This is a genomic window from Erwinia sp. Eh17-17, assembly GCF_039675725.1.
Taxonomy (GTDB): domain Bacteria; phylum Pseudomonadota; class Gammaproteobacteria; order Enterobacterales; family Enterobacteriaceae; genus Erwinia.
In genome coordinates this window covers 113,239-227,927 of the sequence record NZ_JBDFQT010000002.1, presented here as the reverse complement: position 1 = coordinate 227,927, position 114,689 = coordinate 113,239, and the positions used below count along the sequence as shown (strand labels likewise).

At 57.1% G+C, this 114,689-nt stretch carries 106 protein-coding genes and 1 tRNA gene (2 of these 107 only partly in view); 61 read left to right on the top strand and 46 right to left on the bottom strand.

What is annotated here, in order from left to right; genetic code table 11:
* Nucleotides 1-575 carry the 5' portion of a GDP-mannose pyrophosphatase gene (locus ABEH87_RS06415; protein WP_346574978.1) on the bottom strand. The gene continues 22 nt to the left of window position 1, outside the view, so the window shows 575 of its 597 coding nt (coding positions 1-575); it begins with the start codon at nt 573-575; its stop codon lies beyond the left edge, outside the window.
* An 83-nt stretch (nt 576-658) separates the two neighbouring features.
* Here ABEH87_RS06415 and ABEH87_RS06410 point away from each other — a divergent pair, with 83 nt between their 5' ends.
* Nucleotides 659-1,408, top strand: a complete 750-nt coding sequence (locus ABEH87_RS06410; protein WP_346574977.1) for a DeoR/GlpR family DNA-binding transcription regulator — start codon at nt 659-661, stop codon at nt 1,406-1,408.
* 7 nt (nt 1,409-1,415) lie between these two features.
* On the opposite strand, the gene mdtG is transcribed toward ABEH87_RS06410, so the two are convergent.
* Both mdtG and ABEH87_RS06400 read right to left on the bottom strand, forming a co-directional pair.
* Nucleotides 1,416-2,651 carry a multidrug efflux MFS transporter MdtG gene (gene mdtG, locus ABEH87_RS06405; protein ID WP_346574975.1) on the bottom strand — a complete coding sequence of 412 codons (1,236 nt, stop codon included), beginning with the start codon at nt 2,649-2,651 and terminating at the stop codon, nt 1,416-1,418.
* 137 nt (nt 2,652-2,788) lie between these two features.
* On the bottom strand, nt 2,789-3,709 hold the full coding sequence (locus ABEH87_RS06400) for a Kdo(2)-lipid IV(A) acyltransferase (protein WP_346574973.1): 921 nt from the start codon (nt 3,707-3,709) through the stop codon (nt 2,789-2,791).
* Nucleotides 3,710-3,913: 204 nt separating this feature from the next.
* On the opposite strand from ABEH87_RS06400, the gene ABEH87_RS06395 reads away from it, so the two are divergent.
* Complete coding sequence (locus ABEH87_RS06395; RefSeq protein WP_346574972.1) at nt 3,914-4,966, top strand: rhodanese-related sulfurtransferase; 1,053 nt, start codon at nt 3,914-3,916, stop codon at nt 4,964-4,966.
* A 56-nt stretch (nt 4,967-5,022) separates the two neighbouring features.
* On the opposite strand, the gene ABEH87_RS06390 is transcribed toward ABEH87_RS06395, so the two are convergent.
* Nucleotides 5,023-5,598, bottom strand: a complete 576-nt coding sequence (locus ABEH87_RS06390; protein ID WP_346574970.1) for a YceI family protein — start codon at nt 5,596-5,598, stop codon at nt 5,023-5,025.
* Nucleotides 5,599-5,618: 20 nt separating this feature from the next.
* On the bottom strand, nt 5,619-6,173 hold the full coding sequence (locus tag ABEH87_RS06385) for a cytochrome b (protein WP_346574968.1): 555 nt from the start codon (nt 6,171-6,173) through the stop codon (nt 5,619-5,621).
* Nucleotides 6,174-6,772: 599 nt separating this feature from the next.
* Between ABEH87_RS06385 and proP the strand changes: the two genes are divergently transcribed.
* Nucleotides 6,773-8,251: a glycine betaine/L-proline transporter ProP gene (proP, locus tag ABEH87_RS06380; protein WP_346574967.1), complete on the top strand. Its 1,479-nt coding sequence runs from the start codon at nt 6,773-6,775 to the stop codon at nt 8,249-8,251.
* A 62-nt stretch (nt 8,252-8,313) separates the two neighbouring features.
* Here the strand turns inward: proP and solA are convergent, their stop codons facing one another.
* From solA to grxB, 7 genes are all read right to left on the bottom strand, one after another.
* A complete protein-coding gene (gene solA / locus ABEH87_RS06375; RefSeq protein ID WP_346574966.1) occupies nt 8,314-9,429 on the bottom strand; it encodes an N-methyl-L-tryptophan oxidase in 1,116 nt (371 codons plus the stop codon).
* 109 nt (nt 9,430-9,538) lie between these two features.
* A complete protein-coding gene (gene bssS / locus ABEH87_RS06370; protein ID WP_346574964.1) occupies nt 9,539-9,793 on the bottom strand; it encodes a biofilm formation regulator BssS in 255 nt (84 codons plus the stop codon).
* Between the two features lie 230 nt (nt 9,794-10,023).
* Nucleotides 10,024-10,311, bottom strand: coding sequence for a hypothetical protein (locus tag ABEH87_RS06365; protein ID WP_346574962.1), 288 nt, complete (start codon nt 10,309-10,311; stop codon nt 10,024-10,026).
* A 194-nt stretch (nt 10,312-10,505) separates the two neighbouring features.
* Nucleotides 10,506-10,748 (bottom strand): DNA damage-inducible protein I, encoded by a 243-nt coding sequence (dinI, locus tag ABEH87_RS06360; protein ID WP_346574960.1) that lies wholly within the window; start codon nt 10,746-10,748, stop codon nt 10,506-10,508.
* Nucleotides 10,749-10,857: 109 nt separating this feature from the next.
* Nucleotides 10,858-11,910: a dihydroorotase gene (gene pyrC, locus ABEH87_RS06355; protein ID WP_346574959.1), complete on the bottom strand. Its 1,053-nt coding sequence runs from the start codon at nt 11,908-11,910 to the stop codon at nt 10,858-10,860.
* A gap of 136 nt (nt 11,911-12,046) precedes the next feature.
* Entirely contained in the window at nt 12,047-12,610 is a 564-nt protein-coding gene (locus ABEH87_RS06350) for a lipoprotein (RefSeq protein WP_346574957.1), read from the bottom strand.
* Between the two features lie 152 nt (nt 12,611-12,762).
* Nucleotides 12,763-13,410: a glutaredoxin 2 gene (gene grxB, locus ABEH87_RS06345; RefSeq protein ID WP_346574955.1), complete on the bottom strand. Its 648-nt coding sequence runs from the start codon at nt 13,408-13,410 to the stop codon at nt 12,763-12,765.
* Nucleotides 13,411-13,676: 266 nt separating this feature from the next.
* On the opposite strand from grxB, the gene rimJ reads away from it, so the two are divergent.
* From rimJ to murJ, 4 genes are all read left to right on the top strand, one after another.
* Nucleotides 13,677-14,270: a ribosomal protein S5-alanine N-acetyltransferase gene (rimJ, locus tag ABEH87_RS06340; protein ID WP_346574953.1), complete on the top strand. Its 594-nt coding sequence runs from the start codon at nt 13,677-13,679 to the stop codon at nt 14,268-14,270.
* 5 nt (nt 14,271-14,275) lie between these two features.
* The gene (locus ABEH87_RS06335; protein ID WP_346574951.1) at nt 14,276-14,929 is read left to right on the top strand and encodes a DUF480 domain-containing protein; all 654 of its coding nucleotides are present in this window, start codon (nt 14,276-14,278) and stop codon (nt 14,927-14,929) included.
* Nucleotides 14,926-15,849 carry a Gfo/Idh/MocA family oxidoreductase gene (locus ABEH87_RS06330; protein ID WP_346574950.1) on the top strand — a complete coding sequence of 308 codons (924 nt, stop codon included), beginning with the start codon at nt 14,926-14,928 and terminating at the stop codon, nt 15,847-15,849. The genes ABEH87_RS06335 and ABEH87_RS06330 overlap by 4 nt, the downstream gene beginning before the upstream one ends.
* Nucleotides 15,850-16,040: 191 nt before the next feature.
* Nucleotides 16,041-17,579 carry a murein biosynthesis integral membrane protein MurJ gene (murJ, locus tag ABEH87_RS06325; protein ID WP_346574948.1) on the top strand — a complete coding sequence of 513 codons (1,539 nt, stop codon included), beginning with the start codon at nt 16,041-16,043 and terminating at the stop codon, nt 17,577-17,579.
* A 61-nt stretch (nt 17,580-17,640) separates the two neighbouring features.
* Here murJ and flgN read toward each other — a convergent pair whose 3' ends face one another.
* The 3 genes from flgN to flgA all read right to left on the bottom strand — a co-directional run bounded on the left by flgN (nt 17,641) and on the right by flgA (nt 19,153).
* Complete coding sequence (flgN, locus tag ABEH87_RS06320) at nt 17,641-18,072, bottom strand: flagellar export chaperone FlgN (RefSeq protein WP_346574946.1); 432 nt, start codon at nt 18,070-18,072, stop codon at nt 17,641-17,643.
* A 3-nt stretch (nt 18,073-18,075) separates the two neighbouring features.
* Nucleotides 18,076-18,378, bottom strand: a complete 303-nt coding sequence (flgM, locus tag ABEH87_RS06315) for a flagellar biosynthesis anti-sigma factor FlgM (protein WP_346574944.1) — start codon at nt 18,376-18,378, stop codon at nt 18,076-18,078.
* A 106-nt stretch (nt 18,379-18,484) separates the two neighbouring features.
* Nucleotides 18,485-19,153, bottom strand: a complete 669-nt coding sequence (gene flgA / locus ABEH87_RS06310; protein WP_346574942.1) for a flagellar basal body P-ring formation chaperone FlgA — start codon at nt 19,151-19,153, stop codon at nt 18,485-18,487.
* A 156-nt stretch (nt 19,154-19,309) separates the two neighbouring features.
* Between flgA and flgB the strand changes: the two genes are divergently transcribed.
* From flgB to flgL, 11 genes are all read left to right on the top strand, one after another.
* Nucleotides 19,310-19,723: a flagellar basal body rod protein FlgB gene (flgB, locus tag ABEH87_RS06305; protein WP_346574940.1), complete on the top strand. Its 414-nt coding sequence runs from the start codon at nt 19,310-19,312 to the stop codon at nt 19,721-19,723.
* A gap of 3 nt (nt 19,724-19,726) precedes the next feature.
* Nucleotides 19,727-20,131, top strand: coding sequence for a flagellar basal body rod protein FlgC (gene flgC, locus ABEH87_RS06300; protein ID WP_062743747.1), 405 nt, complete (start codon nt 19,727-19,729; stop codon nt 20,129-20,131).
* 11 nt (nt 20,132-20,142) lie between these two features.
* Nucleotides 20,143-20,814 carry a flagellar hook assembly protein FlgD gene (gene flgD, locus ABEH87_RS06295; RefSeq protein WP_346574938.1) on the top strand — a complete coding sequence of 224 codons (672 nt, stop codon included), beginning with the start codon at nt 20,143-20,145 and terminating at the stop codon, nt 20,812-20,814.
* Between the two features lie 30 nt (nt 20,815-20,844).
* Nucleotides 20,845-22,053 (top strand): flagellar hook protein FlgE, encoded by a 1,209-nt coding sequence (gene flgE / locus ABEH87_RS06290; RefSeq protein WP_346574936.1) that lies wholly within the window; start codon nt 20,845-20,847, stop codon nt 22,051-22,053.
* Nucleotides 22,054-22,074: 21 nt separating this feature from the next.
* Entirely contained in the window at nt 22,075-22,830 is a 756-nt protein-coding gene (locus tag ABEH87_RS06285; protein WP_346574934.1) for a flagellar basal body rod protein FlgF, read from the top strand.
* Between the two features lie 15 nt (nt 22,831-22,845).
* Nucleotides 22,846-23,628 carry a flagellar basal-body rod protein FlgG gene (flgG, locus tag ABEH87_RS06280; RefSeq protein WP_062743743.1) on the top strand — a complete coding sequence of 261 codons (783 nt, stop codon included), beginning with the start codon at nt 22,846-22,848 and terminating at the stop codon, nt 23,626-23,628.
* An 86-nt stretch (nt 23,629-23,714) separates the two neighbouring features.
* Entirely contained in the window at nt 23,715-24,416 is a 702-nt protein-coding gene (locus ABEH87_RS06275) for a flagellar basal body L-ring protein FlgH (RefSeq protein WP_346574932.1), read from the top strand.
* A 9-nt stretch (nt 24,417-24,425) separates the two neighbouring features.
* Entirely contained in the window at nt 24,426-25,532 is a 1,107-nt protein-coding gene (locus tag ABEH87_RS06270; protein ID WP_346574931.1) for a flagellar basal body P-ring protein FlgI, read from the top strand.
* Nucleotides 25,532-26,473: a flagellar assembly peptidoglycan hydrolase FlgJ gene (gene flgJ / locus ABEH87_RS06265; protein ID WP_346574929.1), complete on the top strand. Its 942-nt coding sequence runs from the start codon at nt 25,532-25,534 to the stop codon at nt 26,471-26,473. Before ABEH87_RS06270 ends, flgJ begins: the two co-directional genes overlap by 1 nt.
* Nucleotides 26,474-26,604: 131 nt before the next feature.
* Nucleotides 26,605-28,248, top strand: a complete 1,644-nt coding sequence (gene flgK / locus ABEH87_RS06260; protein ID WP_346574927.1) for a flagellar hook-associated protein FlgK — start codon at nt 26,605-26,607, stop codon at nt 28,246-28,248.
* Between the two features lie 23 nt (nt 28,249-28,271).
* Entirely contained in the window at nt 28,272-29,237 is a 966-nt protein-coding gene (gene flgL, locus ABEH87_RS06255; protein WP_346574925.1) for a flagellar hook-associated protein FlgL, read from the top strand.
* A 108-nt stretch (nt 29,238-29,345) separates the two neighbouring features.
* On the opposite strand, the gene ABEH87_RS06250 is transcribed toward flgL, so the two are convergent.
* A complete protein-coding gene (locus ABEH87_RS06250; RefSeq protein WP_346574923.1) occupies nt 29,346-30,101 on the bottom strand; it encodes an NAD(P)-dependent oxidoreductase in 756 nt (251 codons plus the stop codon).
* 145 nt (nt 30,102-30,246) lie between these two features.
* On the bottom strand, nt 30,247-33,798 hold the full coding sequence (gene rne, locus ABEH87_RS06245) for a ribonuclease E (RefSeq protein WP_346574921.1): 3,552 nt from the start codon (nt 33,796-33,798) through the stop codon (nt 30,247-30,249).
* Between the two features lie 691 nt (nt 33,799-34,489).
* Between rne and rluC the strand changes: the two genes are divergently transcribed.
* Entirely contained in the window at nt 34,490-35,452 is a 963-nt protein-coding gene (rluC, locus tag ABEH87_RS06240; protein ID WP_346574919.1) for a 23S rRNA pseudouridine(955/2504/2580) synthase RluC, read from the top strand.
* 42 nt (nt 35,453-35,494) lie between these two features.
* Here the strand turns inward: rluC and ABEH87_RS06235 are convergent, their stop codons facing one another.
* Nucleotides 35,495-36,076 carry a nucleoside triphosphate pyrophosphatase gene (locus ABEH87_RS06235; RefSeq protein ID WP_346574917.1) on the bottom strand — a complete coding sequence of 194 codons (582 nt, stop codon included), beginning with the start codon at nt 36,074-36,076 and terminating at the stop codon, nt 35,495-35,497.
* 142 nt (nt 36,077-36,218) lie between these two features.
* Between ABEH87_RS06235 and yceD the strand changes: the two genes are divergently transcribed.
* The 14 genes from yceD to ptsG all read left to right on the top strand — a co-directional run bounded on the left by yceD (nt 36,219) and on the right by ptsG (nt 48,501).
* Nucleotides 36,219-36,740, top strand: a complete 522-nt coding sequence (yceD, locus tag ABEH87_RS06230; RefSeq protein WP_346574915.1) for a 23S rRNA accumulation protein YceD — start codon at nt 36,219-36,221, stop codon at nt 36,738-36,740.
* Nucleotides 36,741-36,754: 14 nt separating this feature from the next.
* Nucleotides 36,755-36,925 carry a 50S ribosomal protein L32 gene (gene rpmF / locus ABEH87_RS06225; protein ID WP_003849870.1) on the top strand — a complete coding sequence of 57 codons (171 nt, stop codon included), beginning with the start codon at nt 36,755-36,757 and terminating at the stop codon, nt 36,923-36,925.
* A gap of 22 nt (nt 36,926-36,947) precedes the next feature.
* Nucleotides 36,948-37,982, top strand: coding sequence for a phosphate acyltransferase PlsX (gene plsX / locus ABEH87_RS06220; protein ID WP_346574913.1), 1,035 nt, complete (start codon nt 36,948-36,950; stop codon nt 37,980-37,982).
* A 5-nt stretch (nt 37,983-37,987) separates the two neighbouring features.
* Nucleotides 37,988-38,941 (top strand): beta-ketoacyl-ACP synthase III, encoded by a 954-nt coding sequence (locus ABEH87_RS06215; protein WP_346574911.1) that lies wholly within the window; start codon nt 37,988-37,990, stop codon nt 38,939-38,941.
* Between the two features lie 34 nt (nt 38,942-38,975).
* Complete coding sequence (fabD, locus tag ABEH87_RS06210; RefSeq protein WP_346574909.1) at nt 38,976-39,905, top strand: ACP S-malonyltransferase; 930 nt, start codon at nt 38,976-38,978, stop codon at nt 39,903-39,905.
* Nucleotides 39,906-39,918: 13 nt separating this feature from the next.
* A complete protein-coding gene (fabG, locus tag ABEH87_RS06205; protein ID WP_346574907.1) occupies nt 39,919-40,653 on the top strand; it encodes a 3-oxoacyl-ACP reductase FabG in 735 nt (244 codons plus the stop codon).
* Nucleotides 40,654-40,807: 154 nt separating this feature from the next.
* Complete coding sequence (acpP, locus tag ABEH87_RS06200; protein ID WP_003857954.1) at nt 40,808-41,044, top strand: acyl carrier protein; 237 nt, start codon at nt 40,808-40,810, stop codon at nt 41,042-41,044.
* An 88-nt stretch (nt 41,045-41,132) separates the two neighbouring features.
* Entirely contained in the window at nt 41,133-42,374 is a 1,242-nt protein-coding gene (gene fabF, locus ABEH87_RS06195) for a beta-ketoacyl-ACP synthase II (RefSeq protein ID WP_346574905.1), read from the top strand.
* Nucleotides 42,375-42,505: 131 nt separating this feature from the next.
* The gene (gene pabC, locus ABEH87_RS06190) at nt 42,506-43,306 is read left to right on the top strand and encodes an aminodeoxychorismate lyase (protein WP_346576161.1); all 801 of its coding nucleotides are present in this window, start codon (nt 42,506-42,508) and stop codon (nt 43,304-43,306) included.
* A gap of 12 nt (nt 43,307-43,318) precedes the next feature.
* On the top strand, nt 43,319-44,344 hold the full coding sequence (yceG, locus tag ABEH87_RS06185; protein ID WP_346574904.1) for a cell division protein YceG: 1,026 nt from the start codon (nt 43,319-43,321) through the stop codon (nt 44,342-44,344).
* The gene (gene tmk, locus ABEH87_RS06180; RefSeq protein ID WP_346574903.1) at nt 44,334-44,966 is read left to right on the top strand and encodes a dTMP kinase; all 633 of its coding nucleotides are present in this window, start codon (nt 44,334-44,336) and stop codon (nt 44,964-44,966) included. Before yceG ends, tmk begins: the two co-directional genes overlap by 11 nt.
* Nucleotides 44,963-45,961 (top strand): DNA polymerase III subunit delta', encoded by a 999-nt coding sequence (gene holB / locus ABEH87_RS06175; RefSeq protein WP_346574902.1) that lies wholly within the window; start codon nt 44,963-44,965, stop codon nt 45,959-45,961. Before tmk ends, holB begins: the two co-directional genes overlap by 4 nt.
* A 10-nt stretch (nt 45,962-45,971) precedes the next feature.
* Nucleotides 45,972-46,763 carry a metal-dependent hydrolase gene (locus ABEH87_RS06170; protein ID WP_346574900.1) on the top strand — a complete coding sequence of 264 codons (792 nt, stop codon included), beginning with the start codon at nt 45,972-45,974 and terminating at the stop codon, nt 46,761-46,763.
* Between the two features lie 304 nt (nt 46,764-47,067).
* Nucleotides 47,068-48,501, top strand: coding sequence for a PTS glucose transporter subunit IIBC (gene ptsG, locus ABEH87_RS06165; protein WP_346574898.1), 1,434 nt, complete (start codon nt 47,068-47,070; stop codon nt 48,499-48,501).
* A 66-nt stretch (nt 48,502-48,567) separates the two neighbouring features.
* Here ptsG and ABEH87_RS06160 read toward each other — a convergent pair whose 3' ends face one another.
* Both ABEH87_RS06160 and ABEH87_RS06155 read right to left on the bottom strand, forming a co-directional pair.
* A complete protein-coding gene (locus tag ABEH87_RS06160; RefSeq protein ID WP_346576159.1) occupies nt 48,568-49,707 on the bottom strand; it encodes a glycoside hydrolase family 88 protein in 1,140 nt (379 codons plus the stop codon).
* Nucleotides 49,688-51,298, bottom strand: coding sequence for an MFS transporter (locus ABEH87_RS06155; RefSeq protein WP_346574896.1), 1,611 nt, complete (start codon nt 51,296-51,298; stop codon nt 49,688-49,690). The genes ABEH87_RS06160 and ABEH87_RS06155 overlap by 20 nt, the downstream gene beginning before the upstream one ends.
* Nucleotides 51,299-51,671: 373 nt before the next feature.
* Here ABEH87_RS06155 and hinT point away from each other — a divergent pair, with 373 nt between their 5' ends.
* The 8 genes from hinT to ABEH87_RS06115 all read left to right on the top strand — a co-directional run bounded on the left by hinT (nt 51,672) and on the right by ABEH87_RS06115 (nt 57,856).
* Nucleotides 51,672-52,022 (top strand): purine nucleoside phosphoramidase, encoded by a 351-nt coding sequence (hinT, locus tag ABEH87_RS06150; RefSeq protein WP_346574894.1) that lies wholly within the window; start codon nt 51,672-51,674, stop codon nt 52,020-52,022.
* 26 nt (nt 52,023-52,048) lie between these two features.
* Nucleotides 52,049-52,414, top strand: a complete 366-nt coding sequence (locus tag ABEH87_RS06145; protein ID WP_346576157.1) for a DUF1425 domain-containing protein — start codon at nt 52,049-52,051, stop codon at nt 52,412-52,414.
* Nucleotides 52,415-52,461: 47 nt separating this feature from the next.
* Complete coding sequence (gene lpoB / locus ABEH87_RS06140; protein ID WP_346576155.1) at nt 52,462-53,022, top strand: penicillin-binding protein activator LpoB; 561 nt, start codon at nt 52,462-52,464, stop codon at nt 53,020-53,022.
* Nucleotides 53,006-53,851 (top strand): thiamine kinase, encoded by an 846-nt coding sequence (gene thiK, locus ABEH87_RS06135; RefSeq protein WP_346574893.1) that lies wholly within the window; start codon nt 53,006-53,008, stop codon nt 53,849-53,851. Before lpoB ends, thiK begins: the two co-directional genes overlap by 17 nt.
* 22 nt (nt 53,852-53,873) lie before the next feature.
* Nucleotides 53,874-54,893: a beta-N-acetylhexosaminidase gene (gene nagZ / locus ABEH87_RS06130; protein ID WP_346574891.1), complete on the top strand. Its 1,020-nt coding sequence runs from the start codon at nt 53,874-53,876 to the stop codon at nt 54,891-54,893.
* A 39-nt stretch (nt 54,894-54,932) separates the two neighbouring features.
* Complete coding sequence (gene ycfP, locus ABEH87_RS06125; RefSeq protein ID WP_346574889.1) at nt 54,933-55,475, top strand: alpha/beta hydrolase YcfP; 543 nt, start codon at nt 54,933-54,935, stop codon at nt 55,473-55,475.
* 246 nt (nt 55,476-55,721) lie between these two features.
* Entirely contained in the window at nt 55,722-57,026 is a 1,305-nt protein-coding gene (locus ABEH87_RS06120; protein ID WP_346574887.1) for an NAD(P)/FAD-dependent oxidoreductase, read from the top strand.
* Nucleotides 57,027-57,316: 290 nt separating this feature from the next.
* Nucleotides 57,317-57,856 carry a glycine zipper 2TM domain-containing protein gene (locus ABEH87_RS06115; RefSeq protein ID WP_346574885.1) on the top strand — a complete coding sequence of 180 codons (540 nt, stop codon included), beginning with the start codon at nt 57,317-57,319 and terminating at the stop codon, nt 57,854-57,856.
* A gap of 48 nt (nt 57,857-57,904) precedes the next feature.
* On the opposite strand, the gene ABEH87_RS06110 is transcribed toward ABEH87_RS06115, so the two are convergent.
* The 3 genes from ABEH87_RS06110 to fes all read right to left on the bottom strand — a co-directional run bounded on the left by ABEH87_RS06110 (nt 57,905) and on the right by fes (nt 68,098).
* Nucleotides 57,905-66,445, bottom strand: coding sequence for an amino acid adenylation domain-containing protein (locus ABEH87_RS06110; protein WP_346574883.1), 8,541 nt, complete (start codon nt 66,443-66,445; stop codon nt 57,905-57,907).
* Between the two features lie 85 nt (nt 66,446-66,530).
* Entirely contained in the window at nt 66,531-66,743 is a 213-nt protein-coding gene (locus tag ABEH87_RS06105; RefSeq protein WP_346574881.1) for an MbtH family protein, read from the bottom strand.
* A 5-nt stretch (nt 66,744-66,748) separates the two neighbouring features.
* A complete protein-coding gene (gene fes, locus ABEH87_RS06100) occupies nt 66,749-68,098 on the bottom strand; it encodes an enterochelin esterase (RefSeq protein WP_346576153.1) in 1,350 nt (449 codons plus the stop codon).
* 735 nt (nt 68,099-68,833) lie between these two features.
* On the opposite strand from fes, the gene ABEH87_RS06095 reads away from it, so the two are divergent.
* The 3 genes from ABEH87_RS06095 (at nt 68,834) to ABEH87_RS06085 (ending at nt 73,749) form a co-directional block, all read left to right on the top strand.
* Complete coding sequence (locus ABEH87_RS06095; RefSeq protein WP_346574879.1) at nt 68,834-71,008, top strand: TonB-dependent siderophore receptor; 2,175 nt, start codon at nt 68,834-68,836, stop codon at nt 71,006-71,008.
* Between the two features lie 78 nt (nt 71,009-71,086).
* Nucleotides 71,087-71,713 carry a DUF998 domain-containing protein gene (locus ABEH87_RS06090; protein WP_346574877.1) on the top strand — a complete coding sequence of 209 codons (627 nt, stop codon included), beginning with the start codon at nt 71,087-71,089 and terminating at the stop codon, nt 71,711-71,713.
* Nucleotides 71,714-71,805: 92 nt separating this feature from the next.
* The gene (locus ABEH87_RS06085; protein WP_346574875.1) at nt 71,806-73,749 is read left to right on the top strand and encodes a sigma-54-dependent Fis family transcriptional regulator; all 1,944 of its coding nucleotides are present in this window, start codon (nt 71,806-71,808) and stop codon (nt 73,747-73,749) included.
* A gap of 144 nt (nt 73,750-73,893) precedes the next feature.
* On the opposite strand, the gene ABEH87_RS06080 is transcribed toward ABEH87_RS06085, so the two are convergent.
* Nucleotides 73,894-74,796 carry a LysR family transcriptional regulator gene (locus ABEH87_RS06080; RefSeq protein ID WP_346574873.1) on the bottom strand — a complete coding sequence of 301 codons (903 nt, stop codon included), beginning with the start codon at nt 74,794-74,796 and terminating at the stop codon, nt 73,894-73,896.
* Between the two features lie 127 nt (nt 74,797-74,923).
* Here ABEH87_RS06080 and ABEH87_RS06075 point away from each other — a divergent pair, with 127 nt between their 5' ends.
* Nucleotides 74,924-75,187, top strand: a complete 264-nt coding sequence (locus ABEH87_RS06075; protein ID WP_346574871.1) for a DUF2798 domain-containing protein — start codon at nt 74,924-74,926, stop codon at nt 75,185-75,187.
* Between the two features lie 262 nt (nt 75,188-75,449).
* Here the strand turns inward: ABEH87_RS06075 and ABEH87_RS06070 are convergent, their stop codons facing one another.
* The 3 genes from ABEH87_RS06070 to ABEH87_RS06060 all read right to left on the bottom strand — a co-directional run bounded on the left by ABEH87_RS06070 (nt 75,450) and on the right by ABEH87_RS06060 (nt 79,462).
* A complete protein-coding gene (locus ABEH87_RS06070) occupies nt 75,450-76,505 on the bottom strand; it encodes a 2,3-butanediol dehydrogenase (protein ID WP_346574869.1) in 1,056 nt (351 codons plus the stop codon).
* Nucleotides 76,506-76,723: 218 nt separating this feature from the next.
* Complete coding sequence (locus ABEH87_RS06065; protein WP_346574867.1) at nt 76,724-78,181, bottom strand: AMP nucleosidase; 1,458 nt, start codon at nt 78,179-78,181, stop codon at nt 76,724-76,726.
* A 90-nt stretch (nt 78,182-78,271) separates the two neighbouring features.
* Entirely contained in the window at nt 78,272-79,462 is a 1,191-nt protein-coding gene (locus tag ABEH87_RS06060; protein WP_346574865.1) for a LacI family DNA-binding transcriptional regulator, read from the bottom strand.
* 306 nt (nt 79,463-79,768) lie between these two features.
* On the opposite strand from ABEH87_RS06060, the gene ABEH87_RS06055 reads away from it, so the two are divergent.
* The 3 genes from ABEH87_RS06055 to ABEH87_RS06045 are packed head-to-tail and all read left to right on the top strand — an operon-like array spanning nt 79,769 to nt 81,797.
* Nucleotides 79,769-80,212 carry a PTS sugar transporter subunit IIA gene (locus ABEH87_RS06055; protein WP_346574863.1) on the top strand — a complete coding sequence of 148 codons (444 nt, stop codon included), beginning with the start codon at nt 79,769-79,771 and terminating at the stop codon, nt 80,210-80,212.
* 24 nt (nt 80,213-80,236) lie between these two features.
* Nucleotides 80,237-80,524: a PTS sugar transporter subunit IIB gene (locus ABEH87_RS06050; RefSeq protein ID WP_346574861.1), complete on the top strand. Its 288-nt coding sequence runs from the start codon at nt 80,237-80,239 to the stop codon at nt 80,522-80,524.
* 13 nt (nt 80,525-80,537) lie between these two features.
* On the top strand, nt 80,538-81,797 hold the full coding sequence (locus tag ABEH87_RS06045; protein ID WP_346574859.1) for a PTS ascorbate transporter subunit IIC: 1,260 nt from the start codon (nt 80,538-80,540) through the stop codon (nt 81,795-81,797).
* 92 nt (nt 81,798-81,889) lie between these two features.
* Here ABEH87_RS06045 and ABEH87_RS06040 read toward each other — a convergent pair whose 3' ends face one another.
* Nucleotides 81,890-82,489, bottom strand: a complete 600-nt coding sequence (locus ABEH87_RS06040) for a hypothetical protein (RefSeq protein ID WP_346574858.1) — start codon at nt 82,487-82,489, stop codon at nt 81,890-81,892.
* Between the two features lie 17 nt (nt 82,490-82,506).
* Nucleotides 82,507-82,803 (bottom strand): hypothetical protein, encoded by a 297-nt coding sequence (locus tag ABEH87_RS06035; protein WP_346574856.1) that lies wholly within the window; start codon nt 82,801-82,803, stop codon nt 82,507-82,509.
* A 306-nt stretch (nt 82,804-83,109) separates the two neighbouring features.
* On the opposite strand from ABEH87_RS06035, the gene ABEH87_RS06030 reads away from it, so the two are divergent.
* Nucleotides 83,110-85,473, top strand: a complete 2,364-nt coding sequence (locus tag ABEH87_RS06030; protein WP_346574854.1) for a membrane-bound PQQ-dependent dehydrogenase, glucose/quinate/shikimate family — start codon at nt 83,110-83,112, stop codon at nt 85,471-85,473.
* A 50-nt stretch (nt 85,474-85,523) separates the two neighbouring features.
* Here ABEH87_RS06030 and pyk read toward each other — a convergent pair whose 3' ends face one another.
* From pyk to ABEH87_RS05990, 8 genes are all read right to left on the bottom strand, one after another.
* Complete coding sequence (gene pyk / locus ABEH87_RS06025) at nt 85,524-86,966, bottom strand: pyruvate kinase (RefSeq protein WP_346574852.1); 1,443 nt, start codon at nt 86,964-86,966, stop codon at nt 85,524-85,526.
* A gap of 154 nt (nt 86,967-87,120) precedes the next feature.
* The gene (locus tag ABEH87_RS06020) at nt 87,121-87,822 is read right to left on the bottom strand and encodes a winged helix-turn-helix domain-containing protein (protein WP_346574850.1); all 702 of its coding nucleotides are present in this window, start codon (nt 87,820-87,822) and stop codon (nt 87,121-87,123) included.
* A gap of 3 nt (nt 87,823-87,825) precedes the next feature.
* On the bottom strand, nt 87,826-88,218 hold the full coding sequence (locus ABEH87_RS06015; RefSeq protein WP_346574848.1) for an amino acid-binding protein: 393 nt from the start codon (nt 88,216-88,218) through the stop codon (nt 87,826-87,828).
* A gap of 4 nt (nt 88,219-88,222) precedes the next feature.
* Entirely contained in the window at nt 88,223-88,534 is a 312-nt protein-coding gene (locus ABEH87_RS06010; RefSeq protein ID WP_346574846.1) for an antibiotic biosynthesis monooxygenase, read from the bottom strand.
* Between the two features lie 123 nt (nt 88,535-88,657).
* The gene (locus tag ABEH87_RS06005) at nt 88,658-89,446 is read right to left on the bottom strand and encodes an inositol monophosphatase family protein (RefSeq protein ID WP_346574844.1); all 789 of its coding nucleotides are present in this window, start codon (nt 89,444-89,446) and stop codon (nt 88,658-88,660) included.
* 2 nt (nt 89,447-89,448) lie between these two features.
* Complete coding sequence (locus ABEH87_RS06000; RefSeq protein WP_346574842.1) at nt 89,449-90,531, bottom strand: ABC transporter ATP-binding protein; 1,083 nt, start codon at nt 90,529-90,531, stop codon at nt 89,449-89,451.
* Nucleotides 90,528-92,759, bottom strand: coding sequence for an iron ABC transporter permease (locus ABEH87_RS05995; protein ID WP_346576151.1), 2,232 nt, complete (start codon nt 92,757-92,759; stop codon nt 90,528-90,530). Before ABEH87_RS05995 ends, ABEH87_RS06000 begins: the two co-directional genes overlap by 4 nt.
* 61 nt (nt 92,760-92,820) lie before the next feature.
* Nucleotides 92,821-93,849 carry an ABC transporter substrate-binding protein gene (locus ABEH87_RS05990; RefSeq protein WP_346574841.1) on the bottom strand — a complete coding sequence of 343 codons (1,029 nt, stop codon included), beginning with the start codon at nt 93,847-93,849 and terminating at the stop codon, nt 92,821-92,823.
* A 229-nt stretch (nt 93,850-94,078) separates the two neighbouring features.
* Here ABEH87_RS05990 and ABEH87_RS05985 point away from each other — a divergent pair, with 229 nt between their 5' ends.
* On the top strand, nt 94,079-95,113 hold the full coding sequence (locus ABEH87_RS05985; protein ID WP_346574839.1) for a LacI family DNA-binding transcriptional regulator: 1,035 nt from the start codon (nt 94,079-94,081) through the stop codon (nt 95,111-95,113).
* Nucleotides 95,114-95,221: 108 nt separating this feature from the next.
* Complete coding sequence (locus ABEH87_RS05980) at nt 95,222-96,235, top strand: NAD(P)-dependent alcohol dehydrogenase (protein WP_346574837.1); 1,014 nt, start codon at nt 95,222-95,224, stop codon at nt 96,233-96,235.
* A gap of 97 nt (nt 96,236-96,332) precedes the next feature.
* Here the strand turns inward: ABEH87_RS05980 and ABEH87_RS05975 are convergent, their stop codons facing one another.
* Nucleotides 96,333-97,205: a LysR family transcriptional regulator gene (locus tag ABEH87_RS05975; RefSeq protein ID WP_346574835.1), complete on the bottom strand. Its 873-nt coding sequence runs from the start codon at nt 97,203-97,205 to the stop codon at nt 96,333-96,335.
* Nucleotides 97,206-97,306: 101 nt separating this feature from the next.
* On the opposite strand from ABEH87_RS05975, the gene ABEH87_RS05970 reads away from it, so the two are divergent.
* Nucleotides 97,307-98,296, top strand: a complete 990-nt coding sequence (locus ABEH87_RS05970) for a nitrilase family protein (RefSeq protein ID WP_346574833.1) — start codon at nt 97,307-97,309, stop codon at nt 98,294-98,296.
* A gap of 160 nt (nt 98,297-98,456) precedes the next feature.
* Here ABEH87_RS05970 and ABEH87_RS05965 read toward each other — a convergent pair whose 3' ends face one another.
* Nucleotides 98,457-99,017 (bottom strand): TetR/AcrR family transcriptional regulator, encoded by a 561-nt coding sequence (locus ABEH87_RS05965; protein WP_346574831.1) that lies wholly within the window; start codon nt 99,015-99,017, stop codon nt 98,457-98,459.
* A 137-nt stretch (nt 99,018-99,154) separates the two neighbouring features.
* On the opposite strand from ABEH87_RS05965, the gene ABEH87_RS05960 reads away from it, so the two are divergent.
* The 3 genes from ABEH87_RS05960 (at nt 99,155) to ABEH87_RS05950 (ending at nt 101,917) form a co-directional block, all read left to right on the top strand.
* Nucleotides 99,155-99,952, top strand: a complete 798-nt coding sequence (locus ABEH87_RS05960; RefSeq protein WP_346574829.1) for an SDR family oxidoreductase — start codon at nt 99,155-99,157, stop codon at nt 99,950-99,952.
* Between the two features lie 122 nt (nt 99,953-100,074).
* Nucleotides 100,075-100,908 carry an oxidoreductase gene (locus ABEH87_RS05955; RefSeq protein WP_346574828.1) on the top strand — a complete coding sequence of 278 codons (834 nt, stop codon included), beginning with the start codon at nt 100,075-100,077 and terminating at the stop codon, nt 100,906-100,908.
* The gene (locus tag ABEH87_RS05950) at nt 100,898-101,917 is read left to right on the top strand and encodes an NADP-dependent oxidoreductase (protein ID WP_346574826.1); all 1,020 of its coding nucleotides are present in this window, start codon (nt 100,898-100,900) and stop codon (nt 101,915-101,917) included. Before ABEH87_RS05955 ends, ABEH87_RS05950 begins: the two co-directional genes overlap by 11 nt.
* Nucleotides 101,918-101,927: 10 nt before the next feature.
* On the opposite strand, the gene ABEH87_RS05945 is transcribed toward ABEH87_RS05950, so the two are convergent.
* Nucleotides 101,928-102,926 (bottom strand): aldo/keto reductase, encoded by a 999-nt coding sequence (locus ABEH87_RS05945; RefSeq protein ID WP_346574824.1) that lies wholly within the window; start codon nt 102,924-102,926, stop codon nt 101,928-101,930.
* 17 nt (nt 102,927-102,943) lie between these two features.
* Nucleotides 102,944-104,428, bottom strand: coding sequence for a PLP-dependent aminotransferase family protein (locus ABEH87_RS05940; protein WP_346574822.1), 1,485 nt, complete (start codon nt 104,426-104,428; stop codon nt 102,944-102,946).
* Between the two features lie 92 nt (nt 104,429-104,520).
* Between ABEH87_RS05940 and ABEH87_RS05935 the strand changes: the two genes are divergently transcribed.
* A complete protein-coding gene (locus tag ABEH87_RS05935; protein ID WP_346574820.1) occupies nt 104,521-104,988 on the top strand; it encodes a GNAT family N-acetyltransferase in 468 nt (155 codons plus the stop codon).
* A 155-nt stretch (nt 104,989-105,143) separates the two neighbouring features.
* Nucleotides 105,144-106,043 carry a LysR family transcriptional regulator gene (locus tag ABEH87_RS05930; protein WP_346574818.1) on the top strand — a complete coding sequence of 300 codons (900 nt, stop codon included), beginning with the start codon at nt 105,144-105,146 and terminating at the stop codon, nt 106,041-106,043.
* Here ABEH87_RS05930 and ABEH87_RS05925 read toward each other — a convergent pair.
* The 4 genes from ABEH87_RS05925 to ABEH87_RS05910 form a co-directional block, all read right to left on the bottom strand.
* Nucleotides 106,018-106,824, bottom strand: coding sequence for a substrate-binding domain-containing protein (locus ABEH87_RS05925; protein ID WP_346574816.1), 807 nt, complete (start codon nt 106,822-106,824; stop codon nt 106,018-106,020). The genes ABEH87_RS05930 and ABEH87_RS05925 overlap by 26 nt on opposite strands.
* Before the next feature lie 15 nt (nt 106,825-106,839).
* Nucleotides 106,840-108,135: an MFS transporter gene (locus tag ABEH87_RS05920; RefSeq protein ID WP_346574815.1), complete on the bottom strand. Its 1,296-nt coding sequence runs from the start codon at nt 108,133-108,135 to the stop codon at nt 106,840-106,842.
* Between the two features lie 361 nt (nt 108,136-108,496).
* On the bottom strand, nt 108,497-108,823 hold the full coding sequence (locus ABEH87_RS05915) for a hypothetical protein (protein ID WP_346574813.1): 327 nt from the start codon (nt 108,821-108,823) through the stop codon (nt 108,497-108,499).
* Between the two features lie 567 nt (nt 108,824-109,390).
* Nucleotides 109,391-109,466 (bottom strand) — tRNA-Asn (locus ABEH87_RS05910).
* A 305-nt stretch (nt 109,467-109,771) separates the two neighbouring features.
* Between ABEH87_RS05910 and ABEH87_RS05905 the strand changes: the two genes are divergently transcribed.
* Together ABEH87_RS05905 and fepB are read left to right on the top strand one after the other, a co-directional pair.
* Nucleotides 109,772-110,893, top strand: coding sequence for a Gfo/Idh/MocA family oxidoreductase (locus ABEH87_RS05905; RefSeq protein WP_346574811.1), 1,122 nt, complete (start codon nt 109,772-109,774; stop codon nt 110,891-110,893).
* Between the two features lie 139 nt (nt 110,894-111,032).
* Entirely contained in the window at nt 111,033-112,091 is a 1,059-nt protein-coding gene (fepB, locus tag ABEH87_RS05900; RefSeq protein ID WP_346574809.1) for a Fe2+-enterobactin ABC transporter substrate-binding protein, read from the top strand.
* A gap of 57 nt (nt 112,092-112,148) precedes the next feature.
* Here the strand turns inward: fepB and entS are convergent, their stop codons facing one another.
* A complete protein-coding gene (gene entS, locus ABEH87_RS05895) occupies nt 112,149-113,420 on the bottom strand; it encodes an enterobactin transporter EntS (RefSeq protein WP_346574807.1) in 1,272 nt (423 codons plus the stop codon).
* Between the two features lie 169 nt (nt 113,421-113,589).
* Between entS and fepD the strand changes: the two genes are divergently transcribed.
* Both fepD and fepG read left to right on the top strand, forming a co-directional pair.
* On the top strand, nt 113,590-114,615 hold the full coding sequence (gene fepD, locus ABEH87_RS05890; RefSeq protein ID WP_346574805.1) for a Fe(3+)-siderophore ABC transporter permease: 1,026 nt from the start codon (nt 113,590-113,592) through the stop codon (nt 114,613-114,615).
* 45 nt (nt 114,616-114,660) lie between these two features.
* On the top strand, nt 114,661-114,689 hold the start of the coding sequence (fepG, locus tag ABEH87_RS05885; protein WP_346574803.1) for an iron-enterobactin ABC transporter permease. Its footprint extends 1,006 nt past the window's final position; 29 of the gene's 1,035 nt are visible here — the first part of the coding sequence; it begins with the start codon at nt 114,661-114,663; its stop codon lies off the right edge, out of view.

Genomic DNA, 114,689 nt, shown 5'->3' with positions numbered 1-114,689 from the left:
GGGCTGAGCGCCAGGTACTGGATCAGCATGATAGTTTTGGCATCCATAATTTCACCGTTGCGTACCGCTTCCAGTGCGCGGGTAAACGGCCACTCCAGTACCTCAATATCCTCGCCTTCCTCCGCCACGCCACCGCCCGAACCCTGACGATCGTCGTCCGAATATTCCGCGATAAAGAAAAAGAGTTTCTCTGTGACGGAACCGGGGCTCATATACGATTCAAAGACTTTCTCAATCTTTGTAATACGAAAGCCGGTTTCTTCCTCCGCCTCTGCGATGATACGCGCCTCCGGTGACGCGTTATCCAGCAGCCCTGCAGTCGCTTCGATCAGGAAGCCGCTGTGGCCGTTAACGTAGATGGGAAAGCGAAACTGCCGGGTCAGTACCACGGTTTTCCGCGCTTTGTGGTACAACAGCACCACCGCACCGTTGCCGCGATCGTAGGACTCGCGGTTCTGCTCCTGCCAGCTTCCGTCGCGGCGCAGCAGTTCGAAGGTGTATTTTTTCAACGTAAACCAGTTATCCGACAGCAGCTGCTCGCGGATATTGCGTACACGATTATGCGTGTTTTGCATGTTTGTGCCTCTTTGGTGATGACAGATCACACGCTAACATGCATAATCGTGCAAGATCAAGATCGCTCGTTAAGGAACCCAACATGCTTTCCAGCCAGAGAAAACAGCAAATACTGACAATGCTTGCCCGTGAAAAACAGGTGCTTTCGCGTGAACTGAGCCAGCATTTTGCGGTATCAGAAGACTCTATTCGTCGCGATTTGAGAGAGTTAGCGGCTGACGGGCTGCTGCAGCGGGTTCACGGCGGGGCGCTGCCGGTTTCTGCCGCTATCGCACCGTTTGAAACGCGCAAAAGCGTGCAAATGGACTCAAAACAGCGCGTGGCGGAAAAAGCGGTCGGGCTGATCCAGCCAGGGCAGGTGGTGTTGATTGACGGGGGAACCACCACGGCAGAGATGATCCGGCGGCTGCCGACCGATTTTGCGTTTACCGTAGTGACACACAGTCCGGGCGTGGCGGTCGGGCTGGTCGATTACCCGCTGATCGACGTGATCATCATTGGCGGGCAGCTGTATAAGCACTCCGTCGTCACCACCGGGGCCGCGATGATGGAGGGCATCCGCCGGATCAATGCCGATCTTTTTTTTATGGGGGTGACCGGGGTACACCGGCGTGCCGGGCTGACGACGGGCAACTACGAAGAAGCCTGCGTCAAGCGGGCGCTGGCGGAGCGCGCAGCGGAAACCGTGGTGCTGGTGTCACAGGAAAAGCTTAACTCGGCCTCGGCCTTCGCCATTGGCGATTTGTCACTGGCCAGCACGCTGGTGGTGGACGAGTGGCCCGATGAAGAGATGTGCCAGCTGCTGGAGCGGTTGCAGATAGGGCTGGTGTGACGGTGCGCTATTCCCCGCGTACGACCATGCGTTCCGTGCGGCGATGCAGCGTGACCCAGGTATACAGCACGTTGAACAGCACGATGCAGGCGGTGACGACAAACACCGTGCGGAAGCCAAAGTGTGCCGAGACCGTGGCCCCCATCAGCGGGCCGGTGACATTGCCAATATCGCGGAACGACTGGTTGTAGCTGAACACCCGCCCGGCGACCTGGTTGCTGGCGTTATAAATCAGCAGCGACTGTACCGCAGGCAGCAGCGCACCGTCGGCTGCGCCGAGCAGGAAGCGCAGAATACCGAGCTGCCAGACGTTTTGCACAAACGCCATCGGGATCAGCAGCAGCACGGAAAGCATCAGCATGGCGATAAGAATGCGCTCCGGCCCTATACGATCCCCGAGTTTGCCCAGGCGCGGCGCACTCATCAGCGCGGCCACGCCCGGCACCGAGGCGATCATCCCGCTGATGAACGCCAGATTTGACACGTTACCCGCCAGTTCACGCACGTACAGCGTCAGGATCGGTGCAATCGAACCGGTGGCAACCTGAATAATCAGCGTGGTGACAAAAAGCGCCAGCACCAGACGCGGGTTTTTCAGCGAAGTCAGCACCTGACGCACGTGCAGCATGTCTTTTTTCTGCACCGGGATAAAACTTTCGCGCACGCAGAACAGCGTCATCAGAAAACAGATAAACAATACCCCGGCGGTGATAAAGAACACCGGGCGCAGGCCGAAGCTGTCGGCCAGCAGGCCGCCGATCAGCGGACCAATTAACGCGCCGCTGACCGCTCCGGTAGAAAGCCAGCCCAGCGCCCAGCCCGTTTTACCGCGCGGCACCTGGGTGGCGATCAGGGCATTAGCATTTGGTACAAAGCCACCCAGCAGCCCAAGCAGGGCGCGCAGCGCCAGAAACTGCCAGATAGAGGTCGCCATGCCCATCAGCATCATCACAACCGCCATGCCCAGCGCCGAGCGCAGCAGCATGATTTTGCGCCCTTTGCGATCGGCAAGACCGCCCCAGAAAGGGGAGGCGATAGCCGAGAACAGGAAAGTAATGCTGAACACCAGCCCCGACCACAGATTCAGCGCCTGCGGGTCAGTAATACCGAGCTGCTCGACGTAGAGAGGCAGAAAGGGCATTACCAGACTGAACCCGGCTCCGGTAAGAAAACAACCTATCCAGGTGACAAACAGATTTTTCTGCCAGTTGATGGTGACGGCGGGAAGATCGGGCGTGGACATAGAATAAACGTAACCTTATCAGCGATGAGCTGATCAAGTATACGCCGATATCGCGCAACCCAACGGTGTGCAATCAAAAAAAATGAAAAACGGTTTCAAATAATGGAACAGGCCGGAAAACCGGCCTGTCAGGGAGGTCAGTACAGCGAGGGTTGACCCTCTGGCCGGGTCTTGAAGCGGCGGTGCAGCCACATATACTGGTCGGGAGCCATCAGCACCCCGTTCTCGATAATCTTATTCATGTGCGCCGCCGTGGCGATCTCGCTGTCCAGAGGAATCGACGTCTGCTCTGGAAGGATCACCATCTCGTAACCTTTACCTGAAGGCAGGCGGCGTGGCACAAACGGGATCACCGCAGGATTACCACTGCGGACCAGTAGATAGCTGCCCTTAGTAGTTGCCGCCTGCTCAACGGCAAACAGCGGCACGAAAACGCTGCTTTTCGGGCCGTAATCGTGGTCGGGGGCATACCAGATAATGTCGCCATTTCTCAGGGCGCGGATCATCCCTTTCAGGTCTTTACGGTCCAGCATACTTTTATTGGAACGCATCCGCCCCCAGGTCTGTAACCAGTCGAGCAGGGCGTTATCGTTAGGCCGGTAGACGCCGACGCCGGGATTGTGAATGCCAAAAATACGTGCGCCCAGCTCAAGGGTGAGAAAATGTATCCCGATCAGCAGCACGCCTTTGCCGTCGGCTTTCGCCTTACTGATGTGCTCCAGGCCGCTGACGCTAAACCACTTTTTGATGCGCCAGTCTGGCCAGAACCACGCCATGCCGGTTTCAATCAGGCCCATGCCCAGTGATTCGAAGTTACGGTTTAGCAGTGCTTCACGTTCCGCCGGAGGCATCTGCGGGAAGCACAGTTCCAGGTTCCGTCGGGCAACCGCCACGCGGCTGCGCAGAAAACGCATTGATAATCTTCCCAGACCGCAGCCGATGTAATAGAGCAGCGGGTAAGGTAATAACACCAGCAGGTAAAGCAGGATAATACCCAACCAGGTAAACCAATAACGGGGGTGCAGCAATGCGCGCTTGAATTGAGGCAGCTGGGTCATGAGTTTCCAGATCGTAAAAAAAGGGGACTATTATGATGAAGTGAAAAGTTTATTTATGGCCTATTGTGCCATTTTTCATAGTGTAGTCGAAGTTTTCGGCGGCATGCCAGGAGAGAAAAAATTTATCGGCTAAGGACAAGGCGCGACAGCTCGGGTATCATAGCGCCGAAATTTTTCCTCTCTTTGAATACAGGAACGTACACCATGCCAGTGTTACATAACCTTGTCTCCAATGAAGAGCTGAAAGCACGCATGCTGGCCGAAACCGAGCCGCGTACTACAGTCTCTTTTTATAAGTACTTCACCATCGACGATCCGCGCGCGTTCCGTGACGCCCTGTACGTCACGCTGACTCAGCTGAAAGTGTTTGGTCGCGTCTATGTGGCGGCAGAAGGAATCAACGCCCAGGTCAGCGTCCCGGCCAGCCAGTATGAGCAGATGAAAGCCGCGCTGTATGGTTTCCACCCGGCATTGAATAATCTGCGCATGAACATCGCGCTGGATGATGACGGTAAATCATTCTGGGTGCTGCGCCTGAAAGTGCGCGAGCGCATTGTCGCTGATGGCATCACCGATGACAGTTTCGACGCCAGCGATGTTGGAGCCTATCTCAAGGCGGCTGAAGTGAACGCCATGCTGGACGACCCGCAGGCGGTGTTTGTCGATATGCGTAACCATTACGAATATGAAGTGGGGCATTTTGACAACGCGCTGGAGATCCCGGCAGATACTTTCCGCGACCAGCTGCCGATGGCGGTGGATATGTTGCAGCAGGATAAAGACAAAAAAATCGTCATGTACTGTACCGGGGGAATTCGCTGTGAAAAGGCCAGCGCCTGGATGCGTCATAACGGCTATGAAAATGTCTATCACATTGAAGGCGGGATTATTGAATATGCCCGTCGCGCCCGTGAGCAGGGTCTGCCGGTGCGCTTTAAAGGCAAAAACTTTGTCTTTGATGAGCGGATGGGGGAGCGTATTTCCGACGATGTGATCGCCAGCTGTCACCAGTGTGGTGAACCGTGTGATACCCACGTGAACTGCCTGAATGACGGCTGCCACCTGCTGTTTATTCAGTGTCCGAGCTGCGCCAGCAAATTTAACCACTGCTGTAGTCCAATCTGCATGGAAGAGCTGGCATTACCGCCGGAGGAGCAGCGCGCCCGCCGGGCGGGACGTGAAAATGGTAATAAAATTTTCAACAAGTCGCGTGGTCTGTTAAGCACCACCATGCACATCCCTTCACCGGAAGAGTAAGCTGTGCAGGCGTCATCCTGGCGGAAGGAACTCCGCGAAGATGACGCCACAGGATGTTACTGGCGCACACCTTCAACAGAAATCATCAGTTCGACTTCCTGCGAGGCCGGACCTAAATCTGATTTAATATTAAAGTCTTTCAGCGCGATGTTACCGGTGGCTTCAAAGCCTGCGCGGTAGCCGCCCCACGGATCTTTCCCTTCGCCCGTCAGCTTAGCAGCCAGTTTCACCGGTTTAGTCACGCCATTCAGCGTCAGGTTACCGTTTACCGCCAGTCCGTCACCCTGTTTTTCTACGCCAGTCGAGACGAAGGTAGCCTGCGGGAATTTGCTGGCGTTAAGGAAGTCTGCGCTGCGCAGATGCTTGTCACGCTCGGCGTGGTTAGTGTCCACGCTGCCGGTTTTGATGGTGACATTCACTTTATCTTTAGCCGGGTCGGCTTTGTCAAAGGTGAATGCGCCATCGAAATCTTTAAACGTACCGTACAGCCAGCTGTAGCCCAGGTGTTTGATACGGAACTGGACAAACGCGTGCTGACCTTCCTTATCAATTTTATAATCAGCGGCGGAAGCCGTGCCCGCAGTCATGAGCAGTGCGGCAGTAGTTAAACCCAGAATACTTTTCTTCAGCATGGTGTTCTCCATTTCTTTGATTAATCGATGCGGTGACCCAGCATCCTTTTCAACGTGATATCGCGATCGATAAAGTGGTGTTTCAGTGCGGCCAGCGCATGCAGGGCGGAAAGGATCACCACGCTCCATGCCAGCCAGAGATGGATATCGCCAGCGAGATCGGCCTGCTCACCCAGCCCGGCAAACAGTGCGGGAACGGGCAGTACGCCAAAGACGTCAATCGGCTTGCCTTCAGCGGTCGAGATCAGATAGCCGCTGATTAAAATGGCGAACAGGATGCCGTAAAGCAGAAGGTGAGCAACAACCGCACTGTAGCGAACCAGTGGGGTATAGCTGCTAAGCGGTTTCGGCGGAGGCGAAACAAAGCGCCACACGACGCGCACCAGCATGACGGCAAACAGCACCATACCAATGCTTTTATGCAGCTCCGGGGCTTTGTGATACCAGGTATCATAATAGCCCTGGGTTACCATCCACAGGCCAAGCGCAAACATGCCATAAACGGTACCTGCTACCAGCCAGTGCATGAAGATGCTCAGTGAGCCATAACGAGAGGCGCTATTTTTCAACTGCATAGTGAGATCCGCTTGTCAGAATTTTCAGTAAGACTGACCGGGTGGCAGGGCAAAATCAACCAATAATTTTACTGTTTCAGAAAAACATTAACATGGTGAAATATTCTGAATAAGAAATTGGCTTATGCCCAGTAAATCAGAAAACTGGCAGCGTGGGGCGAGGAGGTGGAGCGAGTGAGCGCCATTTTTATGACGTTTTGATGAAAAAAAAGGATGTTCTGATTTTTTGCTCCTTATTAAAGGTAATGTCAGATTTTTGTCACGTTGTGTCAATATCACGTAGCTGATAATTGTTATCAATATTAATCAATAGGGCAGGGGGCATTGGCAAATTCAGCGATCTGTCCTGCACTCAATCGTAATGCCGGAGTCGGGTATTAAAAAACAGCATACAGGCAGCGAATTCGGCGAGAAACTTGAAATTTTGCGGAGTATTGTCTAACGTAAAGGAGCGTCAACAACGCAAACTATAAGATTTACCGTTAATTACCATTCTCAATTCGCTGCGTTATAGCTTTCTTTCCCTTTGCTGTTTTCCTTTATCTGTCTGGCGACGAAAGCTATGAGGCTGCTCACTGACGTAACACCGGGAGCACTCAATGGGTAAGACATCTGAGGGGCAACAGCCCCCTAAAAAACATTTCTGGCACAAAGATAAGCCGGCGAAACCCGCGCTGAGCGTTGACGATATTACTATCGTCGACAAAGCGATGCTGAAGCGCGCAGTGGGCGCGGCCGCCCTCGGTAATGCCATGGAGTGGTTCGACTTCGGGGTGTACAGCTTTCTGGCGGTGACCATCGGTAAAGTCTTCTTCCCCGGCGGCAGTCCGGCAGCCCAGCTTTTGGCGACGTTTGGTGCCTTTGCGGCGGCCTTCCTCGTGCGCCCTCTCGGTGGCCTGGTGTTTGGCCCGCTCGGTGACCGCATTGGTCGCCAGAAGGTGCTGGCCCTGACGATGATCATGATGTCGATCGGGACCTTCTGTATCGGTCTGATCCCCGCTTATTCCACTATTGGTATTATGGCACCGGTGCTGCTGCTGCTGGCGCGCCTGTTGCAGGGGTTCTCAACCGGGGGGGAATATGGCGGGGCGGCGACGTTTATCGCCGAATATTCTACCGATGAACGTCGTGGGTTCATGGGCAGCTGGCTTGAGTTCGGTACGCTTGGTGGCTATCTGCTGGGCGCGGGGCTGGTAACCGGGCTGACGGCGGCGATGCCGGAGCAGGCGCTGCTCGACTGGGGCTGGCGTATCCCGTTCTTCATTGCCGCCCCGCTGGGGCTGTTTGGCCTCTATATTCGTCTGAAGCTGGAAGAGACTCCGGCCTTCCAGAAGCATATGGAAAAACAGGAGGCGCTGGAGCACAGCAAGCCGCGTCTTGGCCTGTGGCAGATGCTGAAAAAGTATCGCGCCGCGATGCTCAAATGTATCGGTCTGGTGCTGCTGTTTAACGTTTCCAACTATATGATGACCTCTTATATGCCGAGCTACCTGACCGGTATTCTGGGGCTGAGCGAGCTGAGTTCGCTGCTGCTGATTATGGTGGTGATGTTCGTGATGATGCCGCTGACCCTGTTCTGGGGGCACTGGAACGATCGTCTGGGGCGTCGTCCGGTGATCTGGGGCGGAGCGGTGGCGCTAATCCTGCTGGCGGTGCCCTGCATGATGCTGATCGGCACTGGTAACCTGCTGCTGGTGTTCCTGGGGCTGATTATTCTGGGCGCTATCCACACCTGTTTCAGCGGTTCAATGCCTGCCACCTTACCGGCGCTGTTTTCTACCGATATTCGTTACAGTGCGCTGGCAATTGGTTTTAACCTGTCTGTCTCGCTGTTTGGCGGTACCACACCGCTGATTACCACCTGGCTGGTAGAGAAAACCGGCAATCTGCTGATGCCGGCCTACTATCTGATGGGGGCCGGAGCGATCGGGGTGATCACCGTATTTACCCTGCGGGAAACGGCCCGTAAGCCGCTGCGCGGTTCGGCTCCCTCGGTAGGCAGCCGGGCGGAAGCACACCGCCTGGTGAATAAGCTGCGCCTGCGCGGTAAGAAAACCGCGCCGGAGGCGAAGCGTTAATCCGGCCCTGCGGCAATAAAAAAGGCTCACAGTGTGAGCCTTTTTTGATCGCCAGCGCCTGTTTACTGAAAGCGGTTCAGAGAGAAAGGCGTCAAATCAAATTCGCTGTTTTTCCCCTGGGCGAACAGCGCGGCAATTTCACCCAGCACGCTGGCAAACTTAAAGCCATGGCCGCTCAGGCCGGTGATCAGCAGGCGGTCCGGTTCACCGGGGAAGGTATCAATAATAAAGTCCTCGTCCGGTGAGTTGTCATAGGTACAGGCTTCCCCGCGCAGGCAGACGCCGACGCCCGGCAGGAAGGTTCGCATGAAGTTAAACAGCTCGCTGCCGTCTTCCGCCACGCTGCCGAAAGGTTTACGCCCGTCCGGCGAGTCAATCGGTTGACCCCCTTCATGTTTGCCTATTTTGATAGCGTTGTTATCCGCCGGGAAACCGTAATAGTGGATGCCGTCAGCCATCTCGACGGTAAACGCCGGGAACTTGTTATCTTCGCTGTAGCGGCCGTCTGCCTGATGCCACGCAAACACCTTGCGCACCGGGGTGACCGGAAGTGCAGGGTAGAGGGTTTTCACCCAGGTGCCGGCGCTAATCAGCAGCTTGCGGGCGCGGTAAACGCCGTCTGCGGTGGTGACCACCTGTAGCCCGTCCTCCGACGCGATCTGCGACACCTCACAGTTAAACAGCTGTGCGCATCCGGCTTCTTTTGCCATACGGATCCAGCTTTTGACGGCCACCTCTGATTTCAGATAACCGGACTGCGGTTCAAACACGCCGATGTAGCCGTCCGGTACGCTGATTTGCGGCCAGCGCTGGCTGATTTCTGCTTCGTTGAGGATTTGTACATTCAGCGCGAACTGTTCTGCACTCTGCATCACGTTCTGGATAAACTCCGAATGGTGCGGAGCAAGGTTGAGTACGCCGCTGCGCTGCATGACGCGCTCGCCGCTCTGCTGCTCCAGCTGATCCCACAGCGCCTGGGCACGCAGCACCATCGGCACATAGCGCGCCCCTTCGCCATAGGCATGGCGGATCAAACGGCTCTCGCCATGATGGCTGCCTTCGCGGTGCGGCGGGTGATGGCGGTCGATCATCAGCACCTTCAGACCGGCCTGGGTCGCGTACCACCCGGCTGCGGCACCGACTGAGCCACTGCCAACCACTATTAAATCGTAAACCATCGCTATCAGCCTCTGTTAATCCAGCAATTACAGCAGAATAGCAAATTATTGCAGGCATGAAAAAGGCACCCTGTGGGGTGCCTCTGAGAAACATTATTTCAGTCGCAGATTAGTGCTTCTTGTAGTCACGGTCCTGGTATTCGGTCGCTTCTATCTTGGCAATGCCAGCTTCAAGAATGGAAATAAACTGCCTGGCCACGTCTGTTGTCAGCCAGTAAGTCTGACCAACTTCGGCATCTTCTGCGGGTTGCTGATCAGAAGAGAGCGAGTGTAAGCGGATCATCATGGCATCATAGCTGTCTACGGTACTGATATCCCACCCGATGAGGGGATGTGTCTGGATGACCTCTTTGTTTCTGTCCATTATAACCCCCTTATTACTCGTGAAAGATGACAACGAAGTGATTTATCGAGGTTCAATGCGATTTTTTTTCTTAGAGCTTGGTAATTATAACAGCAGTTTTTTTGTTCGCAGATTTAAATTTTACTCTGCGTAAAACCAGGGGCTATTCACGCACTAATTAAACATCAGCAGGACAAAAAATAATCACCCTGCTGATGGATGATAGTCTTATTTTGCGCGTGACAATCTACTCATATTTCAGGCGTGGAGATTGCAGCCGGAGATGACGGCAGCACACCCGAGCGTTTTTCCAGTTCCCCGGCCAGACGGATGAAATGCTGTTGCAGCTGTTCATCGCGATTCTGGTTCTGTCCTTCAAGCTTTAAACTGTGAATTAACAGCTGATTAGCTTTGTCATCAAGGCAGAAAGAGAGGGTGGAAAAGGCATTTTCTAATACTGTCAGACGGCGCTGTTGCTCGCCAATCATGGTCAGTAGCTCACCAAACGTCATTGCCTCTTCTGGATTATCGGCAGCCATAAGAAAAACCTCAGTAATTAATGTCAGCCTCAGAATAAGATATTCTACCCGCTGCGTCTATCAGCGTTCAGCGGTAAAAAAGGACGTAAAAAAGCCGGATGGCGTATCCGGCGAAAACGGCACAATCGTTATTTACTCCACCTGCCTTCGCGAGGCAGGAGGGGAGCTGCACTGGCAGCGAACAGGGGGACGATTCAGGATATAAACCAGTCGTCAGCGCTTTCCCAGGTTTCCTGCAAAATATCACTAATCCGATCTTTGGCTTCTTTTCCGCCGCCCATCACCGTCAGATTATTGGCACCGGCGTAGCGCACCGAAATGGTGTTGCTGCCGTCAGGGAACTGTTTGTCGATGCGTTTGCTGAGCTCCTGCGTGAGCGCGTCAATAGCGCCCGCAGGAAGTGATGTGGTTTTTGCTACAGTGACTTCAATACGCATGATAGCCTCCGGTTGAATTACTGTGAATATATACAGTAATTCAGCGGTGTGCAATCATTATTACTCTGCGCCAGGGGCGACCTGCCTTTTGGTCGCCCCGACGCACGGATTAAACTACAACCTGCCAGTTGAGGGTTTCACCCGCCAGGAAAGGTACCAGGGTATGCCCGTCACTGCCAACGCTCACCGATTCATCTACGGTCCACGGCTGGCGCACCAGCGTAACGGTGCCTTCATTCAGCGGCAGGCCGTAGAAGCGCGGTCCGTTCTCAGAGCAGAATGCTTCAAAGTGCGCCAGTGCGCCGATCTCCTCAAATACCGTGGCATACGCTGCCAGCATTGAAGGGGCATTAAATACCCCGGCACAGCCGCAGCTGGTCTCTTTACGATCGCGGGTATGCGGCGCGGTATCGGTGCCGAGGAAGAAACGCTCGTGGCCGCTGGCAACGGCATCACGCAGCGCCTGCTGGTGAATGTTGCGCTTGAGGATCGGCAGGCAGTAAAGGTGCGGGCGAATACCGCCGACCAGCATATGATTACGGTTGAACATCAGGTGCTGCGGTGTAATGGTCGCGCCGAGGAAACGATTGCCTTCCAGCACGTAAGCGGCCGCCTCTTTGGTGGTGATATGCTCACACACCACTTTCAGCTCCGGGAACTGCAGGCGCAGCGGATGCAGCACGCTGTCAATAAAGCGGGCTTCACGGTCGAAAATATCAATATGTGCATCGGTCACTTCGCCGTGGATCAGTAGCGGCATGCCGATTTTCTGCATACGTTCCAGCACCGGGGCGATGGACGCCACGCTCGTCACCCCGTGGGCGGAGTTAGTGGTGGCGTGGGCCGGGTAAAGTTTCGCGGCGGTGAACACGCCCTGGGTGAAGCCGGCTTCAATTTCGTCCGGGTCCAGACCGTCCGTCAGATAGCAGGTCATCAGAGGCGTAAACGGATGGCCGGCCGGTACGGCGGCAAGAATGCGGTCGCGATAGGCGCGGGCGGCGGCAACGCTGCTCACCGGGGGCACCAGATTTGGCATCACGATGGCCCGGCCGCACACCTCACTGGTAAACGGCACGACCGCCCCCAGCATCTCACCATCACGCAGATGGATGTGCCAGTCGTCAGGGCGGCGAATAATTAATTGCTGAGGTTGTGAGGTCATGCGATGTGCTCCGGCTGATAGGGAAAAGACAGGTTTTGGCCGGGTACTAAGGATAGGGATAAAGCGCAGGGAATGCACCCGGTTTATGCAGGGGAGACAAAAAACGGTACGGGTTGCCCCGTACCTGATGGCATCTTCAGTCAGTAAAGGGGATCACCAGTTCACCCGGCTTCACTTCCAGCCCTTTGGCAAAACGTTTTGCCAGCGACTCTGCTTTGCTGCGATCGGTACTTAACACGTAGGCGGGTTTCTGATTGAAGTAACTTTTCAGCGATTCGTTCAGATAGGGCGACAGGGATTTCAGTATCCCCTCCATTTTTTCCGGTTTGACCGTCACATCGACCAGTTCCATGTCTTTCAGATAGACCGCCCCTTCCTGCTGATTAAATACCGGCTGGGCTTTCATTTTTAGCGTCATCTCTGCCTGCTGCGGACCGAACAGTGAACTGATATTCACGTTGGCTTTACCGTTGAGCGTGACTTTATTGGGTTCTTCACGGCCAATCTGGCTGCTGAGATCGGTAAGCGTAATGTGCGCATCAGCCAGCCCGGCAACGCCGATATTCTTCTCATAATTATTATGTTTGGCGAGTGCCTGATTAATTTCCTGCTCGCTGATGCTGTACTGAGCAATCTGATTACATCCGGTGACCAGGACCGCTAACAGTAAAGCGCCAAGGCCAAAAAGTGTTTTTTTCATGATAGTCCTCTGTTGAATTCACCGGTACATCCCACCGGCGCAGGAGGATAGCATGCACCACTGGCGGCGGTTCGTCACCAGGACAACGCCGATTGGCGCCTGAGGGAATCACAACGGAATGTGTCGGGCCGCAGGGAGCGGCCCGACGACGGTCAGGAGGCAGAGGAGGAGAGCAGGGTAACCTGAGTCTGTTTAGCCATATTGTCGCGGTAGTCCGCCACGCGGCTCGGATACTCCACTCCCGCAACCAGCGTCAGTGAACGCAGCAGCGGGAACAGATGAATATCGTCCAGCGACAGTTCACCGTTCACCGCGTTCGGTTTCACGATCAGCTTATCCAGCTTGCGCAGGTCGTCATTAATGTTTTTTATCCAGCCTGCTGAGTGTTCTCTCAGCTCGTCAAAGTCACCGGCAACCGCCTGCTTTTTGTTCCTGAAATAGGTTCGGGCTTCCGGGGTGGAAAATTCGGCAAACGGGGCCTCCGCTACGCGCGGGTAGAGCAGCTTATTAACATAACCGTGCACATGGCGCAGCCAGTCGCTGATAGCCGGGTTCGTTGTCCCCGTGAGCAGCGGCTCACGATCCAGATTGTCGATGTACTGCACGATATCGAGACTTTCCGGCATACAGCTTCCGTCATCTTTCATCAGGATGGGGGCCATTTTCTGACCAATCAGACGATTTGGCGTGGCTTCGTCATCATTCATCATGACGATCAGCTCAACAGGAAGGTTTTTCAGGCCGAAGATCATACGTGCTTTGACGCAGAACGGGCAGTGGTCATAGATATAAAGTTTCAATCTGTTCCCCTTTAATCGTGATAACTGACCAGGCATGCATCAATTATCTGAATGTACTAAAGAAGTATGGAAGATAACGGGCCATAGGGCAAATTCACGCGAGGTATTTGCTCTGTTTTTGAGCATTTTGCGATTTTTTATTCGGCAAGATGTTACCCGCCCTGGCGATGGCGGTTATAGTGAAGCAACGGGAATATCGTGCGCTTTCTCAGCCGGTGGATCCCTGCAAATAATGAAAGATTTGGCCAGAGATTTCAGGAGATAAGATGTTTGGCTATCGAACTGCCGTGCCGAAAGTGCACCTGACTACCGACCGTCTGGTGGTGCGTCTGGTCAATGAGCGTGACGCCTGGAGACTGGCCGACTACTATGCAGAAAACCGTGCTTTCCTGAAGCCCTGGGAACCGGTTCGTGATGAAAGCCACTGCTACCCCTCCGGCTGGCAGGCGCGTCTGGGGCTGATTATGGAAATGCAAAAACAGGGCGGTGCGTACTATTTCGCCATCCTGGATCCGGATGAAAACGAGGTGCGCGGAGTGGCGAACTTCAGCAATGTGCTGCGCGGGTCCTTTCACGCCTGCTATCTCGGTTACTCTCTGGGTGAGAAATGGCAGGGGCAGGGGATGATGTTTGAAGCGCTGCAAAGTGCCATTCGTTACATGCAGCGCCAGCAGCGAATGCACCGCATTATGGCTAACTATATGCCCCATAACCAGCGCAGCGGTGACCTGCTGGCACGCCTCGGTTTCGAAAAAGAGGGCTACGCCAAAGATTATCTGTTAATTAACGGGCGCTGGCAGGATCATGTCCTGACGGCGCTGACCTGCCATGAATGGACGCCTGACCGGCGCGGAGTGTAACCCTGATGAGCAAGACCCCTTTTACCGCCACTGAAGCGCGGGTGATCGGCTGCCTGCTGGAAAAGCAGGTCACCACCCCCGACCAGTATCCGATGTCGCTTAACGGCGTGGTCACCGCCTGTAACCAGAAGTCGAACCGCGAACCCGTGATGTCGCTGACGGAAAGTGAGGTGCAGAACACGCTCGATCTGCTGGTGAAAAAACATCAGCTGACGGCGTTAAACGGTTTCGGCAGCCGGGTTGTGAAATATGAACAGCGGTTTTGCAATTCTGAATTTGGTCAGCTGAAATTTACCCCGGCCCAGGTGGCGGTCATTGCCACGCTGCTGCTGCGTGGGCCACAGACGCCGGGTGAACTGCGCACCCGCAGTACGCGTATGCATGATTTTGCTGATGTGGGCGAAGTGGAGCAGGTGCTGGAGCATCTGCTGCAGCGTGAAGGCGGGCCACTGGTCGTCCGCCTGGCGCGCGAGCCGGGCAAACGCGAAAGCCGCTATATGCATCTGTTCAGCGGCGAAGTCGATGAAAGCGCGCTGGCGGCCAGCCCCGATGCAGAAACTCACCGCGGGCTGGAAGCGCGTGTGGAATCCCTTGAGCAGCAGGTTGCGGCCTTACAGCAGCAGATCGCTCAACTGCTGAATGCTCAGGTGACAGAATGAGCGCGTTAAAAATAGGTATTGTCGGGTTGGGGGGCATTGCGCAGAAAGCCTGGCTGCCGGTGCTGACTCACACCGACGGCTGGCAGATTGCCGGGGCCTTTTCACCCAATCAGGAAAAGGCGCGTCCGATCTGCGACAGCTACCGCATTCCTCTGCTCTCCACGCTGGACGAACTGGCCGCCGCCAGCGATGCGGTGTTTGTGCACAGCTCAACGGCCAGCCACTTTGCGATTGTCGATCGTCTGCTGCGTGCCGGTGTGGACGTTTGCGTGGATAAACCTCTGGCGGCTACCCTGGCAGAAGCCGAAAAGCTGGTGGATCTGGCCGACAGGCGCGGGCGTAAGCTGATGGTGGCATTTAACCGACGATTTGCACCGCGCTATTTGCAGTTAAAGGAAGCGCTGTCGCAGCCTGCCTCCATTCGCATGGACAAACACCGCAGCGACAGCGTCGGCCCGCAGGATCTTTTTTTCACGCTGCTGGATGACTATCTTCATGTGGTCGACAGCGCGCTGTGGCTGGGCGGCGGTGGAGGCAAACTGCTGAGCGGCACGCTGCAAACTAATGACAGCGGGCAGATGTTGTATGCCGAACATCACTTTAACCTCGCCGGGATTCAGATCACCACCAGTATGCACCGTCGTGCCGGAAGTCAGATGGAGCGGGTGATGGCGGTAGACGAGGGCGCGGTCTATCAGGTGACGGATATGCGTGACTGGCAGCAGGAAAAAGCCGGACAGGTCAGCGTTGATCCGATCCCCGGCTGGCAAAGCACCCTGGAGCAGCGCGGTTTTGTCGGCGTGGCGCACCATTTTATCCGCTGCGTGCAAAATCAGACAATGCCGCAAACCAGCGGTGAGCAGGCGTTAGTCGCCCAGCGGATGGTGGAAAAACTGTGGCGTGACGCCGAGCGGGAATAGGCGGCGTCAGCCGCCCTGTAGGGGCCGACCTTCTTTTCCGGTCGGCCCACGCGAAAATGGGATAAAACCGGTAACAATCCACAGTGGTTATTTGCTTTTACTTCAGTAGACTATCCGCACCTTAAACGGGCCGGACTTCACCGGACGTTGTTGTTACCAGCCGGTCTTCCCGGATACCAGTCAGGAAATACATGAACCTGTTGAAATCACTGGCAGCGGTCAGTTCTATGACCCTGTTTTCACGCGTGCTCGGCTTTGTGCGCGATGCCATCGTGGCGCGCGTATTCGGCGCGGGCATGGCGACAGATGCCTTCTTTATCGCGTTTAAACTGCCCAACCTGCTGCGCCGCATTTTCGCGGAAGGCGCCTTTTCTCAGGCTTTTGTACCGATCCTCGCGGAGTACAAAAGCAAGCAGGGGGAAGAAGCAACGAAGGTGTTTATCGCCTACGTATCCGGGCTGTTGACGCTGGCGCTGGCAATTGTCACCGTGCTGGGGATGTTTGCCGCCCCCTGGGTGATTATGATCACCGCACCGGGCTTTGCCGACACGCCGGACAAGTTTGCGCTGACCTCCTCGCTGCTGCGCGTCACTTTTCCCTATATTCTCCTGATTTCACTGGCATCGCTGGCCGGGGCGATCCTCAACACCTGGAACCGTTTCTCAGTACCGGCCTTTGCCCCGACGCTGCTCAACGTCAGTATGATCGGCTTTGCGCTGTTTGCTGCCCCACATTTCCATCCGCCGGTGATGGCGCTGGCGTGGGCAGTGGTCGCAGGGGGCGTACTGCAACTGGGTTATCAGCTGCCACATCTGAAAAAGATTGGCATGCTGGTGCTGCCGCGTCTGAACCTGAAGGATGCGGGCGTATGGCGGGTGATGCGTCAGATGGGGCCGGCCATTCTCGGGGTGTCGGTCAGTCAGATCTCTCTGATCATCAACACCATTTTTGCCTCTTTCCTCGTTTCCGGTTCCGTTTCCTGGATGTATTACGCCGACCGTCTGATGGAGTTTCCCTCCGGCGTTCTCGGCGTGGCGCTGGGGACGATTCTGCTGCCGTCGCTGGCGAAAAGTTTTGCCAGCGGCAACCAGGTTGAGTATTCACGCCTGATGGACTGGGGCCTGCGCCTCTGCTTCCTGCTGGCGCTGCCAAGTGCCGTGGCGCTGGGTATCCTGGCAAAACCGCTGACGGTTTCGCTGTTCCAGTACGGCAAATTTACCGCCTTTGATGCGGCAATGACCCAGCGGGCGCTGGTGGCCTACTCGGTAGGGCTGATGGGGTTGATCGTGGTGAAAGTGCTGGCACCCGGATTCTACTCGCGTCAGAACATCAAAACCCCGGTGAAGATTGCGCTGTTCACACTGCTGGCCACTCAGGTGATGAACCTGGCATTTATCGGGCCGCTGAAACACGCCGGGCTGTCGCTGTCGATCGGACTGGCGGCCTGCCTGAACGCAGGGCTGCTTTACTGGCAGCTGCGTAAGCAGGATATCTTCCAGCCGCAGCCGGGCTGGTTCAGCTTCCTGGTGCGCCTGTTTATTGCCGTGGTGGTGATGGCGGCGGCACTGCTGGGCATGATGTATGTCATGCCTGACTGGGCAAGCGGTAATATGCTGTCACGCCTGCTGCGGCTGGCGGCAGTCTGTGCCGTCGGTGGGGCGGTCTATTTTGCCGTGCTGGGCGTACTGGGTTTCCGCCCGCGGGACTTCGCCCGTCGTACCGTCGCGTAAACAGAAAAACCCCGCAGCGCGCGAGCGCTGCAGGGTAAAGTCTGACAATGGATGACGGTGCTTACGCTTTGCGGCTCACCGGAGCCGTCGTGATAGCATGTCCGTCAGGACCATAAAATTTTTGTGACTGGTAAGGCTTCAGTACCTGCAGCGCATGCTCGTTATGACTGATTTGATGATTGAGCAGCATACCGTTATGGAGATTGGTATCACGCAGTTTTACCGTCTGATCCTGGATGGCTGACCAGCGACGCGCCAGTTCGGGGTGCCGACTGTATGGCACATGTGTCCCGCTGGCTTTTTCCGCGTCACGGCGCATCTCTTCCAGGAAGTTGAGGGTAGCCAGTAAAGAGCTTTTATCCTCGGTAATTCGCTGTAATAAGCTGCTGTTGACCTGACCTGCTGAGAGCTGTTGTTGCTCTGCATTCATGACATCGGCCAGCGACGAAAGAACTTCAAGCATTTTATCAAGTGCGTTTTGCAGCTTATCCATGGATTAATTACCTTGCAGTGAGTCTTTAGCTTCCTGAATCAGCGCGTCAGCAATTTTGCCGCTGTCCATCTTCAGTTCGCCGTTGCGAATCGCATTCTTCAGCTCTTCCACGCGAACGGTATTAATGTCCTGGGAGCTGGCTTTAGTCAGCTGTGACTGTGCACCGCTCAGGACAACCTGAGTGCCGGTGGCGGTTTCTGCCGTTTTGCTTTCTGCTGCACGCGCTTTAGGCTGTGCAACATCATTGGTGTCACGTTGCTGAACGGTGCTTGCCGGTTTCAATGGCTGGGTTCTGTCGATGCTCATTATCGCGCTCCTGTTAACTCAGGTGGTCACACCTGGTATCTGATATTCTCATAGTACAATCGCCGTTATAAACACTATCGGCAGAACTGAGGCCTTCTTTAGTGGTTTATAGCGATATCAGAATATTCCCATTAGCGTCGACTTTGCCCATCACAATCTGTCCTGAATTCATCCGCACTCTGACCGTTTGCAGGGCGGCGGCATTGTTCATTGCTTTGCCCTCACTGCTGATATTAAACCCATCTCCGCTGGCGGTGATGGTCACCGTCTGACCGGCTTTCACCCGCCACGGCTGGCGCATCATCATCATGGTCACCGGCTGGCCCGGAATGATATCGCGCAGAGCGATAGCTCCTTCCGCCTGGTCGGCTGCTATCAGCGTACGTGCGGGCAGGGTATCCAGACGGCCCTGCTCCAGGCGCATGTCGCTGGCGGTGATGGTGGCTCCCCGTAATACCTGGCGGGTGGCCACCAGATAGCTGCCGCTGACCTGAACCTGCACCTGAATATAACGGCGGTTCTGATCGCAGTTGGCGGCAACGCTGATATTACCCCACATGCGGCTGTTGCCCGGCAGGGAGAACTGCGGCTGCTCACAGGCGGGCCACATTTTCTCCGGCGTTTTTATCACTACGGTCAGGTTATCGGCAGTCTGATGACTTTGCCCATAACGATTTTTGAAAAATTGACTGAGCTGTGCATTCAGGTCGGCGGCACTGGCGGAGACGCTGATCAGAGCCAGTAAAGCGGCCAGCAGTGTTGTCATTCCTCGCATCAGAGTCCCCTCACATTTCAATATGCCACCAATTCTATACCGGCGCGCATATTGTCAAGGCGCAAATTAGCGACGCTTTTTAGCGCTATTCAAACGATAGCCCTTTACCCCCCGAGATTATGCTGTCAGCTCTAAATTCTCACTTACGGAGGACGCATGCTCGACAAACTGGACGCAGCACTACGGTTTAATACCGAAGCCCTGAACCTGCGTGCACAGCGACAGGAAATCCTGGCATCCAACATCGCCAATGCTGACACGCCGGGCTATCAGGCACGCGATATCGATTTCGCCAGCCAGATGAATAAGGTGCTGGAACAGGGGCGGGCGCAGGGTTCCGGGCTGTCGCTGGCGGTGACGTCGGCACGCCATATTCCTGCGGAAAATCTTCAACCTCCTTCGATGGACCTGATGTACCGCGTTCCTGACCAGCCTGCGCTGGACGGTAACACGGTCGATATGGACCGCGAACGCACAGAATTTGCCGATAACAGTCTGAAATATCAGACGGATTTGATGTCTATCAGCAGTCAGATTAAGGGCATGATGTCTGTGCTACAGGGGCAATAACGTATGGCACTTTTGAACATTTTTAATATTGCCGGTTCGGCAATGGCTGCACAGTCACAGCGTCTTAACGTCAGCGCCAGTAACCTGGCCAACGCCGACAGCGTTACCGGGCCGGATGGTCAGCCCTATGTGGCGAAGCAGGTGGTATTCCAGACCGACGCGGCTCCGGGGTCCCCGACCGGCGGCGTGAAAGTGGCGCAGGTGATCGACGATCCTGCGCCGGCACGTCTGGTGTATGAACCGGGTAACCCGATGGCAGATGCCAAAGGGTACGTGAAAATGCCCAATGTGGATGTAGTCGGTGAAACGGTAAACACCATGTCGGCCTCGCGCAGTTACCAGGCCAATGTTGAGGTTTTAAACACCGTTAAACAGATGATGTTGAAAACCTTAACCATGGGCCAATAAGGAGCTTCCCGATGAGTATTGCTGTTGGTGTAAATGAAAAGCAGGCTACCACCACGCTGCAGTCTTCCTCGTCTTCTACTGATACATCAGCAGCGGACTTACAGAGTAACTTCCTGACGCTGCTGGTCACCCAGTTGCAGAACCAGGACCCGACCAACCCGATGGACAACAGCCAGTTGACCTCGCAGCTGGCGCAGATCAACACCCTGAGCGGCATTGAGAAACTCAATACTACCCTCGGTTCGATTTCCGGGCAGATCACCTCCGGCCAGTCTTTACAGGCCTCAACGCTGATCGGCCACGGTGTGATGGTGGACGGTTCGCAGATTCTGGTCGGTACCAGCACCACCACACCGTTTGGCGTGGAGCTGGGGCAGGCGTCAACCACAACCACTGCCACCATTAAAGATGCCAACGGTGCGGTGATTCAAACTATTGAACTGGGTGCGCAGACCGCCGGTGTTCATACCTTCCAGTGGGATGGCAAAGCGGCCGATGGCACCACCGCCGCCGACGGCAAATATACCGTTTCCATCAGCGCCAGCAATGCCACCGGCCAACTGGTCGCGCAGCCGCTGAACTATGCCTACGTGAGCGGCGTCAGTAACAGCTCAAAAGGCGCAGTACTTGACCTTGGCACCATGGGTACTACCACCCTGGATAACGTACGTCAGATTATTTAATCCACTAATTTATGCTTCAGGAGTGACAACATGGGCTTTTCACAGGCAGTCAGCGGCTTAAACGCGGCATCGAGCAACCTCGACGTTATTGGTAACAACATTTCCAACTCCGCGACAGCGGGCTTTAAATCCAGCACCATCGCGTTTGCTGATATGTTTGCCGGTTCTAAAGTCGGTCTGGGTACCAAGGTCGCGGCCGTGGTACAGGACTTTAACGACGGTACCACCACCACCACCAGCCGTGGCCTTGACGTGGCGATCAGCCAGCAGGGCTTCTTCCGTATGGAAGATACTAACGGTGCGGTGTTCTACAGCCGTAACGGCCAGTTCACGCTGGATGCTAACCGTAACATCGTCAACATGCAGGGACTGCAACTGACGGGTTATCCGGCAACCGGCACCCCGCCAACCGTCCAGACCGGCGCTAACCCGGTTGCACTGAGTGTGCCGACGACCGCGATGACGGCTAAAGCCACCACCGGCGTGACGATGACGGCGAACCTCAATTCCACCGATCCTGTGAAAGCGGTAGCGGATTTAGACATTACTGACCCGACGAGCTACAACGCCAAGTCGGCAATGACGACCTATGATGGGCTGGGTAACGAGCACACCGTTAACCTGTACTTCAACAAGACAGCGAATAACGCATGGACGGTGACTCCGGTAGATGGCACCACGGGCACCACGGGCACCACCACCAATCTGACCTTCAGCCCGACAGGGGTTCTGACTAATCCGGCTTCGGGTCTGGTTACCTTCGATATGGGCGCGCTGAACGGGGCTAATGCGATCACCGGGCTGAATGTCAACATTACCGGCAGCCTGCAGCAGAACAACGGCACCAGTACCTTTGGTAACCCGGTTCAGGACGGCTATAAGCCAGGTGAACTGACCAGCTACCAGATCAACGATGACGGCACCCTGGTGGGGACCTATTCCAACTATCAGACTCAGGTACTGGGTCAGATCGTTCTGGCTAACTTCGCTAACCCTGAAGGCCTGAAGTCTGAAGGTGACAACGTCTGGTCTGCAACCGGCTCTTCAGGCCAGGCCCTGACCGGCATCGCCGGAACCGGTAACCTCGGTACGCTGACCGCTGGCGCGCTGGAGTCTTCAAACGTCGATCTGAGTAAAGAGCTGGTCAACATGATCGTCGCGCAGCGTAACTATCAGTCGAATGCGCAGACCATCAAAACCCAGGACCAGATTCTTAACACGCTGGTCAACCTGCGTTAATACGGTTAACAGGGGAGTCCAATGGATCACGCAATCTATACCGCAATGGGGGCTGCCAGTCAGACCCTCGATCAGCAGGCAGTGACAGCGGCCAACCTGGCCAACGCCGCCACACCGGGCTTCCGTGCGCAGCTCAGTGCGGCGCGTGCGGTTCCGGTGGAGGGCCTGTCGCTGCCAACCCGTACGCTGGTCACGGCATCAACGCCGGGAGCAGATATGACGCAGGGCGCGCTGGACTATACCGAGCGTGCGCTGGACGTGGCGATGCAGGGTGACGGCTGGCTGGCAGTGCAGACTGCCGACGGTACTGAAGCCTACACCCGCAACGGTAATATGGAAGTCAGCCCGGCCGGGCAGCTTACCGTACAGGGCAACGTGGTGATGGGCGACGGTGGGCCGATTGCGGTGCCGCAGGGCGCTGAACTCACCATCGCGGCTGACGGTTCGATTACCGCGCTGAATCCGGGCGATGCCCCGAACGCGACGGTGCAACTGGGCAGGCTCAAGCTGGTGCAGGCGACCGGCAGCGAGTTGACGCGCGGCGATGACGGCATGTTCCGCGTCTCCGCCAGCGCAGTGGCACAGCGTGGTGCCACCCTGGCCAATGACCCGACCATGAAAGTGATGCCGGGCGTGCTGGAAGGCAGCAACGTCAGCACCACGCAGACCATGGTCGATATGATCGCCAACGCCCGTCGTTTCGAGATGCAGATGAAAGTCATTTCCAGCGTCGATGAAAACGAACAAAGAGCCAACCAGCTGCTGTCAATGAGCTGACCAGAGGAATAACACATGATTCGTTCTTTATGGATTGCGAAAACCGGCCTTGATGCCCAGCAGACCAACATGGACGTTATTGCCAACAACCTGGCAAACGTGAGCACCAACGGTTTTAAACGTCAGCGCGCAGTTTTTGAAGATCTGATGTACCAGACTCTTCGTCAGCCAGGGGCTCAGTCCTCTGAGCAGACCACGCTGCCGTCCGGTCTGCAGATCGGTACCGGTGTGCGTCCGGTGGCAACAGAGCGCCTGCATAACCAGGGCAACCTGTCACAGACCGACTCATCGAAAGATGTGGCGATCAGCGGCCAGGGTTTCTTCTCGGTACAGATGCCGGACGGCACGACTGCCTACACCCGTGACGGGTCTTTCCAGACTGACCAGAACGGCCAGCTGGTCACCAACGGCGGTTTCCCGGTACAGCCCGCCATCACCATTCCCCCGAACGCCCTGAGCATGACGGTCAGCCGTGACGGTGTGGTGAGCGTGACTCAGCAGGGGCAGACCAACCCGGTTCAGGTAGGTCAGCTGACGCTGAGTACCTTCATCAATGATGCCGGTCTGGAAAGCATGGGTGAGAACCTCTACCAGGAAACTCAGGCCTCTGGCGCGCCGACGGAAAGTAACCCAGGCAACAACGGCGCAGGCACGTTGTATCAGGGCTACGTGGAAACATCGAACGTTAACGTCGCCGAAGAGCTGGTCAGCATGATCCAGACTCAGCGCGCGTACGAGATTAACAGTAAGGCCGTGAGCACTTCCGATCAGATGCTGGCGAAACTGACTCAGCTGTAATTGTAAGACGGACAGATTGACCGTTACAGGTGCCGGGCTTGCCCGGCCCGTTAATAAAATATTCACGTAATGAAAGGTTTATTTCCATGGCGCAGCAGATCTCATTGCCTGGACGTTTGTTAGTAGCCACGTTGCTGCTGACGCTTAACGGTTGTGCGTTAGTCCCCCGTAAGCCACTGGTCGAAGGGTCGACAACGGCCCAGCCGATGCCTGCTTCGCCAGCGCTGGTTAACGGCTCTATTTTTCAGGGCGTGATGCCGATGAACTACGGCTATCAGCCGCTGTTCGAGGATCGACGCCCGCGTAACATTGGCGACACATTAACCATCACGCTGCAGGAAAATGTCAGCGCGAGTAAGAGTTCTTCTGCCAATGCCGGACGCGACGGCAGCACCAGCTTTGGGCTGAGTGCGACTCCGCGTGCTCTTGTCGGGCTGCTGGGGGGTGATAAAGCCACCTTTGCCGGAGAAGGTAAAAATGATTTTTCTGGCAAGGGGGGCGCTTCGGCTAACAACACCTTTACCGGAACCATCACCGTTACCGTTAATCAGGTCTTGCCGAACGGCAACCTGAACGTGGTCGGTGAGAAACAGATTGAGATTAATCAGGGAACTGAGTTTATCCGCTTCTCCGGTGTGGTTAACCCACGCACGATTAGCGCCAGCAACAGCGTTGTTTCCACTCAGGTGGCCGATGCGCGCATTGAGTATGTCGGTAACGGCTATATCAATGAAGCGCAAAACATGGGCTGGCTGCAGCGGTTCTTCCTGAACATATCACCGATGTAAGAGGTTTTGATGCGTAATGTACTGATTCGATTTGTCCTGCTGCTGATGGTGGGGTTCAGTGCCCTGGCCCAGGCCGATCGTATTCGCGATCTCACCACCGTGGGGGGCGTTCGTGATAACTCCCTGATCGGTTACGGTCTGGTGGTGGGGCTGGATGGTACCGGTGACCAGACCACACAGACACCGTTTACCACGCAAAGCCTGAGCAACATGCTGTCGCAGCTGGGGATCACCGTTCCTACCGGCACCAACATGCAGTTGAAAAACGTGGCGGCCGTTATGGTGACCGCCAAGCTGCCGGCCTTTGGTCGCCAGGGGCAGGTGCTTGACGTTGTCGTCTCCTCAATGGGTAACGCGAAAAGCCTGCGCGGCGGGACACTGCTGATGACCCCGATGAAAGGGGTGGATAATCAGGTCTACGCGCTGGCGCAGGGTAACATTTTGATCGGCGGCGCGAGTGCGGCCGCCGGAGGCAGCAGCGTACAGGTTAACCAGGTGAACGGCGGTCGTATTACCGGCGGAGCGACCATCGAACGTGAACTGCCGAATAACTTCGGCACCAGCAACGTGGTCAGCCTGTATCTGAATCAGGAAGATTTCAGCATGGCGCAGCGTATCAGCGACGCTATTAACAGCCGGGGTGGTTACGGCATGGCGCAGGCCGTTGATGGCCGCACCGTACAAATCCGCTCTACGGCAAACAGCACCTCTCAGGTACGCCTGCTGGCTGACATTCAGAACATTGATGTCTCCGTGCCGATTCAGGATGCCAAAGTGATCATCAACTCGCGTACCGGGTCGGTAGTCATGAACCGTGAAGTGATGCTGACGCAGTGCGCCATTGCGCAGGGTAGCCTGTCGGTGACTGTCAACCAGACGCAGAATGTCAGCCAGCCGGACACGCCGTTTGGCGGTGGCCAGACGGTGGTGACGCCGCAGACGCAGATTGATATGCGTCAGAGCGGCGGTGCGCTGCAAACGGTAAACGCCAGCGCCAATCTGAACAGCGTGGTGCGGGCACTTAACGCCCTCGGAGCGACACCTATCGACCTGATGTCCATTTTACAGTCGATGGAAAGCGCAGGCTGCCTGCATGCAAAACTGGAAATCATCTGATGAGTGATAACAGCCAGTCTCTGACCAGTGCGGCGTATGACAGCCGTTCGCTAAACAACCTGAAACGCCTGGCCGGTAATGACCCGAAAGCTCATGCGCGTGAAGTGGCCAAACAGGTCGAAGGGATGTTTGTACAGATGATGTTGAAAAGCATGCGTCAGGCGCTGCCTCAGGATGGCCTGATGAGCAGTGAGCAGACGCGGCTGTATACCTCAATGTACGATCAGCAGATTGGCCAGCAGATCGGGGCAAAGGGCCTCGGTCTGGCTGACCTTATCGTGAAGCAGATGGAAGGGCAGAAGCCGCTGGATGAGAAAGCCGGTACGGTGCCAATGCCGCTGGATAAGAGCTTTATCAACACGTTACCTCCGCTGGCGATGGAGCAAATCGTTCGCAAAGCGGTGCCGCGCTTCTCCACGCATGAGATGCCGCTGTCCGGTGATAACGGTGACTTTATCGCCATGCTGTCGAAACCGGCACAGGCGGCAAGTGAACAAAGCGGTATTCCCCATCACCTTATCCTCGCTCAGGCAGCGCTGGAATCCGGCTGGGGTCAGCGCCAGATTCTGACCCGTGACGGTAAGCCGAGTTATAACGTGTTTGGCATTAAGGCCACGGGAAGCTGGCAGGGTAAAACCACCGACATTATGACCACCGAATTCGAGAACGGCGAAGCGAAGAAGGTGAAGCAGAAATTCCGCGTTTACGACTCCTACTTTGATGCCCTGAACGACTACGTGAAGCTGCTGAGCAGCAACCCGCGCTATGCGGCAGTGACGACCGCCTCCACCCCGGAACAGGGCGCACAGGCCTTGCAGGCAGCGGGTTACGCCACCGATCCGAAGTACGCGCAGAAACTGGTCGGCATGATCCAGCAGTTCAAAAGCATGGGCGAAAAAGTCGTTAAAGCCTACAGCCAGGATATCGGCGATCTGTTTTAAAAATTTGGGGAAACGGCTCAAGTTTGCCCCGCTTTAACCGATAACCTTTTCAGGCCGGATTTGCGTTTACCCCTTCCGGCAAATGATTCGTCAATGCTGGCTCTGCAGTTGCCGGTTAACAAGGAACCGAAATGGCTAACCTAATCAATACCGCAATGAGCGGATTAAACGCCGCATCTGCTGCGCTGAATACCACCAGTAATAACATCTCCAACTATGCGGTGACCGGTTATTCGCGCCAGACCACCGTGCTTGCTCAGGCGAACAGTACCCTGAGCGGGAGCAATTACTATGGTAACGGGACGAACGTCTCCACCGTGTACCGTGAGTATGACCAGTTCATTACCAATCAGCTGCGAGCGGCCAGCGCCCAGTCCAGCTCGATTACGACCCAGTACAGCCAGCTCTCCAGTCTTGATGACATGTTTTCCAGCACCACCAACACGCTGTCGACCAACCTGCAGGACTTTTTCAGTTCGCTGCAAACGCTGTCCAGTAATGCCAGTGATTCCTCTTCCCGTCAGGCCGTATTAGGTAAAGCGGAAGGGCTGGTGAATCAGTTCAAGGTAACTGACACCTATTTAACCAATCTCGACAGCAGCGTGAATACCTCGGTAACCGCCACCGTCGACCAGGTCAATAACTACGCGAAACAGATCGCCAACGTTAACCAGCAGATCCTCAAGCTGAAGGGGTCGGGTGGCGGCAACGAGCCTAACGATCTGCTGGATCAGCGTGACCAGCTGGTCAATGAGCTGAATAAGCTGGTGGGTGTTAAGGTCTCGGTGCAGGACGGTGACAGCTATAACATCTCTGTTGGTAACGGCATTTCACTGGTTCAGGGCAGCAGCTACAATCAGCTGGCTGCGGTGCCTTCCAGTGCCGATCCGGCGCGCAACACCATTGCTATCGTTGATCCGGCCACCGGCGCAAAATCACAGATTTCTGAAAAACTGATCACCAACGGTTCACTGGGTGGACTGCTGGCATTCCGCAGCGACCTGGACGGCGTACGCAATCAGGTCAACCAGCTGGCGATGGCGCTGGGCAGCAGTTTTAACGCCCAGCACGAACAGGGTAAAGACGTTGATGGTGATAACGGTACCGCTTTCTTCTCTCTCGGTAGCCCGGCTGTGCTTTCGAACAGCCGAAACACCGGCAGTGCGACACTGACAGCGACCTGGGCTGATACCACAAAAGTGCAGGCGTCTGACTATACCGTTAGCTATGACGGCACAAACTGGACTGCCACCCGACTGTCTGACAACACCAAATCAACTGTGACCGTTGATGCCACCGCCAAAACGCTGTCATTTGACGGTCTCTCTGTGGGCTATGATCAACTGCCTGCGGCTAAAGACAGTTTTACTGTTAAACCTGTAGCCAACGTCATCACCGGCATGAGTGTGCTGGTTACCGAAGAAGCCAAGCTGGCTGCGGCCAGTTCGACCGGCGGTGAAAGTAACAACGAGAACGTTAAGAAGCTGTTGGAATTGCAGACCGCTAACGTGATTAACGGAAAAAGCACCCTGACGCAGGCTTATGCTGGCCTGGTGGCGACGGTGGGTAACAAGACCAACACGCTGGAAACGACCAGTGCGACGCAGAAAGCGGTTGTCACACAGCTGACTAACCAGCAGCAGTCGGTTTCCGGGGTTAACCTGGATGAAGAATATACTAACCTGACGCGCTATCAGCAGTACTACACGGCTAACGCCCAGGTCCTGCAGACGGCGTCTACTATCTTTCAGGCACTGCTTGGTGCAGTCAGCTAATTTTTGGCAGAGGAATTAATACCATGCGACTCAGTACCGGCATGATCTATGACCAGCAGATGCGTGGCATCCAGACCTCGCAGGCAAGCTGGCTGAAAGTAGGCGAACAGCTTGCTACCGGCAACCGCGTTAACCGTCCATCTGATGACCCGGTCGCGTCCGCGCAGGCCGTCGTGGTGTCTCAGGCTCAGGCCGAAACCGCACAGTTTAAAACGGCACGCGTATTCGCCACGCAGAACCAGGCCACCGAAGATACCACGCTGCGCCAGGCTGCCAACATTATCACCAGTGCGCATACCACCGTGGTAGCTGCATCTAACGGCATTTTGTCTGACAATGACCGTGCTTCTTATGCCACACAGTTAGAGGGCATTCGCGCGCAGATGCTTAACCTTGCTAACAGCACTGACGGTAATGGCCGCTATATTTTTGCCGGTTATGAAAGCGATAAGCCACCGTTCGTGACCGATGCGGCGGGTAGCACCACTTATCAGGGGGGACTGACCCCCATTTCGCAGAAAGTGGATGCCAGCCGTACGCTGATCGCGAACCATACCGGTAATCAGATCTTCGATTCTCTGACCAGCAGTGCGGTAAAAGAGCCAGATGGCAGCGCCAGTGAAACGAATATTTTCACTATGCTGGATACGGCGATTAAATCGCTGAAAGTGCCGCTGGAAAATGCCGACCAGGCCACAGTTGATGCCCAGGCGCTCAGCATGGGCAAGGCCAACCGCGGCCTGAATAACGCCCTGGATAATGTGTCCAGCGTGCTTTCAGAGGTGGGTACCAATCTGCAGGAGCTGGAGAATCTGGATTCAAAAGGGGATGACACTACCCTGAATCTGAAAACCCAGATGAGTGGGTTAATCGGTGCTGATACCACTGAAACCATCTCCAGCTATACCATGCAGCAGGCGGCATTACAGGCCTCTTATACTGTTTTCCAGCAGATGTCGAAGCTGTCGCTGTTTACCATGAATTCCTGATCGAACATTAAGATTTGAGCGTGCTTTAACCGGGTACGTTCAGTTTCTCCCGCTGTCGGCAGTTATCTGCTGACAGCGGTTTTTTTTGCCCTCAAAAACCTGCCGGTTCTACTTCCGGAAGATGTGCAAATCAGGGAGGAACTCTCTGAACGCATCATCTGACGGCTGATACCCCAGAACTTCACGGGTCTGGCTCAGGTCAAAGCGTTTGAAGCGGTTATCTGAAATCCCATAGCCAATAAAGAACGTAATATTCTGCGCCTCAACGGCTGCGGCCAGCAGTTTTACGCCGTCTTCCGGGCTGAGCCATGCGCTGTAATCCCGTGCATTATTGAGATTATCCGCCTCTCTGGTTTCAAATGCCCCGATTCTGAGCGCCACGCAGCTCAGACCGTGCTGAGTGGCATAAAACGAGCAGAGCGCTTCGCCATAGCATTTTGTTACCCCGTACAGATTGGCCGGAGAAACGGCCATTCCCGGATGGATCTGCACGTCTACAGGATAGCCTTCGATCGTCTGGGCGCTGCTGGCAAAGATAAAGCGACGGCACGACGTGGTGGCCACGGCTTCCAGCAGGTAAGTCGTGGAGAGAATATTGGCCGGCAGCAGGTTAGTGAACGGGGCATCGGCATCGGGTATTCCGGCCAGGTGGATGACCGCATCAAAGTGTTCCTCAGCCATCAGCTTCGCTAAGGCGCCCGGCAGCGACAGGTCGGCAGGTATAAAGCGGTGTGGGTGATGGATGTCATCATCCGGTGCCGTCAGATCGGTCAGAACAAAGCGGTAAGTGTCCTTCATGGCGGCGAAGAAGGTACGCCCAATACGTCCACTGGCTCCGGTCAGGAGGATGTTTTTAACTTTCAAGCGGTCAGCCTCTGGAGTGAGAAGAAGCGACCACTCTGCCACAGACGGTGGGAAGGATGAACGGTTAACAAAGAGTTTAGTGACGTACGGACATAAAAAAAGCCCTGACCAGAAGGCCAGGGCTTGATTGATGCATTATCAGGTATTAAGGACGGGTTGCCGGAGCCGTCGCCTGATGGGTAGCTGCGTGACCGCCAGCTGAACCCTTACCTTCAAAGTTAAAGTCCGGACGCACCCAGTCGCTCTGACGTGGCGCTTCTGGCTGATAAGCCGGAGCCGGGGCTTTAGTCATCGGTGCCGTTGCGTGAAGCTTGAAGCTGCTCTGAGCCGGTGCCGCGACTGCTGTTTCAGCCGGAGCTGACTCGACGATCGCCGGGGCGCTGACGACAGGTTCAGCGGCTACCGCCGGCTGCGCTTCAGCGACAGGCTCATCACGCGCAGGAACCGGGGAGTGCGGTTCGCTGCTGGCAACAGGCTGCTGCTCAGCCGTCACTTCTGGTGCATGCAGCACTTCAGCGACCTGCTGTTCAACTTCTGCACTGACTTCAACCGGAGCGACACTGGCCATTTCTGCTGCCTGCTGCTGAGGTTCAGCCTGCTGTGCCTCTGCCACAATTTCAGCCACGGCATCAACAGCGACGAAAGCAGGTTCAGGCTGAACTTCTTCTGCCGGAACCGCAGCCGCTGCGGTTTCTTCTGCAACAGTTTCGTCAGCCGCTGCGATAACCGCAGGCTCTTCGTTCACCGGAGCATCAATAGCCGCAGTCTCTTCTGCCATCACCGGAGTGATTTCCGGCAGATTTTCAGGCTGTGGCTCAGCGTGCTGAACGGGTTCTGCCTGTGCGGCTACCGGAGCTTCCGCTGCGGGGCTTGCCTCTGGCTGAACTTCTGTGGTTTCTGCCCTGGCGCTGATGTGCTCAACAGCAGCAGCGGCAGCGGTGCTGGCTGCGACTGCGGGGGCTTCAACGTCAGCGTGACCGTAAGCGGGTACCACGGAATGACCGTGCTCTTCATGCGTTTCGTGATCGCTGCCCTGGGCAACCGGATAAGAAACCCACACTTTACCTGACGCCATTTCTGGTGATGCTGCGGCGTTAGCCAGCGGCATTGGTGACTGTGTTGGGTAACGCTCATCACGGTAACGGCGACGGCGCTGACCGCTCACACGCAGGTGGCGTGGAGAGCGACGTGAACGGCGTGGCATGTTGTTGCCATCGCGCTCGTCACTGTCTGCGGCGTCCGCTACAGGTTCACTGGCCGCAGGTGCTTCAGCCGGGACAGACTCTTCCGTGTCAAACGAACGGGCTGCGGTCTGTTCTGCCGTTTCGATACGTACTTTCTGGCTCAGCTGGCGCGGTTTACGGCGCGGCATAACCTGTACGTTATCTTCCTGCTCTTCCAGATTCTCAGCGCTTTCGATCAGCGGCTCAACAATCTTCTCTTCCTGAACAACCGGGCGTTTTTCTTCCTGGTTCTGGCCTGGACGACGACGCTGGCGTTCCTGACGCGGCTGACGTGGCGGCGTCGGTTCGCTGCGCTCAAACTCATCCGGCACCATGCGCTCACTGCGGGCATCGGTCTGCGAGCCGTTACGCTTGTTGCCATTACGACGGTTGTCGTCACGGCCTTCACGCGCTTCGTTATTGCGTTCACGCGGTGCACGTTCAGTCCGCTCTGTGCTGCGGTCGTTACGTTCACCGTTGCGGTCGTTACGTTCGCCATTACGGTCGTTACGTTCACCATTACGGTCGTTACGTTCGCCGCTGCGGTCATTGCGTTCACCGTTACGGTCTGCATTGCGATCGTTACGATCTCCACGCTCGCCGTTGCGATCGCGACGGTTGTTGTTCTGACGACGATTGTTACGACGCTCACCGCGTGGGGCGGTCGCTTCGGCGGCTTTTTCTTCAACCACTGGCGGCTGAGGCTGTTCGGCAGGTTTCTCTTCCGCGGCAAACAGTTTTTTCAACCCACTGAAGAAGCGGCTTACCAGACCCGGCTGTGCCGGAGCGGTAGCTTTTACGTCAGGCTGAGCCACCGCAGGGGTGACCGTAGCTTCTGCAACTTCTTCCTGCGGTGCCGGTGGCGCATCTGGCATCACGAAAGCGGCAAGAGCAGGCTGCTCAGGGCGCTTGCGCTCGGCGTGTTCTTCTTCTGAAGGCAGCGCCATTTCAGCTTCATGCAGCTTAGGCAGGTGATAGCTGAGAGTCTGAGTCTCTTCACCGCTGCGCACGCGCAGCACCGAATAGTGCGGAGTCTGCATATTATCGTTTGGCACGATAATCGCTTTAACACCACCCTGACGCTTTTCGATGGCGCTGACGGCTTCACGCTTCTCGTTCAGCAGGTAAGAAGCAACCTGGACCGGAACGATGGCATGAACTTCTTTGGTGTTCTCTTTCAGCGCTTCTTCTTCAATCAGGCGCAGAATTGACAGTGCCAGCGATTCGTTATCACGGATGGTGCCGGTGCCGCTACAGCGCGGGCAGACATGATGGCTGGACTCGCCAAGCGACGGGCTGAGGCGCTGACGCGACATTTCCAGCAGGCCGAAGCGTGAAATATGGCTGATCTGGATACGAGCACGATCCTGGCGTACCGCTTCACGCAGGCGGTTTTCTACCGCGCGCTGGTGGCGAACCGGGGTCATATCGATGAAGTCGATAACAATCAGGCCGCCGAGGTCACGCAGGCGCAGCTGGCGGGCAATTTCGTCAGCGGCTTCGAGATTGGTATTAAACGCCGTTTCTTCGATATCACCGCCGCGCGTAGCACGTGCGGAGTTGATGTCGATGGCGGTCAGCGCTTCGGTGGAGTCGATAACAATCGATCCGCCGGAAGGCAGACGGACTTCACGCTGGAAAGCAGATTCAATCTGCGATTCGATCTGGTAATGGCTGAACAGCGGGATTTCACCGGTGTACAGTTTGATTTTGCTGCTGAAATCCGGACGACCCAACGCGGCGATATGCTGGCGAGCCAGCTCCAGCACTTTCGGGTTGTCGATCAGGATTTCGCCGATGTCCTGGCGCAGATAATCACGGAAAGCGCGGACGATAACGTTGCTTTCCTGGTGAATAAGGAATGGAGCAGGGCGGCTGTCAGCGGCTTTTTTAATCGCGTCCCAGTGCTTCATACGGAAGCTGAGGTCCCACTGCAGTGCTTCAGCAGATTTGCCAACGCCCGCAGTACGCACAATCAGACCCATGCCATCAGGCAGTTCCAACGCTGAGAGCGCTTCTTTCAGTTCGGTGCGGTCATCCCCTTCGATTCGGCGAGAAATACCGCCTGCTCGTGGGTTGTTGGGCATCAGAACCAGATAACTTCCAGCCAGGCTGATAAAGGTGGTGAGGGCAGCGCCTTTATTACCACGTTCTTCTTTATCGATCTGAACAATGACTTCCTGACCTTCACGCAGCACATCCTTAATATTTGGACGTCCATGAGCGTTGTAGTTAGCAGGGAAGTATTCGCGGGAAATTTCTTTCAGAGGTAGGAAACCGTGCCGTTCAGCGCCGTAATCAACAAACGCGGCCTCAAGGCTGGGTTCAATGCGGGTGATCTTGCCTTTGTAGATGTTGGCTTTTTTCTGTTCGTGTCCAGGGCTTTCAATATCCAGATCGTACAGACGTTGTCCGTCAACGAGGGCGACACGCAACTCTTCTTGCTGAGTTGCGTTTATCAACATTCTTTTCATCGTAACTTACTCATTATTCTTACATTAGTGACAAAGCTGCGGGCAAAGTAACGCTGGACGTGAGGAACCGATGACCCCGTGTCTCATCGCAAAGCCGTCAACCTCCCGGTTGTCAGTAGCTAAAGGGGCGCAAATACTCGGTAGCCTGTTTTACATATGGAAAAACAGCGCTTTTAGGGGGGAACCGCCAGTAGATTACCAGGTGAACCAATCCCGTTTTATCGTCCAGGCTGCAACCCGCAGCCCGCTAAATGCCTGATTACACAATACGTCTTACGCCATTGCTGCGTGTATGCGCTATCCGGCAAAATTTCCCACCCTTCATCTTTCGAGCCGCAGCCGGTTTGGCTGCTCTCATTCACCCCCAGACGCCAGCTTATGCCAGCTGCCAGGGATTCTTTCGCTTGCCGCCGTGCTGCAACACGAAATCTATTGGGTGTACGCTATTAATTCCCTTGCATTCACAAGTCTTAGCGTTAAAAAACGGAGATATTATTCCATTGCTAAGGCGGAGATCGCAAGGTGACTTTATCCGCGATGAGAAGTTTCTCTCAGCTTTTAGAACGAATCGCAGTGCTTTTCAGCAGATTGTCTAAAAACCGGTCACAACTTCCTGCGGTAACCGTCTCTGTCAGTTAAGCACAGAAAAAGAGGTGGCGCTATCACAGCGCACTATTTAGAATCGCCAACCATGAAAACCAATACTCCAGCCGTACATTTTATTGCCATTTCTGCTGATGAAGCGGGACAGCGCATCGATAACTTTTTACGCACCCAGTTAAAAGGGGTGCCGAAAAGCATGATTTATCGCATTTTGCGTAAGGGTGAAGTGCGTGTGAACAAAAAACGCATCAAACCTGAATACAAGCTGGAAGCCGGGGACGAGGTGCGTATTCCCCCGGTGCGGGTGGCAGAGCGTGAGGATGACAACGTGTCACCCAAGCTGGCGAAAGTGGCCGCGCTGGAACATGCCATCATTTATGAAGACGATCATATTCTGGTGATGAACAAACCGTCCGGCACTGCGGTGCACGGTGGCAGTGGTCTGAGCTTTGGCGTGATTGAGGGGCTGCGCGCGCTGCGCCCTGATGCCCGCTTCCTTGAACTGGTGCATCGTCTGGATCGCGATACGTCCGGTATTTTACTGGTGGCGAAAAAACGCTCCGCGCTGCGCTCGCTGCATGAGCAACTGCGTGAGAAAGGGATGCAGAAGGACTATCTTGCGCTGGTGCGCGGGCAGTGGCCTTCCCACGTCAAAGCGGTGCGGGCCCCGTTGCTGAAGAATATTCTGCAAAGCGGTGAGCGTATCGTGAAGGTCAACAGTGAAGGAAAGCCTTCTGAAACGCTGTTTAAAGTAGAAGAGCGCTATGCGATTGCCACGCTGGTGAAAGCCAGCCCGGTGACCGGTCGCACGCACCAGATCCGTGTGCATACCTTACATGCCGGGCATCCTATCGCTTTCGATGACCGCTACGGCGAGGCAGAATTTGACCAGCAGCTGGCCGGTACGGGTCTCAAACGCCTGTTCCTGCACGCCGCTGCGCTGCGTTTCACCCATCCGAACACCGGTGAAGTGATGCGCGTGGAAGCCCCGCTGGACGATCAGCTGAAGCGCTGTCTGGATCTCCTGCGCAAGCAGCATCCGGCCAGGTAACGGCCAGTGTGGGGGCGAAACTCGCCCCTGCACCTGATGGCGTTACGTTAGTGGGTTGACCCCAGCCTTTCTCAACATCTCGCACAGCGCAATCAATGGCAGCCCGACCAGGGTATTTGGATCGCGGCCTGACAGGCGGTCGAACAGCGTGATGCCCAGGCCTTCGCTTTTAAAACTCCCGGCACAGTTGAGCGGCTGCTCCTTACTGATATAAGCAGCAATTTCATCGTCACTGAGCGTGCGAAAGTCCACGCTAAACGGCTCACACACCACCTGCAGTGAGGCGTCGCGGCTGTCATAGAGCGCCAGACCGGTATAAAACACCACGCTGTGGCCGCTGGCTGCGCGTAACTGCGCACGCGCCCGGGCTTCGGTGTGGGGTTTGCCACAAATTTCCCCGCCGACGACACAGACCTGATCGGAGCCAATAATCAGATGGTCCGGGTAGCGCGGTGCCAGTGCTTGCGCTTTAGCGGTGGCCAGCCGTACGACCAGCCCGGTGGCATCTTCATTATCCAGCGGGGTTTCATCCACCTCCGGCGCCGCAGTAATAAAAGGCAGCTCCAGCTTGGCTAATAAGGCTTTTCGATAGCTCGATGTTGAGGCTAATACCAGGTGGCGCATTATTTTTTCCAGAATAGATAGCGAATAAGTGGCAGGCATTTTAAACTATGCGCCGCACAGGATGCGAATCATGGGTGAAAGATGCCGTATTACGGCCTTTTTCTTTGACTCTATGCCGTTACAAAGTTAATATGCGCGCCCTATGCAAAAGGTAAAATTACCCCTGACTCTCGATGCGGCTCGTACCGCTCAAAAACGCCTGGACTACCAGGGTGTTTACACCCCTGAACAGGTTGAGCGGATTGCCGAGTCGGTTGTGAGTGTGGACAGTGATGTAGAATGTGTTATGTCGTTCGCGATTGACGAACAGCGTCTGGCAGTGCTGAAAGGTACGGCCAAAGTTTCAGTGACGCTGTGCTGCCAACGTTGCAATATGACGTTTCCGCATCATGTCCACGTATCGTACTGTTTCAGCCCGATCGTCACTGACGAGCAGGCCGAAGCACTGCCGGAAGCGTACGAGCCGATCAACGTCAACGAGTTTGGCGAAACCGATCTGCTGGCAATGGTTGAGGATGAAATCATCCTCGCCCTGCCTGTCGTTCCGGTGCATGATTCTGAACACTGTGAAGTGTCCGAGGCGGACATGGTCTTTGGCAAGTTGCCTGCAGAGGCAGAAAAGCCAAACCCATTTGCCGTATTAGCCAGTTTAAAGCGTAAGTAATAGGAGTAAGGTCCATGGCCGTACAACAGAATAAACCAACCCGTTCCAAACGTGGCATGCGTCGTTCACACGATGCGCTGACCACAGCAGCACTTTCCGTAGATAAAGTTTCTGGCGAAACGCATCTGCGTCACCACATCACTGCGGATGGTTACTACCGCGGTCGCAAGGTCATCGTTAAGTAATTCCGCGGTTCGCGGCGCTACTTTGACACGATTGACCCTGGCGATAGATGCCATGGGCGGGGACTTCGGTCCCTGCGTGACAGTGCCTGCATCACTGCAGGCACTGGAATCTAATCCGCATCTGCATCTCCTTCTGGTCGGTGACCCCGACACCATCACGTCATTACTCGCCAAAGCTGATTCTGCTCTCAGAGCGCGTCTGCAAATTATTGCTGCCGAATCGGTTATTGCCAGTGATGCTATGCCCTCACGGGCCATTCGCGCCAGTCGCGGAACCTCCATGCGTATTGCGCTGGAGCTGGTCAAAGAGGGGCAGGCGCAGGCCTGTATCAGCGCGGGTAATACTGGTGCGCTGATGGGGCTGGCTAAATTATTATTGAAACCGCTGGACGGCATTGTTCGCCCGGCGTTGATGACCGTGTTACCGCATCAGCAGCAGGGTAAAACCGTCGTTCTGGATCTGGGCGCTAACGTCGATTCAGACAGTGCTATGCTGGTGCAGTTTGCCGTCATGGGGGCGGTAATGGCGGAAGAAGTGTTAGCCATTAACCGGCCCAGAGTCGCATTACTAAATATTGGTCAGGAAGAGACCAAAGGGTTAAGTTCAATCCGCGAGGCCGCCGCCATACTGCATGCGTCGCCAGAACTTAACTATATTGGATACCTCGAAGGCAACGATCTTCTTACCGGTAAAACGGACGTGCTTGTTTGCGATGGGTTCGTTGGCAACGTCACGCTGAAAACGATGGAAGGCGTGGTAAGACTGTTTCTTTCGCTGTTGAAATCACAGGGCGAAGGTAAGAAAAAGGCCTGGTGGCTGAGAATATTGGGGCGTTGGATTCAAAAGCGTCTGGCGAAGAAATTCGGCCATCTCAACCCCGACCAGTACAATGGCGCCTGCCTGTTAGGATTACGTGGCACCGTGATTAAGAGCCACGGTGCGGCTAATCAACGCGCATTCACTGTGGCGATCCAACAGGCAGAGCAGGCGGTGCGGCGGCAAGTTCCCGAGCGGATTGCTGCCCGCCTTCAAGCTGTATTACCTAAGAGTGACTGACGTAAATGCATACGAAGATTATCGGTACGGGCAGCTATTTGCCCGAACAGGTGCGGACTAACGCCGATCTGGAAAAAATGGTAGATACGTCGGACGAGTGGATTGTCACCCGTACTGGCATTCGCGAGCGTCGTATTGCCGGCCCGGATGAAACCGTGGCAACCATGGGCTTCCATGCGGCCGAGCGTGCGATTGAAATGGCGGGTATCGATAAAAATGATATCGGCCTGATTGTGGTCGCGACCACCTCGTCCAGTCACGCATTCCCCAGTTCTGCCTGCATGATCCAGCAGATGCTGGAAATTGATGATGCCGCTGCCTTTGACCTTGCTGCCGCCTGTGCCGGTTTCACCTATGCACTGAGCGTTGCCGATCAGTACATCAAAAATGGCGCAGTGAAACACGCGCTGGTGATCGGCGCGGATGTCCTTGCCCGCATGCTCGATCCTGAGGATCGTGGCACCATCATCCTGTTTGGTGATGGCGCAGGTGCCGTAGTATTGGGTGCCAGCGAAGAGCAGGGGATCATCTCTACCCACCTGCACGCCGATGGCCGCTACGGCCAGCTGCTGACGCTGCCAAATCAGGATCGCATGAACCAGGACAAGCCCGCCTACGTCACGATGGCAGGTAACGAAGTGTTCAAGGTGGCGGTGACTGAACTGGCACATATTGTTGATGAAACGCTGGAAGCGAATGACCTCGATCGTTCTTCGATTGACTGGCTGGTCCCGCATCAGGCGAACCTGCGCATCATTAGCGCTACTGCCCGTAAACTGGGCATGGACATGGATAAAGTCGTCGTGACGCTCGATCGCCATGGCAACACGTCGGCCGCGTCTGTCCCGACCGCTCTGGATGAAGCGGTACGTGATGGTCGCATTCAGCGTGGTCAGTTGATTCTGCTGGAAGCCTTTGGTGGCGGGTTCACCTGGGGTTCGGCGCTGGTTCGCTTTTAATTGTTCTGAAAATAGCGATAAACAGGAAAAAACAATGACGCAATTTGCAATGGTTTTCCCAGGTCAGGGCTCGCAAACGGTCGGCATGCTGGCCGATCTGGCTGCGGCTCACCCGCAGGTAGAAGCCACCTTCCGTGAAGCCTCGGATGCCCTGGGTTACGATCTCTGGCAGCTGGTGCAACAGGGCCCTGCTGAAGAATTGAACAAAACCTGGCAGACTCAGCCTGCTTTGCTGGCCGCTTCCGTAGCCATTTTCCGTATTTGGCAGGAAAAAGGCGGAAAAGCGCCGTCAATGCTTGCAGGGCACAGCCTTGGTGAGTACAGTGCGCTGGTTTGTGCAGGTGTCATTGCATTTACAGATGCGGTCAAGCTGGTGGAACTGCGCGGGAAACTGATGCAGGAAGCCGTTCCGGAAGGTACGGGTGCCATGCAGGCGATTATCGGCCTGGACGATGCTGCCATAAAAAAAGCCTGTGAAGAGTCTGCACAGGGGCAGGTGGTTTCTCCGGTGAACTTTAACTCACCGGGTCAGGTGGTGATTGCCGGTAACAAAGAAGCCGTTGAGCGCGCTGGTGCAGCCTGTAAGGCCGCCGGTGCCAAACGCGCATTACCGTTACCTGTCAGCGTGCCGTCGCACTGTGCGCTGATGAAGCCTGCGGCGGATAAGCTGGCTGCCGCTCTCGACGCACTGACGTTCAGCGAACCTGCCTTCCCGGTGGTGAATAACGTGGACGTGAAGTGTGAGACGTCGGCCGAGGCTATCCGTAGTGCTCTGGTGCGCCAGCTGTACAATCCGGTGCTCTGGACCGGTTGCGTAGAATTTATGGCCGCGCAGGGCGTGACTGCGCTGCTGGAAGTGGGGCCGGGTAAAGTGCTGACCGGGCTGACTAAACGTATTGTTGACACCCTGACGGCGGCGGCGGTAAACGACCAGGCCAGCCTGTCAGCGGCGCTTGATCAATAACACGGAGATAAACATGAACTTCGAAGGTAAAATTGCGCTGGTAACCGGTGCAAGCCGTGGAATCGGTCGCGCGATTGCAGAAACGCTGGTGGCACGTGGTGCCAAAGTCGTGGGAACGGCGACCAGCCAAAGCGGTGCCGACGCTATCAGCTCTTATCTGGGTGATAGCGGTAAAGGCCTGCTGTTGAATGTGACTGACTCAGCTTCAATTGAAAGCGTGTTAGAAAATATTCGCGCCGAATTTGGCGAAGTGGACATTTTAGTCAATAATGCAGGCATCACGCGTGATAATCTTCTGATGCGCATGAAGGACGATGAGTGGCAGGATATCCTGGATACTAATCTGACTTCCGTATTCCGTCTGTCAAAAGCGGTAATGCGTGCCATGATGAAAAAGCGCGCGGGTCGAATTATTACCATTGGCTCCGTCGTTGGAACAATGGGTAATGCGGGTCAGGCAAACTACGCGGCAGCAAAAGCGGGTTTGATTGGCTTTAGCAAGTCACTGGCGCGTGAAATCGCGTCCCGTGGCATTACTGTTAACGTCGTGGCACCTGGTTTTATTGAAACCGACATGACGCGTGCACTGAGCGAAGATCAGCGTGCGGGCATTCTGGCGGAAGTTCCTGCAGGTCGCCTTGGCGGCGCGCAGGAAATCGCCAATGCCGTTGCATTTTTAGCCTCTGACGAGGCAGCGTACATCACTGGTGAAACGCTGCACGTCAATGGCGGAATGTACATGGTCTGATAATCACGAAAACTATTTGCGTTATTTGGGGGTAAGGCCTCAGAATAGCGTAAAATCGTGGTTGGACCAGCCGGGATTTAGTTGCATCTTTTTCAACATTTTATACACTACGAAAACCATCGCGAAAGCGAGTTTTGATAGGAAATTTAATAGTATGAGCACTATCGAAGAACGCGTTAAGAAAATCATTGGCGAGCAGCTTGGCGTTAAGCAGGAAGAAGTTGTAAATTCTGCCTCTTTTGTAGAAGATCTGGGCGCTGATTCTCTTGATACCGTTGAGCTGGTAATGGCTCTGGAAGAAGAGTTTGACACCGAGATTCCGGACGAAGAAGCTGAGAAAATCACTACCGTTCAGGCAGCTATTGATTACATCAATGGTCACCAGGCATAAGTGAACATCTCCAGGCGGTCATTCGACCGCCTGAGTTTTATCTGAACTTCCCACACAGTGTCAACTTTTCCCTCCCTGGAGGACGAACGTGTCTAAGCGTCGTGTAGTTGTGACTGGTCTTGGCATGTTGTCTCCTGTCGGCAATACCGTAGAGTCTACCTGGAATGCTCTTGTTGCCGGTCAGAGTGGCATCAGCCTCATCGACCATTTTGATACTAGTGCCTACGCAACACGTTTTGCTGGCTTAGTAAAAGATTTTAATTGTGATGATTTTATCTCGCGCAAAGATCAGCGCAAGATGGACGCTTTCATCCAATATGGCATTGTTGCTGGCATTCAGGCCATGCGCGATTCTGGCCTGGAAATCACCGAAGAGAACGCTGACCGTATTGGTGCCGCTATTGGCTCCGGCATTGGTGGTCTTGGACTGATCGAAGAAAACCACTCATCTCTGGTGAATGGTGGCCCGCGTAAAATCAGCCCGTTCTTTGTTCCTTCGACTATTGTGAATATGATTGCAGGTCATCTGACAATCATGTTTGGCATGAAAGGCCCAAGCATCTCTATCGCGACTGCCTGTACTTCTGGCGTGCACAACATCGGCCATGCTGCGCGTATTATCGCGTATAACGATGCTGATGTGATGCTGGCCGGCGGTGCTGAAAAAGCCAGTACCCCGCTTGGCGTGGGTGGCTTTGGCGCTGCGCGTGCCCTTTCAACTCACAACGAGAATCCGCAGGCGGCAAGCCGTCCGTGGGATAAAGATCGTGACGGCTTTGTACTGGGTGACGGTGCAGGACTGGTGGTGCTGGAAGAGTATGAGCACGCGAAAAAACGCGGCGCGAAAATCTACGCAGAAATCGTCGGTTTTGGTATGAGCAGCGATGCTTATCACATGACCTCGCCACCGGAAAACGGTGCGGGCGCGGCGCTGGCGATGGTGAATGCACTGAAAGATGCACAATTGTCTGCGGAGCAAATCGGCTATATCAACGCACACGGCACCTCGACGCCGGCCGGTGATAAAGCAGAAGCTCAGGCCGTCAAGTCTGTGTTTGGTTCTTCAGCGCACAGCGTTATGGTGAGTTCGACTAAATCCATGACCGGTCACCTGTTAGGGGCGGCGGGCGCAGTGGAGTCGATCTTCTCAATCCTCGCGCTGCGTGATCAGGTGATCCCACCAACCATCAACCTGGATAACCCGGATGAAGGTTGTGACCTGGATTTCGTGCCGCACACGGCGCGTCAGACGAAAGGTCTGGAGTACAGTCTGTGTAACTCCTTCGGCTTCGGCGGCACCAACGGGTCGCTGATTTTCCGTAAGATCTGAGTTATAGCTGACTATTGAAAGGCCCGCCCAGTGCGGGCCTTTTTTTATTCTGGCGCTGTCCGGACGACAATCAGATGATTCTGGCGGGATTGGCAGGTAATCTTGGCCGGGGACGACAACGGAGAGTGAGCATCATGTGGGTCAACGGTGAAAAGCAGGACCATATCGACAGCCGCGATCGTGCCGTGCAGTTTGGTGACGGGTGTTTTACCACTGCGCGCATTCAGCAGGGTAGGGTAGAGCGCATGGCTGCGCATCTGGCGCGTTTAAAGCAGGCCTGTGAACGTCTGGCGATTGCCGGGGTAGACTGGCGGTTGCTGGAGGCAGAAATGACCTTTGCGGCCGCAACCCGGCATGACGGCGTGATGAAGGTGATTGTGAGCCGTGGCAGCGGAGGGCGCGGTTACAGCCCGGCAGGCTGCCGCCAGCCAGCGCGAATGGTGTCGCTGTCTGACTACCCGATCCATTATCATACGCTGCGTGAAACCGGTGTCAGGCTGGCGCTCAGCAGCGTGCGGCTGGGGAAAAACCCACATCTCGCCGGTATTAAGCACCTGAACCGTCTTGAACAGGTGCTGATCCGCACAGAGCTTGAACAGACTAACGCCGATGAGGCGCTGGTGCTTGACAGTGACGCTATGCTGGTGGAATGCTGTGCGGCTAATTTATTCTGGCGCAAGGGAAATCAGGTGTTTACCCCCGACCTGAGCGCCTCCGGAGTGAACGGTATTCAGCGCCAGCGGGTGATGCAGCAGGTGGTTCAGCTGGGTTACACGCTACAGGAAGTACGTGTGGAAATCGACGCCCTTGCCGGGGCTGAAGAAGTGCTGATCACCAATGCCCTGATGCCCGTTTTGCCCGTTTATCAGGCCGAAGCGTGGCGTTACTCCTCGCGGCAGCTTTTCACTCTGCTCAACCAACATTTTGAATGACGCGGGATCTTCATGACTAAAATCCGAAAAATTATTGTGGTGCTGCTGGCTGTCGTTCTGGCCGCTGCCGCCTTTGGCTACTGGCAAACGCGTCAGTTCGCTGATTCTAAGCTGACGATTAGCAAAGAAACGATATTTACGCTGCCGCCAGGCTCAGGCCGCGTGGTGCTGGAAGCACAGCTGGAGTCAAAACACATTGTGCGCGCCGGCCCGTGGTTTGGCGTACTGCTGAAGCTGGAACCCGACCTGGCCAATTTTAAGGCCGGGACCTATCGTTTCCTGCCGGACATGACCGTACGTCAGATGCTGGAGCTGCTGGCCAGCGGTAAAGAGGCACAGTTCCCGCTGCGTTTCGTTGAGGGCACCCGTATGCAGGAGTGGCTGAGTCAGCTACGCACCACACCCTACATCAAACATACCCTGAGCGATGACAAGCTGAGCACGCTGGCGGCGGCGCTGAACCTGAAGGATGAGCAGGCGGGAGTGGAAGGGTGGTTCTACCCGGACACCTATCTCTACACGGCGAATACCACGGATGTGGCGCTGCTGAAGCGTGCTCATGAGCGGATGGAGAAGCTGGTGGACAGCGAGTGGCAGGGAAAAATGGACAATCTGCCGTATAAAAACAAAAATGATCTGCTCACTATGGCATCGATTATTGAAAAAGAGACCGCCGTCAGCGCTGAACGTAACCGCGTCGCCTCCGTGTTTATTAACCGCCTGCGCCTGGGCATGCGCCTGCAAACCGATCCGACGGTGATCTACGGGATGGGGGAAAACTACAAAGGCACCCTGACGCGTAAAGATCTGGATACCCCGACGCCGTATAATACCTACACGATTAACGGACTGCCGCCAGGACCGATCGCCATGCCGGGCAAAGCTTCTCTGGCGGCGGCCGCGCATCCCGATAAAACCAACTTCCTCTATTTCGTGGCCGATGGCAAAGGAGGACACACCTTTACCACTAATCTGGCCAGCCATAATAAAGCCGTACAGGTGTATCGCCTGGCGATGAAGGAAAAAAATGAACAGTAAATTTATCGTTATTGAAGGGCTGGAAGGAGCAGGGAAAACCACGGCGCGTGATGCGGTAGTGAGTGAACTCCAGCAGCACGGCATTAACGACATCGTTTTCACCCGCGAACCCGGCGGTACTCCGCTGGCAGAAAAGCTGCGCGAACTGATTAAGCAGGGCATTAATGATGAGCCCATCACCGATCGGGCCGAATTGCTGATGCTGTATGCCGCCCGCGTTCAGCTGGTCGAAAACGTGATTAAACCTGCCCTGGCGCGCGGTGCCTGGGTCGTGGGCGACCGTCATGACCTGTCGTCACAGGCCTATCAGGGCGGTGGACGCGAGATGGACAGCGGCTTAATGCAGAGCCTGAAGCAGGCCGTGCTGGGCGATTTTTCACCGGACCTGACGCTCTATCTGGATGTGACACCGGAGATCGGTCTGCAGCGCGCGCGCGCGCGCGGTGCTCTTGACCGTATTGAGCAGGAGTCACTGAACTTCTTTACCCGAACCCGTGACCGTTATCTGGCGCTGGCTGCGGCAGACAGCCGTATCAAAACGGTGGATGCCACTCAGCCGCTGGAACAGGTCACCGCCTCCCTGCGCCGGACGCTGGCGCAGTGGTTACAGGAACAGCAATGAACTGGTATCCGTGGCTGAATCACAGCTACCGTCAAATTCTTAGCCAGCATCAGCAACAGCGTGGTCACCATGCGCTGCTGATCCAGGCGCTGCCGGGCATGGGGGATGATGCCCTGGCCTGGGGCATCAGTCGCTGGCTGATGTGCAGGCAGCCTGACGGGTTGAAAAGCTGCGGGGAATGCCACTCCTGCCAGCTGATGCTGGCCGGGACGCATCCTGACTGGTATCGGCTGGAAGCGGAAAAAGGCAAGAGTTCACTCGGTGTTGATGCTATCCGCAGCGTGACGGAAAAACTCTATCATCACGCCCAGCAGGGCGGGGCGAAAGTAGTCTGGCTACCGGATGCCGGGCAACTGACAGAGGCGGCTGCCAATGCACTGTTGAAAACGCTGGAAGAGCCACCAAAGAACACCTGGTTCCTGCTCAGCAGCCGGGAACCTTCGCGCCTGCTGCCGACGCTACGCAGCCGCTGCCTGCTCTGGCATCTGGCGCCGCCGGAGGAAAATCAGAGCCTGCAATGGTTACAGAAACAGTGTGCAGCGGGTCTGAATGAGCGTACGGCTGCGCTGCGTCTGTCGTCAGGCGCACCCGCGGCCGCGCTGGCCCTGCTGAATGAAAAAACCTGGCAGCAGCGGCAGCAGGTCTGTCAGGCGCTGCCCGTGGCCCTGCAGGGCGATATGCTCAGTCTGCTGCCCGTGCTGCATCATGATGATGTGGCACAGCGTATTGGCTGGTTCTGTTCGCTGCTGGTGGATGCCGTGAAATGGCAGCAGGGCGGTGGGCAGTTTATCACTAACGTTGATCGCCAGAGCGAGGTGATGCATATCGCCGGGTTGCTCCCCGCCAGCGCTATTGACGCCAGTCTGCGCCAGTGGATGGTCTGCCGCGACCGCCTGCTGAATGTTGTTGCCGTCAACCGCGAGCTGCTGCTGACCGAACAGCTGCTGAGCTGGGAAACGATGATCAAACCGGCGTCAGCCGGTTCACCGCATTAGAGAGTAAATTATGTTTTTAGTTGATTCCCATTGCCATCTTGATGGCCTGAATTATGAAACCCTGCATCAGGACGTGTCAGACGTGCTGGCCAAGGCCGCCGCACGTGATGTGAAGTTTATGCTGGCGGTTGCCACTACCCTGCCGGGCTATAAAGCCATGGTGGATCTGATCGGTGAGCGTGACAGCGTGGCATATTCCTGCGGCGTACATCCGCTGAATCAGGAAGAGGAGTATGACTTTGCTGAGCTGCGCCAGCTGGCTGCCCATCCGCGCGTGGTTGCGATGGGGGAAACCGGGCTGGACTACTTCTACCAGAAAGAGACGATGGTCCGGCAGCAGGCGTCATTTCGTGAGCATATCCGCGTAGGGCGTGACCTGAATAAGCCGGTTATCGTGCATACCCGCGACGCGCGTGAAGATACGCTGGCCATTTTGCAGGAAGAGAAAGCCGAAGAGTGTGGCGGCGTACTGCACTGTTTTACCGAGGATCGTGAAACGGCGGAGAAACTGCTGGATATGGGCTTTTATATCTCTTTCTCCGGCATTGCGACGTTTCGTAACGCAGAGCAGATCCGCGAAGCCGCACGCTATGTGCCACTCGATCGTATGCTGGTGGAAACAGACTCGCCGTATCTGGCTCCGGTACCGCATCGTGGTAAAGAGAATCAGCCTGCCTATACCCGTGATGTGGCGGAATATATGGCCGTGGTAAAAGGCGTCAGTATTGAAGAGATGGCGCAGGCGACCACGGAAAACTTTTCCCGGCTGTTTCATGTGCCCCTGTCACGACTGACCGGCTGATTTGCCGTCAGGATTTCTTTTATAGCTCGTAATTAATAAGCAAAAGTCGTAGAGTGCAGCGCCATGAAAAGAGGGGGCTGCACTTTTTTTGAGCATAAAATTGGCATTTATCGTCAACTTAATCTAAAGAAATGACATGCGTTCAATGAAACGTGATAGCCATCAAACAAATCTGAACGGATTTATTTTACTCTTCGTAATAAATACCGAGGGCATATAAATTGCCCCACCCGCAGGAGGATCCTCCCCCTCTTGCAACGCGCACAGCGCGAAGAAAAGCACTCATACTCAGGAGCTTTACACTATGTTCAAAAATGCATTTGCGAACCTGCAAAAGGTCGGTAAATCGCTGATGTTGCCCGTATCGGTTCTGCCGATCGCGGGGATCCTGCTGGGCGTTGGTTCTGCCAACTTCGACTGGCTGCCGGCGGTCGTTTCACACGTAATGGCGGAAGCCGGTGGTTCGGTGTTTGCCAACATGCCGCTGATCTTCGCTATCGGTGTGGCACTGGGCTTCACCAATAACGACGGTGTGTCGGCGCTGGCCGCTGTGGTCGCCTACGGCATCATGGTGAAAACCATGGCAGTCGTGGCACCGCTGGTGCTGCACCTGCCTGCCGAAGAGATTGCGGCAAAACACCTGGCGGACACCGGGGTACTGGGCGGTATTATTGCCGGTTCCATTGCTGCTTATATGTTTAACCGCTTCTATCGCATCAAGCTGCCAGAATATCTGGGCTTCTTCGCGGGTAAACGTTTCGTTCCGATTATTTCCGGTTTTACCGCGATTTTCATCGGCGTGGTGCTCTCTTTCGTCTGGCCTCCAATCGGCACCGCCATCCAGACCTTCTCACAGTGGGCTGCCTATCAGAACCCGGTAGTGGCGTTCGGTATCTACGGTGTGGTTGAGCGTTCTCTGGTGCCGTTCGGTCTGCATCACATCTGGAACGTTCCATTCCAGATGCAGATTGGTGAATACACCAATGCCGCAGGCCAGGTGTTCCATGGCGACATCCCACGCTATATGGCGGGTGACCCAACGGCAGGTAAACTGTCCGGTGGCTTCCTGTTCAAAATGTACGGTCTGCCAGCGGCGGCGATTGCCATCTGGCACTCAGCGAAACCTGAAAACCGTGCCAAAGTCGGCGGCATCATGATCTCCGCGGCACTGACCTCATTCCTGACCGGGATCACCGAGCCAATCGAATTCTCGTTCATGTTCGTCGCGCCAATTCTGTATGCAATCCATGCCATTCTGGCAGGCCTGGCGTTCCCAATCTGTATCCTGCTGGGTATGCGTGATGGCACCAGCTTCTCGCACGGTTTGATCGACTTTATCGTGCTGAGCGGTAACAGCAGCAAAATCTGGCTGTTCCCGATTGTCGGTATCATCTACGGTCTGGTTTATTACACCATCTTCCGCGTGCTGATTGCCAAACTGGATCTGAAAACGCCGGGTCGTGAAGAGACCACCAGCGAGCAGACCAGCGGTAACGCGAACGAAATGGCTGCAAACCTGGTCGCTGCGTTTGGTGGTAAAGAAAACATCACCAACCTGGATGCCTGTATCACCCGTCTGCGCGTTAGCGTGGCGGATGTGGCTAAAGTTGACCAGCCAGGTCTGAAAAAACTTGGTGCGGCCGGTGTGGTCGTGGCAGGTTCCGGCGTTCAGGCTATCTTCGGAACGAAATCCGATAACCTGAAAACCGATATGGATGATTACATGCGCAATTTGTAATTCGTTACGGGTTGAACATCAGAAGAGGGGCGCGTAAGCGCCCCTTTTTTTATGGGTTTTATCGAATCAGAGATACACCCGCAGATATTCCGTCAGGCACAGCAGCGCCATCGCCTGACCATACGGCATCGAGGTCAGCGGTATCTGCCGATAGTAGTCGAGGTCGCTGCCCATCGCGGTGCCGAAAGAGACCTGGGTTAGCTCGCCGTCGTCATTGATGCGTTCAACCACCCCCTTCAGCGCCTTTTCTGCCAGCGGGTAATACTCGCGCGCAATGTAGCGTTTGCGCACTGCTTTCAGAATGCCGTAAGCAAAACCGGCGGTCGCGGAGGCTTCCAGATAGGAATCACGGTCGTCCAGCAGCGTGTGCCACAGGCCGCTGTCATGCTGACAGGCTGCCAGCGCTTTTATCTGTGTTTCCAGCACCTGTAACAGGTAGCGGCGGGTGGCATGCTGTTCCGGCCAGTTCATCAGCTCTATAAAATCGGGGATAGCGATGGTCAGCCAGCTGTTACCGCGCGCCCAGCGGGCATTGGCAAAATTATGATGTCCGTCAAACGTCCAGCCGTGGAACCACAAACCCGTCTGGCGATCCATCAGATACTGGGTGTGCAGCAGGAACTGATAGGTTGCCTCTTCAACAAACTCCGGGCGGTTTAGCAACTGCCCGATTTTAGCCAGCGGCATCACGCTCATCATCAGGGTGTCATCCCACATCTGCTGATGGTTTTCATTGTTGTACACCAGATGCTGGATGCCGTTGTGCTCGGTGCGTGGCATTTCATACATCACCCATTCAGCCCAGCGTTCCAGCACCGGGCGCAGCGCCGGGTCACCGGTTTCCTCATAGCGATAGGCGAGTGTCAGGAACGGACAGACGGTATTCACATTTTTCGTCGGCGTGCCCTCCTGCAGGCGGGCGCTGAACCAGTCGTCAATCCGCTGGAGCGTGAGCCTGTCGCCAGTCTGCTGATAATAATGGTACATGCCATACAGCCCGATGCCGTGCGTCCACTCCCATCCCGCCCAGCCTTTAGTGTCAATCACCCGGCCATCATCCAGGCGCAGCAGAAATTCGCCGCTCTCGTCGGTAATGCCGACCAGATTGTCACTGAGGCGGCTAATCAGCTGCAGTAAGTCGGTGCGTGGCAGCAGAAATTCGGGCTGGCGCAGCAGCGCACTGTGCTTAACCGGGTAAACTGTCATCATGTTGCTCCTGAGGTCGGATAGCGGGGAAGACGGCGCGACTGTCGGAAAGTGCTGCCGCCTGAGGTTTATTGCGGTTGAGGTAGCCAATATTGTTGTTACCCCACAGATTTTCATACGGCATGCCGGTGAGGGTTTCCACTACGGCGCGCGACTGCGGCGTCAACTGCTGTGGCACCACGCCGTCGGCCTCGCGCATTTTGATCGTCTCTTCGCGCAGGGTGTGATGCGTGGCCAGATCGAGCTTAAAGCGCAGGGAAATAATGAAACCGAAGGTCAGCATCGCCAGCGTGCCGAGACTGAGGATCCAGACAATGGTATGCCCGACCTGCGGCAGCTGCTCTGTACGGCCAGAGACAAACCCGGAAAGTTGCAGCACGATACCGACCACCATGACGGCACCCGCCTGGGAAGCCTTTCGCGTCAGGGTCATGATCCCGGCAAAGATCCCCTCACGGCGCTGGCCGGTAATCGCTTCATCCACATCGGCGATATAGGTATAAATATTCCACGGTACATAGTTGATGCCGCCACGTCCCAGACCGGCAACGGCGGAGATCAGTACCAGCAGCGTCAGATTGTTGCTCATCCCGGCATACCACAGCAGCGTGTAGGAGAGGGCGCTGGCGGCAAACAGCACCACCACCAGGCGGTAGGCCGGGGCCGGGCCGATGCGGATGCACAGGGGGATCATGCCGATCACGGCGATAAACTGCAGCACGGCCATGGTTCCCATCAGGTTCGAGGCCAGCTGGGCGCTCTGCATCAGTACGAACACCACATACCAGGTAAACACCGCGTTGAACACGTCCTGAGCGATATAACCGCCGAGGTACATGCCAAGGTGCTGACGGAAAATGCGGATGCGCAGCGTCGATGCCAGTTCGACATACAGGCGCTTCAGGCTCTGACCCAGCGTCAGCTGTTTCTTTTCGGCCTCCGCCCGCTTTGACTCTTCCGACAGCGCATCTGCCGGGCGTTCCCAGGTGAAGAACCACACCAGGGTCAGCACGATGGCGCACAGGGTGGAGAACACCAGGCTGGAATAGAAGAACGACACCGCATTATCCTTTCCGAAAATACCCAGCAGGATACCCGGTAAAAAGGCGGCAAGAATGGCAGACAGCTGGGCGAGCGCGATACGCGCGCCGGAGAAACGGGTCTTCTGTTTGAAGTCGTCGGTCATTTCGGGGACCAGCGTTTCATACGGCACCAGCACCATGGTGTAGACGATATCAAACAGCAGGTAGGTGAGCAGATACCACATATAGCTCATATCACCGACCCACATCAGGCTGTAGCTGAATACGCAGGGGATGCCCAAAAGGATAAAGAACTTACGGCGGCCGAAGCGTTTACCCAGGCGGGTACTGCCGAAATTATCGGTGAGGAAGCCCATCAGTGGGCTGATCGCCGCATCCAGCACGCGCGCCAGGGCGAAGATAAAGGTAGCCTCAATGGGCGTCAGGCCACAGAACGTGGTGTAAAAATAGAGCAGCCAGGCAGCGGTCAGTGCCGTCGTCCCGGCACCGAGAAAATCGCCGGAACCGTAGGCGAAATAATTTGCCAGTCCTATCTTACGCTTATGCATCAGGAAAACTCCTTGTGCTGTGGGGTGGGATTAACCACATGTTCCGGACAACTTGAGCGGATACTGGAAAAATAGAGCGTTCATGACGGGTGAACCTTGTCGTTTTTGCCGCATCGCCGCTCGCGGTGGCAAAATTACCGTCATCGATATGTGCAATATCTAAATTTATAAAACAGTGTTTTATTTTTAAAGGTTGGCGGGTTCATTTTAAGAGGGGCTGCACAAAAAAGCCGCGTGGCCGGGTACCGTGCAGAAAAAATTGCCGCAAACACGGCCAGCTAAAGAAAGAAAAAGCAGTTGCAGGTTGAAAGAAAACGATTTTCTCGCTCATACTGCGTTAACTTCTATTGGCAAAATCATAAGGACAGAGACTATGGCTGAAGAAACCATTTTCAGTAAAATCATCCGGCGTGAAATCCCGTCTGATATCCTTTATCAGGATGAGCTGGTCACGGCTTTTCGTGATATCTCTCCCCAGGCGCCGACGCATATTCTGATTGTGCCGAATCTGTTGATTGCCACCGCCAATGATGTGGTGGCCGGGCATGAGGCCGCACTGGGGCGGATGATCACCGTAGCGGCTAAAATTGCCAGACAGGAAGGGATTGCTGAAGACGGCTACCGTCTGATCATGAACTGTAATCAACACGGCGGGCAGGAGGTTTATCATATCCACCTGCACCTGGTCGGAGGCCGTCCTTTAGGCCCAATGCTGGCATCCTGATGCCAGACTACAGAGAACTGAACTTTATGCGGGCAAGCCTGATCTTAGCGTTGCTGGTGGGGTTAACCGGATGCAGCAGCGATCGCACCACCATTAATACTTCCCAGTCACTGGTGATGGAGTCATCGGTGTTGTCGGCGGGGATCACTACCGATGAACCCACCATTCGTGAGAACGAAGGGCAGCAGCGCGCGGCAACGGTATTATTCAACCAGCAGGAAAAGCCGGTGCAGGTGACCTATCGTTTCTACTGGTATGATGACAAAGGGCTGGAAATTCTCCCTTTTGAACGACCGCGAACTCTGATAGTGCCTGGCAATGGCAAAGCCGACATTTCATCGCAAACCGGTAATCTGACGGCGAGTAAAGTTCGTCTGTATTTGTATCTGTAAGGAGTTATCGCGTGAACAGGAATATCGTAAAGTTCTCAGGCGTGCTGATGCTGGCACTGTTTCTGAGCGGCTGTCTTACCCGGCAGCAGGAAACACAGCCACCGGCACCGGTTGAGCCGGTACAGCCGCCGATCTCCGTACCGGAGCAGCCAAAGCCTGAGCCGGGCCAGAATGTGCCGCAGCCACCAAAGATGCAGACCCTTAACTGGCCTGCCAGCGTGTCGCCGCTGGTGGCACAGATGCTGAAAGCCGATGGCATCACAGCGGGCAGCGTACTGCTGGTCGATAATGTGAAAAACAGCACTAACGGCAGCCTGCAAAGTGCAAAAGCCACCGCGGCGCTGCAGGGCGCGCTGAAGGGCAACAGCCAGTTTACGCTGGTGACGCCGCAGCAGCTGGCCGTGGCAAAGCAGACGCTGGGGCTTTCCGCTGAAGACAGCCTGGTATCGCGCAGTAAAGCTGTCGGACTGGCGCGTTACGTCGGGGCGCAGTATGTGCTGTACAGCAATGCAGAAGGGGATGTGAAATCGCCGACGCTGCAAATGCAGCTGATGCTGGTGCAGACCGGCGAAATCATCTGGTCGGGCAGCGGTGCCGTTCAGCATTGATTCCGATCTGCAACGGCTGATCACGCAACAATTTCCGGCGGCGCAAGCCGCCGTTTCGTTTTCTCCCCTTGCGGGGATGAGTGGTTTCAGCGTTCAGGTCTCTGCTGGCGATACCTCACTGCTGGCACGGCGCGCGGCGGGTCTGCTCGCCATGCCGGGGGTGGATCGTCAGCGTGAGTATCGCCTGCTGCGCAAGCTGGCGGCCAGCGGCCTGGTGCCCCGTGTTTACGGGCGCAGTGCGCGCTGGCTGCTGCTGGCCTGGCTGCCGGGAAACACGCTGGCAGCGGAGCAGTGGGACCGCTGGCAGGACAGGATTGTGGACCAGGTCGTGCGGCTGCACCGACAGCCGCTGACGGGGTATCCTTTACAGATCCTGCCGCTGCTGATGCGCTACTGGCAGCGCAGTTCCCCTGTCCGGCGGCAGATACACTGGCTGCGGGCGCTGCAGCGCTGTCAGCGCCAGGGGGAGCCGAAACCGCTGCGAACGGGCGTGCTGCATATGGATATCCACAGTGGAAACCTGATTGCCGAAGGCGATCGGCTGCGGCTGATTGACTGGGAGTACGCCGGGGATGGCGATGTGGCGCTGGAACTCGCCGCCATAATAAGTGGCAACGGGCTGAATCAGCAGCAGCAACAGCAGCTGCTCGCCCGCTATGCCCGCCAGCAGCAATTCGATTATGACACTCTGCGCCACCAGGTTAAGCGCTGGTCACCGTGGCTCGACCTGCTGGCTACCAGCTGGTACGAACTGCGCTTTCAGCAGAGTGGCGAACACCATTTTCAGACGCTGGCAGCTCAGGGCTGGCAGCGCATGTCATCAGTTTAAGAGGTGAAGTGTGGGACCGGTAATGTTAGATGTTGAAGGCTGCGAGCTGGATGCCGAAGAGCGCGAAATTTTACAGCATCCGCTGGTGGGTGGGCTGATCCTGTTCAGCCGAAATTACCACGACCCGGCGCAGCTGGCCGAACTGGTGCGGCAGATCCGTGCCGCCTCGCGTCATCGTCTGGTGGTCGCAGTTGATCAGGAAGGGGGGCGGGTACAGCGCTTCCGCGACGGATTTACGCGCCTGCCTGCAATGCAGGCGTTTGCCGCGCTGCACAAAGGTGCAGAGGCTGAACCCCTGGCCCGCCAGGCCGGCTGGCTGATGGCCTCAGAAATGATTGCCATGGATATCGATATCAGTTTTGCACCGGTACTGGATATCGGTCACGGCAGTGCGGCCATTGGCGAGCGCTCCTTCCATGAAGACCCGGCGATTGCCCTGCAGATGGCGCGCTGCTTTATTGGCGGGATGCATGATGCCGGGATGAAAACCACCGGTAAGCATTTCCCCGGACACGGCGCAGTCAGTGCGGACTCTCACAAAGAGACGCCGCGTGATACGCGTAGCGAAGCGGAGATTCGTCAGCACGATATGCCCATCTTCCGGCAGCTGATCGACGAACAGGCGCTGGATGCCATCATGCCTGCCCACGTTATCTATACTCAGGTGGACCCACGCCCGGCCAGCGGCTCATCGCACTGGTTGAAAACCGTGCTGCGTCAGGAGCTGGGCTTCAACGGCGTGATTTTCTCTGACGATCTGTCGATGGAAGGTGCCGCGATCATGGGCAGCTATGCTGAACGCGGTCAGGCCGCCCTGGAGGCGGGGTGTGACATGATCCTGGTGTGCAATAATCGTCAGGGTGCGGTGAGCGTGCTGGATAACCTGTCGCCGATCAATGCTGAAAGAGTGACACAGCTTTACCATCAGGGTTCGTTTACCCGTCAGCAACTGCGGGACTCTGCGCGCTGGAAAGAGACGGCAGCCAGGCTGAGTCAGCTGCAGGCGCGCTGGCTGGACCATAAAGCGGCGTCGGGCATCTGACTTCAGGCGGCCTGCGGCGCATCAACGGTGAGGATGAGCATGATTATTTATCTACACGGTTTCGATTCAAACAGCCCAGGCAACCATGAAAAAGTATTGCAGCTGCAGTTTATCGACCCGGATGTCCGGTTGCTCAGTTACAGCACCCGGCATCCGAAACACGATATGCAGCATCTGCTGAAAGAAGCCTACAGGATGTTGCAGCAGAGCGATGACGAGCGCCCGCTGATTTGCGGTGTCGGGCTCGGCGGCTACTGGGCTGAACGTATTGGTTTCCTGTGCGATGTGCGTCAGGTGATGTTCAATCCCAATTTGTGGCCGCAGGAAGTGATGACCGGTAAAATTGACCGCCCTGAAGAGTATGTCGATATTGCCACCAAGTGCGTCAGTAATTTTCGCGAGAAAAACCGTGACCGCTGCCTGACGATCCTCTCCCGCCATGATGATGCGCTCGATAATCAGCGCAGTGCTGAAGAGCTGCGCCACTTTTATGAGCTGGTATGGGATGAAGTGGAAGGGCACAAGTTCAGAAATATTTCTCATCATCTCCCGCGTATCAAAGCCTTCAAATCATTAGGTTAATCCCCGTCTTATTCCCGCAGTAAAAATGACCTGTGCCCGCTAAAAGGCGGGCTGTAAATAGGGTCTTTATTCGTACTATTCTTAGTTTTGCTAATAAATTTGACCTGGATCAATTTTCTTAGAACAGATGAATTCTCACGTGTTATTCTGGCCCCAGCTCGCGAATTAACATCGCCAACCCTATGTTAATTAAGGTTATTTATTTAACTTTTAATTAACGATTGGTTTACTTTTAGAGAGGGTCGTTTGACAACACCTATGAAAAAAATTGTAATCATTGGCGGAGGTGCCGGAGGTCTTGAACTGGCAACTCAGTTGGGGCACAAACTGGGCCGCAAGAAAAAAGCGCAGATTACGCTGGTGGACCGTAACCACAGCCATCTGTGGAAACCGCTGTTACATGAAGTGGCTACCGGATCGCTGGATGAAGGCATTGACGGCCTCAGCTATCTGGCACACGCGCACAAGCACGGGTTCAGCTTCCAGCTGGGGACGCTGACTAACCTCGACCGCGACAACAATCGCCTGCAGCTGGCAGAAATTCGCGGCGCGCAGGGTGAATTGCTGGTGCCGGAGCGCGAACTGGCTTACGACACGCTGGTTATGGCCCTGGGCAGTACCTCTAACGACTTCGGCACGCCGGGCGTGAAAGAGAACTGTATCTTCCTTGATAACCCGCATCAGGCCCGTCGTTTCCACAACGAGATGCTGAACCTGTTCCTGAAATTCTCGGCCAGCGAAGGTACGCAGGATAAAGTGAACATCGCCATTGTCGGCGCGGGTGCAACCGGGGTGGAGCTTTCTGCCGAACTGCATAACGCCGTCAGGCAGCTGCACAGCTACGGCTACAAAGGGCTGGACAACCAGACACTGAACGTGACGCTGGTGGAAGCCGGGGAGCGCATCCTGCCTGCGCTGCCGCCGCGCATCTCCAGCGCGGCCCACAGTGAGCTGACGAAGCTGGGCGTGCGCGTCCTGACGCAGACCATGGTGACCAGCGCCGATAAAAAAGGCCTGAACACCAAAAGCGGCGAATTTATTGATGCTGATCTGATGGTCTGGGCGGCAGGCATCAAAGCACCGGACTTTATGAAAGATCTGGGTGGCCTGGAAACCAACCGCATTAATCAGTTAGTGGTGGAGCCAACCCTGCAAACCACCCGCGACCCGAATATCTACGCCATCGGTGACTGTGCCTCATGCGCACTGCCAGCGGGCGGCTTTGTTCCTCCCCGCGCGCAGTCTGCACACCAGATGGCTTCGCGCGTGCTGGCGAATATCCTTGCAGATATGAAAGGGCAGCCGCAGAAACCTTACGTTTATAAAGACCACGGTTCTCTGGTGTCGCTGTCACGATTCAGTACCGTTGGTAGCCTGATGGGTAACCTGATGCGTGGCTCAATGATGGTGGAAGGGCGCATTGCGCGCTTCGTTTACATCTCGCTGTATCGTATGCACCAGGTTGCGCTGCACGGCTACTTCAAGACCGGGCTGATGATGCTGGTGGGCAGCATTAACCGCGTGATCCGCCCGCGTCTCAAGCTGCACTAACGCGCTGCCGGTAACGGCGTCGCCATCTTAAAACGGCTTATGATACCGGAACGTCCTCCGGTCACTGATAAGCCGTTCTTCTGATCCCCTCCTGATAAGAACACTCTTAAAAGCTTTCTCTTATGATGCTGGATCTAATTTTCGTCCAGTATTCTTATTGTCACATTCCCTTACTCCCCGCAAAATTCTTACTAATTAACACGGCGCGTCGCGCACGCCGGAAATGCCGCACCTGTTACAGGATGTAGCAGCAGGCAAAAATGCGCGGTAACAATGTCAGGAGGTTTCCTGTGAATAAATCAATGTTAGCGGGTATTGGAATCGGTGTGGCTGCCGCCCTGGGTGTGGCTGCAGTTGCCAGTATGAATGTTTTCGATCGCGGCCCTCAGTATGCTCAGGTGCTTTCAGCAACGCCAATTAAAGAGACGTTGAAGAATCCCCGTCAGGAGTGCCGTAACGTAACGCTGACGCACCGTCGCCCGGTGCAGGACGAAAACCGCATTGCCGGTTCGGTGTTGGGTGCCGTGGCAGGCGGCGTGCTGGGTCATCAGTTTGGTGGCGGGCGTGGACGTGACGTGGCAACGGTAGCGGGTGCGCTGGCCGGTGGCTACGGCGGGAATCAGGTACAGGGTGCCATGCAGGATCGCGATACCTATACCACCACGCAGCAGCGCTGCAAAACGGTATACGATAAGCAGGAAAAAATGCTGGGTTATGACGTCACCTATAAGATTGGTGACCAGCAGGGCAAAATCCGTATGGAGAATGACCCCGGCACACGCATTCCGCTGGATAACAATGGCCAGCTGGTGCTGAACGATAAAGCGTAATGACTCTGTTCGCAGGGTCGGGCACCTCAGGTGCCCGACCCCTACGCCTTACTCCAGGTACTGACACTCCTCAATAATCCCCGCCAGCAGTGGACCCAGCGTCACCAGCGTTTCCGGTGACAGGATATCCATATGCTCACACGCGATTTCGTGAACCTGCAACTGCTGCAGATACGGTGCCCAGCCCGCCTGCACATCCATGCCGTCTGGCAGGGTGTTCTTCGCCACAAACAGCGTAGCCTGCCCGGCAAAGTGAGGCGTGGTCGCAGTGCTGAGGCGGCGTACCGCATCCGCGTAGTTTGCCACGATGGTGCTGAACATCGCCGTCTTTTCTGCCTGTAACATGGCATCGTCACTGTCGGTTGCGGCCATAAACTCCGCTTCCTCGCGCGCCACTTCTGCACGCGCATCCTCTTCTGACGATTGGGTCCAGTCCTGGCCTTCCGGCGGGTAAGTATCCAGCAGACCGAGGAAGCTCACCTGCTCTCCCTGCTGTTGCAGACGCGCGGCGATACCGTGGGCGAGTGTGCCTCCCAGCGAGTAACCCAGCAGATGATACGGTCCGTGTGGCTGGATGCTGCGCAGCGTCGCCAGATGACGCTCGCACATCTCATCCACGCTGTCACAGGCGGCAATAACCCCGTCCGGGCGCGGTGACTGTAAACCGACAATCGGGAAGTGGCCCCCCAGGTGGCGCATCATGCCGGAATACTGCCAGGCAAAGCCGGACGCCGGATGGATGCAGAACAGCGTTGGTCCTTTGCCGCTGCGGAACGGCAGGCTCTCACCGTTAGCGCGACTGTCGGTGCTGGCCCCCTGAGTGTCGTTATCCAGCAGGCGCGCCATATTCTCCACGCTGCGCGCAGCCATGATCTGCCCGATAGAGAGCGGTGCCAGACGGCGACGCAGCTCGGCGGCCAGACGCATCGCCAGCAGCGAATGCCCGCCCAGCGCGAAGAAATCATCGTCGGCATACACGGTGTCACGCGCCAGCAGAAGGGAGAACAGCTCTGCCAGCAGCCGCTCATGTCCACTGTGCGGCAGGCGGCCGGCAGACTGCGGCGCCTGCGGTGCGGGCAGGGCTTTACGGTCCAGCTTGCCGTTGGCGCTCAGCGGGAAGCGGTCGGTCAGCACATAGCTGACCGGTAGCATATGCGCCGGTAAGCGCTGCGCCAGCTGCTGATGCACCACGGCGGTATCCAGCGCAATGCCCGGTTGCGCAATCAGCCAGGCGACCAGCTGGCGGGCATCGACTCCGACCGGGGACACGCCGCCCAGCTCGCGCGCGGCGACCACGGCCTGCGCCACCCCGTCGAGGGTTAACAGCGCCTGCTCAATTTCGCCCAGCTCAATGCGCTGACCGCGAATTTTCAGCTGATCGTCACTGCGCCCCAGGTACTCCACGGCACCATTGTCCAGCCAGCGGGCGATGTCACCGGTGCGGTACATCCGCTCACCGTCGGCAAACGGGTCGGCGACAAAGCGCTGTGAGGTCAGGTCGGCACGATAGAGATAACCTTCCGCCAGCTGAACGCCGCACAGATAAAGGTCGCCCGCCACACCGGTAGGGACCGGGCGAAGCAGCGCATCCAGGATACGCAGTTCGGTATTCCACACCGGATAGCCGATCGGCACGCCCGCGCCGCTGCACTGTTTCAGGCTTTCACCGCTGGCCGGATGATAAGTGACATCCACCGCGGCTTCGGTCGGGCCATACAGGTTGTGCAGCGGCGCGGCGATCAGCGCTTCATAGCTGGCAGCCAGATCGCACGACAGCGCTTCACCGCTACAGAACACGCGTTGCAGGCTGTGGCAACCCTTATCGCTGCCGTCGCGGCTGGCCAGCGCCGTGACCCACGCCGCCAGCATCGACGGTACAAAGTGCAGGGTGGTCACAGAATAGTCTTCAATCAGCTGCACCAGCGCATCCGGGTCGCGATGCGCTTCCGGTGGAGCCATCAGCAGCTGCGATCCGACCATCAGCGGCCAGAAGAATTCCCACACTGAAACGTCAAAACTGCACGGCGTTTTCTGCAACACCACGTCGCTGGCGTCCATGGGATATTCGTCCTGCATCCACCACAGGCGGTTAACGATCGCCTGCTGGCCTACCACCACCCCTTTCGGCCGCCCGGTAGAGCCTGAGGTATACAGCACATAGGCCGGACGGGTGCTGTCAGCAGCGGGCAGCGGGTGCCGCGGCTGACGCGCCTCATCGTTCAGCTGGTCAAAGGTCAGAATTGGCCCCATCACTGCAAAACGGGTGGCCAGGGCGCTTTCGCTGATAATCAGGCGCGGACGGGCATCGGCGACCATGTAGCCCAGGCGGTCATCCGGGTAGCCGGTATCCAGCGGCAGCCAGGCGGCACCGGCCTGGAGAATGGCGGTCAGCGCCAGGCTCAGACGCACCGAGCGCGGCAGGGCGACGGCGACGATATCACCCGGTTTTACCCCGGCGTCAATCAGGCGGTCGGCCAGCAGGCGGGCCTGCTGCTGCATCTGCCGATAGGTCAGGCGGTGTTCGCCGTCCAGCAGTGCCAGCGCGTCCGGCGTGCGCCTGACCTGCTGCTCAATGGCACCGTGCAGCGTACCAGCCGCCACCGGGTAAGCCGTGTTGTTCACGCTGGCAATCAGCGCCCGTTCATCTGGCGTCTGGAGCTGCCAGCGCGTCAGCGGCAGGTCGGGCTGTGCCACCAGCTGGGCAATCAGCATCAGCAGGCGGTCGGCAAAGCGCTGCGGATGCGGCACCGCATCGCGGTACTCCATCAGCAGATGCAGACGCTCGCCCGGCAGCACCAGCAGGGTCAGCGGGTAGTGGGTGTAGCCACGGTTGCCGATCCGCTCGCAGCGCAGGCCGTTATGGCCCTGCAGCAGGCTGGCGTTGTCCGGGTAGTTTTCCACCACCAGCAGGGTGTCAAACAGCGTGCCGCTCCCGGCCAGCTGCTGGATCTCGCCCAGGCCGAGGTCGTCATGTTCAATCAGCTGGATCTGCTGCGCCTGATGGTCGGCCAGCTGTGCCAGCAGCGGCCGCTGGCTGTCAAAGCGCACCCGCACCGGCAGGGTGTTGCTGAACAGGCCGACGTGCTGCTCCTGACCGTCAATCTGCCCGAAGCGCCCGGACACCGGGGAACCAAACACCACATCCTGATGGCCACTTTCAATCGCCAGCTGCATACCCCAGATGCCCTGCATCACGCTGTTCAGCGTCAGGCCACGGCTGCGGCACAGCGCCAGCAGGCCGCGTTCCAGCTCAGGATCCAGCACCAGATCGAGGTCGTGAACCGGACCGCTGTGGGCCTGCTCGCCAAACAGCAGCGTCGGGCGCACATCCTGCAAGACCTGCCGCCACAGCTGGCGCGAGGCCTCAGCATCGCGCGCGGCCAGCTGACGAACGATATCCGCGTAGCTGAAGCGGTGTGGCGTCAGCGCCTGCGGTCCGTGATAAAGGGCGGTAAACAGATCGCCGAGGATCACCGGCGTTGACCAGCCGTCGACCACCAGGTGATGGGCGTTCAGCATCAGCGTAGATCGCTCCCTGCTGGCGTGTCGGATCAGCAGCGCGTGCAGCATCACCGGCTGACTGAACAGGTCCCGTGCCAGCTCGCGCTTCTCCAGCGCCAGCAGCGCGGCCTCTTCTTCAGCCGCACTGAACGCAGGTAATGCATGGCTGTCCAGCGTCCAGACGGGCTGTTCCGGCGTCAGCACCGGGATCAGCTGCAACGGCTGTAATGCCTGTTCGCTGTCGAAGCGTGCTGCCAGCTGCGGATGGTGATGCACTACCGCATCCAGCGCCGCCCGCAGGCGATTCTCGTCCAGTTCGCCGCTAAAGGTCAGACGCGTCAGGGAGTTATAGCTGCCGCTGTTATCCGCCGTGGCGGCATGGAACAGCAGTCCTTTCTGTAACGGCAGCAGCGGCAGCACGGCGGCCAGCGGACCGTGACGTTCGCCCAGCGCCACCACATCCTGCTGGCGGATGCCGTCAATCGCCACCTCTGCCGCCACCAGAGTATCAGCCGCCTGCTGCGGATGGCGCTGAGCGAAATCGGTAAGCGCCTCGCAGGCCTGTGCCAGCGCCTGGTGCAGGGCATCAATGTCCTGCTCGCTGAACACCCCGCTGAGCCAGCCCCAGTTAATGGCCAGCTGGGGCTGTAGCGCGCTTTCATCCACAAAAATGTTGACCTCCAGCGCGTGCAGCTGTGGCATTTCCGGTGACTGATACACCGCAAAAGTGTCGCGGAAATGTTTACGCGTGCGCTGCGGGGTCCAGAGGTCCTCTGCCGCGCTGAAGCGTCCGAGGTAGTTAAACAGCACTTCCGGGGCGTGCTGCTGCGCCAGCGTTGCCAGCTGCGGGGCGCGCACGGCATCAAGATAGCGCAGCTGACCGTAGCCTACGCCGCGATCCGGTACGCTACGCAGCACGCTTTTCACCGCACGAACGGCATCGCGCAGGTTGCCGCTATCGCCCTCGTCCAGCGTCACCAGCAGCGGATATTCGGCGGTCAGCCAGCCGACGGTGCGGGCCAGATCGCGATCGCCCGGCAGTTCAGCGCGACCGTGAGACTCCAGCGTGTAGCGCAGCTGGCTGACGGCAAAGTGGTCGATCAGCGCCAGCGACAGGGCGCTGAGCAGGGTCTCTTCCACGCTGGCGCGGAACTGCTGCGGCAGGGTGGAGAGCAGGGCCTGAGTCTGGCTGCCATTCAGCAGGGTGCGTTTCTCTTTCAGCTCGCTGTGGGTATCCTGTTTACACACGGCCCGCTGGCCGAGCCGCGGCACCGGGTGCTGCAACATGCTCTGCCAGAACGGCAGTTCCGGCACGCGCTGCGCCACGTTGCTCAGCAGAGCGGCCGACCAGTCGTGCAGCGACGTCTCTTCCGGCGGCAGGGTCAGCGGCGTACCGTTAATGGCGGCTTCAGCGGCTTCACGCAGCTCCTCCAGCAGCACGCGCCAGGAGACGCCGTCCACCACCAGGTGATGGACGGCCAGCACCAGACCGAAAGTCTGGCCGTTATGCTGCAACAGGGTGGCCTGCATCATCACGCCGTTCGCCGGGTCCAGACGGGTGACGGCGGCATCAAAGGCATCTTCAGCACAGGCTTCCGGGGCATCGTGCAGCGCCTGAGTGTTGACCCAGCGGGTGAAGCCGGCCGGGCGTGCCTCACCAACAACCAGCTGGCCGTCGCGGGTGAAGGCGGAAAGCGCCGGATGCGCCTGGCTGAGGGTGTCCAGCGCCTGCTCCAACTGCGCTGACTGCAGGACAGGGGGAACCTGCAGGAACACGCCGTGGGCAAAACGCTGATTAATGCCGCCGTGTTGGTTAAACCAGTGCAGGATTGGCAGGCCGCTGACAGGCCCGTGCTGCTTCACTTTACTCGCCGTCGTGCGGGTCGTCAGCGGCGGCATGTTCTGTGCCATGCGCGCCGGGGTGCGCTGAGCAAAGATATCGCGCGGCCGCAGCTGATAGCCTGCGCGGCGGGCAGCGGTCCCCAGCCCCATGGCGGAAATACTGTCGCCGCCGAGGGCGAAGAAATCATCGTCAGCGCCGACGCGCTCCATGCCCAGCAGGTCAGCCACCGCCTGACAGATCAGAGTTTCTTCCACTCCCTGCGGCTCGCGGCCCGGTGTAAAGGCCACCTGCTGCGGTTCAGGCAGCGCCTGACGGTCAATTTTACCGTTGACGTTCAGCGGCAGCTCGTCCATCACCACCAGGATGGCCGGAACCATATAGTCGGGCAGGGTGACCGCCAGCTTCGCCAGCAGCTTCGCTGACAGCTGGTCGTCGGCGCGCAGGGCCTCGTCATACACCGAGCAGTAGCCGATCAGGCGGTTAGTGGCGCCGAGAGGCTGAGCGATCACCACGGCGGTGCTGACTTCCTCCAGCGCCACCAGGGCGTTTTCCACTTCTCCCAGCTCGATGCGGAATCCGCGTACCTTGATCTGGTGATCGGAACGGCCAATAAAGGCCAGCTGGCCGTCGCTGCGCCAGCGCATCAGGTCACCGCTGCGGTACATCACTTCGCCCTCCAGGAACGGGTTAGCGACAAAGCGGGCGGCGGTCAGGTCCGGACGGCGCAGATAGCCGCGGGCAATCCCGGTTCCGGAAATATACAGTTCCCCGACGCAGCCCACCGGCACCGGACGCAACTTGCTGTCCAGCAGCCAGACCTGCGTGTTGCCGACCGGGCGGCCGATGACCGGCTGGTCAGAGACCATCACGCTGGCTCCGAGGGTATCAATAGTATATTCAGACGGCCCGTAGTAGTTGTGGATCTCCAGCTCCGGGTGCTGCTGCATCAGTTTCCACAGCGTTGGCGTGGCGGCTTCACCGCCGATCATCACAAACGCCGGACGGTGGCTGTCCGCCTCAAACAGACCGGCATCAATCATCTGTGAGAAGAACGACGGGGTGATATCCAGCAGGTCAACCGGCACCTGTTTCATCTTCTGCAACAGCGCCCAGGCGTCGCGGCGCAGCTCTTCATCAAAGATATTCAACTCACAGCCCATCATCATGCAGAACAGCGGTTCCCATGAGGAGTCAAACGAGAACGAGGCGGTGTGGCCGGTGCGCATGCGGCGCGGCTGGCTGCGGTGGAAGCGTTCAATCGCCGGGCCGAACAGGTTGGCCTGGTGAGACAGGAACAGGTTCAGCAGGCCAGCGTGGGTGCTCATCACCCCTTTCGGACGTCCGGTTGAGCCGGAGGTGTAGATCATATACGCCAGATGCTCGCCGCACTGGGCGACGCGGCGCTCGCTGTCGTTCACCGGGGCGGTGGGGTGAGCGTCGCAGGCGGCGCGCACGGCGGCATCATCGATGCACAGATAAGCGCCCTGCGGCATCCGCTCCACCAGGCTGCTGTGCGTCAGCAGCAGCTGGGGCTGTGCGTCATCACACATCAGCGTCAGGCGCTCGCGCGGATAGTCCAGATCCAGCGGCATGTAGGCGGCGCCGCTGGCCAGTACGCCGAAGATCGCCACCAGCGAGTCCACGGAGCGCGGAATGCCAATTGCCACCACGTCGTCTGCGCCCAGATTGCGGGCAATCAGCTCGCGCGCCAGCTGCATCGCCCTGGCCGAAAGCTGTCGGTAGGTCAGGCTGACGTCGCCACAGGCAACGGCCACCGCATCGGGCTGAGCCTCCACCTGGCGCTGGAGCATGGCCAGGATGGACACCACACCTTCAGGCGGTGTGACGGGGATCCCCTGCGACCAGCCGTCAATCTGCTGCTGCTCATTTTCGCCCGTCAGCGCCAGGCTTGCGAGAGTGCGCTGCGGCTGCTGCGCCAGCTGTCGGGCGAGGAAGGTAATACGTTCACCGTGCCAGGCCAGCGTCTGCGCATCGTATTTTTCGGCACTGGCCACCAGGGTGATCTGCAGCTGACCGAGCCGGAACCCTACTTCAAACTCCAGGTCGTCCACCGGGCCCATCGCCAGGGTGTGGCTGACGGCCTCAATACCGTCAAACGTCAGGCTGTCGTGATAGACCTTGAGGTTAATCACCGGACCGTACAGCCCCTGGCTGCTGCCGACCAGGCCGAGATCGCGGCGCAGCTGCTCGGCTTCATAGCGCTGGTGGCGGCGCACCTGTTTAATTTCGCTCTGCAGCGCCTGGCTGATAGCGGCCAGCGTCATACTGTCATCGACGTCCAGCAGCAGCGGCAGAACGTTAACCACCGGGCCGGTGGCGGCCAGCGCGGCGGAGCCCATACGGCGCATAAACGGGAAGCCGATGCTCAGACGGGGTTCACCGCTGATACGCGCCAGATAGGCGACCAGCAGGGCGCTCGCCACCTCTGCCGGAGCGCTCTCCTGCAGGCCCGGCTGGCGGCTGAGCGTGCTGAGCAGCTCCGGGGGCAGGGCCACCGTCTGTTTCAGGGGCGCACTGCTGCCGCTGGCGGTAAAGGTTTCTCCCGACAGCGAGATCGCCGTCGGGAAATTTTTCCCGCGCTGCTGCCAGAACAGCGCTGCACGTTCGCAGGCGGGCGAATGCTGCCAGGCCTGATACTCGGCGACCACCTCACCAAAGGAAATAAACGGTGAGGCAGACGGCACCTCACCGGCGCGCAGCGCCTGATAGACCGCCGCCACGCGTCGGGTCAGGGCTTCGAAGCTGAAACCATCAAGCATCAGATGGTGATAGCGCTGATACCAGAACCAGCGGTCTGCGCTGACGCGGATCATCAGCTGGCGGTAGAGCGGGCGCTCGCCGTCGGCAGGCAGATCGGCGGCCAGATCGGCCTGCATCAGGTCGTGCGCCGCCTGTAAGCCGTCGCTGCGCTGGCTGAAATCAACCCACTCTACCGGTTGAACCTGCTGCGGTTTGCAGCGGTGCGGCAGGCGCTGAACCGGGTGACCGTCTGCACCGGGGCCGAAAGTGGCCTGCACGGTGTCGGCTTCCGACATCGCCTGACGAATCGCGCGGTCCAGGCAGACGCGGTCAATATCGCCGTGCAGTTCACTGTAGTGGGCGACGGCAAAGCTGTTTCTGCTGCGGGCAATCTGATCGGCGATCCAGATCCCCGGCTGCGCGGCAACCAGAGGATATTCGGTAAAGTCAGCCTGAATTTCAGGCCTGATCTGAGCATCTGACACGATGGTAATTCCTGTCGATTAAATGAAAATCAAAGATAAAAACGCTGGGTGGTGAGAACTGTTTCTCCAGGCAGCGACCGCGCGGTTACCCTGCCGTCTTCAGCGCGGCAGGGCGCATGTCCTGCCAGTGTTCTTCGATATAAGCAATACACGCAGCGCGCGTGGCCGGACCGGCCACGCTCTGCCAGCCAGCAGGCACGTCGGCAAATGCAGGCCACAGGCTGTACTGCTGGCGCGCGTTAAGCAGAACCAGGAAGTCGAGGCTTTCATCGTCGAAGGGATTGTGTTGTTCGGTCATGGTGATTACCTGTTCTTATCAGAGTAGGGAGGAGTGATAAAGTCGGCCAGCAGCCAGCGTAAGCCGTCCAGCAGCCCGCCGCGCCAGCACAGGGCGTCATGCCCGCCGGCGAAAATACGGAAGTTGATCTCATGCCCGGCTGGGATCAGCGCCTGACGCATCTGCTGATTGACCCAGGCCATATCGCCTTCGCGATCGCCCGCTTCCTGGAAGATTTTTAACCGGCCGGGCAGCGCACCGCTGAGCACCTGTTCCGTCAGCCAGCCCCTGTCATGTTCTCCGGCTTCAGAAAAATGGGTGACCAGGCGGACGTGGGGCCACCAGAAAGAGCCTGACTGGCTGAGGATGCGGCCAAACCGGGCAGGCCAGTGCAGCCCGGCATACATCGCCGCCAGCCCGCCGTAACTCTGTCCTGCTACCACCGTACGGTCAGCCTGTTCACTGAAGGCGATGCGGCGGCGGGCCAGCGGCAACAGCTCCTGCTGCACCGCCTGCCAGAATGGGGCACTGCACGGCAGTTCTTTCTCGCGCCATTCAGCATTAATCACGTCAATGAACAGCCAGCAGGCGGCGGGCAGCTGGCCGCTGTCCGTCTCCGCGTGGAGGGCGGAGAACAGGGGCTGACCCTCGACCCAGTTCTGGCCGTCCAGCAGGATCACCAGCGGACGGTCTTCCGGGGTAGCCGTGCTGCCGGTGCTGTACAGCCAGATTCGGCGCTGATTACCTAGCAGGGCGCTGTTCCAGGTAAACTGTTGCAGCCGAAGCGCGTCGGGTTTAACCGGATGGCCGCTGTCAGGCGCATGCCAGGCGGACTGGTCCGGTGCCGCAGGCATATGGGCGGCCGACAGGGCGTACCCGCGACTGTTGATATGGGGGTTACAACAGTTGAGGGGGTCAGCAATGGCTTTCGGAAACAGTGAGATCCACCATTCGCGCTGCTGCTTTCTGCGCGCGTTGTCATCGTCGCTGAAGATCGGTGGCAGTCCTGCCGCGTCTACCGGGATCAGGCTGTAGCTGCCGCGCCAGTGTTGCTCAATGTCCGTGGACCAGTGCCAGACATCGGTCCCCGGCAGGCGCTGAAGGCTTTGCGGCTGCGGGCTGTGATGGTCGGTGACGCAGTTAATGTCGATATACACCTGCCGAATGGCAGAACAGCTTTCATTACCCGCCGGGTCACGCCAGAAATAGTTCATCCTGACTTTACCTTCCGTCGCGCTTTCCACCAGCGGAGTGCCGTGATGCGCAAGCTGCTGCCACCAGGCCTCTGTGCCCACGTTACCGGCCACCAGCAGCTGATCTGCCGTACCGGCTGGCTGACATTGCGGCGTGAGTTTTTGCCGTGTTGTCACGATAATTTCCCTTAATTTACATTTAATGACTTAACTGGTGAGACGTTAATCGCACTTACAGTAAGTGACGCTAATGCAAATAATATTGAGAATAGTTTGCATTTGCAATAAGGGGCATCGCAACTTTCTAATGAGTCTGCAAGTTTTGCGTGTATAGGGGGGTTCTGAAGAAAGCCAGGAGAATCGACGTCAGTCGCGCTAAACGGAGATCCCTGAACGTCGCCCTAGTCAATCAGCGCACCTAATGAATTGACGGGGTTTCACGATTTATTTATCGGCAGGCCGGTTCATACGGCAAAACAGAACATGTTCAAGAAGATTAAAAACACAGGCGTCAGGTGAACTCACAGGGGGGGAGACCGGGTTACAACCGGCGTCTTATCACTCCAGCCTGTACGGGTGATTTGCTGCAACAGGCACGTCGTTTTTCTTTGTTTTACATATTGTTGCTTTTACCGCGGAAGACCAGCGATAACTGAAGTTAGAAAAGCTAATGCAAATGTTATTGAGAGTGATTTACATTTGCATTAATATGCGTGGCAGCTGAGCTCAGGCAGAGTGTAACTCTGCATTTAGTAAGGTTTTTTTAAGCCTGCAGCGCGTGCGTCCGGGCCCTGATGCCCCCCGTCACGCCTGCGGCTCGCCGTGGCTAATCAGAAACCTTAATGGATTGGCAGGCTTTATCGGTTCTTTTCGTAGACAAGGCTGTTTCAGACGAGATAACACAACATGATTAAAAAGATGAAAATCCAGGCCCGCCCTGACGTGGCAATAACCTCCGGGCAGGCCACGTTGCGCCTGTTAATCGCCTGCGCGCTGATGGGCGTTCCTGTCGCCCATGCCGCAACCGATAACACCCTGACCGTCACGGCAGAAACCAGCGAAAGCGTGACCGGACGCAACAGCGGTATTGTGGCAAAAGAGAGTGCATCAGGCACCAAAACGGCCACGCCGCTGCGCAAGACCCCACAGTCAATTTCGGTCGTCACGCGTGAGCAGATGGACGACCAGGCCGCGACCTCGGTATCCGATGCGCTGAACTACACCAGCGGGGTGGTCACCGGCTATCGCGGTAACTCCAACCGCAACGACGAAATTATCAGCCGTGGCTTTCGCTACGCGCCAAAACTGCTGGACGGCCTGCACTATGGACTCTCCAGCTCCAGCGGCGGTGCCGGGCAGATCGACCCGTGGCTGTTAGAGCGTGTGGAGCTGGTCCACGGCCCGGCGGGCGTACTCTACGGCCAGGTCAGCCCTGGCGGGCTGGTGGTGATGACCAGCAAGCGGCCGACGGCTGAAACCGTGCGTGAAGTGCAGCTCAGCACCGGCAACCACCACCAGGGGGAAGCGGCGTTTGACTTCGGCGGCAAGCTGAACGACGACAACACGCTGTTTTACCGCCTGAACGGACTGGCCAGCACCCGGCATGAAGAGGTGAAAAATAATAAACAGGAGCGCGTGGCGATTGCCCCGGCGATCACCTGGCTGCCGAATGCCGACACCAGCTTCACGCTGCTGGCCAGCTACCAGAACGATCCGAAAGCCGGTTCGCGTAACTTCCTGCCGATGGCCGGTACGCTGAAGGAAGCCAGCACCGGCTATATACCGTACGACTTCAACATCAACGACCCCAGCTACTATGGCAACAGGCGCGAACAGGCCTCCATCGGCTACGAATTCGAGCACAGCTTTAATGACGCGCTGTCGTTCACCCAGAACGTGCGCTACAGCCATCGTGATGAAGACTATAAATATATGGTCTATACCACCAGTTCAGCCATTAATGACCACACCATTGAGCGCCGTCCGCAACATGAAAAGGTGATGTCTAACGAATTCGGTGTGGACAACCACCTGAAAGGGGTGTTTGACACCGGTGCTGTAGGCCACACGCTGCTGGGCGGGCTGGATTACCGCTGGAGCCGCGTCGCCAGCACCCTGTCGCGCCACACCTCCAGCCAGTATCAGCTCGACTGGGCGAATCCGACCGGCGTCGATGTCGATGAGAGCGACTTATCACTGGCTACCAGCTCGATGAAGCAGCTGCACCAGGTGGGCGTGTATCTGCAGGACCAGATGGAGTGGAACAACTGGAATCTGGTGCTGTCCGGCCGTAACGACTGGTCACAGATCCGTACTCTCAACCGCCTTTCCGGCAGCGATACTAAACAGAATGACAGTAAACTGACCGGCCGCGCCGGACTGCTGTATGCGTTTGATAACGGCCTGTCGCCGTACGTCAGCTACAGCACCTCGTTTGAGCCTAACCTCAGCACCGGGGCACCGGGAAGCGATCCGTTTAAACCGACCACCGGCGAGCAGACCGAGCTGGGCGTGAAATACCAGCCGCCGGGGTCAAATACGGTGATGACGGTGTCGGTGTTTGATATCACCCAGAAAAACATTACCTCAGTCAATCCGGTCACCAAGTATAACGAGCAGATTGGTAAGGTAAAATCACAGGGCGTGGAGACCGAAATTCACGCGCAGCCGACGCCGGAAGTAAAGCTGATCGCAGCCTATACTTACACCGACGCGGTCACTAAAGAGACGTACACTGCCAGCCAGCTGGGACATACCCCCGCCAGCATTCCGCGTCACGCGGCCTCCGCATGGGGGAGCTACAGCTTCCTTGACGGCGCGCTGAGCGGTCTGACCGTGGGCACCGGTGTTCGTTACACGGGGGATGCCCCGGCCGACAGTACCGGAACCGACGAAGTGCCACACTACACGCTGTTTGACGCGATGGCGAAGTATGAACTGGGCGAGGCGGTTTCCAGCCTGAAAGGCACCACGGTGCAGCTGAACGTGCAGAACCTGACCGATAAGCACTACGTCGCTTCCTGTAGCGGAACCGAAGCCTGTTTCTATGGCACCGGCCGTAACGTGGTAGCATCGGTGAATTACCGCTGGTAACCCCGCGGTTTCTGCAGCGGGTCGATCGCATAACAGGATCGGCCCCTGCAGGGGCTGCCTCTCTCTGTCAGGAGATCTATGCAGGCATTTACGCTAAGGCATTACATCGGCGCAGGCTGCCTGGCGCTGGGCGGCTTACTCTACCTGCTGGCGGAACGTGTCAGCGCGCTGGCCTGGCGTCATCCGGGCTACCGTTACAGCGAAAACTACATCAGCGACCTCGGCATTCCGGGCTGCGGGGCGCATTTCTGCTCGCCGTTGCACAACGTCATGAACGCCGGTTTTGCCACCGAGGGGCTGCTGTTTATCGCGGGCGCTCTGCTGCTGTATCCGTGGGGTAAACTGCGCGTTGCCCTGCTGCTGGCCGCTATTCACGGCATGGGTGGCGTGTTGATTGCGCTGTTCCACAGCGGCGGCACGGCGGATGGCGTTACGCTGCATCAGATCGGCGCGGTGATGGCGATTGGCGGCGGGAATCTGTGCCTGATTGCCGTGGGCTCAGCCTGCGTGTTAAAAATGCAGCGCAGTCACTTCGGCTATTTCAGCCTGTTGTCGGGCGCGTTTGGCCTGGCCTGCATGCTGCTGATCCCCTCCGGGCTGTTTCCTGTTGGCCTTATTGAACGCGCAGCCGTTTACCCCATCACCCTCTGGCAAATCGTCACGGGTATTGCTTTGTTAATAAGTGCCAGAATCCGGCACGACTGATTAACCTGATAACAATATTCAGCAACCTGTTGTCAATAAGCGTATTCTGTTGCCGCCGTAAGTGCCTTGTCATATCCACAGGAGAGTGAGTTGTGAATCAGAGCCAGCGCGAACATATTGCTACCGTAATGGCCAGTCTCGATCCCCGCGCACAAGGGTGGCCTGCACACCACCGTGACCCGACTATTCGTGAATCCTGGCTGCGCTGCGTCGAGTTTCACGGCCTCGATCCCAGCCACATGCAGAAAGTGAATATCCTGCCCTGGAACGAACTGTGCGCACACCGTGACAGCCTGGAAGCGTTTCGCCGCATCGCCCAGCACGGGATTGGCGAGCTGTACCGGCAGATTGCCCCGGCGGGCTATGTGGTGCTGCTGACCGATGCCGACGGGGTCACGGTAGACTACCTGGGGGATAGCGGATCTGAAATCAGCCTGCGCCGCGCCGGGCTGGTTCCCGGTGCGCAGTGGTCAGAAGACCGGGCGGGTACCTGTGCGGTCGGCACTGCGCTTTCGACCGGTAAAGCGCTGACGGTACACCAGGCCGACCACTTCGATGCCACCCACATTCCGCTGACCTGCAGCGCCGTGCCGCTGTTTGATTCTCAGGGGCAGATGAAGGCCATCCTTGATATCTCCGCGCTGACCTCGCCGCAGCCGAAATCCAGCCAGCAGCTGGCGTTACAAATCGCCAGACTCTACGCGCAGCAGATTGAAAACGCCTGGTTTGAGCACTGCCACCGCACCGACTGGGTGCTGAAGCTCAGCCCGTCGTCGTCGTTCGTCGACGTCAGCCCGGATTTTCTGATTGCCTTTGACGCCAGCGGGCGCGTGGCCGGGCACAACCATCGCGCTCAGCGCATGCTGGAACAGGAGCTGGCCATACCTGCACCGTCGCCGCACAGCCGCAGTACGCTGCTGGGTATGTCGATCGAACGGCTGTTTAACACCTCAATTGACAGCCTGCCGGACTGGCTGGCCAGCGCCAGTGGCCGTCAGGGTACGCTGGAGCGGGTTAACAGCGGTGAACGGCTCTACGTGACGGCGGTACAGCCGCTGCGGCGGCCACCGCGCCGGGCGCTGACGACGGCGCTGAACCTGCCTGCACCGCTGGCGGCACTGAGCGGCGGCGACCCGGGATTACAGCAGCAGTTACAGCGTGCTGCCCGCCTGCTGAGTGCGCCGCTGCACCTGGTGGTTCACGGCGAAACCGGCTGCGGCAAAGAGTATTTTGCCCGCGCCTTCCATCAGGCCAGCGACCGCCGGGCGCAGCCGTTTATCGCGGTTAACTGCGCCGCAATTGCGCCAACGCTGATTGAAAGCGAGCTGTTTGGTCACCTGCCGGGCAGTTTCTCCGGCGCGGGCAGCAAGGCAAAGCGCGGACTGATCGTTGAGGCCGACGGCGGCACGCTGTTCCTTGATGAGATCGGCGATATGCCGCTGGAGATGCAGACGCGTCTGCTGCGCGTGCTGGCCGAACAGGAAGTGCTGCCGGTGGGCGCTTCGCGCCCGGTGTCGGTCAATATCCGTGTGATCTCCGCCTCGCACCATGCGCTTGATCAGCTGGTGGAGCAGGGGCGCTTTCGTGCCGACCTGTTCTGGCGCTTGCAGGGGGCGCGTATTACGCTGCCGCCGCTGCGCGCGCGCAGCGATCTCGACTGGCTGATCGCCAGACTGCTGGCGGGTAAAGCTGAACTCTCCGCCACGGCACGTCAGCGCCTGCATCAGCACCGCTGGCCCGGTAATCTGCGCGAGCTGAACAACGCGCTGCAGTACGCTGCCGCCGTCTGTGACGGCGAGCGCATTGAGGTTCAGGATCTGCCAGAGACTCTGACCGGCGGGCATGCCGCAGCAGGGCTGATGCAGCCCGCACCGCTGGCACGATCGGACCTGCCGCCGGAGGCGCAGCTGCTGATGGCGTCCCTGCGCGCCGCGCGCTGGAATCACAGCGCGGTGGCCCGCCAGCTGGGCATCAGCCGTATGACGCTGTACCGGCGGATGCAGCGTTATGGCATAACATCGCCTGTAAATACTTGATTCGCACTAACCGGGTAGCTATTGCTCAACGGACGTTACCCGGACATTCAGGCACACTTTTTTTGAAAATATCCTTCACCGGGACTTTCGTCATCATCATCCCTGGCGTGGTGAAAAAAGGCTCTCAGATTTCCTCTGGTACAATTAAATCTTATCTTCTAAAAACGCAATAAAGGCCCTTACCTTTGAATTAAGGGCCGAACGTTCGTTGACACAGGCATAAATATTCATCGGCGAAGCGTGTGCGAAGTCTCCGTCGCTGTTGTCCGGGCAGAATAACGGCGTGAGTTGGCCCTTAGCGATCAACGGCCGGGCAATAAAACTTGCCAGGCGGGCAATACCCCCTCCGTTTACGGCTATTTTTGCGATGATATCAATATCATCGCTGATAAATTCAGGATTGAGCTTCGCGTTAACAGGTTGCCCGTCAACGATGAAATCCCAGGGAAGAAAACGGCCATCTGTCGGATAGCGGAAAACGAGGCAGGCATGCTGGCTAAGTTCTTCGGGTTTCCGTGGCGTGCCCGCGCGCTCAAGATAAGCCGGGGCCGCGCAGAATATAAACGGTAACGATGCTATTTTTCTGGCAATCAGCTGATCGTTCAGCTGTGCCTCAATGCGGATACTGACGTCGACGCCTTCCAGCCGGTGATCGACATTGCGGTCGGTACTAATCAGTTCGATATCAATATCGGGATAAGACGCTTTGAATGCCGGCATCAGCGGAGCGAGAACGTAGCGGCCAAATGCCGCAGTTGTCGCGATGCAAAGGGGACCCTGCGGTCTGGTTTCCAGCGCAGCAGCCTGCGAGGCGAGTTCGATATCATGAGGAATATGCCGTACTTTCTCGAAATAACGTTTACCGCTTTCCGTTAATGTCATGCTGCGGGTGGTGCGCGACAGCAGACGCACGCCCAGATGTGTCTCAAGCCGGGAAAGGCTCTGGCTGACCGCCGCCGGACTCAACCCTTTAGTCCGTGCCGCCGCTGCAATACTGCCGTTCTCCACCACGCGGATAAAATTGCCGATCAGCCCCAACACGTCCATCTCTTCCCCACGCTTAATTCGTTACTTTTATTTAATAATGATTAAAGCATAGCTGCTCTACCGCCCGGCTGGCTAGCTTGTTAGTTTAGTCGCTGTTTTGCCACCCGTAGACTAACTGGATCACCTGATGACTGATACTACCGCTAAAAATACTGCACGTCTCCGCCTGCCGAAGCATACTTCGCCCTACATCTTTGCGCTATATATGGCGACCATTATGGCGTTTCTGATGAGTCTGGTCATCACGCTGAACGAATCGGGAATGGGGCCGCATTACATGGAAAATGTGATGAATGCTTACCGGGTTGCCATGCCGGCGGCGTTTGTTTGCATACTCGCTGTACGTCCGGTTGTTATCCGGCTGGTCGGACTGACGGTTCACGGTCACTGAGCCGCCGCAATGAAAAGGGGAGAGGGTCAAACAGATCCCTGAGGTTTCCTCACAAAAAGCGATGAGAAGGTTATCGCGGGAACATCCGTAGGGGGCGACCTTCTTCTCCGGTCGACCCGACCGAAACAGAAGGTCGGGTCCTGGAGCCGCATACTATGCCGTGGCGGTTTAAAACCACATCGGGCGCGATGATCGCGGAGATGAGGCCCGCCGCCGCACGTTTAGCGATGGACAATTTGTCGGGATTGCCCCGATCGGCGTGTTATTGCGGTGGGCGCACCAGGATTTTCACCTGGTTTTTTTCTTTCACCAGCGCGTCGAAACCTTCGGTGACCAGGTCATCCAGCTCAATGCGTTTGGTTACCAGCTTATCGGCCTGGAAATAGCCCTGGGTCATCAGCTCCATCACCGCCGGGAAAATATGGCGGTAGGCGATAATCCCTTTTACATTCCGTTCGGCCAGCACGACTTTGTTCGGGTGGAATGACGCTTCCCCTTCCCAGATGGAGACGATAATGGTTTCGCCCTCGTAGCGGGTGGCGTCGATGCACTGTTTCAGCACCACCGGTACGCCGGTCACTTCGAACGACACGTCAACGCCGCCTTTGCTCAGTTCACGGATGGTCGCCACCGCATCCTGCTTGCCGGGGTCAATCACGACGTTAGCACCCAGTTCAAGGGCTTTTGCGCCACGCTGCGGCGACAGCTCGACCACGTAAATTTCAGAGGCACCCGCCGCGCGCAGCGCTTCAATCACCAGCAGGCCAATCGGGCCCGCGCCGAATACCGCCGCTTTATCCCCGGCTTTTAGCTTGCTCATACGCACGGCGTGCAGGGCCACGGCGGCCGGTTCAACCAGTGCGCCCTGCTCGTATGAAAGGCCGTCCGGCATGCGGTGTACCATATGTTCATCGACCATGGTGAAGGAGGAGAAACCGCCGCCGCCGCCGGACAGGCCATGGAAGCCGAGGTCACCACACAGGTTGTACTTACCTTCACGACAGGCTTCACATTCCCGGCAGGCGAGGATCGGCTCGACAACCACGCGGTCACCTGCTTTGAATTTACTGACGCCAGCGCCCACGGCCACCACGTCGCCGGAAAACTCGTGGCCCATGACGATCGGGGCAATATCGTGGCTGATTTTGTGCGGTTTTCCGACCGGTACGAAGATCGGCCCGGCGAGATATTCATGCAGATCGCTGCCGCAGATCCCGGTCCACGCCACTTTGATTTTGACTTTACCGGCGGAAACCTGCGGCTCTTCGATATCGTCGATGCGGATATCATGGGCTTTGTACCAACGTGCTGCTTTCATCTTATTTTCCCTTAAGAGTGGTCAATAACCTGTTCAGTGCCACCGATCGTGACCGGTGCAGGAACTCAGCTCACGTGTTGCGAAAAACATGCCAGAATTAGAAAATGAAATTATAATTATGATTTATATATGTTTTTTTATTTTTTACGGGCGGAGATGGCGAGGGGGGAGATCGTACAATGTGACACCTGTAACAGGAACAGGTGTCACAGATGGGGTTAGCGGAACGGCGGCTCGTTGAAGGTGCGCAGCTTGCGCGAGTGCAGGCGGTCACCCTCGGCGCGCAGCAGATCGATAGCGCGAATACCAATCTGCAGATGCTCAGAAATCGCTCCTTCATAGAAACGATTGGCCTGGCCCGGCAGTTTGATCTCGCCGTGCAGCGGTTTATCGGACACGCACAGCAGAGTGCCGTAAGGCACGCGGAAGCGGTAACCCTGGGCGGCAATGGTGGCGCTTTCCATATCGACCGCGACGGCGCGGCTGAGGTTAAAGCGCAGCGCGGAGGCCGAATAGCGCAGCTCCCAGTTGCGGTCGTCGGTGGTCACTACGGTGCCGGTGCGCAGACGCTCTTTTACCGCTTCGCCCGGCATGCCGCTGACCTGCTTGGTGGCGTCATACAGGGCGCGTTGCACTTCGGCAATGCTCGGAATAGGGATATCCGGCGGCAGCACGGCGTCCAGCACATGGTCGTCGCGCAGATAGGCGTGCGCCAGCACGTAGTCGCCAATCGTCTGACTTTCACGCAGTCCGCCGCAGTGGCCAATCATCAGCCAGGCGTGCGGGCGCAGTACGGCCAGATGGTCACAGATGGTTTTGGCATTCGACGGGCCAACGCCAATATTCACCAGTGTAATCCCCTGGCCATCTTTGGCGATCAGATGCCAGGCGGGCATCTGGTGTTTTTTCCACGCCAGGTCAGAGATAGTCTGTTCCGGGTGTGGCGTGTCGTGGGTGAGGGTGGTGCCGCCGGCGCAGGAAAGGGCCAGATACGGCGACGTGGGGTCGGCGATCTGCGCACAGGCCCAGGTGACGAACTCGTCAACATAGCGCGTGTAGTTGGTAAACAGCACGTAGGGCTGGAAATCTTCTACCGGCGTACCGGTATAGTGACGCAGGCGCGCCAGCGAGAAGTCAGTGCGCAGTGCATCGAAGTGCGACAGCGGGAAGGTTTCCCCCGGTGGCAGCAGCCCGTCGGCGTTTTCATCACCAATCTGCGACAGCTCGGTGGTCGGGAAATGCTGGGCAATGCCCGCGCTCATACTGCGATCCAACGCCAGACCGGAGCCGTCAATCACATAAGGGAAGGGGATCTCCTGCCGGGACGGCAGCACGTCGATCTGCACCTGATATTCACTCGTCAGCATCGACAGCTGTTCGCTGAGGTAGTGACGCAGCAGCGCCGGACGGGTAATGGTGGTGCTGTAGCTTCCGGCGCGGGTAAAGCGGCCAAAGGCACGGGTCAGGCGCTGCGAAGGCGCAACGCCGTCCCAGCTGACGCGCAGCTCAGGGTAGACAAACAGTCCGGCTGCGCGCTGCGTCGGGTCGGGCAGGCTGCCGTCTGCAATAAAGGCGGTAATGGCATCGCGCAGGGCATCAACTGCCGCGTTGTAATGGTTTTCCAGGCTGTCCAGCGCTTCAGCGACGGTCAGGGATCGCGCTACGGGGTACGTCATGGTATCTCCTTGAATCGTTTGCACGTTTGCCTCACAGACTAACTGAAGACAATGTGAAAAGGATAGACCCATTTGACGTAATGCTGGCCTTCAGCAGCTGGCACCGGCCTCCAGATTGAATCTGACCTGCTCTTCCTGCGGCAGCGGGGCATTATCCAGCATCGCCATCAGCTGCTGGCCCACCTGCTGGCCCAGCTTCTCATAGTTCAGCCGCATGGAGGTGAGCGCCGGAAAGGTGTGATCGCAGTTCTCTGACCCGTCAAGGCACGCCACCGCCAGGTCGTAAGGCACTTTCAGCAGGCGGCGCTGGCACTCGGACAGCACGCCAAAGGCGATCTCTTCATGACTGCAAATAATCGCATCCAGATCCGGCTGGCTTTGCAACAGCTGCCCCAGCGCAAAGCGGCCAAACTGTAAGCTCGGCGCATCCGGGACGGTGATCATCAGGTCGGCGTTTTGATAGTGCATCAGCATGGATTTATGCCAGCCGTTGAGCTGCTGCTTGTGCAGGCGGTTGTCCGTGTGGGCACCGATAAAACCAATGCGACGATAGCCTTTATCCAGCAGGTGCGCGGTCAGCCTTTCCGACGCATCGTTGATAGCAATATCCAGCGTGATATCAGCCGAAAAACGCTCCGCGCCGCAGACATTCACCGTCACCAGCTCGGCCGATTCAATCAGATCGCAGGTCTTTTTCGACAGCTGTGCGCCAAACAGAACCAGCGCAGAAGGGCGGTTTTGCAGCAGTTTTTCCACCAGCCGGGTTTCACTGTACTGATGATATTCATGGCAGGCCATAATCAGCTGAAACGGTTGTTTACTCAGGGTCTGCTGGAGTGCCTGGACAAAACGGCTGCTGGCGCGATCGTGCTGGAAAGGGTAGAGCACCGCCACGGTATGCAGCTGGGAAGAGGCCAGCGTTCCGGCAGCCTGATTAGGCACATAGCCAAGGGAGGCGACCGCCTGCTGGATCTTTTTCAGCGACGCGTCTGATACCTGACTCGGGTCGCGCAGCGCACGGGATACGGTCATCGGGCCGACGCCGGCATGGCGGGCGACATCCTGTAACGTCACGCGCGACCCGTTTTGCACGGTCAGTTCGCTGGCTTCCGGGCTGGCTTCATAGCCCAGCGCACGGGCGGCCTGTTCCACTTTGCTACGCACTTTGTCCGAGACTAATTCCGGCGTGCGCATCACGCGCGACACCGTCATCGCCCCCACTCCGACGTAATCGGCCACATCCTGCAACGTCACCCGACCACTACTGCGACGCTTGCGCATCCTGACTTCTCCTTCACAACAATCTGGTTAAGCGGGGGACCAGAAAGAAGGTCCACCGCTGCGCCGGCTGAATTACCGCACTACCGGGACCGATCATTTTCGGTTCGGCCCGCCGATCCCTGTTAATCGTATCTTCGCAGTGTGCCGATACCAACGTCCGGCAACAACTTATTCTCCGGCTGATGATAAGCTGGTCACATTTAATGATAGTTATAACAGTTAGCGTTATCTTTTTAGATATTGGTCACATTATTCCATTCAGGGTCGCACTACTCTGCTCAGGCGATTAGAGAGAGGTGACACTTAATGCTTAAAGAATTACTGACAGCCGACGTTGTTCAGATTATCCCTGCCTGCGCTGACTGGCGTGAGGCTGTCTCACTTTCCTGCCAGCCGCTGCGCGATAACGGCACCATTGAAGCCCGCTATGTCGAGGCCATTTACCGCTCGCATGAGGCGATTGGCCCATATTACGTGGTTGGCCCCGGTATCGCCATGCCTCATGCACGTCCGGAAGACGGGGCGAACAAAATGGGCGTCAGCCTGACCGTGATCCGCGATGGTGTTAACTTCGATTCTGAGGGAAATGACCCGGTGCATCTGCTGATTGTGCTGGCCGCGACCGACAGTAACAGCCATATCGGCATTATTACGGCGCTCGCCCATCTGTTCGATACCCCTGAAGATACGGCGTCGCTGATCGCGGCAACAGAGGTAGAACAGATTTTATCCATTGTTTCACGTTATTAATTTCAACCAGAGGAAGTCAAAATAATGAAAATCACCGTGGTCTGTGGCAATGGTTTAGGTACCAGCCTGATGATGGAAATGAGCATCAAAACAATCGTTAAAGAGCTGGGTGTGAACGCGGAGGTCGATCATGTCGACCTCGGTTCAGCAAAAGGCACCGCCAGCGATATCTTCGTCGGCACCTCCGATATCGCCGAGCAGCTGGTGGCGCAGCAGGTGGGCGGTAAGATTGTCTCCCTGAAAAACATGGTCGACAAAGTGGCAATGAAAGAGCGAATTTCAGCCGCTCTGACAGAGCTCGGCGCGTTATAACAGGGAGCCAAAAATGGAATTTTTCCGTTTTTTAATGAGTGATGTGTTATCAGAGCCGTCGATTCTGGTCGGCCTGATCGCCCTGATAGGCCTGGTCGCGCAGAAGAAACCGGCGACAGAGGTGATCAAGGGTACGGTAAAAACCGTGATGGGTTTCCTGATCCTCGGTGCCGGTGCGGGCCTGATTGTCTCCTCGCTGGGTGACTTTGCGGCTATTTTCCATCATGCCTTCGGTATTCCGGGCGTGGTGCCGAACAATGAAGCTATTGTTGCCGTCGCGCAGAAAAGCTTCGGCACCGAAATGGCGATGATTATGTTCTTCGCCATGGTGATTAACATTGCGATTGCCCGTTTCACGCCGTGGAAATATATTTTCCTGACCGGACATCACACGCTGTTTATGTCGATGATGGTGGCGGTGATCCTGGCAACGGCGGGGATGAAGGGTGTCCCTCTGATTGCCGTCGGTTCGCTGGTGGTGGGGGTGTCGATGGTCTTCTTCCCGGCGATTGTTCATCCTTACATGAAGAAAGTCACCGGCTCTGACGACGTTGCATTTGGTCACTTCTCGGCGATTTCTCAGCTGCTTTCTGCCTGGATTGGCAGCAAGTTCGGCAATAAAGAGAAATCCACCGAAGATATGGAAGTGCCGAAAAGCCTGCTGTTCCTGCGTGATACGCCGGTGGCGATTGCCTTTACCATGTTCTTTATCTTTATCTTCACCTGTCTGGTGGCGGGGCCGTCAACGGTGAAAGAGATGAATGCCGGTGGTAAAAACTGGTTTATGTTCTCGCTGATGCAGTCGATCACCTTTGCGGCCGGTGTGTACATCGTCCTGCAGGGGGTGCGTATGGTGATTGCGGAGATCGTCCCGGCTTTCAAAGGCATCTCTGACAAGCTGGTACCGAATGCTAAACCCGCGCTCGACTGCCCGGTGGTGTTCCCGTATGCCCCTAATGCGGTGCTGGTTGGCTTCCTCAGCAGCTTCGTTGCCGGTGTGCTCGGCATGTTCCTGCTGTATGCGTTGAACATGACGGTGATTATTCCAGGCGTGGTGCCACACTTCTTCGTCGGTGCTGCCGCCGGCGTGTTTGGTAATGCGACCGGTGGCCGCCGTGGTGCGATTCTTGGCGCGTTTACTAACGGCCTGCTGATCACCTTCATTCCGGTGTTCCTGCTGCCGGTGCTGGGCAGCATTGGTCTGGCAAATACCACCTTCAGTGACTCTGACTTCGGTGCCGTCGGCATCCTGTTAGGACTGATTGTGCGTTAATTCCCACCGCTGTCTGCAAGGCCGGTCGTCTGACGATCGGCCTTTTTTATTTCCGTTGCCGCGCATTCACTGTGCACCGCACCACGGACACGTCAGGATAGCGCCGCAGCCATATTTTTTAACTCCGGCAGGCCGCTGAGGTTCTGGCCCAGCACCAGGTCCTGATGAATCAGCAGGATCACCGCTTTCACCACATCTGACGTTTTTGTCATTCCCTGCTGCTGCATCAGCTGGTTGATTGCGGCCATCTGTCGCTCAGAGATTTTCATCGACAGGCGGCGCGAGGCCCTGGCATGTGCAATATCGCTGTTCAGCAGCGACTTCAGTTCCGCCTGCGGGTAGCGTCCGGTGGACAGCGCATGCAGATACCAGAGGATCAGCGTCTTGCTGAAACTGTCGCTGAGTGCGTCATCAATTTTCTGCGTCGCCACATAAAGAATATCCAGGTAGTGCGCGGGAACTCTGACTTCGAGTGAGGCACTGCACTGTTCGAAGGCCTCTTTGATTCGTGCGCCGGACTGTGCCGGGATGGCGGCGACGTCGCCGCAGCGGTCGCAGACGGCGGCGAGAATCCCCTTCACCGTGCCGCGCTTATCGCTGAATTCAACATCACGTATCCGGTAGGTAGCAGTGGTTTGACCACAGTTGTGGCACAGCAGCGTCCTTTTCTCGCCTTCTTTTACTATTCTCATCCTTCACCTCGTCCTTGTTACAGATGTACGCTGATAAAAATCATATCAGGTTCCATAAAATAGAATTTTACGTACCACCAGCCTCCGCATTTCCAGCTGCGGCAGATATGGACATCCACCTCAGGGGCCCGATGATGCGGGCTGCAGTGATAACCGGAGCCGCTGGTTTTTCCGATCAGTTCCGCCACCCAGAATTTATCAACCACCCCGGTGGCAAAAAGATTCTTTACGTCCAGGTCGCGTCTGACCTCATGGTCGTAAGCCTCATTGTTGAGGCAGCGTATTGCTTGCTTTTTCACATCCATGAATTTCATATCACCTCCCTAACCTGTACTTTTTTTTTCGTACTTTCAAGTGTTAAATAAAAACCACCGGCCAGGATTCTACGAGCAGGCAGGGAGAAAAGGGGGGCGTTACTGGTAAACAAGGGAGGAAAAGTTCCACTTTCAGAGCGGACTCGCAGGATAATCGCGCAGCGTGAAAGGATGGAATAACAATAGTTACCGATAACAATTAAAATAAATTTGTTTTTATATCGGATTTTTTTAGTTAAATTAGTGTAAGTAACCTGTAATTATTTGTCAGTTAATAATTACGCGCATTAACACTAAGGGATACCAATGCTTAACAAGATAACCAGTATTGTCATTGCGATCGTCGGGATCGCGCTGCTTTACATGGGTGCAAAACTTATGATGATCGGCGGAACGCCGTTCTATGTGCTGATGGGCGTGGGCCTGTTGGTGACTGCCATCATGCTGTTTATGAATAAAAAAATAGCCCTGACCCTCTACGCTTTGCTGATGTGGGCGGTGCTGGCATGGATGATTTACGAAGTCGGTTTCGACAAATGGCAGTGGATCCCGCGCGGTGACATTATTGGCGTTATCGGGCTGTGGCTGGCGCTTCCCTGGGTGGTTCGCCCGCTGTACAAAAAAGAAGGGCGTCGTTTTCATCCGTTCCTGGGTACCACGGTTATCCTGATCGTGGCGCTGGTGGTGGGGATGATGTTTTACGATCCGCTGCCGCAGGAAGGCACCATCACCACGCAGCGCCAGAGTAGCGAAAGCGAAGTGGCGGGTAATGACTGGACGGCCTACGGCGGCACCAGTAACGGCCTGCGTTTCTCCAGTCTGAAGCAGATCACTAAAGATAACGTCAGCTCACTGGACGTGGCCTGGACCTATCATACCGGTGACGTGCGTGATGCGGACAAAGATGCGACCGAATACACCTTTGAAGCCACGCCGCTGAAGGTGAACAACACAATCTATTTGTGTACTCCCCACAATGAAATCCACGCCCTGAATCCGGAAACGGGCGCGCTGAAGTGGAAATACCAGCCAGCGAAAGAAGCCTCTTACCTGCAACAGCATCAGACCTGCCGTGGCGTCAGCTACTACGACGGCAGCAGCGCGCAGGCGGAAACGACCGCAGCCCAGCCGGCGGTATGCCGCAAGCGTATCTACAACGCCAGCAACGACGCAAAATTGATCGCACTGGATGCGGATACCGGCAAGCTGTGTGCTGATTTCGGCAACAACGGTGTAGTCGACCTGCATGCCAATATGGGCACGGTGCGCCCCCATGCGCTGATGCAGACGGCGGCACCGCTGGTGGCCGGTAACCTGGTGATTGTCGGTGGTTCCGTGATGGACAACGGCTTTAACAAGGGCAACCCGTCCGGCGTGATCCGCGCTTATGATGCGCTGTCAGGCCGCCTGGTGTGGAACTTTGATCCAGCCAACCCGGAAAACACCCAGCCCATCGCCGCTGACCAGAGCTATCCACAGGATACGCCGGTAGCGTGGGGAACGCTGAGCGCCGACCTGAAAAATGGCCTGGTGTACGTGCCGTTCGGCAACGCCTCGCCGGATGAAGTGGGCATCGAACGTGATGCACACAGCAACACCGAAAAATTCCGCGACACGCTGGTGGCGCTGGATCTGCAAACCGGCCGCTTTAAATGGCGTTTCCAGTCATCGAAACATGACCTGTGGGACCGTGACAATCCGTCGCAGCCTTCGCTGCTGGATATCGACTATCAGGGCAAGAAACAGCCGGTAGTGATCCTGCCGACGAAAACCGGCAACCTGTTTGTGCTTAACCGTCTGACCGGCCAGGCCGTTTATCCGGTAAGCCAGGCGAACGTATCGACTCAGGGCATCAGCGGTGAGAAATACTCCCCGACGCAGCCGGTATCGGCGCTGAACTTTATTCCGGCACCGCTGAGCGAAAAAGCGATGTGGGGCCTGACGCCGTTTGACCAGATGGCCTGCCGCATTGACTTTAAGTCACTGCGCTATGACGGTAACCCGTGGACGCCAGCGACCGAAGCCGGGTCGATCATCTTCCCGGGCAATATCGGGGTGTTTAACTGGGGTTCTGTGGCGGTCGATCCTGAGCGTCAGATCCTGATCGCCTCGCCGGTTCGTCTGGCGTACAAATACAACCTGATCAAGCGTACGCCAGCGAATGCTGACCAGCGTCTGTTTACCAAAGACGGTACGCCGTACTGGAACGAGAACTTCGACGGCGATTATGCCATTCATATTCAGCAGCTCTCCTCCAGCCTGGGGATCCCGTGCGTTGCGCCACCGTGGGGCCGTATGGTGGGTGTCGATCTGAAAACCGGTAAAACCGAATGGCTGCGCCGCGTGGGGACCACCAAAAACCTCAACACCAGCTTCCTGCCGGGCCGCTTCCCGATTGGTTTCCCGATGGGGATGGTGGCACACGGTGGGCCGCTGACCACGGCGGGTAATGTGGTATTCCACGGGGCAACGGCAGATAACTTCTTCCGCGCCTACGATGTCAGCACCGGGAAGCTGCTGTGGCAGACCGAGCTGCCAGCGGGTGGCCAGGCCACACCGGCCACTTATATGGGCAGTGATAATAAGCAGTACGTGGTGATTGCGGCGGGCGGGCACGGTTCGCTCGGCACCAAAGCGGGTGATTCCGTGGTTGCGTACCGTCTGAAATAAGCGTTGTTTTAAACGGGCCGACCATTTTTCCGGTCGGCCCTTATCCTGCATTAATTCACGATACAAATCCGGCAGGTATTCGCGCTGCCAACCTGCCCGACGCTGTCGCCCTGTGACAGCACCACCACATCCCCGGAATTTAAGTAACCCGCTTCACGCAACACGGCGATGGCATCCTGTGCCGACTGCACGCCCTCGGCGTGGCCGTTAAACAGCACCGGCGTGACGCCGCGGTAAAGCGTGGTCAGGTTCAGCGTGGACTGATGGCGGGAAAGGGCGAAGATCGGCAGGCGTGAGGTAATGCGCGACATCATACGGGCGGTGCGCCCGGACTCCGTCATGGCAATCACCGCTTTGACACCGCTCAGGTGGTTAGCCGCATACATCGCTGACATCGCCGTCATCTCTTCGATATTGCTGAACTCAACGTCCAGCCGGTGTCTGGATACCGTCACGCTCGGCACCCGCTCAGCGCCCAGACAGACGTTGTGCATCGCCGTGACGACTTCAGCAGGGAAACTTCCGGCAGCGGTTTCCGCCGACAGCATCACCGCATCGGTGCCGTCCAGCACGGCGTTGGCCACATCCATGACTTCCGCACGGGTCGGCATCGGGTTGGTGATCATCGATTCCATCATCTGGGTCGCCGTGATCACCACGCGGTTAAGCTGGCGTGAACGTGCAATCAGGCGTTTTTGCACCGCGACCAGGGCGGCATCCCCAATCTCTACGCCAAGATCGCCACGCGCCACCATAATCACGTCGGAGGCGAGGATCATATCGTCCATGCTCTCCTCGGTCGCCACCACTTCGGCACGTTCCACTTTGGCCACGATCAGCGCCTTACAGCCTGCTTCCCGCGCCAGGCGACGGGTATAGCGCAGGTCTTCACCGCTGCGCGGGAACGATACGGCGAGATAATCAACGTTCATTCTGGCGGCCGTGAGAATATCGGCTTTGTCTTTTTCCGTCAGCGCCTCGGCAGACAGACCGCCGCCCAGTTTATTCACGCCTTTATTATTGGATAATACGCCGCCGACGGTGATTTCAGTATTAATCACCGTGCCTGCCACGCTCACCACGCGCAGCTGAATCCGGCCATCATCCAGCAGCAAAATATCGCCGGGCACCACGTCATCCGGCAGTTTTTTATAGTCGATGCCGACGCGCTGATTATCGCCCTGACCTTTTTCCAGCAGGGCATCAAGAATAAATCGGTCGCCGACCGTCAGCAGGGCTTTTCCCTCTTTAAACGTCGAGATGCGAATTTTTGGCCCCTGCAGATCGCCGAGGATCGCCACCTGGCGACCGAGGCGGCTGGCAACATCACGCACCTGCCGGGCGCGGGCAATGTGATCCTCTGCCGTGCCGTGGGAGAAATTGAGTCGGACCACGTTAGCCCCGGCCTTAATGATTTTTTCTAAGTTATTATCGCGGTCAGTGGCCGGACCCAGAGTGGCAACAATTTTAGTGCGTCTTAACACTTCAGACATGATGACGTCCTTATTAACATTCACGTTGAAAAAGAAGCGGAGTGCAGCGATTGTTTTATTTAATGGTGTGCAGTGTACAGATGCAGATCAATATAGTGGAGAACGATGGCATTTCTTTTACGGGAAGTGCATTAACCCATAAAGCGCTCGCGGCTCAGAGCGCCAGATTAAATAAACGGTTAAAGGCCTGGCGGCCCTCGCCGGTGAGGGTGACTTCACGGTAGCCGGGAACGCGCGTCAGCCATTGCTGATGTTCACACAGGGCAAAGAAGGCCGCGCCGACGTAACCGCCGAGATGAAAACGCCGTTCACTCCAGTCAAGACAGGCACAGCAGGGCTTACGCCGGGTGGTTGCCACGGTGACCATGCCCAGTTTTTGCAGCTGCCTCTCGCCTTCAGCCGTCAGCCTGGCACCGTCCGGGGTTATCCACGCTTTTTGCTGCATCGCGCCATAAATATTCACCGCGACTTCGCCTGCCAGATGGTCGTAGCAGGTGCGGGCATGGCGCATCTGTACCGGCGTTGTCGGGCGGGGGGAGGCGACGCGCGGCCAGGAGATCCCCATCATCGCTTCAATCAGAGCGGCAATATCGCTACCGGCCAGACGGTAATAGCGGTGTCGCCCCTGGGAGAGGCAGGTGACCAGGTGGCTTTTCGTCAGGCGGGCAAGATGGGCGCTGGCCGTGGAGGCGGCGATATCCGCAACGGCACTCAGCTCTGTGGCGGTCCAGGCGCGGCCATCCATCAGCGCGCAGAGCATTTTCACGCGCGAGGGGTCCGCCATAGCCGCTGCGACGGCGGCCATGGTGTGCTCCAGCACATAGTCATCTTCAACGGTGGCAATGGGTTTCAGCATGGTTTATCCGGGCGACACCGCCCATAGTCTGGTGGCCTGGTCTGCGGCGGCAGGATGATCCGTGACCAGAATAAGTTGATTAGCGTGATCGCTGTACTGCGTCAGGATGTTCACCCCTGCGGCTGACAGTGCCGCCGCAATTGCGCCCAGTTCGCCGGGGCGATCCTGCTGTAATTTCCTGATTAACGGCTGGCAGACAGTTTGCACTCTGAATCCTTCTGCCTCAAGCACGATGCGCGCTTTGTCGCCATCCTCCACCAGAAAATGCGCATGACTTTCATTACCCACGGTGAAAACGCCCCCGCCTTCCAGACTGATGCCGTGCCGTTTCAGCAGCGAACCCATCCCGGCAAGCTCTCCGGGGGTGTTACGTAAAATAAGATGAATATCGTACATACGGTTATCCCCGTGTATCTGACGAGTATTCCCGCATTAAACGGGCGATGCGGATGTGGTAATGGGCAAAAACAGACGCCCGTCCTTCGTTTTGTGCCGCCTGATGGTGCAGGTTTTGCTTCCATGCCAGCACGGCGTCTTCATCCCGCCACCAGGAAAGGGACAAAATTTTGCCTTCGCAGGCGAGGCTCTGAAAACGCTCAATGGTGATAAACCCGTCGATATCCGCCAGCAGCGGCTTCAGGTCAGCGGCCAGTTGCAGATAACGGGGCTGCTGTCCGGGGTGGGTTTCGGCTTCAAAGATAACGGCGATCATCGGTACTTTCTCCTGATTAGGGAGCACCAGTGTAAGCCGATGAAAACAGGATACTTCGGCAGGGAACGAACTGTGCCTGAAGCGGTGAAAAGCGCGCCGTCGGGAAAACGGCGCAGCAGAGGGTTAAAGCTGGGCGATTCGCAGCAGATCGGCTTTAGCACCGGGCGCAACCGCCAGCACCGGAGCGCCGCGCAGCAGGCGTTCGCCTTCGGTGTTGAACGCGTGCGTCCAGCCGCCGGCCTCGTTGACCAGGCAGTAACCCGCCAGGCAGTCCCACGCGTGCATATAGGGTTCGTAATAGCCGACCAGACGCCCGGCGGCAACGTAGGCCAGCATCATCGCGCCTGAACCGTTGCGGAAGAAGTTACCGCCCGCGGCGACGATTCCGGCGGCAATCTCTCCCACGCGTTGCGGAGTGACGTAGCTGTTCGCTCCAAAGCCGGTGACGTGGTTCTGCATGGTGCGCGCCGGGTCAACGCGCAGCGTCTTGCCGTTGAGGGTGGCGCCCTGACCGCGGGCAGCAATAAAACACTCCTGCTGGCACGGGGCCATAATCACCCCAATCACCGGCTCGCCTTCGAGGATCACGGCAATGGAGACACACCAGTTCGGCATACCGTTCACAAACGGGCTGGTGCCGTCAATCGGGTCCACCACCCAGGTGAAACCGGATTGACCGGCCTTTAAGCCAAACTCTTCACCGAGAAAACCGTCTTCCGGGAAGGCTTCAGCAATCTGCCCGTTGATCAGCAACTCCACGTCGCGGTCGGCAATCGACACCACGTCCTGCGCATCGCGTTTGGTTTCAATCACCAGCTGGTCGCGGCGGTTAAAGTAGTCCAGCGCTTTAGCTCCGGCCGCGCGTGCAACCTGTTCAGCCAGCGCCAGACGGCGGGAAATATCGTCACTCATATTCAGTCCTTATTAAAAGGGGATGACTGCGCAATCAGCGCCAGCCCCTGAGGTTTGAAATCTACGGCGACAGCGGTGCCCGGTGCCAGCTGGCCTGCCATCTGTACATCGATAATAAACAGCGCGCCCAGCGCGGTCTGGACTTCATATTCAATATGATCCCCCAGCCAGGTGCTGTGGGTGACTTCGCCATTCAGCCCCCCCGTCGGGTCGGTATGCAGCGTAATAAACTGCGGCCGCACCGACAGCTGCGCTGCACCGGGGCGGGCGTGAGCGCCGGGGACGCGATACTCGCGGTCGCCCAGCGCAATGACCGCCTCAGAGCCTTCTACCCGACGGATATCGCAGGGCAGGATGTTGGCCTCGCCCATGAAGTCGGCGATAAACACCGACGCGGGCGACTGGTACAGCTCCTGCGGCGCGCCCTGCTGGGCAATATGCCCCTCTTTCATGACAATTATCTTATCGGAGACGGCCAGCGCCTCTTCCTGATCGTGAGTCACGTACACCGCCGTAAAGCCGAGGCGCTGTTGCAGATCGCGGATTTCGGTACGTACGCGGCGGCGCAGGCGCTCATCCAGGTTGGAGAGTGGCTCATCCAGCAGCAGCACCTGCGGTTCCAGCACCAGCGCACGCGCCACGGCAATACGCTGCTGCTGACCGCCCGACAGCTCTGCCGGTAAGCGCTGCCCCATACTTTCCAGCCCGACCAGCTTCATCCCCTCGCGCGCGCGGTCCTGCGCCTCCTTCTTCGACAGCCCGCCGGACAGCAGGCCGTACATCACGTTATCCAGCGCGCTCATATGCGGGAACAGGGCGTAGGACTGAAATACCATCGCCACGTCGCGCTCGTTGGCGGGAAGATGGGTCACATCCTTGCCGCCGATCAGAATCCGCCCGGAGGTCGGGTGCTCCAGCCCGGCCAGCAGGCGCAGGGTGGTGGTTTTTCCGCAGCCGCTGGGGCCGAGCAGTGTCACCAGAGTGCCTGGCTCCACGGTCAGCGACAGGCCGGGCAGGGCGTTGAAATCAGCAAACTGTTTGGTGACGTTGTCAAACACCACTGAGCCTGAACGAATGGTCGTCATACGGCACTCTCCTGATGTAATCCCGGTGGCGTAGCCGCCGGGACGGTAGCAATGCGGGTGGCGCGGCGCAGGCGGCGTTCACCGACCAGCAGCTGGAAGGTGACGATCACCGTCAGCATCACCACAATAAGTACGGAGGAGTAGGCGATAGCCACGCCGTATTCCCCGTTTTCAACCAGGCCGACAATATACGAGGTGGCCATGTTGTACTGCGCGCTGACGAGGAAAATCACCGCGCTGATCGAGGTAATCGCCCGCACGAAGGCATACACCAGCGCGGCGCTGATCGCCGGTTTCAGCAGCGGCAGGATCACTTTGCGCAGCGTGCGGAAGCTGCTGGCCCCCAGCGTCAGCGAGGCTTCATCCAGGCTGCGGTCCAGCTGGCTCATGGCGGCAATCCCGCCGCGTACGCCGACCGGCATATTACGGAAGACAAAGCAGGCGACGAGGATCAGCGCGGTGCCGGTGATCTCCAGCGGCGGCAGGTTGTACGCCATGATGTAGCTGACGCCAATCACCGTGCCGGGGATGGCAAAGCTGAGCATCAGCATAAACTCGAAGGTCTGACGTCCGGCAAACTTCTGGCGCACGATCAGCCAGGCGGTCAGCAGCCCAACGATGGCGGTGAGCGGTGCGGCAATCAGCGCGATTTCCATCGTGGTCCAGAACGAGTTCCAGGCGACGCCGGTCCACACCATCTGGCCTTCACTCCAGTGGAAGCCGAAGGCGCGGGCGTAGTGCGCCAGCGTCAGGCTGCTGTCCAGCCCCCACGACTGCACAAAGCCGCCAATCAGGATCATGCCGTAGATCACCAGGGTGAACAGACCCCACGGGATCACCAGCGCATACACGCCATAGCGCAGGGCGCGCGGCAGCCCACAGTGCTGGCCGGAGTCGCCTTTACCGGTGACGGTGGCAAAGTTTTTACCCGCCAGCCACAGGCGCTGGAGGATAAAGGCGCTGAGGGTGAAGCACAGCAGGATAATCGCCAGCACCGCCGCACGGCTCGGGTCGTTCTGTGCCCCGACCACGGAGAAGAAGATCTCGGTAGACAGCACGCCGTGGCTGCCGCCCAGCACCATCGGGTTACCGAAGTCCGCCATGCTCTCGATAAAGCTTATCAGGAACGCATTGGCCAGCCCCGGCGCCATCAGCGGCAGCGAGACGTAGCGGAAGGTGCGCCAGCGGTTAGCGCGCAGGGTCTGAGAGGCTTCTTCCAGCGACGGGCTGACGCCCTCGACCACGCCGATCAACACTAGGAAGGCGATTGGCGTAAACGACAGCACCTGAGCGATCCAGATGCCGGTCAGGCCGTACAGCCAGCGGCCAGGCTCAATGCCAAACAGGGTGGCCAGCAGTTCGGTAACCACACCAGCGCGACCAAACAGCAGCATCAGCGCCAGGCCAATCACAAACGGTGGGGTGATAATCGGCAGCACGGTCAGCAGGCGCAGCCCTTTCTTAAACGGCAGCGGCGTGCGGGTGGCCGCCAGCGCAAACGCCAGGCCGAGCAGGGTGGAGCCGCTGGCGGTCATCAGCGCCAGCCACAGCGTGCGCCATGCGGTGCCGCAACCCCCGCCGCCGGTCAGACAGCCGAGGCTCCAGATCGCCGGGTCCTGAATATTGGCGATCATGCCGTCCGGTTTAAAGGAGCCGTCCACGTCCTGCACTGAGGCAACAAACATGCTCAGCACCGGATAGAGCACAAAGGTGGTGACCAGCGCCACCAGCAGCACAATGGCGGCGACCACGAAGGCATCACCGCGCAGCACGCCGCGCTCTGCCAGCGCAAAAGAGAACAGCAGCAGGAAGGTGGTCAGCAGCAGGATGGCACCGGCGCCGAACGCGGGCTGGCCGTCGCTCAGGGTGCCAAACAGCTGCTCGCTCCACTGCCAGTTCCAGCCGGTATAGCCGATGGCGTGCCCTTCAAACAGCAGGAAAAGTATTCCGGCGCAGCTGGCGCCGATCAGCAGCCAGGAGCGTTTATTGCCAACGGGCAGCAGGCGGCCCAGCCCGGCGATTGACAGCATCAGCACGGCGATGGTCAGCCAGGGGCGCTGGAACAGCGCAATCTGCCACAGCGCGGGGGCGCTGTCGCGATCCTGCCACAGCGTGGTCAGCCAGCCAAAGTCGAAAAACCCGGCTTCCTGGCTGTACCAGGGCAGCAGCAGAATGGCGATTGCGCCCAGCGCTAAAGCCCCGTCCAGGCGGCGGTTTTGAGCATTCATCATAACCTCGATGGTTCGTTACCAGGCCTCCCGCACCGGGCGGGAGGGGAAGGGAGGGGAACTACTGGGCGCTGGCACCGATCTCTTTATCCCAGCGGCTGAGCAGGGCTTTGCGTTTAGCCGAGTCACCGTAGGTTTTAAAGTCGTAGTCGATCAGCTTGATGTTCTCGAAGCGCGGAGCATATTCGGAGATGGCCGCATTTTTGTTCGACGGCAGCTGGAAGGATTTGGCGTCTTTCATATGAGACTGCGCGTCGGCGCTGAGCGCCCAGTCGTACCAGACTTTGGCGGCAGCCAGATTGCGGGCACCTTTAACGATCGACATTGAGCCGATTTCATAGCCGGTACCTTCGCACGGCGCGACCGCTTTAACCGGGAAGCCATCGACCTGCATGGCCACCGCATCGTGCATAAACACAATGCCGACGGTGGTTTCGCCACGCGCAGCGGCTTTCACCGGGGCGGATCCAGACTTGGTGTACTGGGAGATATTGGCGTTCAGTTTTTTCAGATAATCGAAGGCTTTCTCTTCGCCCATAATCTGTACCAGCGTGGCCAGGGTGTTATAGGCGGTGCCGGAGGAATTCGGGTTCGCCATCTGGATTTCCCCCTTCCATGACGGGTCCAGCAGGTCAGCCCAGCAGGCCGGGGCTTTCAGCTTCTTCTGTTCCACCAGTTTGGTGTTATACCCCCAGCCCAGCGCCCCGGCATACACGCCGACGGTGCGGAACTGGGCGCTTTCCGCCTGCTTGCGCGCCCAGTCCTGCTGCTGGTCGAGCAGCGGTGATTTATACGCCTGGGTTAAGCCCTCGTCGGCGGCCTGCATATGCGGATCGCCAGTGCCTGCCCACCAGATATCGGTACGCGGGTTACGTGCTTCGGTACGGATACGCGCATAGGCTTCACCCGCAGAGAGGCGTACCATACTGACCTTGATATCCGGATGCTGTTTCTCAAACAGATTAGTCATTTGCTCACAGACAACCACATCGGCAGAGCAGATCATATTCAGCTTTTCAGCGGCCTGAGCCGGAAGGGCTGAGAGCGCGGAGCCAGCGGCGATGACCGCCATCAGAGTGACGCGATACATGGTGTTCTCCTTGGGTGTAGGGTAGGCGATACGTTGTCGCCAGGTTTTTGTGCATAATTTTTTGCACGTGTGTGCAATTAATTAATGGTTAATAATTACCCTGTCAATCGTGCTGTGATGCAATTCAGCTGCTGCGTCACAAAAATGAAACAATAAAGCAACAAAATTAATTGCACAGCCGTGCAAAGTGCGACAGACTCACGTCAACGCAAACCTGGCGGGTAACGTAATGGAAAAGGCAGTAGTCAGTGCGAAAGATGTCGCGGAGATGGCGGGGGTTTCCCGTTCGGCGGTGTCGCGCACCTTCACACCGGGTGCCAGCGTGTCGGCAGCCACGCGGAAAAGGGTGATGCAGGCGGCAGAAGCGCTGGGTTATCACGTTAATCATCTGGCGCGCGGGCTGGTCAGCAACCGCAGCGGCATTGTCTGTCTGATCGTCTCTGACCTGGCGACGCCGTATCGCGCCAGCCTGGTGCGGCTGGTGACCCAGCATCTGCAGGAGGCCGGGAAAATCGCCATGCTGATCAACACCGATCGCTCTGATGACAGCGTATCGCAGGCGTTACAGCAGGCGATTAACTATCGCGCCGACGCCTCCTTCGTGCTCTCCGGCATGCCGGAGAGCGCCATTGCGCGTCTGTGCCACAAGCACGGCCAGCGGCTGGTGATGATTAACCGTAACGACGTGCTGCCGGGCTCGCTGAGTATTAATCTGGATAATGCCGAGGCTGCCAGCCGGGTGGTGATGGCGTTTGCCCGTGCGGGCTGTCAGCACGTCGCGTTCGCCAACTCGCTGGCGGGTACGCCGAGCCTGATGGCGCGTGAAAGCGGGTTCATTCAGGCCGCAGAAGCCGTCGGAATGAGGGTCAGCGTGGAGCGCTTCGGCACCACGTCCTATGAGAGCGGGCAGATCCTCGCGCACCGCCTGCTGACGCGCCGCGAACGTCCCGATGCGGTATTCTGCGTAACCGACCTGCTGGCCTGTGGCTTTATGGATGAGGCGCGTCACCGCTTTTCCCTGCGTATTCCTGAGGACCTCTGCGTGGCGGGCTACGATGATATTCCGCAGGCGGCCTGGTCATCCTATCATCTGACCACCTTCGTGCAGCCGGTGGAACAGTTTGCCCGTGACGCCGTCGCCTGGCTGGTGGCAGAGGAGCAGCGTGAAGACCCGCTGTCACTCGCGCCGGAGCAGGAGATGCCCGGCGAAACGCGCCTGTACCACGCCGACTTTATCTGGCGCGGGACGATACGCGGTGGGTGAAGGTGAGCACAATAGCGCATAGTGCGTATCTGCCCAGTGACCATCGGGTGTAACCTGTTGCGGTAAATCACTGGCACGTGCCAGACACGTCTTTATCAGGAGAATAAGATGAAAGCAGTCACAATCAGTCATCCGTTCAGTCTGAACAGCATTCAGCTCACCGACGTTAACGACCCCGGTCAGCCCGGCAAAGGGGAAATCAGAGTGGCGATTAAAGCCAGCTCGCTTAACTTCCACGATCTGATGGTGGCCACCGGCGGCATGCCCGTTGAGGATGGACGTATTCTGCTGTCTGACGGAGCCGGCACGGTTGAAGCCGTGGGCGAGGGCGTAACAGAATTCCGCGCCGGTGATGCCGTGGTTTCTACCTTCTTCCCGGTGTGGACGGCAGGCAGGGCAACCCTGGCCGTCGGCGGTTTTTCGCACACGCCGGGGGATGGTGTCGATGGCCTGGCCTGTGAGGTCGTGGTGCGTTCGGCGAATGCCTTCACCCACGCGCCAGCGGGCTGGTCACACACTGAAGCGGCCACCATCACTACCTCTGGCCTGACGGCATGGCGCGCATTAGTGGTCAACGGTCGCTTAAAAGCGGGTGAGACGGTGCTGGTGCAGGGCACTGGCGGCGTGTCGATTGCCGCATTACAGCTGGCGAAAGCCATGGGAGCCAGAGTGATTGCTACCTCTTCCTCGGACGAAAAACTGGCGCTGGTGCGCAAACTGGGTGCCGATGACACCATCAACTACCGCACTACGCCTGCGTGGGGCGATAAAGTGCTGGAGCTGACGCAGGGCGCGGGTGTTGATCATGTGGTTGAAGTCGGCGGGCCTGCCACGCTGAATGAATCGCTGAAAGCCGTCAAGGTTGGCGGTCACATTGCGGCGATCGGCGTGTTATCCGGCACTGACGCCGCGCTGTCTGTTTTCAGCGTGCTGGCAAAACAGGTGCGCATTGAAGGACTGATCGTCGGCAGTCGTCAGGATCAGATCGACTATGTGAATGCGCTGGCGCTGATGGCGCAGAAACCGGTGATCGACCAGGTGTTTAGCTACGACCGCATTAGCGAGGCGTTTGCCCGTCTGCAAAGCGGTAAACACTTCGGCAAGGTGTGTGTGAACTGGTGAGGGTGAGGCCCGCATAAAAACATGTATTAACCGGCCGTGAAGAAAAGTCTGCGCGGCTTTTGTTCCCCCCGTGAGCGGGCAGACAGGGAGGTCATCATTATTGCGCGGAAAATCGCTTACCTGCTTTAACCGCCGCAATAAAATTATCCCTGATGATATCTTCTGTTCTGCCGTTCCATGCAATGCCCATCTGCCAGCTTACTGACTCACCGTTTAACGCAATAATATGTAACCCCGGCGGTGCAATATGCATAACGCTTTCTGGCAGCAGCGCTACGCCAATACCCGCAACCACCAGCGCGACAATGGTATGAATATCGTCAGCCAGCTGAGTGGATGAGGCGAAAAGGGCGTTATCGTGCAGGAAGCGATCAATTTGCACATTCAACCCGCGGCCCCGTTCGGTATGAAGCCGCAGCAGAGGGTGATTTTTCAGCCAGTCAGCGACACTGTTAGCCGTTTCTTGCGGCGTAACCAGTACCAGTCGGTCTTTGAATAACGGCAGATAATCAAGCGGAACGGCAGGAGGAACCCGGACAAATCCCACCTGAAGTTCGTCACTTTGCAACAGCGCGTACTGCTGCGTGGAGGGAAGGTCCGTTAACGATATGTCTACCTGTGGGAAGCGACGGCGAAATTCTGCGATACAGTGCGGGGCCAGATAGAAACTGGATAGCCCGAATCCCACCGCCAGATTGCCGGCACTCCCTTTTGTTATCTGCTCTGCATGCAGTAGAAATAACCGCGCCTGCCCGATGACTTTTTCAGCCTCTGACAGCAGTCGCCTGCCTGCCGGGGTCAGCGTTGTGCCGGAGCGTCCACGGGAAAACAGGGAAATATTGATCTGTGACTCCAGCAGATTAATCTGCTTGGTCAGGGCGGGCTGCGAGACAAAAAGTGCCCGTGCAGCGTCGGCATAATTTCCTTTCTTCGCAAGAGTCACAAAGGCGTTAAGCAGCCGAAGGTTCATTAATTACATTCCAGAAAGTTATCAGAATTGAAAATCAATTGATTATACCGTTATCAGGCAGGCTGCTGTAATACCATTCTGATCACTTCTGGAGAGTTTACATGAGCACACTAACGACCTTAAAGGCGGCCACCGTGCAGTTTCAGCATCAGGCGGGTAACAAACAATACAACCTGCTGATGATGGAGAAATTTATTCAACAGGCCGCATTGCAGCAGGTGAAGATCCTGACCTTCCCGGAAATGTGTATCACCGGCTACTGGCACGTCACCAGGCTGGCGGCCTCAGAGGTATCCGCGCTGGCCGAAGCAGTAGAGACCAGTCCCTCGCTGGCACTGATCCGCTCGCTGGCGATCAAACATCAGATGCTGATTGGTGCCGGGCTTATCGAACGAGCCGAAGATGGCCGTCTCTATAATGCTTATGTGGCCTGCATGCCGGACGGTACGATACATACCCATCGTAAACTTCACGCCTTCGAACACCCGGCTATCGGCAGCGGCGAAAGATTTACCGTATTTGATACCCCCTGGGGTGTGAAAGTAGGAATCCTCATCTGCTGGGACAACAATCTTGTAGAGAATGTGCGTGCAACGGCGCTGCTTGGCGCGGATATCCTTCTCGCGCCGCACCAGACGGGGGGGACGCAATCACTAAGCCCCTGCGGCATGAAGCCGATCCCGCTGGAGCTCTGGGAACAGCGCGAGACGCGCCAGCAAGAGATTACCGCCGCCTTTAAAGGACCAAACGGACGGGGCTGGCTGATGCGCTGGCTGCCAGCGCGCGCCCACGACAACGGGCTGTTTATTCTCTTCAGCAACGGCGTCGGCGCGGACGAAGAAGAGGTACGCAGCGGTAACGCCATGATCCTTGACCCGTATGGAAGAATTATTGACGAAACCTGGGCAGCCGGTGATGCCATGGTCAGCGCCGAGCTCGATTTAACCTTGCTGGCAATGAGCACCGGTCGTCGCTGGATCCACGGCCGTCGCCCGGAGTTATACGGCATACTGACCGAAATGCAGGGCTATGAGCGTGATGCAAGAAGCGCACGTTTTTCGCAGGAGATACCGCAGAAAAAAATCCGCTAAATCCGCACATTTCTCCACGGGTAAGCGGATTGAGTCAGAACAGCCGCGTCGCGGATTATCCTGAAGCGTTAAATTAAGCTAAGCGGGAAAACCCGGCGGCTGTTCTGCTGATAGTGAGCGGGGAGATGAGTCCCTGCTCCATTTTCAAAACGACCTGTGTTCATGCTTTTTCAACGTCCTGGCTGAGAATCCGGGCGCGGCACACCGCCAGAATTTCATCGGCCAGGGCCGAATCATCAGGGCAGGCGCGTGACAGCACCAGGGCGCCAACCAGCTGTGCCATGATGGCGATGAGGTCGGCACGCGACACGTCACCCGCCCCCTCTTCACCGAGCAACAGGGCCAGCTGATGTTCAATGCCGCTGGCAAACCCCGCCTTAATAGATTCAGACTGACGGGCGGTATCCGCCCCGAGCGCCGACATCACGCAGCCCTCGCCCACACCGTCGCGATGTTCCCGCGAGAGGTAGTACTTCACGAAGTCGTCGCGGCTTACGCCCTGGCTGCTTTGCGCCGACCGTGAAAAACCACAGCTCATCGCCTCCGCCATCAGGTCAGCCTTGGAGCCAAAGTGCTTGTAGAAACCGCCGTGAGTAAGACCCGCCGCGGACATCAGTTCCGCGACGCCGACGCCATCATAGCCGCGCTCGCGAAACAGCACGGAGGCCGTCTCCACAATGCGCTGTCGGTTTTCGCGAACCTTTTCTTTCGACACTTTCATCGTTTCTGAATCCATTATTAAAAAATCACCCGACCAGTATACATTGATGATGGTCGTAATCAAAACGTTGACATTTTAGATGTTGATCATCATCATTAGGCCTGTGCCTTTATTCATCACCATTCCGGGGAACCACCATGACCAATCAATCAACGACTCAACCTTCAGTCCTTATTACCGGTGCATCGACAGGTATTGGTGCCGTTTACGCTGAACGTTTCGCCCGACGGGGCCACGACCTGGTGCTGGTCGCGCGCGACAGAGCAAAGCTGGAGCAGCTTGCCGGGCATCTGCGCCAGCAGCACGGCGTTGCGGTTGACGTGCTGGCGGCGGACCTCACCCAGGCGGACGATCTCGCGGCGGTCGAAACGCGTCTGCGTGACGATGCGCGTATCGGAATACTGATTAATAACGCCGGGATTGCCCAGTCGGGCAGTTTTACTGAGCAGACGGCGGATTCCGTTGAGCGTCTGATTGCACTGAACGTCACCGCGCTGACGCGGCTGGCCAGCGCGGTGACTCCGCGCCTGGTGCAGTCCGGCGAGGGATCGATCGTCAATATCAGCTCCGTCGTCGGTCTGGCCCCGGAGTTCATGATGTCGGTGTATGGCGCAACCAAAGCCTATGTGCTGTTCCTGTCACAGGGAATGAGTCTGGAGCTGGCGTCTAAGGGCATCTATGTTCAGGCGGTACTGCCTGCCGGCACCTATACGGAGATCTGGCAGCGCGCCGGAATCGATATCAGCAGCGCGTCGAAAATGATGGAAGTGGGGGAGTTAGTGGATGCCGCGCTGGTGGGCTTCGACCGTCGTGAACTCGTCACCATCCCTCCGCTGCAAAATGCGGCACGCTGGGATGCGCTGGATACCGCAAGACAGACGCTGCTGGCAGACATCAAACAGGATGAAGCCGCTGCGCGCTATAAATCCGCGTAGTCAGTGCGTGTCGCCCTGCATCGCCATCATGCTGCGTGATGCTGTGCAGGGCAAACCCCACATCACCGTGCTGACACCACGGATGAGCACCCTCAACAATTTTTCACAGGTCTGATTTCATCATGACAAATAAACGCGTTGCGCTGGTGACGGGGGCTTCATCAGGCATTGGTGAGGCCACGGCCAATCAACTTTTAGCCGCAGGGTATACGGTTTACGGCACCAGCCGCCGCGGTTCACCGGGTATGGGCAAACACCCCTTTTCCGTGCTGGCGCTCGATGTGACCAGTGACGCTTCCGTTGATGCCGCGATCGCTGAGCTAATCAGGCGCGAGGGGCGCATTGATGTTCTGGTGAATAATGCCGGCTTCGGCGTGGCCCCCGCAGCGGCGGAAGAAAGCTCGGTCCGCCAGGCGAAAGACATTTTCGATACCAACTTCTTCGGAATAGTCAGAGTGAGCCGGGCGGTGATCCCCCATATGCGCCGTCAGGGCGCGGGGCGCATCATCAACATCGGCTCAATACTGGGCGTGATCCCGTTACCGTATGTGGCACTTTATGCGGCCAGTAAGCATGCGGTCGAAGGGTATTCCGGCGCGCTCGATCATGAATTGCGCACCCGGGGTATCCGGGTCTCTGTGATTGAACCCGCCTACATCAAAACCCGTTTTGACGCCAATAATGTGGAGCCGGATGCCGTGCTGGCAGAGTACGAGGCTATCCGGGCTAAGCTGAAAAAAGTGGTGAGCAAGGCCATGGCTGAAGCAGAGAGCCCGGAAGTGGTGGCCGGGGTGGTGGTCAAAGCGGTTCAGGCTGCACGTCCGAAGTTGCGCTACACGGCGGGAAAATTAGCCGCCCGATTAAACTTCCTGCTCAGATTTGCACCGGCCAGCCTGCTGGACAGGGTGGTGCGTAACAGCCTTCAGCTGGACAGGGGGCCTGCCAGTGAACACTAAGACAATGAAAGCCTGGACGTTTAAACGCTACGGTAAGCTGCCCGATGCCGGATTTGATGACGTAGATATTCCTTCGCCCGGCGCCAATGAGATGCTGGTGAAGGTCTGTGCCGTGGGTCTCAACCCCATCGATAATATGATCCCAACGGGCATCTTCAGGCCGGTGCTGCGGTTTCAGTTACCCGCTATCCAGGGGAGCGACCTGTCCGGCATCGTTACTGCGGTGGGGAAGGATGTCACACGATTCAGACCCGGCGATGCCGTCTTCGCCAGCATTTTTGATACCGGAAACGGTTCTCTTGCCGAATTTGCCGTGGTGTCTGAGGGCGCGGCGGCGCTGAAACCGGCAAACCTCGATTTCCTGCAGGCGGCCTCTCTGCCCATGGTGAGCCTCACGGCCTGGCAGGCGCTGGCAGAACGCGCCGGGCTGCGGTCCGGTCAGAAGGTATTCATCCCGGCGGGATCGGGAGGAATTGGCACGCTGGCGATTCAGCTGGCAAAGCAGATGGGGGCCACGGTCGCCACCACGACCAGCACCGGCAACGTCGAATGGCTGAAGCCGCTGGGCGCAGACCAGGTGATTGATTATAAAAAGCAGGCGTTTACCGACGTGCTGGCGGAGGTCGATGTCGTGCTTGGCACGATAAGAGGGGAGGCGATGGAAAAGGCGATCGCTATTCTCAGACCGGGCGGAAAAATAGTGTCTCTGGTCGGGCCGCTGGACGCGGCGTTTGCCCGCGCCAGGGGATTGAATGTACTGCTGACCCTGGTCTTCGCATTCATGAGCCGCAGGATAATGCGCCTGGCGAAAAAGCGCGGCGTCAGCTACTCATTTCTGTTTGTGCGCCCAGACGGCGAGCGGCTGAGTAAAATCGGCAGTCTGCTGGAAACTGAGCAGATTAAGCCGGTAATCGACAGGGTGTTCCCCTTTGCCGAAACCCGGCAGGCCCTGGCGTATCTTGCCGAAGGGCACGCTAAGGGGAAAGTGGTAGTCAGGATGCCGGACTGATGCTCTGACGTTATGTTGTCAGCGGGCGGTTCTGCGCCATAATCCCGGACAGGCTGTGCGGCAGGTAGCACTCCTCCAGATAGCGGATTTCATCAGCGCTTAGCACCAGATTCAGCGCATTCACCGCACCGTCAATATGGTGTTTTTTCGTCGCACCAACCACGGGGGCGGTGACTTTTGTCAGTAACCATGCCAGCGAGATTTCGGTCATAGACACCGCGTGGCGGACAGCAAGTTCCGTTACCCGGTCAATAACCCGCTGATCCTGCGCGGCCGTTTTATCGTATTTGCCTCTGGCATAGTTATCCTCCTGCCCCCGCCGGGTCTCTGCCTCTGCCGGACGCGACAGCCGTCCGCTCGCCAGCGCGCTGTAAGGCGTCATGGCGATATTATCTTCAGCGCACAGGCCGGCCAGTTCGCGCTCATCTTCGCGCATAATCAGGTTGTAGTGGCTCTGCACGGAGACAAACGGCGTCAGGTTTTCCCGCTGCGCCAGGGCGTTAGCTTTGGCCAGCTGCCACGCAAAGCAGTTAGATATGCCAATCGCCCGCACTTTGCCCGCTTTCACCGCCTCATGCAGCGCGACAAGCACCTCGGTAATCGGGGTGTGGTAGTCCCACATGTGGCAGATATAGAGATCGATATATTCCATACCAAGGTTACGCAGGCTCTGGTTCAGCGAGAGAGTGATGGCCTCCTTCGCGCTTACCCCGGCCGCGATTTGTGCGTCGCTTCGCGGAAGAAATTTCGTCGCCAGCACCACCTCTTCGCGCCTGGCCATCTCACGTAGCGCTTTGCCGACATAGCGCTCGCTGGAACCGCCCTGATAGGCGATAGCGGTATCGTAAAAGTTGATGCCGCGCTCCAGACCATAGCGAATAATGTCGCGGCTTTCCGCTTCGGCCAGCGTCCAGCTGTGCGGGCCCGTTGATGCATCGCCAAATCCCATGCAGCCCATGCAGATGCGGGAAACGGTAAGATCGCTGTTACCAAGCCTGGTGTAGAGCATGTTTTCTCCCTGATGGTTCATTCTTTCGCCATTTGCTGAGCCAGTTTCCTGATCCCCGCCACAATATCCTCTGGGGAATGCGCGGCAAAACCGAACAGGATGGCCTGTTTTTCTGGCCGGGTCTGACAGTAGCGGGAAAGAGGCTGTGCGCCTAACCCCGCTTTACGGCAGTGTTCAATCATAGTGGACTCTTCAATATCCTCCGACAACCAGCAGACGAGATGGATGCCAGAATCAGACGGTTCCACACCGACGATCTCAGGGAGATAGCGCTGAATAGCTTCAGTCATCACCCGCTGGCGCTCATGACAGGCTTTTCTCACCCGCCGCACGTGACGCGCGTAATGCTCTTCAGCAATGAAGGTGGCCAGTATCGTTTGCTCTAAATAAGAGGTCCGGGTATCGGCGTAGTATTTCGCTATTTTAAAGTGCTCCGCCAGATTTTCAGGCACCACCAGGAAGCCCAGATGGAACCCCGGAAACATCATTTTAGAGAAGGTGCCCGCATAGATCACGCGCTGGTGCCGATCCAGCCCCTGAAGAGCCTGAATCGGCTGGGCGGTATAGCGAAACTCGCTGTTGTAATCGTCCTCGAAAATCCACGCATCATTCTCTGCTGCCCAGTCGAGCAGCGCCATTCTACGGGATAAACTCAGTGTTCCGCCGAGGGGGAACTGATGGGAAGGGGAGGTGAAGATCAGTTTTGCCAGGGGCCAGTGCCTGATGCCATAAGCAATATCCATCCCGTGTTGATCGCCGATCACCGGGCGAATTTTAGCGCCCATGGCGGTAAATACCCCTAATGCGCCATCGTAACCCGGTTCATCCAGCCAGACTTCATCACCTTTCTGTAGCAGCACCTGCGCGGCCAGATTCATGGCCTGCTGGGTGCCACTGACAATCAGGATCTGCTCCTCAGTACAGTGCAGGCCCCGCGTAGTGCGCACATAGTCACTGATAGCCCGCCTTAACGGCCGGTACCCCATCGCTTCATTGAGCCTTCCGTCCTGGTGGCGGAACTGCCGCCAGGTACGCCCCAGCAGACGGCCCCAGAGTTCATGGGGAAATAAATCACTGCAGCCAACGCCAATATTAAACGTCAGATTTTGTCCGGAGTGGGGCAGCGTCTCCTGCCACAGCTGCTTCATCACCTGGGTCTGCGGATTAACGTCAGGAGAGTGGGTTTCACCGCCGGTCTGCTTATCGGGTGCCGCCGGTTTGATACCAATCACGTCATCAGGAACGACGGCGGCGACATAGGTTCCCGATCCTCTTTTCGCCACCAGATAGCCTTCATCGGTGAGGCGTTCCAGACCTGACAGCACCGAGTTTCTGGAAATTGACATCATTTCAGAAAAGGTGCGGCTGGAGGGAAGCTTTCTGCCCGCCTGAAGTTGACCACTGAGGATCAGCTCTTTAATCACGCCATAGAACTGTTCTTTAATTTTTCCTTTTTTCAGCAACAGGCCGGGGAAACTGGCAACGTTCTTTTCTGGTGGCAAAGTGGATCCATTAAATATTAATAAAGTGTCTCTTATATGATACCACTGTGCGCGGTACTCTTTCCTCTCCTGACGTGTTGAGATGAAAATAAATGACTGATATGAAATGTAAAATAAAAGAAATTATCGTTGTTCCCGTACAGAAAGATGACTACTCACAGTGGCTGCCTTACTGGCTGAGCTATCAGCAGTTTTACCAGGTGAAATTACCCGCAGAGGCGACCGCTGCAACGTGGCAGCGCTTTTTTGATGCCGACAGCCCGCTCTGCTGCGCCGTCGCCAGAGAAGGAGAAACCGTCATCGGGTTTGTTCACTATGTTTTCCATGCTTCAAGCTGGGCCGTTAACGATTACTGCTATTTAGAAGATCTGTTTGTTGCCGCGGACAGTCGGGGAAAACAGACGGGAAAACATCTTATTGAGTATGTGCAGCAGCAGGCCAGAGAGCGCCAGTGTGCAAGACTGTACTGGCACACCCAGGAAACAAATGCCACGGCGCAACGGCTGTATAACTGGGTTGCAGAGAATCCCGGCGTCATCCAGTACAGAATGCCGCTGTAAGGGGGGACCCGGCCAGGAAAGGGGATAACAGAGTTTCGCGCAATGGATCGCCTGCTGTCGGGATGGCCTTTACCCGTAGCGGGCGACCAGGTAAGCTTAAGCAGAATGCTTTTTTCTTTCACCCCCTGCCGACCCTGAAAGGATTATCTGTCGCTATGCCCGTTAATTTTGATCTCAACGATCTTTACGCCTTTCGGGCACTGGTCGAATACGGTAATTTTCGGCTTGCAGCAGAGTCCATCTGCCTGTCACAGTCGGCATTGAGTCGCAGGATAGAAAAGCTGGAATCCGCGCTGGGCATTAAGCTGTTCGACAGAACCACCCGGCGCGTGACGCTGACGCTTTACGGGCAGACCTTTGCTGCGCGCTCCGATCAGCTGCTGTTAAACGTTGAGTCGCTGTTAGCAGATATCAATAAGGTGAGTCAGGAACGCGTCGGACTGGTCACCGTGGCCACGGTGCCCTCGGCAGCTTACTATTTTATGCCCGATGTGATCCGTCGTTTCCAGGCCCGCTATCCGCTGGTACGCGTAAGGATTATCGATAGCAGCGCAGGGGAGGTCATCGAAGCCGTTGCCGGCGGCGAGGCGGACTTCGGCATCTGTTTTGCGCGAAGTCTGCAACCCAATATCGAATTTTTGCCGCTGGTGGGGGATGTCTACGTGGCTGCCTGCCGTCGCGATCGTCCCATTGCCAGCAGAAAAAGCCTGACGTGGCAGGAATTTTATCAGCAGGATTATGTGGGGCTGGATAAGACCTCCGGCAACCGTAACCTGCTCGATCAGATGCTGGAGCACATCATTCCTGAACGCCCCAGCATCTGTGAAACCCGCCATGTCACCACCATGCTCGGCATGGTTGAAGCGGGGGTGGGTATTGCTGCCGTGCCGGCAATGTCGATGCCAGCGTCAGAATACTCGGTCCTGACATCCGTACCGCTGACTGATCCGGTGGTGAAGCGCACCGTTGGGCTGATCAGACGCAGCGGACGTATGCAGTCCTACCTTGCCGCCGAACTGGAAAAGTTGATCACTGAACAGTATCACGCTGTTTAACGTGCCGTTCAGCGTCTACCGGGCTCATTCCGCTGGCACGTATGGTGTCCTGTGCCTTAGCGGAAGACAAAAACGCCAGTAGCGCTTGACCTTCGCGGCGATGGTCTGCCCCGGCGGTGATGGCACCGGCAAAGCGCGTAACGTACTGCACATTGTCAGGCAGCTTGCCAATAAAGGTGACGCCCGGAACAGGTAGCAGTTCGCTAACCTGCTGGAAACCAAGCGTATACGTCCCTTTTGCCACTTCGGACGCCACCGGAATGCGCTCAACTTTATGCGCTTTCTGCCTCATCTGGTCTTCAATACCCAACTTTTTAAACAGCTGGCCGCTGACATAGCGGCCGCTGGCGCTGTCTGAATACGCCACAGACCGTGCCTGCAGGAGAGTATTACGCAGTTCGCTAACGTTTTTGATATCAGGTTCAGCATCCCCCTGTCTGACGACCATACCAATCGGCGAGTCAGCCAGCTCGACGCGGGAACCGGGTTGAAGCCGGTTATCCTGTTCCAGATGGTTCAGCGCATCGCCTACCATGATCACCACATCGGCCTTTTCTCCGCGCGCCAGGCGCGACGGAATAGCCTGAGGTGTATTCCCCATCGAAGGGCCGGGCACCAGCCTGATGGTGTCGCCGCTTTTCGCTTCATACTGCGGGGCCAGTTTTTCCAGCGCCGCTTTAAATCCCCCTGAAATCATCACGGTCACTTCTGCGGCCGGGGCGCTGTGGCTGACAGAAAACAGCACCAGCGTGGCCGGGAGTAAACAATAAATTTTTTGCATTACGTCTTCCCTGTATTAACGTGCGGTTTGTAGTGATAACCCGACGCGGCGGTACAAATAGAGCGTTGCCGCTAAGGCACATACCGCAGCAAAGCTCATCCAGTAACCCGGTGAAGCCTTATCGCCGGTGTACTCAATCAGCGCGGTTGAAATCACCGGTGTAAACCCGCCAAAAATAGCGGTTGCCAGACTGTAGGCCAGCGAGAAACCGGCCACCCGGACCTCTACCGGCATGATCTCCGTCAACGCCGGGATCATGGCGCCGTTATAAAGGCCATACAGGAAGGAGAGCCACAGCAGTACTGCCAGCATCATGGAAAAACTGGGAGCCTGAGCAAGCAGGTGAAGCGCCGGATACGCGGTGACCAGGGCCAGCAGCGCCATGGAAACCAGAACAGGCTTACGGCCAAAGCGATCTGACAGGGCGCCCCCTATCGGTAGCCAGAGGAAGTTCGATATCGCCACCAGCAGCGTGACCAGCAGACTGTCAGAGGCGCTGAGCATCAGGACTTTCTTGCCGAAGGTGGGGGCATAAACGGTGATCAGATAGAACGCGGTAGTGGTCATCGCGACCATCAGCATACCGGCAACCACCACCTGCCAGTTCGCCAGCAGGGTTTTAAACACCTCGCGCATCGCCAGATGATGACGGCGGCGGGTGAACTCTTCGGTCTCTTCCAGCCTGCGGCGCAGGAAAAAGATAAACGGCACAATCAGGCAGCCAAACAGGAAAGGCAGACGCCAGCCCCATTCGCGAATGGCGCTCTCTTCCATCACCAGATTGAGTGTAAAGCCCATGGCCGCTGCCACCATAATCGCCACCTGCTGGCTGCCGGATTGCCAGCTGGTATAAAAGCCTTTACGGCCCGGCGTGGCAATTTCAGCGAGGTAAACGGATACGCCCCCAAGTTCGGCACCCGCTGAAAAGCCCTGCAACAGACGCCCCGCCAGCACCAGCAGCGGAGCCCAGAGCCCAATGGTCTGATAGGAAGGAATCAGGACAATCAGGAAGGTTCCTGCGGCCATGATCGACAGGGTAACAATCAGCCCTTTACGTCTGCCGACTTTATCGATGTAGGCGCCCAGCACGATGGCGCCGACAGGACGCATCAGGAAGCCTGCCCCAAAGACCGCGAAGGTCATCATTAATGAGGCAAATTCACTGCTGGCCGGAAAGAAGGTATGGGCAATATAGGTGGCATAAAATCCGAACAGGAAAAAATCGAATTGCTCTAGAAAATTGCCAGAAGTCACGCGCAATATTGCGCTAATTCTTGCCCGGGTGGTCATCAGGGCGTGAGAGGAATGCATTGTTATCTCCAGTTTGTCGTTGACGCTATTACCGCGCCTGTTGCTGCAGACTGGATCAGAAAAATAAAGTAAATAAGCGCAATAAAATCATCAACTGATGCGTCTGGCGCATCAATGAATTTTAACAATCATGCCCGGCAAGCTGTAACAGGCCATTAACAGGGATTGGCTGAGAAACCCGTTTCGTCGCAGGCCAAAACTTTCATTGCTGTTTTGTGACAGGGTTCATATAGAGGAAGGGGGATAAAGGCGGTGGGGGGACAAAACGGGCAGTTTTGTCACGCCCCTGAAGAATAAGCTGTTCTTTACGTCAGCAGGATGGCCGTGCCTGAAGCCGTCATGGGGCCGCCACCGACCGCATTCAGACGGGATTTCTGATTTTTTCCAGGCCTTTTTCAAGTCGGGTCAGGTTATCCACGGTTCCCCCTTTGTCTAAATAATTAAACCAGCCGGGGACGACTTTTCTGAACATTTCAACGCCCTCTGCGGTGACTTCAGACTGTTTTAACACAAAGTCTCTATTCAGGCTTCCGTCGCTATTGAAAGGATCTTTTGCGAACAGATCGTTAGCCTTCATGAACGTCAGCAGTGCTGTCAGAGAGCGGGTTATCCGCTCCTGGTACGTCCTGTTTTTGTTGCGCGAGTAAAGCATGGGTAGACTGCATAAGGTAAAGTCTGTCTCAATCACGATGGTGCCCTGCCATATCCGGAGAGTGTCTGTATCTAACGTCAGCAATGCCCATGGGCATCCGTATTGTTGGCGGGTGTAAACCCCAACGCAGAGTTTAGCATTTTCGTTAATCCGTCAACAGGCAGCCTTACGATATATCAGATGGTGGAAATATATTTTAAAAAATCATGCCGCTATCGCTGGCCGACTTTAATCTTTTGCCCTAAGGGATTTAATTAAACTGTTTAACTTTACTGACAGATTTATAAGTGTAAAAAATAGCCTTGACCCTCATTGAGCTGCCGGAAATCCGATCGTTTTTACCGCAGTCCGGCTTGTCATAAGCTTCAAAAGCAACCCCACCGTTCATTTCAGGTGTCTGACCTAACCCAGAATATTAAAACGCCAGCGCACGCGAGTTATCGTTCAATAGAAAGCAATGGAAGAACAGATGGCAGAGGGGGAAGGGCCGCAGAGATTCAGTATGGTTTAAGGGATAAAACCAAGCCTGTCAGATTAAAATATTAACCAGCAACGCAAAAGCAAAAAGCCCGCTCAGGTATCCCTGAGCGGGCTTTTCAAATATGGCTCCTCTGACTGGACTCGAACCAGTGACATACGGATTAACAGTCCGCCGTTCTACCGACTGAACTACAGAGGAATTGTTGGAACGGGGCGCATGATATCCAGCGCAGCAGGGGATGTCAAAGCCTGATTTCACGCTTTTGGTTTAACTGCTGAATAAAGCAGCACATCACCCCGGTCAGGGGAATTTTCCCGATGATAATGATGCTTTTGCGTACTGCTTTGCAGGAACGGGCGGGGCTTGCAGCGGCGTTGCACTCTTTTTCGTCAGTGTGATCACGTTTATTTCATTCTGACATTGATGGCAGAACTTTCGGTATATACATTCCATGTATGTTGAATTTTTGTTTCATTTTACTCCCCCACGCCTGAGGACCCACCATGAAAAAAGTCAGAATCGGACTGATCGGAACCGGTTATATCGGTCGCTGCCATGCAATTGCTTACGCGCAGGCCCCCACGGTGTTTAACCTGAAAGGGGAACTGGTGCGCGAGATGCTGGCGGAGGTCAATCCGGAGCTGGCCAGCGCTCAGGCGGCGACGCTCGGTTTTAACCGTTCAACCGGAGACTGGCGCGAACTGGTGGCGGATGAAAATATCGATGTGGTTGATATCTGTGCGCCTAACTTCCTGCATAAAGAGATGGCGCTGGAAGCGATTCGTCACGGTAAGCATGTTTATTCCGAAAAGCCGCTGGCGCTGGATGTGGCTGACGCCGAAGAAATGGTGCGCGCTGCGGAAAAAGCCGGTGTGAAAACGCTGGTGGGCTTTAACTATATGAAGAACCCGACCAGCCAGCTGGCCAGACAGATTATTGAACGGGGGGAAATCGGCGAGGTGGTGCATTTTTACGGCACGCACAATGAAGACTATCTGGCGAATCCGCATACGCCGCTGGACTGGCACTGCCAGAAAGCGCTGGCAGGCCTGGGGGCACTGGGCGATCTGGCGGCGCATATCGTGAATATGGCGCACTATCTGGTGGGCAACATTGACGAAGTCAGCGGCGATATGATGACGGTGATAAAGCAGCGCCCGGACCCGAAAAACCTCTCGCAGCTGCGCGATGTGGAAAATGAAGACCAGGCCAGCGCGCTGCTGCGCTTTGCTAACGGTGCCCACGGCGTGATTGAAACCTCACGCATTGCCTGCGGCAGCAAAATGGGCCTGACCTATGTGGTGACGGGCACCAAAGGCAGCCTTCGCTATACCCAGGAGCGCATGGCGGAGCTGGAGCTGTACCTCCATGACGATCCGGCGGGGCGTCAGGGCTTCAAAACCATTCTGACCGGTCCGGCACACCCGGACTATGCGGCATTTTGCATCTCTGCCGGGCATGGCATCGGCTTTAACGATCAGAAAACGGTGGAAGTGCGCGACCTGATCAACGGCATTGCCGCAGATGATCGCATGTGGCCAGACTTTGCAGAAGGGTTACAGGTATCGAAAGTGCTGGAGGCAATCGCCATCTCGGCCGCTGAAAGGCGCTGGATGAAAGTGTAATCCTCTCTTCAGGCCGGGTTGACCCGGCCTTTTTCTTTACCTGTCCTGTTTCCCGCCAGACTTGTCCCGCGATAAGCCGTTTAAATTGTTCGCTATTAAATGTATGATAATAAGACTCATTTTCAACGGAATGTCCAGGATGAAAAAACGATTCTCCTTCCCGGTGCTGTGCGCGGTGCTGGTTGCCGCCGCGCTTGTCTTCGTCGTGTCGGTCCGCAGTTGCTCAACACAGCACTCAGCAGCAGAGCCGGACTCCCCTCCGGCAGCGTCGCCACATGCTGCGGCGGCCCCTGGCGACACCCAGGCGCAGCAGGGCTGGCCGCGCACGCTGCAAACCCCCAAAGGACCGCTGACGCTGCAACAGCCTCCTGAGCGTATTGTCTCTACCAGCGTTACCATCACCGGCACCCTGCTGGCGATTCATGCCCCGCTGGTGGGTTCCGGAGCGACCAGCCGTAACAGCATCGTCTCTGACGATCGGGGATTTTTTAAGCAGTGGAGCGCCGAGGCAAAAAAGGTCGGGCTGCAGCCCTTATATATTTCTGAGCCAAACGCCGAGGCGATTGCCGCTGCGGCACCTGACCTGATTGTGATATCTGCCACCGGGGGCGACTCGGCGCTGAAGCTGTACGATCAGCTTTCGGCGATTGCCCCGACGCTGGTGATCGACTACGGCGATAAAAGCTGGCAGCAGCTGGCGGTGCAGCTGGGGCAGATCACCGGGCATGAGAAAGATGCCCGTGAGGTCACTGACCGTTTTGAACAGCGGGTGCAGGCGGTGAAGCAGGCGATTGCGCTGCCGCCGCAGCCTGTCTCGGCGCTGGTTTATTATGAAGACGGTCGCGGGGTAAACCTGTGGAGTCAGGCTTCAGCTCAGGGCAAGCTGCTGACGGAGCTGGGCTTTACGCTGGCGATGCCCCCTGCTGAAGTACACGGCGGCACCAGCATGGGCAAGCGTAACGATATTATTCAGCTTTCAGGCGAGAATATGGCCGCAGGCCTGACCGGAAAAAGTATGCTGCTGTTTGCCGCAGACGATGCCACGGTGGGCCGGGTGCGTACGAACCCGTTCCTGGAACATCTGGCTGCGGTCAAGGACGGGCAGGTTTATGCGATGGGGCCGGATACCTTCCGTCTTGATTATTACAGTGCCAGCAATATGCTGGACAGTATCGAACAGCATTTTAAGCCGCGCTAACGCTCTGTCTATCAGGGGCTGGCCTTATTCCGCTTAACCCCTGGTATGCGACGCCGTTTACGAATGTGTTACCGGCGCTGACTCTTCTGCCGGGACAGGTGGCTCCGGTGTCAGCGTGGCCCGGCGCAGCGTGCCGACCAGACTGGCCAGCACCACCGCCACCCCGGCGGCTGCGGCACCAAACGACAACACGCTCACGACAGGCGCGAACAGCTTACCCAGCACCCCAAGGCCCAGCGCGCCGATAGAATCTCCGGTGACGTCCTGGGCGGTACCCAGACTGTTGACGCGCCCCAGCAGTGCATCAGGCGTGTGATGCTGAATCAGCATATATTGCAGCAGCGAGGCAATGGCATTGCAGTAGCCATACACCACAAGAGCGAGCAGGGCAGGGATAAAGTGGCTGTACAGCCCCAGCGAGGCAATGGCGAGGAACGCACAGGTGGCGCTGACCAGCACCAGCACCCCCGGCCGATCGTGACGCGGCACCCAGCCGCTGGTAAAGGCACCGATCATCGCTCCCAGCGGCACCGCCGAGTACATCAGGCCGATGGCGGAAGCGTTCGCATGATAGCTGACGGCCAGCGCCGGGAACAGGATACGCACTGCGCCGACGATGCTCACCAGCATACCCAGCAGCACCACCGACCCCACCACCTTTTGCTGGCAGACAAACCGTACGCCGCTGGCCAGCGCGCGCAGCGGGTGTTCCGGCTCCTGCACGTCCGGCTTCATGGTCGGCAGGCGCACCAGCGGGATCAGCGTTGCCAGCGTGCCGACGGCGGCCACGGCAAAGGCCCACTCCACCCCACCGGCGACAATAATCACCCCGCCAATCGCCGGGGAGAGGATCGCCCCCAGACGCACGGTGACCATACTCAGCGCACCCGCCGCGCCGAGATTCTCCCGCCCGACCAGCAGCGGGATCACCGCCATCAGTGCGGTCATTCCCAGGGCACCGAAGAAGCCATCCCAGGCCGCCAGAACGTACAGCGCCCACAGCGACGGCGCAGGAAGAAACGCGTTCAGGCTCAGAGCGGCAAAGCCAATACCGCAGGTGCCACGGGCAAACAGGATCAGTTTACGGCGATCAAGGCGGTCGGCGAGGATACCGCCGAGCATCAGCCCGATAAACATACCGACTCCGTCCAGCATCACCGCCACGCCCACCTGCAGGGTGGAACCCGTCATGGCCTGGATCTGAATCGGGACGCCGACAGCCAGCATCCCGAGTGAGAATACGGATAACATGCGCGCGCAAAAAATGGCGCGGAAGTGAGCGTTATTTTTCAGCAGACTGAAATCAAGCAGGATGGAGGGCTTAGCCATGAGTTTCCATGTAGTTGATGAAGCCGATGCCTGCGGCCGGAACGCTGTCCGGTGCGGCGCGTAAGGATGCCGATGTTTTTCTGGCGGAGCGCATGGTAACATATTTGATTAGTAACGTTAATGATAATAATACTCATATTCATTTGCATATGAAGAGGATCTGTCAGGGATGTCATTGCAGCAAACTTCCCCCGGTACGGCCGCGCTGTCGCAAGGTGTTTCGCGCAGCGCTGGCGTCATTATCTGCCTGTTGTTACTGGCCTTTGTCAGCCTGGCCAGCCTGATGCTGGGGGCAAAATCCATTGCCCCGGCGCTGGTGTGGCAGAGCTTATCCGGCCAGCTCACTAACGCTGACAGCATCATTATTCTGAATGCCCGCCTGCCGCGCACGCTGGCCGGGATACTGGTCGGCCTGGCGCTCGGCGGTGCCGGGGCGGTGATCCAGGCGCTGACGCGCAACCCGCTGGCCGACCCGGGAATACTGGGCGTCAACGCCGGGGCCAGCTTTGCCATGGCTATCGGCATTACGCTGTTTGGCGTCAGCGGAATGGCGGGCTGGCTTGGCTTTGCCTGGGGCGGCGCACTGATCGCCAGCATTGCGGTCTGGGCTATCGGCACCCTGAGCGGCGGCCGGGTGAATCCGGTGCGCCTGACGCTGGCCGGAGTGGCGCTCAGCGCGGTGCTGGGCGGCCTGACCTCGTCCCTGTCGCTGCTGAATCCGCAAACCTTTGACCAGCTGCGCTTCTGGCAGGCGGGCACGCTTGATATCCGCTCGATGGACAATCTGCTGCTGGTCGCTCCGGCGATTATCGCCGGGGCCGTGCTGGCGCTGGCGGTATCACGCTCGCTTAACAGCCTGAGCATGGGGGAAGATATTGCCGCCGCGCTGGGGACGCGGGTGGTGCTTATCCGCCTGCTGGCGCTGCTGGCGGTGATGCTGCTGTGCGGATCGTCCACCGCGCTGGTGGGGCCGATTGGCTTTGTCGGCCTGATGGTGCCGCACGTGGCGCGCTGGTGGGTGGGGGCTGACCAGCGCTGGATACTGATCTATTCCTTTCTGATGGCCCCGGTGCTGCTGCTTACCGCCGATATCGCTGGGCGATTTATGGCGCAGGGCGAGCTGCGGGTGTCCATTGTCACCGCCCTGATAGGCGCTCCGGTGTTGATCTGGCTGGTACGTCAGCGCAGGCATTAGGCTATTTTCCCCGGCATTTTGAATCAGGATTTAAGAGAGAACGACATGCACAGCAAAACATTACTGATCGGTCG

Excerpts from the sequence above, each read along its gene's own strand:
- fabD (WP_346574909.1), top strand. The coding sequence starts at position 38,976 with ATGACGCAATTTGCAATGGTTTTCCCAGGTCAGGGCTCGCAAACGGTC.
- solA (WP_346574966.1), bottom strand. The coding sequence starts at position 9,429 with ATGGTTTACGATTTAATAGTGGTTGGCAGTGGCTCAGTCGGTGCCGCA.
- flgG (WP_062743743.1), top strand. The coding sequence starts at position 22,846 with ATGATTCGTTCTTTATGGATTGCGAAAACCGGCCTTGATGCCCAGCAG.
- ABEH87_RS05960 (WP_346574829.1), top strand. The coding sequence starts at position 99,155 with ATGACCAATCAATCAACGACTCAACCTTCAGTCCTTATTACCGGTGCA.
- ABEH87_RS05955 (WP_346574828.1), top strand. The coding sequence starts at position 100,075 with ATGACAAATAAACGCGTTGCGCTGGTGACGGGGGCTTCATCAGGCATT.
- flgB (WP_346574940.1), top strand. The coding sequence starts at position 19,310 with ATGCTCGACAAACTGGACGCAGCACTACGGTTTAATACCGAAGCCCTG.
- ABEH87_RS06170 (WP_346574900.1), top strand. The coding sequence starts at position 45,972 with ATGTTTTTAGTTGATTCCCATTGCCATCTTGATGGCCTGAATTATGAA.
- ABEH87_RS06000 (WP_346574842.1), bottom strand. The coding sequence starts at position 90,531 with ATGACGACCATTCGTTCAGGCTCAGTGGTGTTTGACAACGTCACCAAA.
- ABEH87_RS06155 (WP_346574896.1), bottom strand. The coding sequence starts at position 51,298 with ATGCATAAGCGTAAGATAGGACTGGCAAATTATTTCGCCTACGGTTCC.
- bssS (WP_346574964.1), bottom strand. The coding sequence starts at position 9,793 with ATGGACAGAAACAAAGAGGTCATCCAGACACATCCCCTCATCGGGTGG.
- hinT (WP_346574894.1), top strand. The coding sequence starts at position 51,672 with ATGGCTGAAGAAACCATTTTCAGTAAAATCATCCGGCGTGAAATCCCG.
- ABEH87_RS06330 (WP_346574950.1), top strand. The coding sequence starts at position 14,926 with ATGAGCGCGTTAAAAATAGGTATTGTCGGGTTGGGGGGCATTGCGCAG.
- ABEH87_RS05970 (WP_346574833.1), top strand. The coding sequence starts at position 97,307 with ATGAGCACACTAACGACCTTAAAGGCGGCCACCGTGCAGTTTCAGCAT.
- ABEH87_RS06285 (WP_346574934.1), top strand. The coding sequence starts at position 22,075 with ATGGATCACGCAATCTATACCGCAATGGGGGCTGCCAGTCAGACCCTC.
- pyk (WP_346574852.1), bottom strand. The coding sequence starts at position 86,966 with ATGTCTGAAGTGTTAAGACGCACTAAAATTGTTGCCACTCTGGGTCCG.
- ABEH87_RS06030 (WP_346574854.1), top strand. The coding sequence starts at position 83,110 with ATGCTTAACAAGATAACCAGTATTGTCATTGCGATCGTCGGGATCGCG.
- ABEH87_RS05975 (WP_346574835.1), bottom strand. The coding sequence starts at position 97,205 with ATGAACCTTCGGCTGCTTAACGCCTTTGTGACTCTTGCGAAGAAAGGA.
- ABEH87_RS06365 (WP_346574962.1), bottom strand. The coding sequence starts at position 10,311 with ATGGCTGCCGATAATCCAGAAGAGGCAATGACGTTTGGTGAGCTACTG.
- ABEH87_RS06040 (WP_346574858.1), bottom strand. The coding sequence starts at position 82,489 with ATGAGAATAGTAAAAGAAGGCGAGAAAAGGACGCTGCTGTGCCACAAC.
- ABEH87_RS06045 (WP_346574859.1), top strand. The coding sequence starts at position 80,538 with ATGGAATTTTTCCGTTTTTTAATGAGTGATGTGTTATCAGAGCCGTCG.
- ABEH87_RS05990 (WP_346574841.1), bottom strand. The coding sequence starts at position 93,849 with ATGTATCGCGTCACTCTGATGGCGGTCATCGCCGCTGGCTCCGCGCTC.
- yceG (WP_346574904.1), top strand. The coding sequence starts at position 43,319 with ATGACTAAAATCCGAAAAATTATTGTGGTGCTGCTGGCTGTCGTTCTG.
- ABEH87_RS06400 (WP_346574973.1), bottom strand. The coding sequence starts at position 3,709 with ATGACCCAGCTGCCTCAATTCAAGCGCGCATTGCTGCACCCCCGTTAT.
- ABEH87_RS06010 (WP_346574846.1), bottom strand. The coding sequence starts at position 88,534 with ATGATCGCCGTTATCTTTGAAGCCGAAACCCACCCCGGACAGCAGCCC.
- ABEH87_RS06070 (WP_346574869.1), bottom strand. The coding sequence starts at position 76,505 with ATGAAAGCAGCACGTTGGTACAAAGCCCATGATATCCGCATCGACGAT.
- tmk (WP_346574903.1), top strand. The coding sequence starts at position 44,334 with ATGAACAGTAAATTTATCGTTATTGAAGGGCTGGAAGGAGCAGGGAAA.
- rne (WP_346574921.1), bottom strand. The coding sequence starts at position 33,798 with ATGAAAAGAATGTTGATAAACGCAACTCAGCAAGAAGAGTTGCGTGTC.
- ABEH87_RS05905 (WP_346574811.1), top strand. The coding sequence starts at position 109,772 with ATGAAAAAAGTCAGAATCGGACTGATCGGAACCGGTTATATCGGTCGC.
- rimJ (WP_346574953.1), top strand. The coding sequence starts at position 13,677 with ATGTTTGGCTATCGAACTGCCGTGCCGAAAGTGCACCTGACTACCGAC.
- ABEH87_RS06060 (WP_346574865.1), bottom strand. The coding sequence starts at position 79,462 with ATGCGCAAGCGTCGCAGTAGTGGTCGGGTGACGTTGCAGGATGTGGCC.
- ABEH87_RS06235 (WP_346574917.1), bottom strand. The coding sequence starts at position 36,076 with ATGCGCCACCTGGTATTAGCCTCAACATCGAGCTATCGAAAAGCCTTA.
- ABEH87_RS06145 (WP_346576157.1), top strand. The coding sequence starts at position 52,049 with ATGCGGGCAAGCCTGATCTTAGCGTTGCTGGTGGGGTTAACCGGATGC.
- ABEH87_RS05930 (WP_346574818.1), top strand. The coding sequence starts at position 105,144 with ATGCCCGTTAATTTTGATCTCAACGATCTTTACGCCTTTCGGGCACTG.
- flgD (WP_346574938.1), top strand. The coding sequence starts at position 20,143 with ATGAGTATTGCTGTTGGTGTAAATGAAAAGCAGGCTACCACCACGCTG.
- yceD (WP_346574915.1), top strand. The coding sequence starts at position 36,219 with ATGCAAAAGGTAAAATTACCCCTGACTCTCGATGCGGCTCGTACCGCT.
- ABEH87_RS05935 (WP_346574820.1), top strand. The coding sequence starts at position 104,521 with ATGACTGATATGAAATGTAAAATAAAAGAAATTATCGTTGTTCCCGTA.
- ABEH87_RS06015 (WP_346574848.1), bottom strand. The coding sequence starts at position 88,218 with ATGTACGATATTCATCTTATTTTACGTAACACCCCCGGAGAGCTTGCC.
- ABEH87_RS06350 (WP_346574957.1), bottom strand. The coding sequence starts at position 12,610 with ATGAAAAAAACACTTTTTGGCCTTGGCGCTTTACTGTTAGCGGTCCTG.
- ABEH87_RS06050 (WP_346574861.1), top strand. The coding sequence starts at position 80,237 with ATGAAAATCACCGTGGTCTGTGGCAATGGTTTAGGTACCAGCCTGATG.
- flgM (WP_346574944.1), bottom strand. The coding sequence starts at position 18,378 with ATGAGCATCGACAGAACCCAGCCATTGAAACCGGCAAGCACCGTTCAG.
- ABEH87_RS06075 (WP_346574871.1), top strand. The coding sequence starts at position 74,924 with ATGACTGATACTACCGCTAAAAATACTGCACGTCTCCGCCTGCCGAAG.
- ABEH87_RS05925 (WP_346574816.1), bottom strand. The coding sequence starts at position 106,824 with ATGCAAAAAATTTATTGTTTACTCCCGGCCACGCTGGTGCTGTTTTCT.
- ABEH87_RS05995 (WP_346576151.1), bottom strand. The coding sequence starts at position 92,759 with ATGAATGCTCAAAACCGCCGCCTGGACGGGGCTTTAGCGCTGGGCGCA.
- ABEH87_RS05920 (WP_346574815.1), bottom strand. The coding sequence starts at position 108,135 with ATGCATTCCTCTCACGCCCTGATGACCACCCGGGCAAGAATTAGCGCA.
- ABEH87_RS06095 (WP_346574879.1), top strand. The coding sequence starts at position 68,834 with ATGAAAATCCAGGCCCGCCCTGACGTGGCAATAACCTCCGGGCAGGCC.
- fabG (WP_346574907.1), top strand. The coding sequence starts at position 39,919 with ATGAACTTCGAAGGTAAAATTGCGCTGGTAACCGGTGCAAGCCGTGGA.
- flgA (WP_346574942.1), bottom strand. The coding sequence starts at position 19,153 with ATGCGAGGAATGACAACACTGCTGGCCGCTTTACTGGCTCTGATCAGC.
- ABEH87_RS05965 (WP_346574831.1), bottom strand. The coding sequence starts at position 99,017 with ATGAAAGTGTCGAAAGAAAAGGTTCGCGAAAACCGACAGCGCATTGTG.
- fepD (WP_346574805.1), top strand. The coding sequence starts at position 113,590 with ATGTCATTGCAGCAAACTTCCCCCGGTACGGCCGCGCTGTCGCAAGGT.
- ycfP (WP_346574889.1), top strand. The coding sequence starts at position 54,933 with ATGATTATTTATCTACACGGTTTCGATTCAAACAGCCCAGGCAACCAT.
- holB (WP_346574902.1), top strand. The coding sequence starts at position 44,963 with ATGAACTGGTATCCGTGGCTGAATCACAGCTACCGTCAAATTCTTAGC.
- ABEH87_RS06385 (WP_346574968.1), bottom strand. The coding sequence starts at position 6,173 with ATGCAGTTGAAAAATAGCGCCTCTCGTTATGGCTCACTGAGCATCTTC.
- ABEH87_RS06270 (WP_346574931.1), top strand. The coding sequence starts at position 24,426 with ATGCGTAATGTACTGATTCGATTTGTCCTGCTGCTGATGGTGGGGTTC.
- ABEH87_RS06335 (WP_346574951.1), top strand. The coding sequence starts at position 14,276 with ATGAGCAAGACCCCTTTTACCGCCACTGAAGCGCGGGTGATCGGCTGC.
- rpmF (WP_003849870.1), top strand. The coding sequence starts at position 36,755 with ATGGCCGTACAACAGAATAAACCAACCCGTTCCAAACGTGGCATGCGT.
- flgL (WP_346574925.1), top strand. The coding sequence starts at position 28,272 with ATGCGACTCAGTACCGGCATGATCTATGACCAGCAGATGCGTGGCATC.
- ABEH87_RS06275 (WP_346574932.1), top strand. The coding sequence starts at position 23,715 with ATGGCGCAGCAGATCTCATTGCCTGGACGTTTGTTAGTAGCCACGTTG.
- ABEH87_RS06410 (WP_346574977.1), top strand. The coding sequence starts at position 659 with ATGCTTTCCAGCCAGAGAAAACAGCAAATACTGACAATGCTTGCCCGT.
- ABEH87_RS06080 (WP_346574873.1), bottom strand. The coding sequence starts at position 74,796 with ATGGACGTGTTGGGGCTGATCGGCAATTTTATCCGCGTGGTGGAGAAC.
- ABEH87_RS05945 (WP_346574824.1), bottom strand. The coding sequence starts at position 102,926 with ATGCTCTACACCAGGCTTGGTAACAGCGATCTTACCGTTTCCCGCATC.
- ABEH87_RS06020 (WP_346574850.1), bottom strand. The coding sequence starts at position 87,822 with ATGCTGAAACCCATTGCCACCGTTGAAGATGACTATGTGCTGGAGCAC.
- ABEH87_RS06390 (WP_346574970.1), bottom strand. The coding sequence starts at position 5,598 with ATGCTGAAGAAAAGTATTCTGGGTTTAACTACTGCCGCACTGCTCATG.
- acpP (WP_003857954.1), top strand. The coding sequence starts at position 40,808 with ATGAGCACTATCGAAGAACGCGTTAAGAAAATCATTGGCGAGCAGCTT.
- fepB (WP_346574809.1), top strand. The coding sequence starts at position 111,033 with ATGAAAAAACGATTCTCCTTCCCGGTGCTGTGCGCGGTGCTGGTTGCC.
- ABEH87_RS06395 (WP_346574972.1), top strand. The coding sequence starts at position 3,914 with ATGCCAGTGTTACATAACCTTGTCTCCAATGAAGAGCTGAAAGCACGC.
- ABEH87_RS06215 (WP_346574911.1), top strand. The coding sequence starts at position 37,988 with ATGCATACGAAGATTATCGGTACGGGCAGCTATTTGCCCGAACAGGTG.
- ABEH87_RS06160 (WP_346576159.1), bottom strand. The coding sequence starts at position 49,707 with ATGACAGTTTACCCGGTTAAGCACAGTGCGCTGCTGCGCCAGCCCGAA.
- flgK (WP_346574927.1), top strand. The coding sequence starts at position 26,605 with ATGGCTAACCTAATCAATACCGCAATGAGCGGATTAAACGCCGCATCT.
- ABEH87_RS06090 (WP_346574877.1), top strand. The coding sequence starts at position 71,087 with ATGCAGGCATTTACGCTAAGGCATTACATCGGCGCAGGCTGCCTGGCG.
- ABEH87_RS06005 (WP_346574844.1), bottom strand. The coding sequence starts at position 89,446 with ATGAGTGACGATATTTCCCGCCGTCTGGCGCTGGCTGAACAGGTTGCA.
- dinI (WP_346574960.1), bottom strand. The coding sequence starts at position 10,748 with ATGCGTATTGAAGTCACTGTAGCAAAAACCACATCACTTCCTGCGGGC.
- murJ (WP_346574948.1), top strand. The coding sequence starts at position 16,041 with ATGAACCTGTTGAAATCACTGGCAGCGGTCAGTTCTATGACCCTGTTT.
- flgC (WP_062743747.1), top strand. The coding sequence starts at position 19,727 with ATGGCACTTTTGAACATTTTTAATATTGCCGGTTCGGCAATGGCTGCA.
- ABEH87_RS05980 (WP_346574837.1), top strand. The coding sequence starts at position 95,222 with ATGAAAGCAGTCACAATCAGTCATCCGTTCAGTCTGAACAGCATTCAG.
- ptsG (WP_346574898.1), top strand. The coding sequence starts at position 47,068 with ATGTTCAAAAATGCATTTGCGAACCTGCAAAAGGTCGGTAAATCGCTG.
- pyrC (WP_346574959.1), bottom strand. The coding sequence starts at position 11,910 with ATGACCTCACAACCTCAGCAATTAATTATTCGCCGCCCTGACGACTGG.
- ABEH87_RS06065 (WP_346574867.1), bottom strand. The coding sequence starts at position 78,181 with ATGACGTACCCCGTAGCGCGATCCCTGACCGTCGCTGAAGCGCTGGAC.
- flgE (WP_346574936.1), top strand. The coding sequence starts at position 20,845 with ATGGGCTTTTCACAGGCAGTCAGCGGCTTAAACGCGGCATCGAGCAAC.
- flgJ (WP_346574929.1), top strand. The coding sequence starts at position 25,532 with ATGAGTGATAACAGCCAGTCTCTGACCAGTGCGGCGTATGACAGCCGT.
- proP (WP_346574967.1), top strand. The coding sequence starts at position 6,773 with ATGGGTAAGACATCTGAGGGGCAACAGCCCCCTAAAAAACATTTCTGG.
- entS (WP_346574807.1), bottom strand. The coding sequence starts at position 113,420 with ATGGCTAAGCCCTCCATCCTGCTTGATTTCAGTCTGCTGAAAAATAAC.
- nagZ (WP_346574891.1), top strand. The coding sequence starts at position 53,874 with ATGTTAGATGTTGAAGGCTGCGAGCTGGATGCCGAAGAGCGCGAAATT.
- ABEH87_RS06035 (WP_346574856.1), bottom strand. The coding sequence starts at position 82,803 with ATGAAATTCATGGATGTGAAAAAGCAAGCAATACGCTGCCTCAACAAT.
- ABEH87_RS06105 (WP_346574881.1), bottom strand. The coding sequence starts at position 66,743 with ATGACCGAACAACACAATCCCTTCGACGATGAAAGCCTCGACTTCCTG.
- ABEH87_RS06055 (WP_346574863.1), top strand. The coding sequence starts at position 79,769 with ATGCTTAAAGAATTACTGACAGCCGACGTTGTTCAGATTATCCCTGCC.
- lpoB (WP_346576155.1), top strand. The coding sequence starts at position 52,462 with ATGCTGGCACTGTTTCTGAGCGGCTGTCTTACCCGGCAGCAGGAAACA.
- mdtG (WP_346574975.1), bottom strand. The coding sequence starts at position 2,651 with ATGTCCACGCCCGATCTTCCCGCCGTCACCATCAACTGGCAGAAAAAT.
- ABEH87_RS05985 (WP_346574839.1), top strand. The coding sequence starts at position 94,079 with ATGGAAAAGGCAGTAGTCAGTGCGAAAGATGTCGCGGAGATGGCGGGG.
- rluC (WP_346574919.1), top strand. The coding sequence starts at position 34,490 with ATGAAAACCAATACTCCAGCCGTACATTTTATTGCCATTTCTGCTGAT.
- flgN (WP_346574946.1), bottom strand. The coding sequence starts at position 18,072 with ATGGATAAGCTGCAAAACGCACTTGATAAAATGCTTGAAGTTCTTTCG.